Origin of the sequence: Paenibacillus sp. FSL R5-0486 (genome assembly GCF_037975155.1) — a bacterium.
Taxonomy (GTDB): domain Bacteria; phylum Bacillota; class Bacilli; order Paenibacillales; family Paenibacillaceae; genus Paenibacillus; species Paenibacillus amylolyticus.
Map to the genome: position 1 here is coordinate 6,978,240 of NZ_CP150237.1, position 115,343 is coordinate 7,093,582.

101 protein-coding genes and 1 pseudogene (2 of these 102 cut by a window edge) are annotated in these 115,343 nt (G+C 46.3%); 31 read left to right on the forward strand and 71 right to left on the reverse strand.

Annotated features, from left to right (window positions below; genetic code table 11):
* A protein-coding gene (locus MKY01_RS30825) for a GNAT family protein (RefSeq protein ID WP_127550289.1) crosses the window boundary here: on the reverse strand, positions 1 to 125 show its beginning. The gene continues 427 nt to the left of window position 1, outside the view; only the first 125 of its 552 coding nucleotides appear in the window; its start codon is at positions 123 to 125; its stop codon lies beyond the left edge, outside the window.
* Positions 126 to 395: 270 nt separating this feature from the next.
* Here MKY01_RS30825 and MKY01_RS30830 point away from each other — a divergent pair, with 270 nt between their 5' ends.
* Positions 396 to 1,058 carry a hypothetical protein gene (locus MKY01_RS30830; protein WP_164783372.1) on the forward strand — a complete coding sequence of 221 codons (663 nt, stop codon included), beginning with the start codon at positions 396 to 398 and terminating at the stop codon, positions 1,056 to 1,058.
* Positions 1,059 to 1,296: 238 nt separating this feature from the next.
* Here MKY01_RS30830 and MKY01_RS30835 read toward each other — a convergent pair whose 3' ends face one another.
* The 7 genes from MKY01_RS30835 to MKY01_RS30865 all read right to left on the reverse strand — a co-directional run bounded on the left by MKY01_RS30835 (position 1,297) and on the right by MKY01_RS30865 (position 9,165).
* Positions 1,297 to 2,361: a pectinesterase family protein gene (locus tag MKY01_RS30835; protein ID WP_339284770.1), complete on the reverse strand. Its 1,065-nt coding sequence runs from the start codon at positions 2,359 to 2,361 to the stop codon at positions 1,297 to 1,299.
* Positions 2,358 to 3,470, reverse strand: coding sequence for a glycoside hydrolase family 88 protein (locus tag MKY01_RS30840; protein WP_339284772.1), 1,113 nt, complete (start codon positions 3,468 to 3,470; stop codon positions 2,358 to 2,360). Before MKY01_RS30840 ends, MKY01_RS30835 begins: the two co-directional genes overlap by 4 nt.
* A 26-nt stretch (positions 3,471 to 3,496) precedes the next feature.
* Positions 3,497 to 4,474, reverse strand: a complete 978-nt coding sequence (locus tag MKY01_RS30845) for a LacI family DNA-binding transcriptional regulator (RefSeq protein WP_339284774.1) — start codon at positions 4,472 to 4,474, stop codon at positions 3,497 to 3,499.
* 39 nt (positions 4,475 to 4,513) lie between these two features.
* The gene (locus MKY01_RS30850) at positions 4,514 to 6,109 is read right to left on the reverse strand and encodes an extracellular solute-binding protein (RefSeq protein WP_339284776.1); all 1,596 of its coding nucleotides are present in this window, start codon (positions 6,107 to 6,109) and stop codon (positions 4,514 to 4,516) included.
* A gap of 68 nt (positions 6,110 to 6,177) precedes the next feature.
* Complete coding sequence (locus tag MKY01_RS30855) at positions 6,178 to 7,059, reverse strand: carbohydrate ABC transporter permease (protein WP_036612222.1); 882 nt, start codon at positions 7,057 to 7,059, stop codon at positions 6,178 to 6,180.
* Between the two features lie 29 nt (positions 7,060 to 7,088).
* Positions 7,089 to 8,006 (reverse strand): ABC transporter permease subunit, encoded by a 918-nt coding sequence (locus MKY01_RS30860; RefSeq protein WP_240768206.1) that lies wholly within the window; start codon positions 8,004 to 8,006, stop codon positions 7,089 to 7,091.
* A gap of 355 nt (positions 8,007 to 8,361) precedes the next feature.
* Positions 8,362 to 9,165, reverse strand: coding sequence for a helix-turn-helix domain-containing protein (locus MKY01_RS30865; protein WP_339284778.1), 804 nt, complete (start codon positions 9,163 to 9,165; stop codon positions 8,362 to 8,364).
* 117 nt (positions 9,166 to 9,282) lie between these two features.
* On the opposite strand from MKY01_RS30865, the gene MKY01_RS30870 reads away from it, so the two are divergent.
* Together MKY01_RS30870 and MKY01_RS30875 are read left to right on the forward strand one after the other, a co-directional pair.
* Positions 9,283 to 10,506, forward strand: a complete 1,224-nt coding sequence (locus MKY01_RS30870) for an MFS transporter (protein ID WP_339284780.1) — start codon at positions 9,283 to 9,285, stop codon at positions 10,504 to 10,506.
* 78 nt (positions 10,507 to 10,584) lie between these two features.
* Positions 10,585 to 11,367 carry an ABC transporter ATP-binding protein gene (locus MKY01_RS30875; protein ID WP_339284782.1) on the forward strand — a complete coding sequence of 261 codons (783 nt, stop codon included), beginning with the start codon at positions 10,585 to 10,587 and terminating at the stop codon, positions 11,365 to 11,367.
* 199 nt (positions 11,368 to 11,566) lie between these two features.
* On the opposite strand, the gene MKY01_RS30880 is transcribed toward MKY01_RS30875, so the two are convergent.
* From MKY01_RS30880 to MKY01_RS30900, 5 genes are all read right to left on the reverse strand, one after another.
* The gene (locus MKY01_RS30880) at positions 11,567 to 12,295 is read right to left on the reverse strand and encodes a class I SAM-dependent methyltransferase (protein ID WP_339284783.1); all 729 of its coding nucleotides are present in this window, start codon (positions 12,293 to 12,295) and stop codon (positions 11,567 to 11,569) included.
* A 153-nt stretch (positions 12,296 to 12,448) separates the two neighbouring features.
* Entirely contained in the window at positions 12,449 to 13,744 is a 1,296-nt protein-coding gene (locus MKY01_RS30885) for a glycosyltransferase (RefSeq protein WP_339284785.1), read from the reverse strand.
* 159 nt (positions 13,745 to 13,903) lie between these two features.
* Positions 13,904 to 14,779 (reverse strand): diguanylate cyclase, encoded by an 876-nt coding sequence (locus tag MKY01_RS30890; protein WP_127550375.1) that lies wholly within the window; start codon positions 14,777 to 14,779, stop codon positions 13,904 to 13,906.
* 24 nt (positions 14,780 to 14,803) lie between these two features.
* Positions 14,804 to 15,913 carry a glycosyl hydrolase family 8 gene (locus tag MKY01_RS30895; RefSeq protein ID WP_339284787.1) on the reverse strand — a complete coding sequence of 370 codons (1,110 nt, stop codon included), beginning with the start codon at positions 15,911 to 15,913 and terminating at the stop codon, positions 14,804 to 14,806.
* Positions 15,914 to 16,014: 101 nt separating this feature from the next.
* A complete protein-coding gene (locus tag MKY01_RS30900) occupies positions 16,015 to 16,455 on the reverse strand; it encodes a MarR family transcriptional regulator (protein WP_256720070.1) in 441 nt (146 codons plus the stop codon).
* Positions 16,456 to 16,679: 224 nt separating this feature from the next.
* Between MKY01_RS30900 and MKY01_RS30905 the strand changes: the two genes are divergently transcribed.
* A complete protein-coding gene (locus MKY01_RS30905; protein WP_339284788.1) occupies positions 16,680 to 17,120 on the forward strand; it encodes a GNAT family N-acetyltransferase in 441 nt (146 codons plus the stop codon).
* Positions 17,121 to 17,293: 173 nt separating this feature from the next.
* Here the strand turns inward: MKY01_RS30905 and rlmN are convergent, their stop codons facing one another.
* From rlmN to greA, 3 genes are all read right to left on the reverse strand, one after another.
* On the reverse strand, positions 17,294 to 18,388 hold the full coding sequence (rlmN, locus tag MKY01_RS30910) for a 23S rRNA (adenine(2503)-C(2))-methyltransferase RlmN (RefSeq protein WP_339284790.1): 1,095 nt from the start codon (positions 18,386 to 18,388) through the stop codon (positions 17,294 to 17,296).
* A 179-nt stretch (positions 18,389 to 18,567) separates the two neighbouring features.
* On the reverse strand, positions 18,568 to 19,923 hold the full coding sequence (locus MKY01_RS30915; protein ID WP_076329216.1) for a sodium-dependent transporter: 1,356 nt from the start codon (positions 19,921 to 19,923) through the stop codon (positions 18,568 to 18,570).
* 283 nt (positions 19,924 to 20,206) lie between these two features.
* On the reverse strand, positions 20,207 to 20,683 hold the full coding sequence (gene greA, locus MKY01_RS30920; RefSeq protein WP_127550265.1) for a transcription elongation factor GreA: 477 nt from the start codon (positions 20,681 to 20,683) through the stop codon (positions 20,207 to 20,209).
* 283 nt (positions 20,684 to 20,966) lie between these two features.
* On the opposite strand from greA, the gene MKY01_RS30925 reads away from it, so the two are divergent.
* Together MKY01_RS30925 and MKY01_RS30930 are read left to right on the forward strand one after the other, a co-directional pair.
* On the forward strand, positions 20,967 to 21,839 hold the full coding sequence (locus MKY01_RS30925; protein ID WP_339284791.1) for an arylamine N-acetyltransferase: 873 nt from the start codon (positions 20,967 to 20,969) through the stop codon (positions 21,837 to 21,839).
* 60 nt (positions 21,840 to 21,899) lie between these two features.
* Positions 21,900 to 22,586: a 4'-phosphopantetheinyl transferase superfamily protein gene (locus tag MKY01_RS30930; protein WP_339284792.1), complete on the forward strand. Its 687-nt coding sequence runs from the start codon at positions 21,900 to 21,902 to the stop codon at positions 22,584 to 22,586.
* 169 nt (positions 22,587 to 22,755) lie between these two features.
* Here MKY01_RS30930 and MKY01_RS30935 read toward each other — a convergent pair whose 3' ends face one another.
* The gene (locus MKY01_RS30935; RefSeq protein ID WP_036612268.1) at positions 22,756 to 23,502 is read right to left on the reverse strand and encodes a Bax inhibitor-1/YccA family protein; all 747 of its coding nucleotides are present in this window, start codon (positions 23,500 to 23,502) and stop codon (positions 22,756 to 22,758) included.
* A 208-nt stretch (positions 23,503 to 23,710) separates the two neighbouring features.
* Positions 23,711 to 24,067 (reverse strand): nucleotide excision repair endonuclease, encoded by a 357-nt coding sequence (locus MKY01_RS30940; RefSeq protein ID WP_036612270.1) that lies wholly within the window; start codon positions 24,065 to 24,067, stop codon positions 23,711 to 23,713.
* 673 nt (positions 24,068 to 24,740) lie between these two features.
* Between MKY01_RS30940 and MKY01_RS30945 the strand changes: the two genes are divergently transcribed.
* From MKY01_RS30945 to MKY01_RS30955, 3 genes are read left to right on the forward strand one after another with little or no spacing between them, the layout of a single operon-like run.
* Positions 24,741 to 26,192 carry a PLP-dependent aminotransferase family protein gene (locus MKY01_RS30945; RefSeq protein ID WP_339284794.1) on the forward strand — a complete coding sequence of 484 codons (1,452 nt, stop codon included), beginning with the start codon at positions 24,741 to 24,743 and terminating at the stop codon, positions 26,190 to 26,192.
* 12 nt (positions 26,193 to 26,204) lie between these two features.
* On the forward strand, positions 26,205 to 27,125 hold the full coding sequence (locus MKY01_RS30950) for a D-alanine--D-alanine ligase (protein WP_339190621.1): 921 nt from the start codon (positions 26,205 to 26,207) through the stop codon (positions 27,123 to 27,125).
* Entirely contained in the window at positions 27,122 to 27,580 is a 459-nt protein-coding gene (locus MKY01_RS30955) for a GNAT family N-acetyltransferase (RefSeq protein ID WP_235193849.1), read from the forward strand. The genes MKY01_RS30950 and MKY01_RS30955 overlap by 4 nt, the downstream gene beginning before the upstream one ends.
* 130 nt (positions 27,581 to 27,710) lie before the next feature.
* Here the strand turns inward: MKY01_RS30955 and MKY01_RS30960 are convergent, their stop codons facing one another.
* The 6 genes from MKY01_RS30960 to MKY01_RS30985 form a co-directional block, all read right to left on the reverse strand.
* On the reverse strand, positions 27,711 to 28,496 hold the full coding sequence (locus MKY01_RS30960; RefSeq protein ID WP_076251972.1) for a glucose 1-dehydrogenase: 786 nt from the start codon (positions 28,494 to 28,496) through the stop codon (positions 27,711 to 27,713).
* Positions 28,497 to 28,639: 143 nt separating this feature from the next.
* Positions 28,640 to 30,103 (reverse strand): GNAT family N-acetyltransferase, encoded by a 1,464-nt coding sequence (locus tag MKY01_RS30965; RefSeq protein ID WP_339284796.1) that lies wholly within the window; start codon positions 30,101 to 30,103, stop codon positions 28,640 to 28,642.
* A gap of 244 nt (positions 30,104 to 30,347) precedes the next feature.
* The gene (locus tag MKY01_RS30970) at positions 30,348 to 31,856 is read right to left on the reverse strand and encodes a copper amine oxidase N-terminal domain-containing protein (RefSeq protein WP_339284798.1); all 1,509 of its coding nucleotides are present in this window, start codon (positions 31,854 to 31,856) and stop codon (positions 30,348 to 30,350) included.
* Between the two features lie 208 nt (positions 31,857 to 32,064).
* A complete protein-coding gene (locus MKY01_RS30975) occupies positions 32,065 to 32,193 on the reverse strand; it encodes a hypothetical protein (protein WP_017691584.1) in 129 nt (42 codons plus the stop codon).
* A 135-nt stretch (positions 32,194 to 32,328) separates the two neighbouring features.
* Positions 32,329 to 33,843 (reverse strand): DUF1877 family protein, encoded by a 1,515-nt coding sequence (locus MKY01_RS30980; RefSeq protein ID WP_315371556.1) that lies wholly within the window; start codon positions 33,841 to 33,843, stop codon positions 32,329 to 32,331.
* Positions 33,840 to 34,334 carry an XRE family transcriptional regulator gene (locus MKY01_RS30985; protein ID WP_315371555.1) on the reverse strand — a complete coding sequence of 165 codons (495 nt, stop codon included), beginning with the start codon at positions 34,332 to 34,334 and terminating at the stop codon, positions 33,840 to 33,842. Before MKY01_RS30985 ends, MKY01_RS30980 begins: the two co-directional genes overlap by 4 nt.
* 183 nt (positions 34,335 to 34,517) lie before the next feature.
* Between MKY01_RS30985 and MKY01_RS30990 the strand changes: the two genes are divergently transcribed.
* Complete coding sequence (locus MKY01_RS30990) at positions 34,518 to 34,982, forward strand: DUF4385 domain-containing protein (protein ID WP_047840920.1); 465 nt, start codon at positions 34,518 to 34,520, stop codon at positions 34,980 to 34,982.
* 104 nt (positions 34,983 to 35,086) lie between these two features.
* Entirely contained in the window at positions 35,087 to 36,394 is a 1,308-nt protein-coding gene (locus MKY01_RS30995; RefSeq protein WP_339284800.1) for a VWA domain-containing protein, read from the forward strand.
* Positions 36,395 to 36,416: 22 nt separating this feature from the next.
* Here MKY01_RS30995 and MKY01_RS31000 read toward each other — a convergent pair whose 3' ends face one another.
* Complete coding sequence (locus MKY01_RS31000) at positions 36,417 to 37,232, reverse strand: SDR family oxidoreductase (protein WP_074092771.1); 816 nt, start codon at positions 37,230 to 37,232, stop codon at positions 36,417 to 36,419.
* Positions 37,233 to 37,481: 249 nt separating this feature from the next.
* Between MKY01_RS31000 and MKY01_RS31005 the strand changes: the two genes are divergently transcribed.
* A complete protein-coding gene (locus tag MKY01_RS31005) occupies positions 37,482 to 38,141 on the forward strand; it encodes a TetR/AcrR family transcriptional regulator (RefSeq protein WP_017691579.1) in 660 nt (219 codons plus the stop codon).
* Positions 38,142 to 38,272: 131 nt separating this feature from the next.
* On the opposite strand, the gene MKY01_RS31010 is transcribed toward MKY01_RS31005, so the two are convergent.
* The 5 genes from MKY01_RS31010 to MKY01_RS31030 all read right to left on the reverse strand — a co-directional run bounded on the left by MKY01_RS31010 (position 38,273) and on the right by MKY01_RS31030 (position 41,542).
* Positions 38,273 to 39,334 (reverse strand): LLM class flavin-dependent oxidoreductase, encoded by a 1,062-nt coding sequence (locus MKY01_RS31010; RefSeq protein ID WP_036612299.1) that lies wholly within the window; start codon positions 39,332 to 39,334, stop codon positions 38,273 to 38,275.
* A 155-nt stretch (positions 39,335 to 39,489) separates the two neighbouring features.
* On the reverse strand, positions 39,490 to 39,876 hold the full coding sequence (locus tag MKY01_RS31015) for a retropepsin-like aspartic protease (protein WP_339284802.1): 387 nt from the start codon (positions 39,874 to 39,876) through the stop codon (positions 39,490 to 39,492).
* Positions 39,873 to 40,130 (reverse strand): hypothetical protein, encoded by a 258-nt coding sequence (locus MKY01_RS31020; protein WP_036671730.1) that lies wholly within the window; start codon positions 40,128 to 40,130, stop codon positions 39,873 to 39,875. The genes MKY01_RS31015 and MKY01_RS31020 overlap by 4 nt, the downstream gene beginning before the upstream one ends.
* A gap of 109 nt (positions 40,131 to 40,239) precedes the next feature.
* A complete protein-coding gene (locus tag MKY01_RS31025; RefSeq protein WP_339284805.1) occupies positions 40,240 to 41,052 on the reverse strand; it encodes a class I SAM-dependent methyltransferase in 813 nt (270 codons plus the stop codon).
* Positions 41,053 to 41,200: 148 nt separating this feature from the next.
* Positions 41,201 to 41,542: a zinc ribbon domain-containing protein YjdM gene (locus MKY01_RS31030; RefSeq protein ID WP_017691576.1), complete on the reverse strand. Its 342-nt coding sequence runs from the start codon at positions 41,540 to 41,542 to the stop codon at positions 41,201 to 41,203.
* Positions 41,543 to 41,777: 235 nt separating this feature from the next.
* On the opposite strand from MKY01_RS31030, the gene MKY01_RS31035 reads away from it, so the two are divergent.
* Complete coding sequence (locus tag MKY01_RS31035; protein ID WP_339284806.1) at positions 41,778 to 42,929, forward strand: VanZ family protein; 1,152 nt, start codon at positions 41,778 to 41,780, stop codon at positions 42,927 to 42,929.
* A gap of 170 nt (positions 42,930 to 43,099) precedes the next feature.
* Here MKY01_RS31035 and MKY01_RS31040 read toward each other — a convergent pair whose 3' ends face one another.
* From MKY01_RS31040 to MKY01_RS31070, 7 genes are all read right to left on the reverse strand, one after another.
* Positions 43,100 to 44,557, reverse strand: a complete 1,458-nt coding sequence (locus MKY01_RS31040) for a carboxylesterase/lipase family protein (protein WP_127550239.1) — start codon at positions 44,555 to 44,557, stop codon at positions 43,100 to 43,102.
* Between the two features lie 280 nt (positions 44,558 to 44,837).
* Positions 44,838 to 45,932: a metallophosphoesterase gene (locus tag MKY01_RS31045; RefSeq protein WP_282319866.1), complete on the reverse strand. Its 1,095-nt coding sequence runs from the start codon at positions 45,930 to 45,932 to the stop codon at positions 44,838 to 44,840.
* Complete coding sequence (locus MKY01_RS31050) at positions 45,932 to 46,270, reverse strand: multidrug efflux SMR transporter (protein ID WP_051447260.1); 339 nt, start codon at positions 46,268 to 46,270, stop codon at positions 45,932 to 45,934. Before MKY01_RS31050 ends, MKY01_RS31045 begins: the two co-directional genes overlap by 1 nt.
* Positions 46,267 to 47,037, reverse strand: coding sequence for an HAD family hydrolase (locus MKY01_RS31055; protein WP_282319865.1), 771 nt, complete (start codon positions 47,035 to 47,037; stop codon positions 46,267 to 46,269). The genes MKY01_RS31050 and MKY01_RS31055 overlap by 4 nt, the downstream gene beginning before the upstream one ends.
* A gap of 96 nt (positions 47,038 to 47,133) precedes the next feature.
* Positions 47,134 to 48,507: an ABC transporter substrate-binding protein gene (locus MKY01_RS31060; RefSeq protein WP_282319864.1), complete on the reverse strand. Its 1,374-nt coding sequence runs from the start codon at positions 48,505 to 48,507 to the stop codon at positions 47,134 to 47,136.
* A gap of 37 nt (positions 48,508 to 48,544) precedes the next feature.
* Positions 48,545 to 49,390, reverse strand: a complete 846-nt coding sequence (locus tag MKY01_RS31065) for a carbohydrate ABC transporter permease (RefSeq protein ID WP_282319863.1) — start codon at positions 49,388 to 49,390, stop codon at positions 48,545 to 48,547.
* A 59-nt stretch (positions 49,391 to 49,449) separates the two neighbouring features.
* Positions 49,450 to 50,325 (reverse strand): sugar ABC transporter permease, encoded by an 876-nt coding sequence (locus MKY01_RS31070; protein WP_036671737.1) that lies wholly within the window; start codon positions 50,323 to 50,325, stop codon positions 49,450 to 49,452.
* 198 nt (positions 50,326 to 50,523) lie between these two features.
* Here MKY01_RS31070 and MKY01_RS31075 point away from each other — a divergent pair, with 198 nt between their 5' ends.
* On the forward strand, positions 50,524 to 51,096 hold the full coding sequence (locus tag MKY01_RS31075) for a transcriptional regulator (RefSeq protein ID WP_036671739.1): 573 nt from the start codon (positions 50,524 to 50,526) through the stop codon (positions 51,094 to 51,096).
* A 226-nt stretch (positions 51,097 to 51,322) separates the two neighbouring features.
* Here the strand turns inward: MKY01_RS31075 and MKY01_RS31080 are convergent, their stop codons facing one another.
* From MKY01_RS31080 to MKY01_RS31095, 4 genes and pseudogenes are all read right to left on the reverse strand, one after another.
* Positions 51,323 to 55,363 carry an S-layer homology domain-containing protein gene (locus MKY01_RS31080; RefSeq protein ID WP_339284810.1) on the reverse strand — a complete coding sequence of 1,347 codons (4,041 nt, stop codon included), beginning with the start codon at positions 55,361 to 55,363 and terminating at the stop codon, positions 51,323 to 51,325.
* A gap of 228 nt (positions 55,364 to 55,591) precedes the next feature.
* Positions 55,592 to 55,687 (reverse strand): annotated as a pseudogene (locus tag MKY01_RS31085) (dehydrogenase); the annotation flags it as partial.
* 180 nt (positions 55,688 to 55,867) lie between these two features.
* On the reverse strand, positions 55,868 to 57,025 hold the full coding sequence (locus MKY01_RS31090; protein ID WP_339284812.1) for a glycerate kinase: 1,158 nt from the start codon (positions 57,023 to 57,025) through the stop codon (positions 55,868 to 55,870).
* Positions 57,026 to 57,028: 3 nt separating this feature from the next.
* Complete coding sequence (locus tag MKY01_RS31095; RefSeq protein ID WP_339284813.1) at positions 57,029 to 57,463, reverse strand: Lrp/AsnC family transcriptional regulator; 435 nt, start codon at positions 57,461 to 57,463, stop codon at positions 57,029 to 57,031.
* Between the two features lie 161 nt (positions 57,464 to 57,624).
* Here MKY01_RS31095 and MKY01_RS31100 point away from each other — a divergent pair, with 161 nt between their 5' ends.
* The gene (locus MKY01_RS31100) at positions 57,625 to 58,092 is read left to right on the forward strand and encodes a VOC family protein (protein WP_339284815.1); all 468 of its coding nucleotides are present in this window, start codon (positions 57,625 to 57,627) and stop codon (positions 58,090 to 58,092) included.
* A 91-nt stretch (positions 58,093 to 58,183) separates the two neighbouring features.
* Here MKY01_RS31100 and MKY01_RS31105 read toward each other — a convergent pair whose 3' ends face one another.
* Positions 58,184 to 58,738, reverse strand: a complete 555-nt coding sequence (locus MKY01_RS31105; RefSeq protein ID WP_076252008.1) for a hypothetical protein — start codon at positions 58,736 to 58,738, stop codon at positions 58,184 to 58,186.
* A gap of 96 nt (positions 58,739 to 58,834) precedes the next feature.
* Between MKY01_RS31105 and MKY01_RS31110 the strand changes: the two genes are divergently transcribed.
* Positions 58,835 to 59,752: a phosphatidate cytidylyltransferase gene (locus tag MKY01_RS31110; protein ID WP_076252010.1), complete on the forward strand. Its 918-nt coding sequence runs from the start codon at positions 58,835 to 58,837 to the stop codon at positions 59,750 to 59,752.
* Positions 59,753 to 59,861: 109 nt separating this feature from the next.
* Here the strand turns inward: MKY01_RS31110 and MKY01_RS31115 are convergent, their stop codons facing one another.
* Positions 59,862 to 60,440, reverse strand: a complete 579-nt coding sequence (locus tag MKY01_RS31115) for a hypothetical protein (RefSeq protein WP_282319858.1) — start codon at positions 60,438 to 60,440, stop codon at positions 59,862 to 59,864.
* A 177-nt stretch (positions 60,441 to 60,617) separates the two neighbouring features.
* Complete coding sequence (locus tag MKY01_RS31120) at positions 60,618 to 60,995, reverse strand: LysM peptidoglycan-binding domain-containing protein (protein WP_339284817.1); 378 nt, start codon at positions 60,993 to 60,995, stop codon at positions 60,618 to 60,620.
* Between the two features lie 305 nt (positions 60,996 to 61,300).
* On the opposite strand from MKY01_RS31120, the gene MKY01_RS31125 reads away from it, so the two are divergent.
* The 3 genes from MKY01_RS31125 (at position 61,301) to MKY01_RS31135 (ending at position 63,773) form a co-directional block, all read left to right on the forward strand.
* The gene (locus tag MKY01_RS31125) at positions 61,301 to 62,353 is read left to right on the forward strand and encodes a trifunctional transcriptional activator/DNA repair protein Ada/methylated-DNA--[protein]-cysteine S-methyltransferase (protein ID WP_133386327.1); all 1,053 of its coding nucleotides are present in this window, start codon (positions 61,301 to 61,303) and stop codon (positions 62,351 to 62,353) included.
* A gap of 77 nt (positions 62,354 to 62,430) precedes the next feature.
* A complete protein-coding gene (locus tag MKY01_RS31130; RefSeq protein WP_339284819.1) occupies positions 62,431 to 63,204 on the forward strand; it encodes an isocitrate lyase/phosphoenolpyruvate mutase family protein in 774 nt (257 codons plus the stop codon).
* A gap of 50 nt (positions 63,205 to 63,254) precedes the next feature.
* Positions 63,255 to 63,773 carry a hypothetical protein gene (locus MKY01_RS31135; RefSeq protein ID WP_282319855.1) on the forward strand — a complete coding sequence of 173 codons (519 nt, stop codon included), beginning with the start codon at positions 63,255 to 63,257 and terminating at the stop codon, positions 63,771 to 63,773.
* A gap of 163 nt (positions 63,774 to 63,936) precedes the next feature.
* Here MKY01_RS31135 and MKY01_RS31140 read toward each other — a convergent pair whose 3' ends face one another.
* From MKY01_RS31140 to MKY01_RS31170, 7 genes are all read right to left on the reverse strand, one after another.
* Positions 63,937 to 64,635 carry a hypothetical protein gene (locus MKY01_RS31140; RefSeq protein WP_282319854.1) on the reverse strand — a complete coding sequence of 233 codons (699 nt, stop codon included), beginning with the start codon at positions 64,633 to 64,635 and terminating at the stop codon, positions 63,937 to 63,939.
* A complete protein-coding gene (locus tag MKY01_RS31145) occupies positions 64,632 to 65,507 on the reverse strand; it encodes an ABC transporter ATP-binding protein (protein WP_282319853.1) in 876 nt (291 codons plus the stop codon). The genes MKY01_RS31140 and MKY01_RS31145 overlap by 4 nt, the downstream gene beginning before the upstream one ends.
* Entirely contained in the window at positions 65,504 to 65,884 is a 381-nt protein-coding gene (locus MKY01_RS31150) for a GntR family transcriptional regulator (RefSeq protein WP_036611682.1), read from the reverse strand. Before MKY01_RS31150 ends, MKY01_RS31145 begins: the two co-directional genes overlap by 4 nt.
* Before the next feature lie 107 nt (positions 65,885 to 65,991).
* Complete coding sequence (locus MKY01_RS31155; RefSeq protein ID WP_017691550.1) at positions 65,992 to 66,162, reverse strand: aspartyl-phosphate phosphatase Spo0E family protein; 171 nt, start codon at positions 66,160 to 66,162, stop codon at positions 65,992 to 65,994.
* 244 nt (positions 66,163 to 66,406) lie between these two features.
* Positions 66,407 to 67,789 (reverse strand): transcriptional regulator, encoded by a 1,383-nt coding sequence (locus tag MKY01_RS31160; RefSeq protein WP_091012369.1) that lies wholly within the window; start codon positions 67,787 to 67,789, stop codon positions 66,407 to 66,409.
* Between the two features lie 272 nt (positions 67,790 to 68,061).
* Positions 68,062 to 68,979, reverse strand: coding sequence for an aldo/keto reductase family oxidoreductase (locus MKY01_RS31165; RefSeq protein WP_339284822.1), 918 nt, complete (start codon positions 68,977 to 68,979; stop codon positions 68,062 to 68,064).
* 147 nt (positions 68,980 to 69,126) lie between these two features.
* Positions 69,127 to 70,017: a diacylglycerol kinase family protein gene (locus MKY01_RS31170; protein WP_036611691.1), complete on the reverse strand. Its 891-nt coding sequence runs from the start codon at positions 70,015 to 70,017 to the stop codon at positions 69,127 to 69,129.
* Between the two features lie 380 nt (positions 70,018 to 70,397).
* Between MKY01_RS31170 and MKY01_RS31175 the strand changes: the two genes are divergently transcribed.
* From MKY01_RS31175 to MKY01_RS31185, 3 genes are all read left to right on the forward strand, one after another.
* Positions 70,398 to 71,915: a leucine-rich repeat domain-containing protein gene (locus MKY01_RS31175; protein ID WP_339284824.1), complete on the forward strand. Its 1,518-nt coding sequence runs from the start codon at positions 70,398 to 70,400 to the stop codon at positions 71,913 to 71,915.
* Between the two features lie 310 nt (positions 71,916 to 72,225).
* On the forward strand, positions 72,226 to 73,566 hold the full coding sequence (locus MKY01_RS31180) for a glycoside hydrolase family 30 protein (RefSeq protein WP_339284826.1): 1,341 nt from the start codon (positions 72,226 to 72,228) through the stop codon (positions 73,564 to 73,566).
* Positions 73,567 to 73,878: 312 nt separating this feature from the next.
* Positions 73,879 to 75,039 carry an MFS transporter gene (locus tag MKY01_RS31185; protein ID WP_339284827.1) on the forward strand — a complete coding sequence of 387 codons (1,161 nt, stop codon included), beginning with the start codon at positions 73,879 to 73,881 and terminating at the stop codon, positions 75,037 to 75,039.
* 138 nt (positions 75,040 to 75,177) lie between these two features.
* Here the strand turns inward: MKY01_RS31185 and MKY01_RS31190 are convergent, their stop codons facing one another.
* A complete protein-coding gene (locus MKY01_RS31190) occupies positions 75,178 to 76,140 on the reverse strand; it encodes an endo-1,4-beta-xylanase (protein ID WP_339284829.1) in 963 nt (320 codons plus the stop codon).
* A gap of 260 nt (positions 76,141 to 76,400) precedes the next feature.
* On the opposite strand from MKY01_RS31190, the gene MKY01_RS31195 reads away from it, so the two are divergent.
* On the forward strand, positions 76,401 to 78,695 hold the full coding sequence (locus MKY01_RS31195) for a 5'-nucleotidase C-terminal domain-containing protein (RefSeq protein WP_339284830.1): 2,295 nt from the start codon (positions 76,401 to 76,403) through the stop codon (positions 78,693 to 78,695).
* Positions 78,696 to 78,839: 144 nt separating this feature from the next.
* Here MKY01_RS31195 and MKY01_RS31200 read toward each other — a convergent pair whose 3' ends face one another.
* On the reverse strand, positions 78,840 to 79,529 hold the full coding sequence (locus MKY01_RS31200; protein WP_339284832.1) for a hypothetical protein: 690 nt from the start codon (positions 79,527 to 79,529) through the stop codon (positions 78,840 to 78,842).
* A gap of 337 nt (positions 79,530 to 79,866) precedes the next feature.
* On the opposite strand from MKY01_RS31200, the gene MKY01_RS31205 reads away from it, so the two are divergent.
* Together MKY01_RS31205 and MKY01_RS31210 are read left to right on the forward strand one after the other, a co-directional pair.
* A complete protein-coding gene (locus MKY01_RS31205; RefSeq protein ID WP_339284834.1) occupies positions 79,867 to 80,223 on the forward strand; it encodes a hypothetical protein in 357 nt (118 codons plus the stop codon).
* Positions 80,224 to 80,456: 233 nt separating this feature from the next.
* Positions 80,457 to 81,902 (forward strand): DEAD/DEAH box helicase, encoded by a 1,446-nt coding sequence (locus MKY01_RS31210; protein WP_339284835.1) that lies wholly within the window; start codon positions 80,457 to 80,459, stop codon positions 81,900 to 81,902.
* Positions 81,903 to 81,981: 79 nt separating this feature from the next.
* Here MKY01_RS31210 and MKY01_RS31215 read toward each other — a convergent pair whose 3' ends face one another.
* On the reverse strand, positions 81,982 to 83,394 hold the full coding sequence (locus MKY01_RS31215) for a DKNYY domain-containing protein (protein ID WP_339284836.1): 1,413 nt from the start codon (positions 83,392 to 83,394) through the stop codon (positions 81,982 to 81,984).
* Positions 83,395 to 83,639: 245 nt separating this feature from the next.
* Between MKY01_RS31215 and MKY01_RS31220 the strand changes: the two genes are divergently transcribed.
* The gene (locus MKY01_RS31220) at positions 83,640 to 85,508 is read left to right on the forward strand and encodes an AbfB domain-containing protein (protein WP_339284838.1); all 1,869 of its coding nucleotides are present in this window, start codon (positions 83,640 to 83,642) and stop codon (positions 85,506 to 85,508) included.
* 187 nt (positions 85,509 to 85,695) lie between these two features.
* On the opposite strand, the gene MKY01_RS31225 is transcribed toward MKY01_RS31220, so the two are convergent.
* From MKY01_RS31225 to MKY01_RS31245, 5 genes are all read right to left on the reverse strand, one after another.
* A complete protein-coding gene (locus MKY01_RS31225) occupies positions 85,696 to 92,751 on the reverse strand; it encodes an InlB B-repeat-containing protein (protein ID WP_339284840.1) in 7,056 nt (2,351 codons plus the stop codon).
* A 457-nt stretch (positions 92,752 to 93,208) separates the two neighbouring features.
* The gene (gene minD / locus MKY01_RS31230) at positions 93,209 to 94,018 is read right to left on the reverse strand and encodes a septum site-determining protein MinD (RefSeq protein WP_339284842.1); all 810 of its coding nucleotides are present in this window, start codon (positions 94,016 to 94,018) and stop codon (positions 93,209 to 93,211) included.
* 409 nt (positions 94,019 to 94,427) lie between these two features.
* Positions 94,428 to 95,126 carry a response regulator transcription factor gene (locus MKY01_RS31235; RefSeq protein ID WP_036611725.1) on the reverse strand — a complete coding sequence of 233 codons (699 nt, stop codon included), beginning with the start codon at positions 95,124 to 95,126 and terminating at the stop codon, positions 94,428 to 94,430.
* Positions 95,127 to 95,130: 4 nt separating this feature from the next.
* A complete protein-coding gene (locus MKY01_RS31240; RefSeq protein WP_339284844.1) occupies positions 95,131 to 97,272 on the reverse strand; it encodes an ATP-binding protein in 2,142 nt (713 codons plus the stop codon).
* Positions 97,273 to 97,541: 269 nt separating this feature from the next.
* Positions 97,542 to 98,135, reverse strand: a complete 594-nt coding sequence (locus MKY01_RS31245; RefSeq protein ID WP_339284845.1) for a hypothetical protein — start codon at positions 98,133 to 98,135, stop codon at positions 97,542 to 97,544.
* 268 nt (positions 98,136 to 98,403) lie between these two features.
* On the opposite strand from MKY01_RS31245, the gene MKY01_RS31250 reads away from it, so the two are divergent.
* Complete coding sequence (locus MKY01_RS31250; protein WP_339284847.1) at positions 98,404 to 99,264, forward strand: GNAT family N-acetyltransferase; 861 nt, start codon at positions 98,404 to 98,406, stop codon at positions 99,262 to 99,264.
* Positions 99,265 to 99,313: 49 nt separating this feature from the next.
* On the opposite strand, the gene MKY01_RS31255 is transcribed toward MKY01_RS31250, so the two are convergent.
* The 4 genes from MKY01_RS31255 to MKY01_RS31270 form a co-directional block, all read right to left on the reverse strand.
* The gene (locus tag MKY01_RS31255) at positions 99,314 to 99,868 is read right to left on the reverse strand and encodes a hypothetical protein (RefSeq protein ID WP_339284849.1); all 555 of its coding nucleotides are present in this window, start codon (positions 99,866 to 99,868) and stop codon (positions 99,314 to 99,316) included.
* A gap of 185 nt (positions 99,869 to 100,053) precedes the next feature.
* Positions 100,054 to 100,323 (reverse strand): CD3324 family protein, encoded by a 270-nt coding sequence (locus MKY01_RS31260; RefSeq protein WP_076252047.1) that lies wholly within the window; start codon positions 100,321 to 100,323, stop codon positions 100,054 to 100,056.
* Between the two features lie 271 nt (positions 100,324 to 100,594).
* Positions 100,595 to 101,521 (reverse strand): oxidoreductase, encoded by a 927-nt coding sequence (locus tag MKY01_RS31265; protein ID WP_339284851.1) that lies wholly within the window; start codon positions 101,519 to 101,521, stop codon positions 100,595 to 100,597.
* A gap of 60 nt (positions 101,522 to 101,581) precedes the next feature.
* A complete protein-coding gene (locus tag MKY01_RS31270) occupies positions 101,582 to 102,490 on the reverse strand; it encodes a YafY family protein (RefSeq protein ID WP_036671788.1) in 909 nt (302 codons plus the stop codon).
* Positions 102,491 to 102,559: 69 nt separating this feature from the next.
* Between MKY01_RS31270 and MKY01_RS31275 the strand changes: the two genes are divergently transcribed.
* Positions 102,560 to 103,126: a dihydrofolate reductase family protein gene (locus tag MKY01_RS31275; protein WP_036671789.1), complete on the forward strand. Its 567-nt coding sequence runs from the start codon at positions 102,560 to 102,562 to the stop codon at positions 103,124 to 103,126.
* A gap of 139 nt (positions 103,127 to 103,265) precedes the next feature.
* Here MKY01_RS31275 and MKY01_RS31280 read toward each other — a convergent pair whose 3' ends face one another.
* Together MKY01_RS31280 and MKY01_RS31285 are read right to left on the reverse strand one after the other, a co-directional pair.
* The gene (locus tag MKY01_RS31280; protein WP_339284853.1) at positions 103,266 to 104,384 is read right to left on the reverse strand and encodes an SGNH/GDSL hydrolase family protein; all 1,119 of its coding nucleotides are present in this window, start codon (positions 104,382 to 104,384) and stop codon (positions 103,266 to 103,268) included.
* A 64-nt stretch (positions 104,385 to 104,448) separates the two neighbouring features.
* Positions 104,449 to 104,817 (reverse strand): DUF4180 domain-containing protein, encoded by a 369-nt coding sequence (locus MKY01_RS31285; protein ID WP_339284855.1) that lies wholly within the window; start codon positions 104,815 to 104,817, stop codon positions 104,449 to 104,451.
* Positions 104,818 to 105,029: 212 nt separating this feature from the next.
* On the opposite strand from MKY01_RS31285, the gene MKY01_RS31290 reads away from it, so the two are divergent.
* Positions 105,030 to 105,647 carry an NUDIX hydrolase gene (locus MKY01_RS31290; protein WP_127550179.1) on the forward strand — a complete coding sequence of 206 codons (618 nt, stop codon included), beginning with the start codon at positions 105,030 to 105,032 and terminating at the stop codon, positions 105,645 to 105,647.
* A 109-nt stretch (positions 105,648 to 105,756) separates the two neighbouring features.
* On the opposite strand, the gene MKY01_RS31295 is transcribed toward MKY01_RS31290, so the two are convergent.
* The 4 genes from MKY01_RS31295 to MKY01_RS31310 all read right to left on the reverse strand — a co-directional run bounded on the left by MKY01_RS31295 (position 105,757) and on the right by MKY01_RS31310 (position 112,408).
* Positions 105,757 to 106,650: a response regulator gene (locus MKY01_RS31295; RefSeq protein WP_339284856.1), complete on the reverse strand. Its 894-nt coding sequence runs from the start codon at positions 106,648 to 106,650 to the stop codon at positions 105,757 to 105,759.
* On the reverse strand, positions 106,622 to 107,941 hold the full coding sequence (locus MKY01_RS31300) for an ATP-binding protein (RefSeq protein WP_339284858.1): 1,320 nt from the start codon (positions 107,939 to 107,941) through the stop codon (positions 106,622 to 106,624). Before MKY01_RS31300 ends, MKY01_RS31295 begins: the two co-directional genes overlap by 29 nt.
* A 168-nt stretch (positions 107,942 to 108,109) precedes the next feature.
* Positions 108,110 to 111,247 (reverse strand): ATP-binding protein, encoded by a 3,138-nt coding sequence (locus tag MKY01_RS31305; protein WP_339284860.1) that lies wholly within the window; start codon positions 111,245 to 111,247, stop codon positions 108,110 to 108,112.
* Positions 111,248 to 111,250: 3 nt separating this feature from the next.
* Positions 111,251 to 112,408, reverse strand: a complete 1,158-nt coding sequence (locus MKY01_RS31310; RefSeq protein ID WP_339284861.1) for a response regulator — start codon at positions 112,406 to 112,408, stop codon at positions 111,251 to 111,253.
* A 175-nt stretch (positions 112,409 to 112,583) separates the two neighbouring features.
* Between MKY01_RS31310 and MKY01_RS31315 the strand changes: the two genes are divergently transcribed.
* Positions 112,584 to 113,081: a DinB family protein gene (locus MKY01_RS31315; protein WP_036671799.1), complete on the forward strand. Its 498-nt coding sequence runs from the start codon at positions 112,584 to 112,586 to the stop codon at positions 113,079 to 113,081.
* A gap of 248 nt (positions 113,082 to 113,329) precedes the next feature.
* Positions 113,330 to 114,400, forward strand: coding sequence for an SDR family oxidoreductase (locus MKY01_RS31320; RefSeq protein ID WP_339284863.1), 1,071 nt, complete (start codon positions 113,330 to 113,332; stop codon positions 114,398 to 114,400).
* Positions 114,401 to 114,460: 60 nt separating this feature from the next.
* On the opposite strand, the gene MKY01_RS31325 is transcribed toward MKY01_RS31320, so the two are convergent.
* Both MKY01_RS31325 and MKY01_RS31330 read right to left on the reverse strand, forming a co-directional pair.
* Positions 114,461 to 114,835, reverse strand: coding sequence for a helix-turn-helix domain-containing protein (locus MKY01_RS31325; protein ID WP_047840975.1), 375 nt, complete (start codon positions 114,833 to 114,835; stop codon positions 114,461 to 114,463).
* 84 nt (positions 114,836 to 114,919) lie between these two features.
* A protein-coding gene (locus MKY01_RS31330; protein ID WP_339284864.1) for an SMI1/KNR4 family protein crosses the window boundary here: on the reverse strand, positions 114,920 to 115,343 show its final stretch. The gene runs 527 nt beyond the window's last position; 424 of the gene's 951 nt are visible here — the last part of the coding sequence; its start codon lies beyond the right edge, outside the window; it ends in the stop codon at positions 114,920 to 114,922.

A 115,343-nucleotide genomic window follows, 5' to 3' on the forward strand; every position in this document is an offset into this window, starting at 1 on the left:
AAATGAATCTCGTCACACAATCTCGCATTCTCCGAATCAAGATCATTGTAATGAAACTTATGCCAATCCGTGGGTAACACTGGGCGCAGCCTTACTTTTATACCATTCCAAATATAACTATTCATATTGATCCTCCTAAATTATATTTCCTTTAGCCCCTTAAAGAAGAAGAGGAGGTGGAGACCTTGCCCGAGGATCAGAATTATTTGCGACTACATGGTTCTCATTCCTTCCTTATATGAAAAATTATAACATTATCTTTTGTGAAGATAAATAATTTATCACACAATTTTCGGTAACTCATGAAAATGTTGTTTGTGTTGTTCCGAAATGTTCTAACTATTGAACCTACCACAATGCAGGTATATTGGATGGCTCCCCCCCGGCAAAGGGGTATGGGCCTGCAAGCATTTATACGTTTTGCCGTTATACGTCACAAGCTGCTCTACAGTATAGGGTATGTTGGCCTGCCAGGCGGAAATGCCCGGATTGGTCGTTCCTGGCGCAGTTTTCACAGTCACAGCACTGCTCGCAGCAGACAGATTACCTGCGGCATCCTTTATTTTCAGATTAAAGGTATAATTTTACGAACAGTAAACACAATTCAGATTTCGGATTTAAATGGAGTAAAATGGTTATATATGTTTTTGTTTATCCGAACAAAAGGAGTGAAATTTAAAGTGAATAAAATTTTTAAAACCGCCCTCACCTGTACTTTATTACTTGATTTAAGCTTGGCATCCTTTGCAATGGCCTCACCAGAAACTACGGATCAATTCACTACGGAGAAATTTACCGAAGTCCAAACATCAGGAACAGCCAGAGCAAAAGTGGGTAAATACCACGGTGATAATACAATTATCATGGATGAAGAAGGTAACCAATCCACATTAGGAGAACTCAAAGCCAATACAAATGTTATTATACCTGACAGTCCCGATCAAACTGTTGAAACACCGAATATAACTATACTACTGGCACCACACAATGAAGTTGTAAAACCTTTAGCGTCAGCTTATGGAAACGTATGGTCATATTATGCAGTTACTACAACCTAATCCAATTGTTACGGCAATGCTTTAAGGATACCTTGGGCTTGGAACCCTGGAGATGGGGATAATATCTCAAATGTTTATGCTACCGGTTATTTCACAGATCCAAACGTTGGAACTGCACTTATAATTAAAGATGGGGGCGAAAAATGTAATATAGCGCACAAAAAAGGTTTTCTTTCAACTCCTTAGGAGACTTGAAAGAAAACCTGTGTTAGATATTGCGCAGAGAAGAGGGCGTATCTTACTGCCGCTGCTCCCCTCTCCCTTCCAAAGGTTGCCACTCATCCACGCCGGACAGAATCAGAGGTATAGTGTACTCGGCCGCTTCCTGTTCGGTCAGTATTTTGGCCCAAGGCACACGATCAGCAGCATATCCGGCACCGGGTCCGGCGCTGTTATATTCAGCATACTGAACGGTCTGCTCTGCATCTATCTTGTTCCAGTTGTGCCATCCCTCCCGCTTCACATGAGCGCCGATCCAGCAGTTCAGAAAACAGACTTTGGCATGATGACGCCACGGTCTGCCCAGATACACCGACTGCGGCGGAGCATTGCTGGTCAGATCACAGTCCAGAAACACATAGCCGTAACGCACATCCTCCGGCGTAGAGGCTGCGGTAATCCAACCGTTCACTTGTCCATCCGCAGCCTCCGCTTCAGTCAGGCGATTCTTCGTAAAGATCTCGCAGCCCTTAAACACCACCGTAGCCGAACCAAAAATAAAATCGATATCACCTTCGATGTAACAGTCCTCGAAATACTGCCGCAGTTTACGCCGCTCGGCACCATCGCGTGGCCCGCCAAAATAACTGCGATCCATGGGCTGCTCCGGCAGCGGGCCGGTGAAGATCGTATCCTGGTGACCGATCAAACGACAGCGGCGAAAGGCCGCACGGTCTCCATCCACATAAACGGCCAGGGCCTGACCAACCTGCTTGCCTGGCCCGGCAGCATTTACGAAGGAAATCCCCTCTGCCGTGAAATCATCGGCACCAATGAAAGCCGTATAGGAATGAAACGTATGATATGGCGACCCGTCCGGAAACTTCTTGAGTGCATGATCATCATACGTAATGATCGTCTGCTCCGCCCCCTCACCAATCAGGTGGATGCCCGGCTTCTCCATATGCAGCTTCTCATGATAGACACCAGCCTTCACTCGAATTGGAACGATTCCGATACCATTCTCCGGCAGCGCATCAACTGCGGCCTGAATCGTCACATAATCCCCTGTCCCATCTGAAGCAACAGTCAGACAGGGAGCTGATGATTCCAATGCTGTATTTGGCAATCTCTGCTGCGTCATGGCAGTCGCTCCATTTCCAGTGCTGCCAGCAGAAGCGGAGCCACACCCATAAAGGAATCGCTTACAACCGCTTCGGTTACATAGTAGTTGTACGAGCCATCCCGATCCAGGCTTAGTCCTGCGCCATGACAGATCCCGTTTAACCGAACGCCGTCAGCCGTCTCCTCCACCAATCTGGAGGACAGTCCCTGCCATCCCTTCTCCGCCGCAGCTCTGAAATGTGGCTCCAGATACCTTAGTCGCACACCCTTCGCAAGTGCATATACAAACATGCTTGATCCGGATGCTTCCAGATAGTTGCCTTTGCGGAAGCCCTGATCCAGCACCTGGAACCATAACCCGCTCTCCTGCTCCTGCACGCGTACCAGAACATGACACATCCGTTCGAAGATGCCGATGATGGTTCCGCGCTTTGGATGATTCACGGGGAAATGCTCCACGCTGTCTACAATCGCCATGGCATACCAGCCCATCGCCCGGCTCCAGAAGTGTGGTGAGCACCCTGTCGATGAATCTGCCCAGACCTGCTCCTTCGATTCATCCCAGCCATGATAGAGCAGCCCGGTCCGCGGATCACGGGTCTGGCGTTCGATCAGCAGAATCTGATGTGCAACTTCATCCCATAACTCGGGACGATGAAATGTCTTTGCATACTCGGACAAAAAGGGAGAGGACATATACAGGCCGTCCAGCCACATCTGGAATGGATAGATTTTTTTGTGCCAGAAACCGCCCTCCGACGTGCGGGGTTGCCCTGCAAGTTGTGCTGCCAGGAGATGAGCCGCTTCTGCGTAACGCTGATCTTCAGCACCATCCAGTAATTCAAACAGGTTTTTCCCTTGATTAATCTGATCCAGATTATATTCTTCCAAAGTATAGGTGCCAATAGAGCCGTCCGGCTGGATATACAGGTCCATATGTTTTTTCATAAAATCAACATACTCTTGTTTGCCATAATACTGCCCGGTTCGTGCCATTGCCATCAAGGTCATGCCTTCCACGTATGCCCATCGTCCCGAAGGGAACGCATGATAACCGTCCCCGTCACATTGCTGGATGATCGTTGCTGCAATTCGCTCAGACCAGGATAACTGTGTCTGTACCTGCATAAGCAATTCCTCCTTGAATGTTGTACTCACCTAATACATGTATGACTAACTGCTGTTGAATTGCGAAGGTTCAGCTTAGGCTGAATGACTACCGGAACATCGACCTGTTCATCACGGATTAACGAGACAATCAGCTCTGCTGCCTGCACGGCCAGTTCATCCAGAGGCGGGCCAATTGTAGTCAAGGCCACTTCCGCATATTGCATATCCGGCAGATCATCATACCCGATTAACGAGATATCGCGTGGAACACTGTAACCTGCCTCAAGTAAAGCCCGGAGTGCCCCTCGGGTGACCAAGTTGTTCAGTCCAATAAATGCTGTCGGCGAATCCGCCCCAAACGCATGATTACGTATGGCAAAATACCCGTCTTCCCAAGAGGAATGCGCTGGCAACACATGGTCTTCGTTAAAACCCAGACCCGTACGCTGCAACGCTTCCCTGTAACCCTCCAGCTTGACGTGCTGGGAGTTGCCGATGAATCCGATTCGGCTGTGGCCCAGCGATTTCAGATGCTCCACTGCTTTGAACAGCCCTTCTTTGCGATCAATCTTGATGTAAGGAGAGTTCGGCGCTTCATCTGTACCCAGCACAAAACATGGCATGTTGAGTGTTGCGAACTTTTTCCAGAACATCTCCCGATTGTCCAGTGCATAGTCCCACAGAATACATCCGTCCACGCGCAGCTGGCTGAAGACATCCACTCCATCATCCGCCACAACCAAGATCATCTGATATCCCCGCTTCTTCAGCTCGGTGTGCAGACGGCCGGAGATGTTCGAGAATAACGGATTGCTCAGCTCATCCAGCACAAAACCGATGATGTTGCTTCTGCCTGTGGAGAGCTGCCGGGCCAGCATGTTTTTCCGATATTGATGTTTCTCTGCGACTGCAAGCACCTTCTGCTTTGTTGCCGGTTTGATTCGGGGATCATCATTCAGCGCCTTTGATACCGTGCTATAGCTCACCCCCGCCAGTTTGGCAATGTCTTTAATGGTTATCAAAATCAATCAACACCTCTCATACGCCTGAAGCCCTATTTCTTATTTCTGTGCAGATTTATAACGATCATATTGTGCCTGTCTGCCCGCAATAACCTGCTCTATATTCATCTTCTTCAACGTCTCAATATAACTGTCAAACTGGTCCAGACTGGCGTCCCCGCTAATAAACTTAAAGTTCATCTCTTCCACATATGTCGTGATGTCAGGCATCGCCATGCTTTCCACACTCGCTTCATCCGGCAAGGCATAGACAAACGGGAACGGTTCGCGCACATACGGCTCCAGTTCTTTATCCATCTCCGCATGCCAAGGGGCTACGACGGAATCAGCAGAATCGGTGGATTGGATGTTCGGCAGATTCACCGGACCAATGCCAAGCTTCTGGATGTATTCATTGTCCTTGCCTTTGTCCGTAAATATCTTCACGCCATTCTCTTCCGTATACGTGTCATCCTTGATGCCCCACGTATAATACGTCTGTGCTTCCTCACTTACGGCATAGTCCAGGAAACGGAAAGCAAGTTCCGGATTTTTACTATCACGTGTAATGCCAAAGATGCCACTCACTGGTGTACGTCCTACATAGAACTGATCCCCATGCGGTCCTTTCAGTGGTAAAATGCCTTTGATGATCGGCTCTTCCGGATTGTAATCCTTGAATAACGGACTGTAGACCATCGACATATACCAGCTAAAATTAAACGTTGCTCCCGTCACATCCTGAGAGATGCGCGACGTGACCTGATCACTCGTGGTACTCGCATAATCCACCCCAAGCAGACCTTCCTTGTACAGTCCGTTCAGATAGGTCAAGTACTCCTTGTAGGCAGGCTCATAATAACTGAAATGTACCTTGCCCTGATCGTCTGCATAAAACTGGTTGGACAGATCAAGTCCAAATGCCGGGCCAAAGGCCATTGACACAAATTTTGCTTCCATGGACAGCGGAATCTCATCGGCTTTTCCGTTGCCGTTCGGGTCGTCTGTCTTGAATTTGCGCAGCATCGCCGTGAATTCATCCAGCGTGGTCGGCTCGCTTAATCCCAGCTTATCAAGCCAGCGCACATTGACCATAAATACCGGCATGTAGTTGCGGGTTAACGTCTGCTGCGGGATATAATACATTTTACCATCTGGCGTTGTTAAACTGGCTTTGACCGAAGGCGACTTCTCATATATTTTTTTGAGATTCACGCCGTACTTCTCTACCAGTTCATTAATCGGAATGAATAGACCGCTGTTAATGTACTTCATCAGTTGATCCTGATCCGGCAGGTACACGATATCGGGCAAGCCAGTACCAGCAGCCAGCCTCGGATTGACGGCATCCGCATAGTTCTGCGGCGGAATCAGATCCCAATCCACCGTCACACCGGCGTTGCTCTCAATTTTCTTCACGATGGCTGCGGTGGACAAGTCCACATTGGTCGTCCAAGCGTTGGTGCCGAGAATAGACAGTTTGGCATCCGGTTGATCCGTCACCGGCCCTGCTCCGGTATAATTGAAGGCTGGCTCCGAACTGGACGGGGTGCTCCCCGCATCGGTTCCCGCCCCTGTTCCGCCGCTACATCCCGCCAGGCTGATTGCCAGTATCGCTGCGATTACACTTTTTCTTCCTGCCCCTTTAAATCTCATCCATCATTCCTCCTTGGTATGAACCATTTTGAACTCCCTTGAATGACATGACACTTAAGTAAGTAAAGCTATCCTTTCACGGCTCCGAGGGTGATCCCCTTAACGAAGTACCGTTGGATAAACGGGTAGATCGTAACAATAGGCAGAATGCTGACCACAATGGATACATAACGAACCTGAAGGGAGGAGACCGCCAGCGCACCGGATGTCATCGTACCGCCCATCTTCTGCATCACTTCCGGCGAAGCCATGATCAGCACTCTTCGCAGGAACATCTGTAAGGGCTGCATATCCTGTTTGCCCAGATATAATAGGGCCGTGAAAAAGTTGTTCCAGTGGAATACCGCATAGTACAGCGTGAGCACAGCCAGTGTTGGCTTAATGATCGGAACCGCCAGACGATACAGCATCGTCATCTCGTTGGCCCCGTCTATACTGGCACTTTCGAAAATTTCATTCGGAATGCCTTCGAAAGCTGAACGGCAGATCATGACGTTAAACGTAATCACCAGCACAGGCAGCACCATAACCCAGCGAGTGTTGTACAGCCCAAGCGAGGTAATAAGCATGTAGACCGGAATGAGTCCACCCGAGAAATACATGGTGAAGGCGATGAAGAAATTCAGCTTGCGACGTAAGAAAAACTGCTGTCTGGATAATGGAAACGCCGCAAGACATGTTGCCACGATGTTCAACAGTGTGCCTACCACGGTGTACCAGAGGGTGTTGTAGAACGAAACCCACAACTCCTTGTATTGCAGTACCATTTGGTAACCTGACAGGGTAAATCCAACGGGCCACAATACAACTTTTTGTTTGTCGATGGCATCCACCGAGCTGAATGAAATACTAATGACGTACAGAAAGGGATACAACGTGACAACAACCGCCAGTATGGTCAGCAGGTAGACACATCCGTAGAACAAACGGTCACTTCTCGATTTTTGCATACAGGTCTCCTTTGGTCCGGGTTATAGTCTTACCAGAGTGACATCTTGGTCAGGCGGCGGGTCATGGAATTGGCAGCAAAAACAAGGACAAAGGTGATCACGGAGTTGAACAGGCCAACCGCTGTGGCGAAGCCGTAATTCTGGCCCTCAATCCCCATCCGGTATACATAGGTGGACAAGACATCAGCTGTTTCGTAGGTGGCTCCGTTGTAGAGCAGATATACTTTCTCGAAACCTACACTCATAATGCCGCCAAGCGACAGAAGCAGAAGAATGACGATGGTTGGTTTGATACTGGGTAGGGTCAGGTGCCATAGCTCCTGGAATTTGTTGACGCCATCAATTTTGCCGGAATCATACATCTCGGGGTCGATCCCCATAATGGCTGCAATGTAGATGATGGAGCTGAAGCCAAAACTTTGCCAGATGTCGGAACTTGTGAAGATGGTACGGAACCAGCTCGCATCCATCATGAAGTTCACTTTTTCCATGCCAAGACTCGCGATGAGGGTGTTCACAATACCGTCTGTTGGTGACAGGAAGTTAATAATCATGCCAGCTACAACAACAGTGGAGATGAAGTGAGGAAGGTACGTAACGGTCTGGGCAAATCGCTTGAATGTCCGGTTCTTGATCTCCACGATGCAGACAGCGAATAAAATCGGAATGGAGAAACCAAACAGGAGCGGCAGGAAGGCGAGCAAAAATGTGTTACGCAGCAGTCGCCAGAAGTAGATGGAATTCACGAACTGTTCGAACCAGCGCAGTCCCACCCACTCCCCGCTGAGCATGCCCTGCCCCGGCAAAAAATTACGAAATGCCAACAGCACGCCAGGCATCGGAAGGTACATGAAGATGAGGTAATACAGAAAGATAGGCGAAAACATCAGTAGCAAATATTTATCCCGTCTGATCAGGCTGAACAGCGTGGACATGCGTTTTTTCAACGTGAAACACTCCCCTTCGCTACATAATTACAACGTTTGAATTTTTGAATAAAAAGAACTGTCATTCCACTGACGTATTTGTTATTCATCTCATTCACATTTTGTAACAACCTATATCATTCTGCGCACTAATGAGATAATTAATTAGAAATAGTCCTCCTTACACCGTATTTCTGTCTTTTCAATACTTGCCATAACCATAATTACAACGTTGTAATTTTAATCTAAATGTATACGCTTACATAAACTTTTTCCCATCTTAGCAAAGTCTTCAATGTTTGGCAACAACAAAAATCAGTGGCATGCTGTAACGTACTAAATACAGTCTCGCATTCGCGAGACTGCCCGTTAAAATCTACACATGATTCCGATATTCCATCGGTGTCATAACATACACTCGCTGAAAGGCTCTGTAAAACTGACTGACGCTGGAAAATCCCAGTTCATAACTGATTGTGGTTACTGAATCCGTTGTATGGCGAAGCCTCTTGGACGCTTCTTCTACGCGCAAATTCAGCAGATATTGATACGGTGTTGTTCCCGTAAGAGCCTTGAAAGAACGCATAAAATGATACCGGCTCTGATGTGCAACCATCGCCATCGAATCAATATCCATTGGGCCTGTATAGGCACTGTGAATGTAATCAAGCACTCGTTGGAGATGAGGATCAATGAATGAGCCGGGATTTACAGTTCTTTTTCCATTTTCCTGCCCCGTCAACATACGTCTTAGATACGTCTCGATCGCCATTTCTGTTTCCTGCACTTGCAGCATTTCGGGCACATCATCTAACAAAATGGAATTCCAGCCACGAAACAGACTGCTGATCTCAGCAGGATCAAAAGTCTGGGTAGGTCGAAACTCAGCTCGCCCCCCTCTTGACTCCACACCTTCGAAACTGCCTAATGGCGCTTTACGGAACTTAATCACAATGACAGCCGAATCCGACCCTATCTCAAAATAATGCTCAGTCTGGGGATGAGCAATAATCCCTATCCCTGCTTTTAGCGGGTATGCATGCCGTTCCTGTACCAGATGACATTGACCTCTGACCGGCAGCGTTAGCTGATACCAGTCGTCATGTATATGCGGCTCATTCGCAAAGCCTCCGGTAGCTTTCCATAATTCCAACCCATTTAGCGTCATGTTTAATTCCATCGTTTGCTCACCTGCTGACATTATAGCAAATCGTGCTCACTTTCCAAGCACTTTTCACAAAGACATGATCTGCCCCCATCTTTTATCATAGAAAAAAATAAATCGAGGTGATCTCCCATGGCTCAGGCCACTTTAAGCAAAATGCAAATCAACTCCTCCGCCAATTGGGCACTTGCCGGAGTCAGCTTCGCCCATCTGCTGAATGATGCGATGCAGACAGTGGTTCCGTCTGCTTTCCCGTTATTCCAGCAGACCATGCAGCTAAGTTTCGCCCAGATGGGCTGGATTGCCTTCACCCTGAATATTACCGCATCCGTCCTTCAGCCACTGGTCGGTTATATGTCAGACCGCAAGCCAATGCCGATCCTGCTTCCCGGAGGCATGTTATTCTCCCTGATCGGTGTTCTCGGCTTAGCCTTGTCTTCCGAGTTATGGATGTTGCTTGTTTCGGCAGCATTGATTGGTATAGGCTCATCCATCCTCCATCCCGAATCCTCACGTGTGGCCCATATGGCAGCCGGACGAGGACGCGGAATGGCGCAGTCGATCTTCCAGGTGGGAGGCAACACAGGACAGGCTATTGCTCCATTACTGGTCGCCTTCATCCTGCTGCCACATGGGCAGCGTAGTTTTCTATGGCTGATGGGCTTTGCCCTGATCGGCATCTTCATTCAGTCTTTTGTCAGTCGTTGGTACAGAGACAAGCTTGCCGAGACTCACATTCGTCAGCAACGCCTTCTAAAATCAAGTGGCGCAGGGCCAGCAGCTCGGCCTGTGAGCAGGGGATTCATCGCTTTTACAATGGGAATTCTCATCCTGCTGCTGTTCTCCAAATTCGTTTATATTGCAGGCATGACCGGGTATTACGCCTTCTATTACGCCGATGCATATGGCTTGCCTCTCTCCCAGGCACAGATTTGTCTTTTTATATTGCAATTTGCAGGTATGGTCGGAACCTTACTCGGCGGCCCACTAGCTGACCGCTACGGACGCAAACCGATGATCTGGTTCTCCATTGCAGGCACTGCACCGTTTTCCCTGTTGCTACCTTATGCAGGACCCGTCTTGTCCATGGTATTATGCGGAATGATTGGACTAATCCTGATGTCCGGCTTCAGCGTCATCATTGTTTATGCACAGGAATTGCTTCCTCGTCATATTGGAACGGTATCCGGATTGTTTTTTGGCCTGTCGTTTGGCATGGCTGGACTTGGCTCGGTTGTGTTAGGTTCCTTAATTGACGTGACCAGCATTGCGTTTGTTATCAAGTTATGTTCGTTTTTGCCACTGCTTGGTGTGTGTGCTGTATTTCTGCGCAAGGACCAACCAAGAACAGCGTGATAACCGTTGAAACCTCACTGATTTTGTGACTACAATACACCTAAGACACTCGAGGATATCAGAAGGAAGGAATAACGCATGATTATTGATGTACAGCATGTTACTTGGAAAAGGGGACCCCTTACCCTGCTCAACGATGTGAACTGGCAGGTGAATGACGGTGAACACTGGGCGTTGCTTGGCCTGAATGGCTCCGGCAAAACAACACTCCTGAACATGATCACCGGATATCTCTGGCCGACCGAAGGCAAGATATCCGTGTTAGGCCATGAATATGGTGATGTGGATCTGAGACAGCTTCGCAAATCCATTGGCTGGGTCAGTTCATCTCTGCAAGAGAAATTGCACGGTACAGACCGCACGCAGTATGTCGTGATCAGCGGTAAACACGCCACCATTGGCTTGTACGACAAGCTGTCAGATGATGATCTGGATCAGGCACAGGAATTGATGCAAACGCTGGGCTGTCAGCACCTATGGGATCGCGAATATCGTACATGTTCTCAAGGGGAGAAACAGAAACTTCTTATTGCCCGAGCACTGATGGCCAATCCGCGCGTACTCATTCTGGACGAGCCTTGCAATGGACTGGATCTGTTCTCAAGAGAGCGACTGCTGGATAGCATCCTTGAATTATCACAGCGTCCAGATACCCCGTCACTCATCTATGTCACCCATCATACCGAGGAAATATTGCCTGTCTTTAGTCACAGCCTCCTGCTTCGCCGGGGTGAAATAGTCCATAGCGGATTAACTAACAATCTGATGAACACCGAAGTGCTGAGTAACTTCTTCGAGGCACCTGTGGAAGTTGATCGGCACGGAGAACGTGTCTATGTCAGAGCAGCGGCGGATTCATAATTGCGGGGTTATACACAGCAAACGTAACATAGGTGAAGAAACTTAACAGTAAAAGCCCAATATCTTATCCACATGTGGATAGATTTCGGGCTTTTTACTCCTATATCTAGTGTTATCCACCGTTTTCTGTGTAGAACTTTCTAATTTATGAGTATAACTTTACGGTTTCATCTATATATCTATACGTTTTACCACTATCCTATTTCCGCACGCCTAAAAACAGAAATAGCGGAATGCGTTGCCTGCGCAGATAGGTTTCCTCGTTTACAAAATAGGCACGTTGTGGTGCCGACTCGCGTAAATGCTCTACACGGAACCCTGCACGCTGCAATGCCATAAAATACGATTCAATGGAACGATGCATCTTTTTCACAGAACCGCCCAGCCACTGCTGCTCCCGATATCCTTCTACAAAATACTGATCAACCACCCAATCTGTTCGAGTCCCGGAGGGTTGCAGTGTAGACGTGATCACAGGATGTTCTACTGAGAATACAAATGTCCCGTTCTCTTTCAAAGTATTGTATATGTTGCGGAACAGGCTCTCCACATCTTCAATATAGTGAACAGCCAGTCTTGATATAACCAGATCGTACAATCCGGCCGGATAGGTCCAGTCTTCCATGAACGCTCGCTCAATCCGGGCATTTAATCCTTTTACCGATTTGTTAGCTGCCTGAATCATATTCACAGAACCCTCAATCCCCATATACGTCGCACCTTCGTGCTCCCCACTCAGCAATTCTGCGGCGAACCTTGCATCTCCACAACCAAGGTCCAGTATGTTCTTGCCGGCAACATCTCCAATCAACTCCAGCATCACCGGCTTCTCCAATGTATTATTGGCGTTCTCCTGCCACTTGCGACGTTCCATATACTTCTCAAAGTTCGCCTCATCATCGTAAAAGTCTGATCCTCTGTTCTTCATTCCGTGACCCTCCATTTCGGATAAGCATGCTTCCTATTTACAGCCTGTAAGAGTATACAGAATATGGATGTGTCTGGCTATAACAAAAAGACTGTTTACTGGAGTTATCCAGCAAACAGCCTTTCTGCCTTACACTTATAACATTTACGCCGCTTAGCCAAAACGTTCTGTTTTGTACCATTTGCTTTCGCGTTTTCGAATCTTGTCCATAATTAAGGAGTAGAAAGCCTTGATCGAGATCAGGATGAACAACTGTGCATACGTGAAGTAGGACACGCAGGCATAGATGAAATTACGGGTATTGCTTTGTCCAATATCTGCGGCAAGTGCCAGATTGATCTGTAACACGTAAATAAAGTACATAAGTGCCCAACCAATGACCAGGAACACATATGCATCGCCGGCAAACTGGAACGGTGAACTTACCTCTGGTTTAAATATGGCAATGACCTGATAGACCAGATTCACGAGAAATATAATATCCGATACAATGATCGCAAGCATAAACCAGAAATAACTGACGGCATAATAGATGACCAGCAACTTATTACGCCAACTGGAACGGTTAAACAGGTTATGGATATTATCCAGTACCACCTGGTAGTTCCCCTTGGCCCAGCGTTCGCGCTGCTTCATGTATACACTAAGCTGTTCCGGCTCCTGCTGATAGGCTTCCGCTTGCGGCGCAAGCGCCACAAACTGTCCGCGATTCAAAATCTCGAATGATAGCGCCGTATCTTCTGTAATAGCTGTCACATCCCAGCCGCCAATCTCCCGGATCAACTCGGTTTTGATAATGTAATTCGTTCCAGGGATGGAACCAAGCTGGAACAATTCCCACAGACCCGTGTGATACACACGTTGCGAAGTAATGATCTCCAGATTAATGCATTTGGAGAGGAAATTCTGTCCTCTGTTGCGTGCTTTGTTTCTACCAAAAACCACGCCATATTGTTCAGGGTTCTCCAGCGATTTTTGCGTCAAAAACATTAATGAATTCCGTTCAGGTGCGGCATCTGCATCGAAGATACAGATCCAGTCGCCCGCGGCAATTTCCAGTCCGTCATTTAATGCCCCGGACTTGCCACCGGTTCCTTTTCGCTCCATTACCGTCACATTGCGATGCCTATAACTGGTCTGACTGAGGAATGATCTCAGCTTCTCTGCGGTATCATCTGTACAGTTATCCGCGATCACGATGACCTGAACTTTATCCTCCGGATAATTCAGGCACAGAATATGCTCTACTGTCGCAACAATGACTAGACCCTCGTTATGCGCAGGTACCATGACCGTGACTGTTGGATAATGATCCATATTTTCAGGGATCTGAATCCCTTTTTTGTCCTGTTTATTAATAAAACGAATCGCGCCCGCCATAATAACAATCGACTCGAATACGGCAATCCAGATGCTGAATATCGATAACAGCAGAATAAAATCAGTCAATTAATTTCCTCCGATCGTACTTGCGATTGACTTTTGACCGAAAACGAAGGGTAGCAATCGTTAGTAAAACGGTACAAACGGCAAACATACAACTGACAGCGATACAGACAGGGATGAACCAGGACATATAATCCACAGCAAATCTCTCCTTCCTGTTCGTTAGATATATTCACCAATGAGATCCGTCTCTGTGTTCCGTTCCAGCGCCGCAATAACTGCATCGATATCCTTATACTTACTGAATTGTTCCTTGTGAAATACCAGCGCACCAGTTCGAATAACCGTCTGCAATTCATTTCCCCTTTTATCGATGATCTGCAGATCCATCATGGCTTTTTTGATCCGTTGTTTCAGAATGGGCATGTACTCCGCATTGGTCATCGGGCAGATAATGACAAACCTTCCCCGATCCACAAAAAATTTATAATCCTCAAACCGAATCTGCTTCTGTATGGTAGTGGATAGTTCAATAAGGAACTGTGCATAACGCACGGAACCGAGTGATTCCAATACCAAAGGCAAAAACTCGATCTTGAACATCGCCATGCTGAATCCATATTGCTCCGAATAACGTCTGGCCAGATTACTTTGCTTAACAAGTGTATCCGCAAGAGCACCCTTATTACCCAGGGAGGTGTCCAGATCAATCTCTGGATTACGCCCCTTAAGCTCCTGCAGACGCTCTATGACACGCGCTCTACGCACAAGATTTGCCTTGATAAAGGCAGCCACAACCGCATTAGCCGGAATGAGCAACCACCATGAGAACGTAAGCACATTAACATCCGCGTAAGTAACAAGCCATACAAAATAAGCGACCAGATATATAAATCCGAGGACGACAGACACTCCGACAGGTATCACAAAACCCAGAATCAGCGCTCCAAGCGACACGATGCTAAACACAAAATCCTGTGTGGTATAGCTCTGATTCATATAAATTTTAAGATAGACAGCGAGCTGCTGAATCACGGCTAATCCGATCAAACTGGCATATCCCCATGCAATACGACGGATGGGTGCTTTATTCCTCATCATAGGTTTATTCTCTCCAGTAGATTATTTCTTAAATGAATTTTGTAATGCAGTCTCTCCAAGCAGAGGAAAAAGATTATCAAACAGATGTGTGTTACCGTCAAATACATATCCACCTGGATAACGAGAGTCCTGACCACGCAACGTAGTCATATGGTTATACAACTGTTTGGCCCATTTTGGATCACCTGAACGAACGGCGAGTAAAATGGCAAGGCCATATACCGAGGAAGATTCATAAGATACCGCAGGTGTGCGTGATTCTCGCTTATACTGTCCGGGCAGCTGATCCCGGGTGTTGAACTCTTTTTTCAAAAAAGAAATGAGCTTGTCCGGTTTGCGGTCGGTCACGGTTAGATGATTCGCCACGATCAACTGGTCGATCAGATTCACCGTATCATCATACGTATATTTTTTACGGACTACATCGAAGGTCTTCGGATAGAACAATCCATCGTCAGGCATCTTCTTCAGCAAAGCTTCGTACTTGGCATAGGTTCCCGGTTCCACCATCTGATGTTTTTCCATCAATTGAAGAGACGGGAGATCAACATAAACCAGGCTTAATGTAACTGTGGAGTGGCCACTCGCAAAATCGTGAAAATCCACATAATATCCTTTATTCTGAACCGATTGCGAAAGTGTACGGGATATTTCCGAAGCCGTTTCCAGTTTGGCTTCTCTTCCTTGTTTCCATTGATCTGCTGCCTTTAATAAAGCACCAACAATTCGAAAATCATCGCCAAGCGCGTTGGTTGTCACTTGAGATTCACCTTTTGCATCCAGCTTCCAGGCAATATATTTTTGCGGCGTGAGGAAATAGGTGGTCAACAGTTCATAGCTTTCCTCGAATAACGCCTGATCATTCTTGGCTACAGCATATTGCATCCAAAGACCAAGTGACTCAGATAAAGCCTCTCTGCCTGCTACGATGTCCGCTCTCTCTGAGGTAGCATCTTGCAAATAGGTCGCAATTGTACCATTGGGATTAGTCATATGATCTTGAACAAAGGATACCGTAGGGGATGATTCATTCATCACAAACCGCTCCTTCACAAAAATAATTAACGCTGCCGTGATACTGACTGCCAATATGATCCACCACGTTAGCCTTTTCCGGTTTACCCGTCTCATGACTCCCTCCTGTACTGATGCTTCTCTGGCATAATGGCTCTTCTCCTTTAGATAGGTCCGGCTAGAGTCTGGGATGCAGGGGTCAAGAATCGTTCCTCTGTTCATTCCGAAATATCCATGTAGGGTCGCCGTCCACCCTTTTTGACAAATTTCCAGTCCACCTCGATATTATGTCGCATTCGACGGAGAAGCATGACCGCGGTCTCGATCTCTTCCTCCGTCAGACCATCCAGAGTCACCTGATCCGAATGCACGCCCTCTTTACGAATGAATTCCCATGCTTCAAGCCCAGCTTTGGTGGGATACAACACCTTATTCTTTTTATTACCCATTGCTGGCTGTTTAATAATGAACCCATCCGATTCGAGTTTGCTAATAGCTCTGGCCGCCGTCGTGCGATCCACTTTGATCAGTTCAGCAAGCTGATTCGGAATAATGCCCGGATTCTCACAGATTCGATACAGATATAGATATTGTCCACGGGACAGGTTCAGATGCTGAAACTCAACATTACTGATTGAATCCAGACAGCGGGCAATCATACCAATTTCACGCAGCACTTCTTTTTTCTCAATCAACACACTCACGCCCCTATAAAATTGTTGCATTCGCAACATAATTGATGGTATAACTACAGTTGAATTGGTTTCAATTTTAAACACATAGCTCAAACCGTATATATGGAACGAAAATCGTTCCATATTCCTGTTATGTACCAGTTTATCACGTCAGGATAACATTACGATCACCCAAAGGAGAAACATTCATGAATACAACGATTGTTGAAGTTAATAATCAGGAATTGCTCGATGCCTGCATCGCCATTCGTACGGCTATTTTCGTCGAAGAACAAGGCGTACCCGCAGCGGATGAATTCGATGCTTATGATACATTAGACGCGGAGGCGCGCCACATTCTGCTCTACGTAGACGGTGTACCTGCTGCTTCCTCCAGACTGCGCATTGTGGAACAGGTCGCCAAATTGGAACGGATCTGTGTCATGCTTGATTACCGCAAACACGGCCTGGGCCGTGTGCTGATCGACAAACTGGAGCAGATGGCTGTTGCTGATGGTCTTGAGAAAGCCAAGCTGCACGCACAGGTACAAGCTTCCGGGTTCTACGAACGTCTCGGATATGCACCCGCGTCGGAAGTATTTATGGAAGACGGCATCCCCCATCTGCTGATGACCAAAAAACTGAAATAATGAAACTCCAAAAAACGCCTCCGTTATCACTTCTCAGTGATATACAGAGGCGTTTTGCATTCAGGCAACGCATTCGCGAATCCAACAACGATAAATGGCACGTACATACAAAGTCCAGGCACTGATTATAACAACCAAGTATCCTAACTTACTTGCCAGCTCCGCGTTGTGTCTTATCCCAGTGCCAGACGGCCTGGCTCGGATTCGGCAGCGTTGTTCTTCATTTGTTTACTGCGCAACTGTCCGCAGGCAGCATCGATATCCGTACCATGTTCCATACGTACAGTGGAGTTGATGTTGTTCTTTTTGAGCGTATCATAGAAGCCCAGAATCGACTCTTCTGTACTCCGTTGATACTGACTGTGCTCATCCACCGGGTTGTATGGAATCAGATTCACACTGACCATACTTCTGCGACTGGACAACAGTTCAGCGAGCTCCGCGGCATGCTCACGTTGATCGTTAACATCACGTAGCAAGATGTACTCAAACATGATGCGTTTGTTCGTTTTAGCCAGATAATAATCCACCGCATCCATCAATTGCTCAATCGGGAAAGCCCGGTTGATCTTCATGATGTGTGTACGCAGTTCATTATTCGGTGCATGCAGAGAGATCGCCAGGTTAACCTGCAGACTGCTGTCTGCAAATTCCTTGATTTTGTCCGGAAGGCCACTCGTGGACACAGTAATCCGTTTGGCGGCAAGTGCCAGACCTTTGCGATCCTTGATAACTTCGATGAAATCACTCATGTGCTGGAAGTTGTCGAATGGTTCGCCAATCCCCATCACAACTACGTTGGTTACCCGTTCGTTTTGACCCGCTGCATCCAGATGTCGCTGCACATGCATAATCTGTTCCACAATCTCTCCAGCGGTCAGGTCTCGGCTCTTCTTAATCAGACCGCTCGCACAGAAGCTACAGCCAATGTTACAGCCCACTTGTGTGGTCACACAGACGGTAAGTCCGTATTTTTGCCGCATTAATACCGTCTCAATCAGGTTGCCGTCCTGCATCCGAAGCAGAAACTTCACGGTACCATCTGCCGATTCCTGCTTCACATGTTCGCTCAGCGAGTTCATGGTGAAATGCTCGGAGAGAACGTCCAGACATTCCTGACGGACATCGGTCATCGCAGGGAAATCGTGAACACGCTCTTGATATAACCATTCCCAGATCCGGGATGCACGGGATTTTTTCTGCCCATGCTCCGGTAGCCAGGAACGTAATTGCTCTAATGTTAATCCATATATGGATGATTTGTTCATTGTATAATCCTCTTTTCGCAAAAAAGCATATGGCTTATCGGTCCTACCCAAAAAACCTCTACTCCGTATTGTCCCAAAATTGACGAGGGAAAACAAGGGCTTTTGCATTTCTTCCAAGAGGTTTTATCCATGGTAAATCTGCACAACAGACCATATTTCACCCTATCGGGTCTTCACCATTAGAAGTGAATGATGCCGGATGTGTGCAGTAGAACCAGCAGAACCAGGATCGGAGCTACGTAACGCAGCATGAACAGCCACACCCGGAACCATCCGGAACGCAGGCCGGAAGCTTCCGCAGCCGTTTTCCAGAAGTATCCGGCAAAAATCGTTACAAGCAGTCCACCGACAGGCAACAGGATGTTGGATGCTACAAAGTCCATCCAGTCGAACACACTCTTCGATCCAATCGTCCATTCAGGCAGCAAGCCGAGCGACAATACCGAAGGAAGTCCTACGATGAAGACCGCGAGTGATATAACCCATACCGCACGACTGCGGCTCCAGGACAAACGTTCCATGAAATATTTCACCGGAACTTCCAGCAAGGATACTGCTGACGTTAATGCCGCAATAGCCAATAGGATGAAGAACAGGCCACCAAACAAGAAACCAAGTGGCATCGCCGAGAAGGCCGCCGGAAGTGCCACAAAGATCAGTGACGGTCCTTGGTCCGGTGCAATACCAAACGAGAATGTTGTTGGGAAGATGATTAGACCCGCAATGAATGCATAGATCAGGTCACCTGCACCAACGGCGACGGTTGCCGCACCGAGAGATTGATTTTTATCCACATACGAACCGTAGGTTACAAGAATACCCATCCCCAGTGACAGGGAGAAGAAGGCATGTCCAAGCGCTACCAGTGCGGATTCCGTTGTAAGCTGCGAGAAGTCCGGATTCAGGAAGAAGGATACCCCAGCACCTGCACCCGGCAATGTAACTGCACGAATCATCAGGATAATGAGCAGTACCAACATCGCCGGAATCAGTACCTTGTTAAACTTCTCGATTCCGTTGGATACTCCTTTGGCTACAATCCAGCCTGTAATTAGGACCGCGACCAGTTGCCATACAATCGGCATATAGCCACCTATGAAGGAGTCGAACTGTCCGGCATAATCCGGATTGTTAAACAATGTTCCACTGAATGACGTAATTGCATATTGCAAGGTCCACCCTGCAATAATGACATAAAAAGAGAGGATGATAAAAGGAGTCAGTACTTGCAGCAAACCGGCTGCGAGCCAACCTTTATGTCCACCTGCTTTGATAAAAGCCGTAGCTGCACTACCTCTGCCACTGCGACCAATCGCAAGTTCAGCGAGAAGAACTGGCAAACCAATCAACAGCAAACAGACGATGAAGAGCAAGAAAAACGCAGCTCCTCCGTTCTCACCCGTAATGTACGGGAATTTCCACATGTTGCCCAGACCAACCGAACTACCAATGGCCGCCAGGATAAATCCAGCTTGGGAGAAACGTTCTCCTTTGCCAGCGTTGTCTTGATCTAGATTAGGCTTACTAAAATTCATCGTATCTACTCCATCACTTTAAAGTTTTCCCGTAATTATATACTACTCAACTTGTCAGGTCATTCGAAATTCGAAATTTATCGAAATGTTATTTTTTTACATATAAAACACACGGAAATCTTCATCTCATAAGTTCCTTAAACACAGTATGTGATAAAGTCCGTTAGTCCAACCGTATGAAGTTTCAACAAATCCGTATTCCCAACTGTTCAAAGCCCAATAGAATCAAAAAGAGGTGTCCCCTCAGCCATTTGGATGACTGCGGAGCACCTCTCTTTTTGAATTACACTTTAATTTGAAGTAACTCGTACTTGATAACGCCCATTGGAGCATTGACATGAATGACGCTGCCCACTTCTTTGCCCATCAATTCCTTGCCCAGCGGGCTCTCGTACGAAATTTTATTATCCGCAACATCGGCCTCGGCAGGACCAACCACTTTATATTCAATCTTCTCGGCGAACTCAATGTCATTAAGAATCACCGTCGATCCAATGCTCACTTTGTTGGAGTCTATATTATCTGAAGAGATGACTCTTGCTTTTGTCAGCATCTTCTCCAAGATCAAAATTCGGGTCTCCATAAAGGCCTGATCATCTTTGGCTGAATGATACTCACTATTTTCCTTCAGGTCACCGTAACTGATCGCGAGTTTCAGACGAGCTGCCAATTCCTTACGCTTCACCGTCTTCAAATCCTTCAGTTCGTCCTCCAGCTTTTCCAAGCCTTCCTGTGTCAAAATCACTTCATCATTAGCCATTTTTCCATCTCCTAATCCTGCTATCTATCTATATTCTAACCTATATCCACTCCAAAGGGTTAGCATACCCCGGAAAAAGAAATAGACCATCCATATATTGTATTTCAATGAAATCAGAACCATGTCCATCTCTTGAGAAGAATTTCAAGGCTTTGTTCAATAATTGTACCGTTACAATCTGCTCAACTGATGATGTTGTTTTCATCCGTTCACTTTTACAATGAACTCAGGGCAGCTTTATAACTACCACATGCAGCCCACTATATGACGTGAGGTGATAAGAATGATTGAACAATTGAATACAGCTGAAATACAGGCCTATCTGAAACGGATCGGCATAGATGATATAAAGGAACCTACACTGGAATTCTTATTTGAACTCCAGCGAGCACATGTACAATATTTATCCTGGCAAACGGTCGATATTTTTGCAGGTCGTCCTGCGGAAATCAGTCTTCAAGATTCAATTCAGCTTATATTACAGGGACGTAGCGGCTACTGCTTTCATCTAAATGGTGCATTTAGTGTTCTTCTCCGCTCGCTGGGTTATACGGTTGATTGGCATCGCGGGGGAGTACAGCCTCATGGGGAACACCCCCGTGTGAACTCATTCCATCTCGGTCTATCTGTGCTTCTGCCGGATGCTGACCCGACAGTTGAACGCTGGATTGTAGATGTAGGTCTCGGCGGAATGCCCTTTGAACCTCTGCCACTTCGTTATGGAACCTATGGTTCAGCTCCGTTCACGTACCAATTGATGCCATCATCTGTTGTGGCTGGGGGATGGCGGCTTGAGTACGAGCCGAATGGGCCAAGTGAAGGTGTGGACTATGCTTCTGAAGCAATTACCAGCCTGGAAGAGTTCATTCCCAAACATGAATTCTACAGTCGGGCAGTCGAATCACCTTGGCATAACGTATTTTTGCTTCGTCAGCGGAATGAGATCCGCAGTCATGAACTACGTGGATGTATGCTCCGAACACATGATATGGAAGGAATCCGGAAAAAGGAGATCCGGAATTATACCGAGTGGCGTAACGTATTAACTGAAATATTCCATGAACCCTTGGTGAATTACAGCGAACTGGAATGCCAAGATATGTGGGGGCGAGTGCAGTCTGCACATACAGAATGGAAACGAGTACAAGAAGCATGAGAGTCCATTCCATATAAAGGAAAGTTACTGATCCACGCCGAATATGTCCTCAGGTGATTAATGATGATAACTATTCGTGTACTCCAAGTTCCAGAAGTATTGCCCGAGGCGAACTGGAACCAATTGCTATCGCAAGTTTCTACGGAGCGACGTGCTCAGGCTTCACGTTTTGTGCGTCAGGCTGACGCGTATCGCTCCGTGCTGGGAGAGATATTGACTCGTGTGACTTTGAGCATGTTAACTGGACTGAGACCTGCTGAGCTCTCTTTTACCCGTAATTCCTACGGCAAACCTTCGCTCAGTCACCATTCGGATGTACAATTCAACGTCTCCCATTCTGGTGATTGGATTGCTCTAATCTCTGGCAGTACAGATGAACTAGGCGTGGATGTGGAAAAAATAGCTCCAATTGACATGCAGATTGCAGAGCGTTTCTTCTCCCCTAAGGAAAGCCAGTTCTTGGCCGCCGAGCCTGATGATCGTCGGCTGGAAACCTTCTACCGTCTATGGACGCTGAAGGAAAGTTATATCAAGGCAGTGGGTATGGGGTTGTCCATGCCACTGGACTCCTTCGCCATCCTTCCCAATGAGCGGGAAGATTGGCATTGCAAACAGGCCGGGACATATCTCTTTCTCAGTCAACGACTGGATGATGGACATATGCTGGCAGCCTGTTCGGCTGGGGCAGAGCTGCCGAGCAAGCCCGAGATCATCACCTTGGATGATCTGTATACAGAGTTAGTATAAAGTGGTGCCGGGCCTCAACGAGTTGGAATCAGTTGAGTTTTATAAGAGGCGCCATTAAGGAAATTCTGCTAATGTTAATCAAAAAAAAGCTAACGACGTGAGTATCACGCGTTAGCTTTTTTGGCTTTATATTCACACTCCGTTTACGTCTCTGACGTATCGAATAGGACTAGTCCCGGCTACGCAATTTGCCCAGCAGACGGATGATCTCAATGTACAACCATACCAATGTCACCATCAATCCAAATGCACCGTACCACTCCATATACTTGGGCGCACCACGTTCAGCACCACCCTCGATGAAGTCGAAATCAAGGACCAGATTGAGGGCAGCCACAATGACGATAACGACCGAAATACCGATGCCGATCAAGCTGTTATCATGCAGATAAGGAATCGAAATGCCGAAGAAACCCAGTACAAAGCTCAACAGATACATGATCATGATACCGCCAGTTGCAGCCACGACCCCAAGCTTGAAGTTCTCCGTAGCTTTGATCAATCTGGTTTTGTATGCCACCAGCAGAGCGATGAATACAGCCATGGTCAACAGAGCCGCCTGCAAGGTAATTCCGTTATACAGGGACTCATAGGTTGCAGAGAGTGCTCCCAGGAACAGTCCTTCTGCCACGGCATAGACAGGTACGAGATAAGGTGCCGCTACGGGTTTGAACGAAATGACAAGTGCCAGAATGAAACCCACGATTAATCCGCCATAAGCAAGCGGCATCACTTGTTGACCGTTAAAGAACATCATCCATGTTGCAAACGCACTGCCCAGCAGGATCACAAGCGTAATAAACGCTTTGTTCACCGTGCCGTTGATCGTCATGTAATTCTGATACCGATCTTCTCCATATCCTCTGTTTTCAAACGTGCTGTCTTTAAGTGTAGGGTTACCGCTACGACCGATCAACACAATCACCTCTTCATATGTATTTGATATATCTGTGATACTAAATTTGGGCGTACTACGTTTCAAATTCTACAAGCTATTCCCTCAAAAAGATCGGGATGGCACCAGAAGGAATCGGATGCAATCCTTCGATTACATCCTTACCCACTGGCGCACCACTTAGGACATATGTCCCAGACATTGCATGTTCATGTGCTTTTTAAACGTCTTATTTGTACAAGACTTTATCTACATTGTATTTCGCACGCATCGTGTTGATGATATATGTCTCGTAAATTTCACGATCTACCGGATCTTCAACCAGGCATACTTCAATCTTCGTTACTTCTTCGCGGTGATTCTTAATTGGTGATACTGTATCTTCAAAATGCTTTTTGATGCGGGGTCTTAATTTACGTGCTTTCCCGACAAATAACAACTCTCCAGCGGCATTGTAAAACATGAAAATCCCGCCTAGTTCTCGGGTAATCAGGTGAAAATCAGTAAATCCATAAATGTGGCTAAGCTGTGGATCAGCCTGCTTTGTGATGGTTACATCCGGTGTTGGCACGGTAATATTAATCAATAGGCTCACTTCCTCATTATCTATAGGTTTACATCCTATCACATATTATAAAGGGACACCATTTCAATCTATATGAAGTACAATTCACGCAATTTTCGCTATTACGACAAATATTTCAAAAAAAAGGTTAACTTCCCTGATTCAAAGTGGTACTATAGGGGTATGAGGAAGAAATTGGGCACTGAGACATACGTCTTTATATCTACCTCCGTCTATTGTACCCTATGATTGAAACTCTTTTTCATGCTGAATTCTGTTATGTGATCACGACAAGAGTACAGTTAGCAAGAACCCTAGCTTATAGATTGTGGATTTATCATCTAATCGAACCTTGCAGCAAGCAAACCTAGAAAGACCTAGACTCATGATTCACTGTAGATTTTAAGTATCACCTAGAAAGCCTGCAATTATAGTCGTACTGAAGTTAATAGACACACGTAGAAGGTCAGATAGCTATCGATCCTAGAGAGACTAGTCATGCAATACAACTGTAGAAATTATAGCAGCAGTACTATAGAAAATGGATCAAGTTTCACCACCAGGCCCCGGCATACTGCCAGGGCTTTTTTGCGTTTGTGCGAACAACCAACCACACGCTCAGGGAAACAGAGGTATCGTGGTTCTTTCTGCGGGGTTTATAATATGGCAAGATACCAGTAGAGGGAGTGATGGGATGTATTCCGATCTGCAACTGACGGAGGACCGCCCTGTATATATACAAGTCAAAGATTATATGAAGCGTTTGATGCTCAAAGGCGGCCTGCAAGCCAAACAAAAGCTGCCCTCGACCCGTGAACTCAGTACACTCATGAAGGTTAGTCGCAGCACGGTCCTGCTCGCTTATGCCGAGCTTGAAGATGAAGGTCTGATCTATGCAGTCAAAGGCAAGGGCAATTACGTCAGTGCCTCCATCGAAACACCTGAGGCAGCAGCGAACTGGGAACTGGACTGGACGACAGAGGTAAGCGAGTATGCAATTCAGGCAGAGCAGTACGATCTGATGAAGCACGGCTCCGGAGCAGAGCGTGGTGAGATATCGTTTACCAGCATAGCACCGGATGAAAAGCTGTTTGATCTGCACAACGTGAAACGGGCTTTTCTGGATCGCATGTCACTTGAAGGCGAAGTACTACTGAATTACGGATATGCACAAGGATACAGACCGCTGATGAACTATTTACTACGTTATATGGAGAACAAAGGTGTCGACCTCCGTGGCAAGGACATCCTGATCACCAATGGATTCACGGAAGGTTTCGATCTGTTGCTTGGAGCGTTGCGCAAAAAAAGCGGAAAAGCGCTCTGTGAGAATCCAACGCACCACACGGCGATCAAAAATCTAAAATTGCACCAGTTCCACCTGACCGGTGTGAATATGGAACCGGATGGTCTGGACTTGAAGCAACTGGAACATGAACTTGAGGCAAGTCCATATGATCTGGCATATCTCGTGCCATCCTATCACAATCCAACCGGGATTGTGACGTCTCCTGCGAAACGGGTAGAGATCATCCGGTTGATGAACAAGTATCAGGTACCGATTATTGAAGACGGTTTTAACGAAGAATTGCGATATTCAGGTTCCCACGTATCTCCCCTGATCGCCAGCATGGGCAAAGGCAATGGACTGGTGTATCTGGGCAGCTTCTCCAAAGTCCTGTTCCCAGGTCTGCGGGTAGGTTGGATTATTGCGAATGCGGCGCTGATTGATTATCTGGAGAGTATGAAACGGGCACGCAGCATCCATACCTCCACGCTGGACCAATCGTTATTGTATCAATATCTGAGCAACGGTAATTTCGAGAAATATTTGAAGCGAGCTCGCACCGAATATAAGCGAAAATATGAATTGGTTGTGCGTTGCCTGAAGCAGCATCTGCCAATGTGCCGGATTTCCGGTGCGGGTGGTCTGCATCTGTTCGTGCAGTTCCCGTCCGAATACAGAACCCGTGAACTGCTGGAAGCCTGTAAAGTGAAAGGTGTAACGTTCACACCAGGGGATACCTTTTATCTGGAACCCGGTCAGGGTGTAAACACGATGCGTCTGGGTTTCTCCAGAGTCAGCGATGAGAATATACGTAAAGGCATTCGCATCATTGGCGAGACAGCAGCTCAAATGAGATAAGGAGGATTTCACATGAAAGTTGGCGTGATTATGGGCGGTACATCTTCAGAGCGGGATATTTCCCTGCTCACCGGACAGGAGATGATTGCAAACCTGAATAAAGACAAATACGAGGTTGTACCCATCGAGCTGAATACCAAGCGCGATCTAATCGACAAGTCAGCGGGGATCGATGTGGCACTGCTTGCCCTGCATGGCAAATACGGCGAAGACGGTACGGTCCAAGGCACATTAGAATCTCTGGGTATTCCCTACACAGGCTGTGGTGTGCTGGCAAGTAGTGTATGTATGGATAAAGACATGTCCAAACAGCTCATGCAGCATGCAGGTGTACTTACTGGAGAATGGCTGCGAGTGAGCCATATGGAGGAACTGTCCTCTATTGCTGTTCAACAATTAACGTACCCCGTGGTGGTCAAACCCAATTCAGGCGGTTCCAGCATCGGTACCCAAGTGGTGAAGGAAGCTTCTGCCCTGCCAACTGCTGTAGAGGCCGCCCTCGCCTGGGATGATACGGTCATGATTGAACAGTATATCGAAGGTGAGGAGATTACCTGTGCCATTCTGGATGGTAAGATGCTGCCGGTGATCTCCATTCGTTCGAGCGCCGAGTTTTTCGATTATGCCTCCAAATATGATGACCACGGGGCCGATGAGCAGGTTGTGCAATTACCTATGGACCTTCACCATCGCGTCGAAGCTGCGGCCTTGGCCTGTTATCAGGTGCTCAAATGTAGCGTCTACGCTCGCGTGGATATGATGATTCGGGAGGGCATGCCGTATGTGCTTGAAGTGAACACGCTGCCGGGTCTTACCCGTAACAGTCTGCTGCCCAAAAGTGCAGCTGCTGCAGGCATTTCTTTTGCAGAGCTGCTGGATACCATTATTGAACTTTCGTTGAAGGAAAGACCCAAGGAGGATACAACATTATGAGCCTGGATGTGACGATTAGACATAGCTCCACTACCGATCTGCAAGATATGGTCATTCTGATGGACCAACTTGGTTATCCCACCACGTACGCCGAGATGGAAGAGCGCTATACCCATATCTCTGCGGACGCAAACTTTACTACACTCGTTGCTGAAGCACGAGGCCGCGTAGTTGGACTGATCGGATTACAGACTTCTTATATGTATGAAAAAAACGGAAGACACTGCCGCATCTTGGCATTGGTTGTACACGACCAGTTCAGGGGCTCAGGCATCGGCCGTCAGCTCATTCTTGAAGCTGAGCAATGGGCAGCCACGCATAACGTGGATTCCTTGTCTCTGAACAGTGGCAATCGCCCAGAACGTGAAGCTGCACATGAATTCTATCGTCAGATGGGCTTTACAGCCGGGAGTACCGGGTTTAGCAAAAAGCCGCAGATTCTACAGCACACTTAAACTGCGGGATACGGGATACGCCCCCTTAAATATCAAACCAAAAAAAGAACGCCCCAATCCGCACATTGGCGAAAGGGCGTTCTTCAGTATATATCTATGTCGCATTGATGTGCTGTTGATGATTATGGGATCAATATTTGGCTGACTGCGCACCATCAATCGGAATAATGGCTCCATTGATAAACGGTGCTTCGCCGGACAGCAGGAAGGCAACGAGACGCCCTACTTCCTTCGGTTCACCCAAGCGCTTCGCCGGGTTGTCCTTCACGAACTCTTTGGATGCTGACTCCCAGTCATTCGGATTGATCTGTTTGAACGAACCGATGACCATATCTGTCAGAATGGCTCCGGGTGCAATTGCATTAACGCTGATCCCATGCTCGGCGTATTCAATCGCTGCATCTTTGGTCATGCCGGCTACGGCATGTTTGCTCGCTCCGTAGGCAACCAGGTTTGGCACGGCGCGAATCCCTCCAACAGAGGACGCGTTCACGATGTAGCCTTCGCCCTGTTTTTTCATCACAGGTAGAACGTGCTTCAACCCGAAAAATACACCCTTCAGATTGATATCGATAACTTTATTGAACATCTCCGTCTCGTAGTTCTCGATCAGGTTTTGCTTGCCTTCAATGCCTGCATTGTTGAAAAATGCATCGATACGCCCAAATTCATTGACCGTATCACTAACATACTTTTTTACAGCTTCTTCATCCGATACGTCACCTTCGATTAACAGAAACTCGGCATGCTGTACCTCTTCCGAGATCACACGTTTGGTCTCTTCCAGCGCCTTCATGTTCACATCCACTAGGGCAAGCTTCGCCCCTTCACGTGCAACTTCCACAGCAGCTGATCTTCCAAGACCGGAGCCACCGCCTGTAATCAGTACCACTTTACCCGCAAATCGTTCAGTCATAATCCATAGACCTCCCTTTGCTGTTTTGACATCCTCCATACGTAAATACCCATTTCTTCATTTGCTCTAATCTAACGGGGAACAGTTACAGCCATCATCTCAACCGGGTTATTATGCTTCCGTACTGGCCCTGCCATTCGTCCTCAGGACTTCATAGCCTCATAGGCTGCAAGTAATTTCTCTACTTCTACTCCGTTGATCTTCATCCCGTTCACTTGACACTGTTCCAACTGTACTCCAGATAGATCGCAATCGATAAAACGACTTCCCCCAAGATCACAATGCGCCCACTGCATGGGTACACGGTCAGATCCAAGATGTGTGTCCTGGAATTGAACGCCATCCAAAGCACAAAATTCAATCTTGCTATCAGTTAGGCGTAAATCAGCTAGCAATATATTGGACATATTTAAATTGGTAAATTTGCTTCCACTCAGGTTGCAGTCGGTAATCCGACTATTGGTCAGATTACTGGTGCTGTAACGGACTGAGTCCAGATTAGCTTGAACATATTCAACCACCGACTCACCCGAGTCCTTGGCTAATGTCTCATCACATATTGGATCAAAAGAATCAACGGACATGTTCTTCTCATATACAAACTCATCCTCAGATGCATAGATACAAACATATCCCATTTTTTCGTAAAAATGATGATTATCCAGTTGCCGACCTGAGGTCTCCAGCTTCCAGGTTTCAATCTGCGGAAATTCAGCCTCAATAAGCCTCATGACTTGAGTTCCAACGCCACGGCCCTGGCATACCGGGTCAATATAGATCTTATCGATCCTGGCATGTTTTCGTCCAAGCACGTTAACACTCACTCCGCCAATAGCGCATCCATCTGATTCTACAACATAATAATCCCATTCACGGATCACGTAACGATGCATGCGAACTGACGAATAATCAGGCGGGCATAGATTGCTATCGATATCCTTCTCATTATCCGCCCAGACTTTTATGACATGATCAAAAGCACGAGTGCAAATCTCTGTAATTACAACAGCATCTTCCTGCTGTGCTCGTCGTAAGCGAATTTCAGAATTTATCTGCTTCGGTTGCACTGGTTCGGTCTTTACTTTGAGCAGTTCAAAATAATCGTAGCACTCCTTGTCCATAAGCATTCTGCGAGAGATATAACGAAAACCCGCATGCTCCAGAACTTTGCGTGACGGCTGATTGAAGGGCTTCACAATGCCCACAATTCGATCCAGCAAGGTATGCTCAAATAAATATGCTGTTAGGGCATGCACCGCCTCTGAGATATATCCTTTATTCCGGTAATCCCGGGAGATGGCGTAGGCCACTTCACGGTCATCACGATCCAGCAGTTCATTTGGAAATACGCCACACCAACCAATGATACGCTGATTTTTATTGTGTACAACAGCAAGCAGGATGCGCACATCTTCCGGGTTGAACTGTTCGTAACTGCCAACGACAAATTGTAAGAATTCGCGCAACTGCTCCTCGGTCATCTTCCAATCTGGCAGGACATCTGTGATTTCAGGTTGTTGGGTTAATGCATACACGGCAGCCTGATCTTCAAGCGTAAATGGACGCAACGTAACGGAGTTTGAATGGATGAATAATTGACTTTTCATATACAACACCTCTGGGGATTTATTTAGGATGAAACGACAAAGAGGAGCACCTCCAATAGAGGCACTCCCCGATCCGTTTCATCATTTCAGAAACGCCGAAGCTCCTCGTAATGGGTCAAAAGGACACACGTATCCCGTTCATGGTCTAACGGAATTTTTGCGGTGTTCTTTTCACGATCATTACGAGAAATCTGGCATACTCTGAAATCCCCTCTCATACTAAGGATTACTTATAACGTCTCACTTAAGGACGGTCAATGTAAATCCAGCCTGTTTCTTGTTCCTTATCTACAGTAGCTCCAAGGGATTCAGCCATAAAGCGCAGCGGCACATACGTCTTGCCGTCTTTGCCTACATAAGCGGATTCCACCATGGTTACTTCTTTACCAGCAACGGTTGCCTTCTTGGAACCTACGGTCAGGACAATCTCATCACCAGTGATGTCGTCAATGACAACGATTTGGTTCGAGCCTTTGGTCCATTTCACTTCAGCATCCAATTCTTCAGACACGTAGCGAAGCGGTACAAATGTTGTGTTCTTAACAGTGATCGCCCCAGCGTATTCATCATCCGGGAAGAGCACTACACTTTTACTCGTGATCCCAGCCTCATCTTTCAGCAATTGGTATGCGAGTGAATTGGAATCAAAATTGCGCAGCATCTGTCCAGGCGTAATATCATCCTTCATCAGATCCATAACGCCACCCGATACATCCACTTCATCAACTGCAACTGTGCCACCGATATTCCACTGTTCACTGTCTCCACTTACGGTTACAGATTTTACCGGCAGATCCTCAGAAGCAGGCAGCGCTACTTTCAGTTCAAAGTTTTGCTTGCGAATATCCAGTTTGCTGTCGAGATAGAAGTCCAATTTCAGTTTGGTTTCTGTGCCAAAGACCGTTTTGAATTCAGGGGTCTCATTCAACAGGTTGTTCAGCTCCTGATCATAATTGACCAGCATACTGTCCAGTCCTACTTTGATGATGGCATACAGAGACGCAACGGCTTCATCTTTCGATTCAGGAACGATCGAATTCAGCGTGTCGTCTCCCCCACCTTCTACCTCATTCACTGCTTCCAGTACAGGGTAGAACACATCGTACAGATCGCCAATCAGGTCTTTCAGTCCTTGCTCATCTTTCGAAATACTCGTCAGGAACGGTTTAACCATGGCAAGCATCTCTTCACCACTAACTTCCAGATGCAGCTTGGAGAGGCTAAGTGCTTCGCCATTCACGGATTCCTGTACCGGTGTTACGGAGATGTTCTTCGGATTGGACAGATGTTTCAGGACAAAAGAGAACAGTTTCGGGGAAAGTTCCTCGAGTTGTTTCTCCAGTGCCTTCGTATCTACCATCGGAAGCGCCTGTGCATCCTGGAACGTATCCAGAGACATGTACAGCGGTTTCTGGGCTCCGTCCAGATCAATCACCAATTGGGACTCATTCATGGACAAGTGGAAAGGTAACTTTGTTCCCTCCATGCTCAGTGTACCTTTGATCGATGCTGTCTTCGCATCTTTCATTTTGGCTTGATCAATATCCAGGGAAATGGAATTAATTAATTCGATCATTTCAAGGTCTTTCTCTGTAGCAAATTCCTTAGCCGGTTCTATGTTTATATTCATGGATTGTCTGGATTCACCGGACTTGATACTCGCGCCATTGGCCATTGCTTTGCCAACGTCGATTCCACCCACAGCCTGACATCCTGTAAGAACAACCATTAAAAGTACTAGTGGCACTGCCATCCATTGAACTAACTTCCGATTCGTAATACGATCTCCTCCTTAGAAAAATATGGTTCATTTCCATTATGAAGGTATAGGTAATTCTTGTAAACGGATACGCAAAAAAATAAACCAAAAGGCCGGAGCATGTCCGACCTCTGGTCTATCTATATTTCAGCATATCGTATGTTTCGATAAAACATCCTGCTTCATTGTGCAATGCTGGGAGTTATTCTTGCTCCTGATCTTCTGCGAGTTTCTCATCCGTTTCTTCATCTTCCGCAGTTGCGGGAGTTTCGAATTGATCCGGCTCGTCCTCTTGAATCGCTTTGTTCTCTTCGTTCTGATCCTGTGTCATATCGCATTCCCTCTCTTCTACCGGATTGTCATGTATCAAGGCCTGAGCCTTGTGTCTATCAATAACCCGAATAGGCGTAGTTCAAACCTGCCTCAATATCGGCATGACATTTTCCATCATAATTTTAGTGCTCATTTAGAAAACATAAAAAATGATGCCGTTCCCACTTGCAGCCGTGGCCTGAAACAAGGCCTGGACATCATCCACAGTCTGAACGATCTCCTGAAATGTCTCTTCCGCATCCCAATCTTCCATGACAGGATAGACCCCTTCAGCGATCATCCGGTCCAGACTATACCGCTGCTTCAATTCCTCCGGTGTGAGCTGCTCCAATGCCATGTAGGCTTCCAGCACCTGCTCGTTACTAAGCAAAAACAAATCCATGTCCGAATAGTTTCCCAAGTATTGCTCACCTGCGAGAGGTACCACAAAACCGAGAGGTGGTTCCCCCTGTACCAGGTTACCGTTCAGCGTGAACTGCAGCATCTGCCATGTTTTATCGATATCCAGATCCACTGCACAATCATGCACACTGACCTCACCTGACTTGATGGATTCAACTAGCTCCTTTGTTACCACAAGATATCTGCCGGACATTCCCATACCGCTACCCCTCCTGTGTAATTGATTCTGTTGTTCCACATTAACCGTGCTTGATGTAAAAGAATCGGGGTATTGTGACATATACTGAATCAAATCATCAGGTATAGCCCACTTGAACACACTAGTCAGTAGAGGATTACGAAAAAAGGATCGAACCGCTTCCATATTTATGTCCGCTGAATAATCTTCAAATAGGAGCTCTTCTCGCTCCCCTGATCGACACTGCAGATTTGCCGCCTGTGCAAGCGAAGATTGTTCAAAGATGAAGTCAATCATACGAATAACAACAGGTTTTACATACTTTGACGTTATTAAGTGTACTTCCATTCGCTGCAGATCATAGATTAAGGAAAATACCGTATCTTCGCGTTTGGCAGAAGCCAGTACCTTGAAGAGTGCGTCTGGATTATCAAGAAATGTCCCAGAATTAGTATAAATGTCGGCAACACATGAAAACCGATCCATTGAATTCTTTTCATAATCGTCCCATTGTGACCATACATTCTGCCCAGACTCCAGTTCACGTATTGCATCACTATACGCGGTATTTGTAATTACAGGCGCCTCCAAAGGCGCGGAATGCACACACATATGACCCTGGAGAAACTCCACAATTGCATAATTTCCAGTGCGATCTGCGATTAAATAATGCAACTGGGAAGTGCTCTGATCTATTCGGATTCTCCCCGCTGCCTCCAATGCTTCATCTACAGTACTGCATGTATCCAAAAGATACTGTATCCACTGAATCTCACTTACAACTGGAAGGCCGTCTTCAGCTGGATAGTGGGTCGACCATAACGTGGTCTGTTCAATCACAAGCCCTGCTTCATTTATGCCTCCATTGGGATTCTCCTTCCCTACTTGAGAAACGGTTAGACTCCCATAGACTGAAGTCCATGATGCAGGAAGAGATGGAGGCATGATCAAGGCAGTTTTCTGCAGTCCACGTTGGTTTGTGAAGAGATATACTCCATCGTAGATCACATCCTGATTTTTGCAGACCCAAAAGTTCTCTTGAGATTTCACTGCGAATGCTGTGCTCATTTCTCCCCCTCCTGATGTGAGAAGGGTGCAGACATATTTGCCATGGATTCCGCTTTACTAAGCCATTCTTCAGAATGTTTGATCGTTTTCTCACCTCCCAGTTCAATGATCGCTGCAAATCTCGCAATTAAAACCTGCTTGTGTTTCTCCTGCAGCAACTGGACAAGCTTCATCTCGTAGGCTTTTTTCTCCTCTTCTTCCCCTTCCCTCTCTAACTTCTGTTGAATAAAAAGGATCTGTACATCCACTGTATTCTCAGGTGTAAGATCCCGCAAATAATGTTGTCCATCAATCAGCACTTCATGTTCTACATGAAAATATTCTGCCAGTTGTTGCAGTCTATCCTTAGGAATTGGTCGACGTTTCTTGACCCAGTCATTAAATTGCTGTGGAGTGAGTCCTACTTCTTTGCACACCTGAGTGTAAGATAACTGGTAAATATGAGCCAAGTACTGCAATACCGTCATCGAGGGCAATGAAACTTGATTCATGCACAACACGTCCTTCACAAATGTATTTTATCAACTTGACATATAATATGTCATTATACAGGAGACATATTATATGTCAACAACGCTTATTCACTTATTTTCATCCTCAATAAGACCGGGTAAACGATAGTACAGATTACAATTGTTGACGGGAACACATATCATCTCAAGGAGGGTGTATACATGAAAAAATTTGATTACAGTCTCAATTATGATGAGTTGGATCTGCGCAAACATCCTGAGCTGTACACCGTAGGCCGGGGAGAGCAGGGTGTGCTGATGGTAGAGCCGTACAAAGGCGAGATTCTGCCACACTGGCGGTTCAAAACACCCGAGATTGCGACGGAGTCATCGGAGAAGATCTATGAGCTATTTTTGGAGTATAAGAAAAAGGGTGATTTCGTCGGTATGGATATGGCTCGTAAATTTCTCCAGATGGGTTATACACGGGCCAGACGGTATACAAATCACAAAGGAGGACGCAAATATTCGAAGGAGGATGGCTCGATTCTGCCCTATCAGAATGATAAGGTGAAGGCAGAAGCCGCGGCTATATTCAAAGCACAATGGGAGATTGCGAAGACGGATCCAGACTATGTAAAGATGAAGAAGGAGCATCGGGAAAAGTACGAGTCTGATGAAGCGTAGGATCAATGGTGAAAAGATTGACTTATGGAAACATTTGTCTCAGAATCGATCTTGTTACTATACATTTTCACCCATTATATTGGAGAAGAGAGGCGCATCCGATTATGACAGATTCGTTCATCCACTTAAACACAGGCCAGAATATCAGTATCAACGAATGTGCTCAACTTCAGGTAACCATTCAATGTACTTCATCTCCTTCTCCCTTGGATGTTAGCTGCTTTATGGTGAACGAAGAGGGAAAGGTCCCATCTGACGACTATTTTGTATTTTATAATCAGAATGCCGATCCCCATCAAAGTGTGCTTCTGCAACAGGCAGAGGAACTGAAATCCTCTTTTGTACTGGATACCAATCAATTACGGCAGGCCCCTGTGGAAAAATGTGTGTTCACGGCTACTCTGGATGCGGGAGGCACATTCGCCAATGTTCAGGCATGTCAGGCGATTGTACAAGCGGGTTCCCAGCAGATCACCTATGAGATCACACAGGTCACTGCGGAAACAGCACTTATTTTTATTGAAATCTATAAGTATCGTGACGGGTTCAAAGTTCGTGCGATTGGGCGAGGTTTCTTTGGTGGATTGCAGCCGCTGGCAGAGTCCTTCGGTGTTCAAATTGAGAGTAACGACACCTCGGAAGCCGAACAAGTTCTTCTCACGGCACAAGCTGAAGTGGCAGCGGCCTCTCCAGAAGTCTTGGTACCTGATGCTGCACCAAACACGAATCATGCTCCGCTTAACCTGACCAAGATCGATCTCCTCAAGCGTAAAGTAACCCTGTCTCTGCAAAAGAAAAAGATCGAACCTATACAGGCACGTGTTGCCGTTGTGTTTGACGCATCAGGTTCCATGTACCATCTGTATCGCAAAGGCATCGTGCAAGAAGCCTTCGAACGTATTCTGGCGATTGCATCAGCGTTTGATGATAACGGAGAGCTGGACGTCTGGTTCTTCGCCAAAGACTTCTTGCGTGCACCTAGCGTCACCGCCAGGGATTTCGAGAATTATATTGAACGCACATATACGCTGGGAAGCAAAGGCGGTACCAATAACGAACCTCCTGTGATGCAGGATGTCATTCGCAAATACACGATCGAGGAACCCGATGTGAAGATGCCAACGTATATTATCTTTTTTAGCGATGGCGGAGTCAGTCAAAAAGGGAAAATCATGCGGCTTATTACCGAAAGTTCAACCAAAAATCTGTTCTGGCAATTTGTTGGTCTAGGCCAAGCCAATTACGGTATTCTCGAGAAACTTGATGACATGACTGGACGTTTCATCGATAATGCTGACTTTTTTGCATTGGACGACATTTCCAAGATCAGCGATGAAGAATTATACGATCGTCTCCTCACTGAATTTCCAGGCTGGATAAAGGAAGCTCGGGCCAAAGGCATTTTGGCCTAAAGCTTTTACCCTATACCCCTAATCAGGCTTGTACTTTTTCTGGTTTAACACCCTCGGAACGTGGACGGAGCATACTTCCTACGATTCGCAACATGGACTTGCGTGGTATGAGGCGGGTGAACTGTGCTGTCCAATAATTCCTGGCCCCTGGCACAGCATAAGGTTTGCCTGACTCCAGTGCCCTCATGGCTACGGCCACGACATGCTCAGGTGTATCACGTTTGCCCACCGAGGCTTCATCAGCACCCACCACATCAAAGAACGAAGTCTCGGTTGAGCCTGGACATAGTGCCAAAAACTGAACGCCACGCTTCCTGTTTTCTTCGTATAATGCCTCTGTAAAAGAAAGTACAAATGCCTTCGTCGCTCCATACACAGCCATATACGGATCAGGTTGAAAGGCAGCCGTCGACGATACATTAATGACAGCACCATTTTTCTTCTGTAACATGCCTGGCAAGAAAAGATGTGTCATGTTCGTCAAGGCGAGCACGTTCAACATAATCTCCTCCTGTTGCCGGGAACCATCCAGTTGTTCAAAACATCCATGGGTAGCGAATCCCGCATTGTTGATCAGCATATCGATATGTATTCCCCGATTCTGACATTCCTCATATACGTTCTGAGGTGCCTCTACTTCGGAAAGATCAGATACGATTACCTCAGCCCTTACTTGATATGTACGTTCTATACGTTCTGCCAATTGATTCAGTTTGGACTCTGTTCTGGCCACCAGCACGATATTTTTACCCTTGGAAGCCATTTCGAGTGCAAAAATTTCCCCAATACCTGAAGAAGCACCTGTAATAAGTACCCATTGATGCTGTTCCTTTATCATCTCTCATCCATCCTCTGTGTATAATTTAAACACTCGTTTTCATTAGGAAACACTGTTTCTGTATAGAATCATCGTAACCAAAACCCATGACGCTGTCAAATATATTTGTTAAATTTGGATCTAGAACGTTTTGCTCACTTACCAAACTCGGATTAAATTGACGTTATCTGGCGTAAAACAGTAGAATGACCTTAAGATAAGGAAACGTAGTTTCTGTTCAACAACAATACGGTTACGAGGATGAAATCAATGAAGGATCTTAATTCGGGTTCCACGGAATCTGCACATACGGTAACAACCTTTCAGGAAGCCAGACTGCAGCACTCGGATAATCTGCGGCAAAATATTGTGCATGCTGCTGCTGCTTTACTGCAAGAGCATGGACCAGAAGCCGTCACAGTACGCCGTGTAGCTGAACGCATGGAGTGCTCCACCAAAATCATATATAATCTCTTCGGCAAAAAAGAAGGGTTAGCCAAACATCTGTATTTAGAGGGATGCTCCCTCATGGCCCAGCGTTTTGAAGCTATGCCCCGGCAGGCATCGTTCGAACAATATTTCCGTGATCTGGCCCACGTCTACTGGGACTTCGGCATTTCTCAATCCAGCTTCTATCAGCTGATGTTTGGAGGATCTTTTTCCGAATTCAAACCAGATGGAGAGACCTTACAGGGTACAGCAACTGCACTGAAACAAGTGTCTGCCTTGGTTGAGGTAGCGATTGAACAGGGAATGCTTCAGGTGCAAGATCCCCTGCTTGCGGTTCGGATGATCTGGGCTCCCTTACACGGTGTTATTCATCTGTATTTGGGAGGCCATATTGAGAGCGAAGAAGCTGCCAAAACCCTCTATGATCATACGTTGTCGATGGTTATACACTCCCTTGTGAGTACATCTGCGAATGGATAAGCATTACATCTGTGCTGTTTTAGATACTTTTAGAAGATAAACAAAAAGGAGCAGCCCCATTGGCGTAATACGCCTAGGGCATGCTCCTTTATTTGGTTGACTCTATCTAGTTCCGTAACGGTTTCAGTCGATTAACGTGCCTCTTCGTTCTCAGCTTCCCAACGTGCAATTTCTTTACGCACGATAGGAGCGACTTCTTTACCAAGCAGTTCGATCGCTCTCATAACCTCGTTGTGCGGCATGGTGCCGAGTGGGGTGTGCAACATGAAGCGTGTAATCCCAACTTCTTTGCGCAGGTAAATAATTTTCTGAGCTACGGTCTCCACATCACCTACATACAATGCACCTTCCAGGCTGCGCGCCGCATCAAATGTCGCACGGCTGTAGTGTCCCCAGCCACGTTCACGACCCAGTATGTTCATGACCGCTTGCGCTGGCGGGAAGAATTTCTCCACGGCTTCGTCTGTTGTATCGGCAATGAAGCCGTGAGAGTGAGAAGCAACGGTCAGCTTGGAAGCATCATGTCCTGCATGTGCAGCTGCTTTCTTGTACAGTTCCACCAGCGGTGCGAATTGCACCGGACGGCCACCGATAATGGCAAGCACCAGTGGCAAACCGAGCAATCCTGCACGAACCACGGATTCCTGATTACCGCCACTGCCAATCCATACCGGAAGTTTTTCCTGAACCGGGCGCGGGTAGATGCCCAGATTATTAAAGGAAGGACGGTGTTTGCCTTCCCAGGTTACTTTTTCCGAATCACGTAGCTTGAGCAGCAAATCAAGTTTCTCGTCGAATAACTCATCGTAGTCGTTCAGATCATAGCCAAACAATGGGAACGATTCGATAAATGATCCCCGCCCTGCCATAATCTCTGCACGTCCGTTCGAAATGCCGTCCAGTGTCGCGAAATCTTGATATACCCGTACCGGATCATGCGATGACAGCACGGTTACCGCACTCGTCAAGCGAATATTCTTGGTCTGTGAAGCTGCCGCCGCCAGAATGACAGCTGGTGATGAAGCCGCATAGTCAGCACGATGATGCTCCCCCACGCCGTATACATCCAGGCCCACCTGATCTGCCAAAACAATCTCTTCAACAACATCCCGAATACGCTGCGCATGACTGATAAGTTCTCCTGTTTTTACATCCGGATTTGTCTCCACAAATGTACTAATTCCGATTTCCATTGTCTGTTCCCCCCTGGTATGAAGCGATCCGTTGTTCATCTTACCTATTGTAAGTAGATCACCTTTTGTTATGTATCTTAATATTGAACTATTTTGATGAAAAACACAAGTACCCCCTGTTTCCAGAGGGCACATTTATGTTTATTTTCTATAGATTACAGCTTATCTATACTTAGTTCCATCAGGTTGGCATTAATTACAACACCGGTCTGTTTCATAAAATTGAATCCCAGAATTCCGTCAATCTCCAAACCATAATCCATATTTCCTATTTCAACTTGAAAATCATTAATCGTTGTTCCATCTACAGTTATAGAATCGAGTGACTTAGTATAAACATACTCTATACCGCCTACACCTCTTATAATCTCAACGAGATCATTCTCTTCAGGAACCATTCCTACTTCCCGAACTACATCTGCATTCAACAATGTACTGGCTGATCCGGTATCCAAAAGGACTTTTTCTAATTGTAGTACTTCTCCTCTAAATTCAAGTTTTAGGCTTATGAAGGGTAGACCATAAACCTCTGAAATTTTCATCGAGGACCTCTCATGCCAACATATCGTTCTCTTGCCACAACTTCTGGACGTGAAGTGTGAAAAAAGCAGTATTCCCGTCTGGGATCTTCCTGATGCAATTCACCATAACGTTTTAGTGCCTTTGTAGAATCATCAAATGAATCAATCACTGCCATCTCTTCAATATAACGCCGGCCTTCTCTAGAATGCGCCTTGGTTGCCTCAAAAACGACCCACTCATTAGGGAATCGCTCCTGAACTTCCTTCCATTGCATAGTGACACCTCCAGACCATTAGATAGAGATATTATATCATGTGGAAACAGTATTCCACGGGCTGAAATTCTAAAATACATAGATTTTTAGAGCATTGCCTGTAAGTCTATTATTTCTTCCTCCCGATGTACAGCAAATGAGACGAGATTCCCAATATGGAAGGGTCTTTGGCGGCTTCAATCATATATTGCATGAGTTCATCATACTCGCCACGCTCTTTCCAGTATTGCTGCTGCTCGTCCGTAAGCATCGCTCTAAGGCTAGATGAACCAATCAAATCAACGGTTTCAAATCCATGTTGCTCCATGAAGGGTGTAACGTCCTGAATATTAAAATAGTATGCTCCCGTAAATCGTCCTTGATCCTGATGATCGAATATACCCTTTTCCACAAAAGAACGGATGGCTGCCATGTTATCATTCGGCTTCCAATGCTGCGGGGATTGCAGCGAATTGATACTCATGCGCATTCGGCTTTGCATGGCTACAAACACCACGCCCCCTCGCTTAGTCACACGGTACAGCTCCCGTACAGCAGCCGTGCGCTCTTCGTCTGTCTGCAGATGGTATAACGGCCCCAGCATGAGGGACGCATCGTACGTCTCGTCAGCCATACCGGAGAGCGAAGTCGCATCGAGAACATGGAATCCATCGAATTGCTGTGTCAAACCAAACTCCTGAGCCTTTTGCCGTGCAGTATCCACGGAGGAAGGTGTCAGATCCGATAAAGTGACCTTGTACCCCAGCTTCGCAAGCTCCATGGCATACTTTCCTGGTCCTGCGCCATTATCCAGAATACAACCAGTAGCGGGGAGATGTTCCCTGATGTAATGCATGTTAATGATGAATTCAATTGGTTCCCGCTCCAGTCTGCCCCACTCATCAAACCCGGAATAATATTTAATAATGTGATCTCTCTTCATCGCTCTGACACCTACCTTTTCTTATATGTAGACTACTCATCCATGTTCAAAAAAATTAAATTCCAACCAGTATATATCTACTAAATATTTCCTGTCAAACAAAAAACGTTCAATTCCCATTGAATGCGGAACTGAACGTTTCTCGATCTTATATCTTTTTCACAAACTCAGACTTCAACTTCATTGCACCCAAGCTGTCGATCTTGCAATCAATATCATGATCCCCATCAATCAGGCGGATATTCTTCACCTTCGTACCCTGTTTGACCACAAGTGAGCTACCTTTTACCTTCAGATCTTTAATGACGGTAACGGTATCGCCATCACTTAGCACATTTCCGTTGGCATCGCGGATTACTTTTGCATCCTCTGCGTTATCATTGTCTGCTTCCAAAGACCATTCATGCGCGCACTCTGGGCAAACCAACAGGTTACCATCCTCGTACGTGTACTCTGAATTACATTTGGGGCAGTTAGGCAAATTAGACATATGTATTAAACTCTCCATTCTACGATTGGCATTCCCGCAAGTATACGGGATTTCGACGGTATATTCCATACGCTTGGTCACTGCATGGATGGATTTAAACCAAATTTAAGGTTCATGCATCCCTCACTTTAAGGGTAACTACATATGATGTAACTATTAGATACGCACTACACATACATGAATTTTAATGTCTCTATGAATGTTATTATATTTAATACCAAAGGAGTTCCTACTCATGTCCTCATATGTTTTCCCTGTGCAAATGGCTTTTTTGATCTTTGTTGTTGCGGCCATGTTTTTGCTGGTGCCGTGGTTGATCTATGGTTATCGTAAAGACGGTTTCTTCAGCTGGTCACGGTTTGGCATCAGCTTTTCGTTTATCTTTTATATTCTGGCCGCCTATTGCCTCGTCATTCTGCCGTTTCCGACTACGCGAGATACCTGTGCGCAGCAAGCCGCTGACACGATCTACTACAATCTGGTTCCATTCACTTTTGTCAAAGACATCATGAAGGAAACACCCATTGTATGGACCCAGCCTTCCAGCTATCTCAGCATGATTCAGGGCAGAGCCTTTCTGCAAGTTCTATTTAACGTCCTACTTCTCATGCCGCTGGGTGTATATATCCGTTATTTTTTTCAAAAGAGATCATTCTGGAAGTACGCCCTGCTTGGTGGATTAGGGCTTTCCTTATTCTTCGAGATCACTCAAATCACCGGATTCTACGGGTATTATAATTGTCCTTACCGCCTCTTCGATGTAGATGATCTGTTATTGAATACTTCGGGAGCAGTCATTGGATTTTTCACAGCGCCCATCCTGCTTGCTTTATTCCCATCACGTGCAAGCATTCAGGCGAAGAGTGAACAGATCGTGGAGCAAAACCGAGTGTATACTATGCCTCAATTGCTCGCGTTAATTATTGATGGAGTCGTTGTTGTCTTCCTTTCGATTCTGATATCAATCTTCACAGCGTCTGATGTGATCAGTGATGCGCTAAGTACATCCATTGCTATGGTCATTGTACTGTTCTTCATACCTTGGGTGCGAAATGGGGTAACTCCAGGCTCGGCCATCTTGCGATTCCGCTATGTGAATCGTCAGACCGGCACACCTACCAGTGAATCGTTATTCAAAAGATTTGCCGCACTCTATGTTCCATGGCTGCTCGTTACGATCATTCGCTTGGTCAACGATTATGCTTTTTCAGGTCATCAGGATGTTATGCTTCAGCCTTATCAAATGTGGATCTCCTTGGGGACATTCGGTATCTATATGTTAGTCCACGCCGTACTCTTTGTTCATGTCTTGATCGTACTCATCTCCCGTGGAAAACGTTCCTTCTACTTCGATGAGGTGTCCCGCACACGTGCCTCTCGTAAATAATGTTTGGAGTATAACAATGCAATGCATAATGTCCCCCTAATTGGTGCTTACGTTCTGCTTACTCTCCAGCCGAATTACAAAAAGAGGACGTTCATTCTGAGAATGAACGTCCTCTTTTGATCGGGCGCATAGCAGTTATTCAGAGTATCCCTTCAAATAATCAGCCTAGGTTATAACCCTAACAGCTCTCGCTTGGCTGCATCCGGATCATGTACGACCTCAATCTCATGGTTGAAGATTAGTGTCGCACGATCCTGCTCATATTCAGGCCAGTTCACACCTGCAACTTCAGGTTGGCCATTCTTGGCAAAGGAAATCCAGGCATCCTGTACCTTGAGGGCAAGTGCCGCCGCGGCTTCATCCGGCTCCGCATTCATGAATTTGAGGACATGCAGTGTATTAAACACAAAGAACATTTCGATGCTGTGAATCGCTCTTTTTAACAAGGGATGTTCCGGCATCACCCAATCAAATCGATACATCCACACCGGGGCATACTTCTGCTGTGCCGCAGCATATTGCAGCGCTGACCGCCAGAAGAACATATCGGTCATGACTTGGGCTTGTCCATCTGCCGTTTTTGGATAACTATCCGCGATGGCTACCCGGTTCTCCAGATCTGGCGTCATAAAGTCTACGCCCTGAACCATATCGATTTCTTTTGAAAAAGGCACATGTGGCTGGATGAACAGTGCACCCTCGTGTAATGTCGTACCAATCAGCACCGGAATATCCTGCGCTGAGCCTTCGCTCACTGCCTGAAGTGGCATCTGTGGTAGTGTATTCCCATCCAACACAGGTTGGAACAACAATGCCATGGCTGCACCACTCTGCTGTTTGACCGTTTCACCCGCTGCAATAATCTGCTCTACAGGAATTGTATTTAACTTCTGCAGGTTGTCCCGGTCCACCCCAAGAATCTTTAACATCCCTTCCCGCAACGCTGAAGCTTGCTCTGCCGGCATGAACTGGGATGCACCACTCTCCATAATGGCACGTTGGAACAGTCCTTTGGCCGCTGGCATCGCCATCAGTGCTGCAATACTCATGCTACCTGCTGATTCGCCGAACACCGTAACTTGATCCGGGTTACCACCAAAAGCAGAGATATTATCCTTCACCCACTGTAATGCCGCAACCTGATCCAGCAGACCTGCATTGGATACATATGAATCACCTAATGGAGCCATATGCAGGAATCCCAAAGGTCCTAATCGGTAGTTGATCGTCACAACGATGACGTCCCCCCGAACCGCTAACTGTGTACCATCATACATCGGCTGGCTACCTGAACCTGTTACAAAGGATCCACCGTGAATCCATACCATGACCGGCAGTGGTGTTGCTCTTTTTCCCTTAGGTGCCCAGATGTTCAGATATAAACTATCTTCTGACTCATTCGGAATTTCTGTCTGGCCTTCTGGTTGATGATTTCGTGGTTGTATATTCTCAGGTCCAAATTGAGTGGCCTGTCTGATTCCATCCCATGACTCGGGCTGTACCGGAGCCTTGAAACGCAGCTCACCTACCGGAGGTTTCGCATAGGGAATGCCTTTCCATACGCTTGCATCGTGCAAAAGTTCGCCTTGAACGGTACCATATGTCGTTTGAACTTGAAGTTCTCTCATGCCACTTCTACTTCCTCTCCGTAAATAGGTTGAATTAACGAGTATGTGCATATCATGTGTACTTATTTGAGTATAGTTTGTAATCATACCCATTTACAACTTTACCCAACTCTAGCCTCCCCTGCTACGTTTCACGTGGAACTTTATGGGGTGGATGATCTGATACATACCTTTAAAATGGACACCAAAAAGGCCACCCTTTGAGCAATGTCATCAAGTTTAACTTGTCTTAATGGCATTGACCCTTAGTGTAACCCTTTCCTTTTTACCATCCAAATAACTACCCTTCTAAAGGATAACTTACCGTAAACTCAGTACCCTCAATCCATTCGCTCGTAACAAAGTTCCGCCCCTTTACAACCACTCGATCCTTATAAACCTCCACATGAAGCCCTTCACTGCCCTCCAGATGTTCATCCTGATCCGTCCATAGATACCCTACAGACGACGCATTGAACATGGTTGGCATGTGGCCTGCACCATCGTACATCGTATGCTGTGCTTCCAGTCGCCAATGGGTATGACCGGAGAAGAGAATCACTTGCGGGTAATTGGCCAGAACGGCCTTGAGTTCAGCATCCTGATTCACACCATACCATCCCTGTTCCTTCAGCGATCCTGCCACCGTATCCATAAGCGGCTGGTGTAAGAAAATGAAGATGGGATGTTCTGGCGTTGCACGCTCAGACAATTTGGCATCCAGCCACTCCAATTGTTCAGCCGACATATCACAATCCTTCGGATGAGGTTGCTCGGTGCCCAGGAAAATATAATGATACCCATCAATCCAATGGTCGTGGTATGCGCCCTTCATGCCTGTTGTCTCTTCAAAATCACTTAATCGACGCTGCCATAACCCTGCGACTGTAATGGGGTCTACTCCTGAAGAGATCGGTCCCCCGTCTTGGACCTCCTGCTCAGAAGTTACAGCAGACAACGTATAGGTCCCGCCGGATAGTTTCTCAATTAGTGCAGCTGATTCAGCAGCGGTTTGTTTTGTGACCAGCTCTATATCTGCTTCCTGCTCCAACAACTCGGCTACTTCATCCTCTTTCATCTCAAGCAAAACGATCGGCGGATCTTGCCATACCACGGCTCCAATATCATGGTTACCTACCGTGTACCGGATGTCCGGCAAACTCTCCGCATGCTTCTTCCATATGCGTTTCAACTCACGATATTCACTCGGCAGACCTCGATCCGTCACATCGCCCACATGCATAATCCCGCTGCTCCCCTGACTGAATGTAGCTATGTCGGCTAATGCTTGGTCCAGATGCCGGTTATGAATATGGTCTGCCTCATCTCGCACATGTGTGTCCGTAATGACCTGGAAGCTAACAATAGGTTGCTCCGGTGTATGTTCATTTCCCATCAAGAATCACTCCATTTCAGTCCAATAATGCCAATCAGAATAAAACCGATCCAGACCATCGACGTGAGCCGCAGACGTTCACCAAAATAGTAATGCCCTACGACGCCAATAAGCGTAATGCCCACGCCAGACCAGATCGCATAGGCCACAGCCAGCGGCATATACTTCACTGCAAAATTAAGAAAGGTAAAGCTTGCACCATAACAGACAAACATCAACACCGAAGGCCATAACCTTGAGAATCCATCCGATACTTTTAGCAAAATGGTAGCACTCAGCTCCAGCCCGATGGCCAGTGCCAACAGTACCCAGCCCAAGTAGGCGTGACTGTTTGTCATCGATTCAGCCCACCATTCAGCAATTCATGGAAGGATTGAATCGTTCTATCCGCCAAGCGGATTTTTCCCGGTTCTCCAATGCCCATCCTGTACCCCGCACCAGCGGTTCGTGCCATCTCCATGTCTCCGTCCGTATCTCCAATGACCACGGTATACTGCACGGATACACCCAACCGTTCACAGGCAAGCAGTAGCATATCGGGAAAAGGTTTGCCCCGCTCCACCAGATCTGTACCAATCACCACGTCAAAAAAGGAATCCAGTCCCATCCACTGTAAATGTTTAATTGCACTGGGTGTATCATCTGCCGTCACGACACCCATAGCGACACCTTCGCTACGGCACTGTTCAAGGAATTCTCGAACACCCGGTAACGGACGTGCCGGACGATGCTGCTCCATCTCTTCCTCCGCTCGCGCCAAACACTCCCGAACCATAATCTTAGCTTCCGCCCAGCTGAGACCCGCACGATATCCATGCCACGTCAGCACGGCATACACTTCATCCATCGTGCCCATCGCAAGCGGGCCCCGCACATCATACCCATTCATTCGGCCTTGATCATCGTGGAATGTACCCCAGATCTGTGGGAATTCATCTGTGTCGATACGGAGTCCTATAGTCGCTAACTGTTCTCTGAAATCGTTCAACACACAATCGGTCCAGAATCCCCACATGCCCGTAAAATCAAGTAATGTCCCGTCCTTATCGAACAAAACGGCTTCAATCGGATTAGGTAATCCGTCTACATACGTTTCATCTTGCATTGGTCAAACTCCTTGTCTGCAATCTTTATGAACGGAAAGGACGGTACAGCATGTACCGCCCTTTTCGCTTAATTCACGTGCCTGTATATAAGTTTATTATTTCGTTACACGATCCAGTTCCTTCTGTGCTTTCTCTTTCGCTTCCTTCAGCGCTTGTTCCGCTGGCATATTATTGATCTGCACCTGATCAGCTGCATCTTTCAACGCATCATTGATCTTGCCACCCGTTGGATCCTGGAATGGAGCCGAAGCGTGAGCTGCCTGTTGCAGTGGTACGGTGATCTGTGGATTTTCCTCACTGAATTTCATGAACTCTGGATCTTGTTGAGCCGATTGACGTACTGCGATATATCCGGTGTTCATGGACCATGAAGCTGTGTTCGCAGTTTCAGAGAAATACGTAAGCCATTTGTACGCTGCCTGTTGTTGTTCAGGCGTTGCAGCTGACGGAATACCTGCCGAAATGGCACTTGCTACCGGTTTTCCTTCACCAATACCTTCCCAGCCTGGTTGTTGCATCGCAGCGACTACGCTAAAGTCCAAGTCGCCTTGGTCACCACTAGATCCGGTATAACCTGCTGCTTTATTTTTCATCACATCATCAATCGTTTTGTACCAGTACTCCCAGCCCTGACCTCCATAATGAATGCCCATAATCTTGTCTTCGTTAATCCATTTACGGAACAAGTCCCATGTCTCGATCCATTCCGGAGAGTCGATCATAACGGTTTTTCCATCGTCGCTAAGAATCTGTCCGCCCTTACCCAGCACGGCATCAATCATATTGTCTCTACCCCACATCGGTTCCCAACCGTAGAAGGTGGTCTTGCCATTTTCTTGTTTGCTCATCTTCGCAGCCGCCTCAGCCAGCTTCTCCCATGTCGTCAGAGTTGCTGGGTCGATTCCGTTCTCCTTGAACGTATCCATACGGTAGTACATGATCTGAGTTGTACCGTACATTGGCAAAAAGTATTGCTTTCCATCCACCTGTCCTTGGTTCAGGAATGTCTGAATGAAATCATCTTTCTTAAAATTCGAATCAGCTGCAATCATCTCATCCATGGGTGCATAATATCCTTTGCGTGCCCAGTCTATATTGGAGCTGAGCACAGCGGCTGGAACCTTCTTGGAAGCAATTGCTGCTTGCAGCTTCTGTTCCGTTTCCGTGTAATCTGCTTGTACAATCCCTTTTACAACGACTTCGTTCTGGGAGGCGTTGAACGCATCAATCGTCTTTTTCATGTTATCGCCCAGATTACCACCCAGACCATACCAGAACTCAATCTCCACCGGATCTTTCGCCTGAGCTTCGGTTCCACTGGCAGCAGGCGTCGTGCCTGATTCTGCGGGTGCTTGCGTTCCACAAGCGGTCAGCAGTGCAAAGCTTGTCGCGAGTACCAGCGACATGCCACTCTTCCAGTTCAACCTCAATCTCTTTTTCCATGTCATGCTTGCCTGACTCCAATTCATTGTTGTTCCTCCCGTTTTAGGTGAATGGTAGTGCATATCAGTTCTTGTTCACACCAGCCGTAATATTCACGCTCTGCATGATCGTCTTCTGGGTGAACAGGAAGAGAATAAGTAGAGGTGCGATGGTGAAGGCACTCGCAGCCATAATCTGTGGCCAAGCTAGCCCATATGCCCCGCCTTCTACAAAGAAGCTGCGCAGACCCGCCGATACCAGCTGTAAATCAGGATCTTTGGTGATGAGCATAGGCCAGAAATAGTTGTTGTACTGTTCAATAAACGTAATCAGCACCATCACGGCGAAGCTTGAGCGAACAAGCGGCGTAATAATCGTCCAGAGAATCCGGAAGTGGGATGCACCATCCAGCTGTCCGGCTTCCACCAATTCATGAGATACCTGCATGAACGCCTGCCGGATCAGAAAGATCGAGAACACGCTGACACAGTTGGATACAATCAAGCCTGTGTAGGAATCCAGCAGGTTAAGTTCGCTAAGTGCCAGGTAACTAGGCAGATACACGGCCGTACTCGGTATCATATAACCCACCAGAATCAGGGATGTCAGTACACCTTTGAGACGGAATTTCATATGTGTCAGGGCGTACGCCATCATACTGGAGTTGACGATCTGAAATAGACAGATGGCTAAGGCCACCCCGGTACTATTCAGGATGTAACGGGCAAATGGTGCCGCATTCCAGGCGTCTACATAGTTGCTCCACAGGAACGTCTCCGGCCAGAAGGTCGGCGGGAACTGCCAGATCTCATCATTGGTTTTGAACCCGCTAATGACCATCCAATAGAAGGGAAAGGCTGTACCCAGCGCGATAATGGCTAACAGAAGGTAGCGGATTAATTTACTTATTTTAAAATTCGGTTGTGACACGTTCTGCAACTCCTTGTGCTTCATCCGTTTAGACTTTTTGTTGGGCAATGTCATTGTCATTAGTAGTGCACCAGACGTCTGCCAAGCAGGAAGGATACTCCCGACAGCAACACGCAGATCAGAATGATCACAACGGCGATGGACGAAGCTTCACCTACGTTAAAGGATTCGAATGCAGACTGGTAATACATGTACAGCAACGTTCTCGTTGATCCCGCCGGTCCACCCTGCGTCATGACATTGATCTGGTCATAGGCTTGCAAGGACTGGATAGTAAGAATAATCGAGAGAAAAAACGTCGTTGGTGAGATCAGCGGCAATGTGATACTTCTGAATTTGTCCCAACCGTTTGCCCCATCGATTGAAGCTGCTTCGAGCAGATCGGAAGGTAGATTTCGTAGCGCAACGAGATAAAATACCATTGCCCACCCAATCGACTTCCAGAGCGTAACGATCAGAACGGCAACCAGTGCCCAGTCCGCGTCACGCAACCAGCCGATCGGAGATACGCCAACCCAGCCCAGCATAAGATTAGCGAGCCCCACTTCGGGCTCAAAGATCCAGGACCACGCAATGGACACCGCAACTGTCGGGGTGACCCAAGGTGAGAAGAGTAATGTCCGGAAGATGCCAGATGATTTGATTTTGCTATTCATGAGCATCGCAAGCGCCAATCCGCCCACAATGGTTGGGATTACACTCCCCAGTCCGAATAACAAGGTGACTTTCAATGACCGATAGAATTCAGAGTTTGTCAACAGATAACTGTAATTGTCCAAACCAACAAACAGCTTGTCCGGGCTCATGAAGTCCCAATCGGTGAAACTGAGATAAACGATATATCCCAGAGGTCCCAGCCAGAAGATCAGCAATGGGATTAGAGCTGGCAGCGTGAATAGTACCGCCTCAGACTCCCTCCATAGTTTTAAACGCAAATCCCCCACTCCTTACTGTCCAATTTTTCTTTAATGATTGGGAATTTTTGAGTATAATCAGCTTTATATTTATTCTGTACAAAATTGATTGTACACTCGTATTGAAAATTCTAATTCCGGCTTATGTTAAAATTGGAGCAAGTCATGTAAAATATGAGGCAGCTAGTGGGAACGCTATCATAAACCAGAGGTGACATTGTGGGAAAAGAAACCGCCGGGAACCCGAATCATTCTTCGTTACCTGATCGGCATGCGCTGAGGGAGAGAGTCATTGAGGCCATCGCCAATACGATGGATCTATATGGGGTTAATCATACGTTTGGCAAATTATACGGCATCATGTATTTTGAGGATCGACCGATGACACTTGAAGAGATGAAAAACTCGATGAATATGAGCAAGAGCAACATGAGCTATGCGGTTCGTTCGCTTACAGAATCACAGATGATCTATAAACTGGAGGAAAAGAAGGAGCGCCAGGATCAATATCTGGCTGAGACCGACTTCTATCGTACGTTCCAGAATTTCTTCGGGGCCAAGCTCCAACGGGAAGTAGATGTCATGTTAGAAGGCATTCGTGAGGTCATTCCTGACCTGTCGGCCATGATCCTTTCGGAACATACCTCGTCCAAAGATCGAGAGGATGCACTGCGTGATCTGCACAAACTCCAACATGCGGAGCAATACTACGTCTGGTTACAAGGATTCGTGGATCAGTTGCGGGATGGTAAGTTTTACGAGAATGCTTCACACACGCCCGATAAAGAGTAGTACAACTGCGTGAACAGAATAACTAATGGGTGATCAAGCGCTAACCAACCTAGACCAATGTTAAGTCACACTAAAGCGCAAAAAGGAGCTGTTCCTAGCCAATGTATGGCTTTTGGAACAGCTCTTTTTTTATTCTATCTATTGTATCGTCATATCCTATCCGTCATTAGGGGTTCTCTTTTCCATATGCTACTGCGTTAATGACCCCTTTTTTCTTTTAAAAATATTACTTTTGCGCTGCGGCTTCAATATCTGCATATGCCCAGTGTGTATCTGGTACATCACTGAACGTTGGCGTAACTGTGCCAGTTAGGGGTGTGCGGTTGAACAATACATTCAACACTTTCACGGCTTCCGCACGTGTCAGCTTGCTATCCGGTTTGAATGTGCCATCGTTGTATCCAACCATCAAGCCAGCCGATTGCACGTATGCAATCGCATCTGCTGCCCACAGGTCTGCGGATACGTCTGTGAAGGAAACTGCTGGACCATTCACGGTTGTTGCACTCGCTTGTTGCTGCGTCCAGCGATACGCAATCGTTGCCATCTGTGCACGGGTGATCGAGCCTTCCGGTGCAAATTGGGTGTTACCCATGCCGTTCATGATGCCAGCGGATTGCGCTTTTTGAATTTCACTTGTTGCCCAGTGTGTCGCAGATACATCCTTGTAGCTCACGCTATTCGTGGAACTTGCTGCTTCAGTTGGAAGATTACGAGCCAGCATCGCTGCCATTTGTGCACGCGTTACGAATGCATCTGGACGGAAATCTGTACCAAATCCTTGGATGTACGGTTGGTGTGTACTTTGTGAAGCTTTCAGTCCATCCACAACAACGAGGGTGAACGTGCTGAATTTTGTTACGGTAAATTCGATGCCTTCGCTGTTATCCACGAGTTGCACCAATTTGCCTTGAATCAATTCTTTTGTGCCGTCACTGTGTTCGATATAGATCGCCAGGTTGTCCAATGCTTGCTGACGCACAGTCGGATCAGTTGGCAGACTGTCACGCAGTGGCAGCGTGAGTGTCACTTCGCGGCTCTGCATATTCGTGTCGATCTCTACCGGACGAGCCAGTACACGAACATTCGTATTCGGAGCAACTTGTTGAATCAATTGCTCTTTCTTCGCACGTTCTTCGACTTCTTTGCGCTCCGATTCTTTTTTCAAAGGTACAACGCGGAAGTATAAGTCTTGATCGAATCCGGCGATGGAATTCGTCGGAACGGAGATCACTACATTTTCAGTGGAGATTTCAAGTTTCAGTGAACCATCATTTAGTTCTTTTACCGCTGCTTTAGGAAGTTCAATACGTGTCTCGGACACGGAATCTTTAGTGTCTGGAATAACAATGCGTGCGGTGTTCATATTCAATTGCTTCGCTTTTTCCACCGATTCCTTGGCAATGGCTTCGGTCATTTTCACAAGATCTTTGATCGTGCCGTTGGTTTCGGTTGTACGTGTGATTGGCGTTTTGGTCAGGTTGGTACCGTTTGTTCCATTAACGTCAACCACGATCTGCTCTTGTTTCGTTGTTGGAGCAGGTGTAGACGTTACTGGTGAAGTTGTTACAGGCGCCGTAGATCCGCCGCCACCACCAGTGTTTCCGCCCGGGTTAGGCGTTGGAGTATTTCCATTATCTGTGCTGCTATCACCATTCTGTGTAAAGACAAACTTCACGGCGCGGCCTGGCAGTTCATCACTGATTGCTTTGTAACGAACCCATACCGTTTTGTTGCCGCTAAGGTCCATTTTTTGAATGAAGGCAACATCAATCCAGTGTAACTTATTGTCGAAGGAAACCTCCATCGTGTTATCCAAGCCCGTTAGGGTGTTATTGATGTCATTGCCCTTCACGTTAGGAGCCGTAAAGAATCGGTTAAATACATATTGCAGATTCCCAACATCCTCATAGCTGTCTTGTTCATTTAGGACCCATTCAGCCAATTCCTTCTGGCCTTCAGGACTAAGTTCTGCTCTTTTGGATAAATCAAGAGCGCCTCTAAGATTAAATTTGTATTTGCTGAAGAATGCTTCACCTTTAATCTGATCTTTCATTGCTTTATCAAGCCATTGATCCATTCGCGGTATAGAGGTAGCTTGCTCAAATGAATCGATAGGCATAGAGAGGAGATTCAGGACAATATCAGGCTCAACAATATCCCCTTTAGACACTCCTTCCAACCTTTCGAATGCAACTAGATGCAAGTAATTGAATGCCAGTACACCTTTATCTACTTTGCTACGTTCCAAATGTTGTTGTCCAATGCTACGTAACACATATGTCTGTTGGTCATTAAAGTGATTAGGTCCATTTACTAATTGCTGAGCGAGCAGATCCAGTTTATTCCTAAGAACACTGAGTTCCCTCTGCTCCCAAACAGATTGTGCCAATACACCAAGTTCAATCATATATTGGACCTGTTCTTTGTTTATGTAATCTTTATTTACATATTCAATCAGGAATCCCGCAATGAAATCTCTAACCTGCAAAGACAAGGCACCGTATCCATTGGGTAAAGTAATACCCAGATCCGGATCTTCCATAGCCATTCGCATAGCCGCTATATTACTGTTGCTCTTTGCAGTATTTAAGACACTCAATGGATTGCTTTCGTTATCATCCGGGAAAAATTTATTAAATGCAGTCTGGATTGCATTATAGTTTACAAACCCTCCGCTTGGTCGAAGTTCGATCATATGATCTGCTAATTGTTGCTGATACTCGTTCGTTAAGGTATCTATTTTGGTAAAGTCCAAAGGGAAAGACTCCAACGGACTTTCTGGGTAATCGGAGTTATATTTCTCAACATCTTTCTGAATAGATCGGAGTTGCTCCAAAGACTCCAACACTTCTGCTTCCGTTAAGGCCTGGTTAAGATAAGGTGTTCTTTCAACAGCAGTGTCCGTGAATTTGACTACTCGGGAGATGGACTCTTTCCCTTTCAGCCTAATTGCATATCGATACTTAGTCATCCATTTGTCCATTTCGGAGGATGTGAGGTAAGTATCAATAAGTCGGTAGTATTCCCCTTCTGCATCGGGCTCCTTGAAATAATCTACTCGTTTTGCTTGCTTTTTATAAAACTCATCAAGTGCAGTTATTGCGTTTGGTCCATCAATTTCGCGAATGACTTCAAGTGCCTTCAAGGCTACTTGCACCATGAATTGGACCTGTTTATTATTCTCATATCTAGCATTCGTTGGTGGATCTATATCCAGTAAGTATATTGCGATATCCTCCTGATCTTTGACAGAAAGCATCTTGAAATCAGGCTCAGTGATGAATTGTTCATCGCGCAGTAATGCAATCATATCTTGGATAAAATCATTGCTGTTACCCCGATCTGCTTCTTTCTTCAGTTCGTTATACTTGGTCAGCGGTGTATCCTTATTAAAGAACGCATCAAACGTAGTTTGAACTTCAGATACCGTTTCATAACCGTTCTGCGGCTTATGATCAATCATCCATTGTGCAAGTTCGGATTTAGTGGCTGCATCATTCTGGATGGTCGACATTTTCCCCATATCAAAAACAAAAGGCTGGATGTTAGGATTTGGATTAAAAATGACATGCATTTGAATGAAGTCATACTTACCATAAAGATTATCCAATGATGCTTCCATGCTGGAAAGGTCAAGTGCTCCATTCAGTTCTTTATATTCTGATATCTTAGAAACCATAAATTCCAACTGACTATTAAATTGCGTAGGATCGCTAGAATTCATGAATATAATATTATAGAACATAAGATAGCTCACAAACATTGGCAAGTCTGCACCCGTCAAATTCATATAATGATTACCAGCTTGTGTCCAATCAGGTTTACCAACATTCGGGAAATAAGTGGACCATTCTGCCAGCAGGCTATAAACCAGAGTGATGTTGTACTGCAATGCGCTCGACTCAGTCTGCTTAGGAAGTGTGATAAGATGGTGCACCAAATCAAATACGTAATTGGCCTGATTGTTGTTCTCATATGAGAACTCCAGTGGAAACAGCAAGACCATGCCTCTGGCAATTTCATATTTTTGATTATCGTTCAATGCTTCATAATCTTCAGGTAGTGTGATTAAATCTTGTTGTTCAAGTAAATTTTGAACATTGGTCATCGTCGTACCCTCATCCGACTCAACATACATGTCTCTCTCCATATTAAGTTGATCCAACGGAGTAAACGGGTCAGCACTTGCAACCCCACCCACACTAACCACCTGTAACAACAAAACCGCAATTAAAAGGTAGCTTATCAGCTTTTTGTAATTCATGTACTTGATCCTCCCTGTCTCATGTTTTTTACATATAAATTCAATCCATCTGATACGTAAGGCCTATTGTAGTGCACTGCGATAAACAGAATCTAAACAAAAAGAGCAAATAAAAGGAAAAAGATCCACCCTGTAGTACAAAAATAGGATAGATCTCAATTTTTTTCGCCAAAATTCATCATTTTATTTTAAAAAAAGTATTCTTCGGGACCTATATAGCTCCGACTCTTAAATCAAGGTGTACCCGCCATCCACATACAATGTGCTGCCCGTCGTGAACGTATTGGTCATCAGATACGTAACTGTATGTGCAATTTCTTCATTGTGCCATCAAGGGTAAAAATAACGCGAACGACGCGACTTGAACGACAACTATACAATGGAACTTCACAGCAAAAAAGACGAGAGACAGATCACCTGATATCAGGCATATCCGTATCCCGTCTTTGTCACATCACATTTCAATCCGCAATCCGACCCTATACGATCCAGATGGTCACTGACCTAAGAAAGCAACCCCAGCTTCAGTACTCTTGCAATATTCTCGGCGGTACGTTCCACATTCTCCGGGCCTTCTCGCAATAGTCGATCCAGATCTGCTGCCCCAGGCACAATACCAAATATGGCATCGATGCCTTCCGCGTAGAGGGTGTCAATCCCTTCGCCTACACAACCTGCAAGGGCAATCACAGGTTTACCTTCTTCCTTGGCTGCCCGAGCAACACCATAGGGGGTCTTGCCAAATTTCGTTTGGAAGTCGATACCGCCTTCACCCGTAAATACCACATCCGCAGCAATCAACTTTTCACGTAGCTCAGTATATTCAATGACAATCTCAATCCCTTTACGTAACACAGCCTGTGTAAAAATCAAGAGTCCTGCGCCCAATCCACCAGCCGCTCCGGCTCCTTGTACATCTCGGATATCTTTGTGTAGCTGCTGTTTCACCACATCTGCATAATGGGACAGATTCGCATCCAGCTGTTCAACCATCTCTGGAGTAGCCCCTTTTTGTGGTCCAAACACCCTTGATGCGCCATACTCCCCACATAGGGGATTGGTCACATCACAGGCCACAATGAACTCCACTTCTTGCAAACGCTCATCCAGACCAGATACATCAATCTGAGCCAGCTGATCCAAAGCCCCGCCCCCACGCGCAAGCGGCTGACCCTCTGCATCCAGAAACTTCACACCAAGTGCTTCAGCCATGCCAGCCCCACCATCGTTGGTCGCACTACCACCAATGCCAATGATGATCTTGCGTATGCCAAGGTCCAGACATGCGCGAATCAACTCACCTGTTCCATAGGTTGTCGTCCGGAGTGGGTCCCGGGTCTTCTTGGTAACCAAGTGGATGCCGCTAGCCGACGCCATTTCGATGGCCGCCGTTGTTCCACCACCCAGAATGCCATACTGTGCAGTGACTGTATGACCCAATGGTCCGCTCACCTCGTGCTGGTGAAGGACGCCGCCGGAAGCGTCCACAAGGGACTGCACCGTACCTTCTCCACCATCTGCCATAGGTACATGAATATAGCGTGCCGTCGGATATATTTTACGCAACCCTTTTTCCATCGCGATACATACTTCTTTCGCTGTCATGCTTTCTTTGAACGAATCCGGCGCCAGAACAAATGTCTTCTCTCTAGTCTCTCTCATATCTTAAAGAAGAACACGGTTTTCCATAATATTTTTCATGCTGATATGGGATTTGGAGGGTCCCAGCTTCACCAGTGAATCCTGAAATTCGGCAAGTTCTTCAATGGACGCCGTCTGTACCTTGATCAGGTAGTTATACTCACCGCTAATCCGATAGACATCCGTGACTTCGATAGCCTGTTCACAGAACTGGACCAACTCGTCGCAATGCTCTGTTTTGAGCAAAATAAATGTCGTGGTTCCACGGTTTAACCGGGCCAGATTATAGATGGTTGAATATCCCGTTATTACACCTCTCTCCTCCAGTTTCAGAATTCTTTCCTTAACCGAAGGTTGGGACATGTTAATTTCTTTGCTGATCTGTGCAACAGGAATACGTGCATGATGTTGCAGCAAGCGCATAATCCGCTGATCGATTTCATCTATTATGTGTTCCATTTGTAAGACCTCCGAGTCGTCGACTTATTTAATAAGGTTTTTCTGATAAATTAGCTATAAATAGTTAGATTTAATCTCATTATATCCTTTGATATTGTATGGTTCCAATGTGATATCAACCCTATAATTTAGACTACAATCTGAAGAAGGAGCGATGTAATGTGAGTATTATTGGACTTGCACATGTAGCCATTCAGGCTCGTAATTACGAAGATACTCTGGCGTTTTATACAAAAGTATTAGGCTTCAAGGTCGGTCACTCCTGGAGTTTGCCTTCCTTCCACATTACCGAGGCATGTATGTTAATCTCTCCGGATCAACGCACCTGCATTGAGGTGTTTGACCCGAAAGCGGTCATTCCTGCCGAGGGTAAACCTGCCACCTCGCCTGAAGCGGTCCGGCACGGCGCACTGTTACATCTCGCCTTTTACGTGCATGATGTAGAAGATATCTATCAGCGAGCGCTCGCCCATGGAGCCAAGGCCTACGTTGAACCGGATTGGATATCGCTTGGCGAACCTGCACTTCGGGTTAGAAATGCGCTCGTCCACAGTCCGAATGGTGAAGTGATCGAATTCCTTGAAGAGGTTGATTTTGACCGATCCTCATCCTCACCATCATCTACATGAAGTACACAAACAGCCTGTTGCCTCGTTATCCGTGGCAGCAGGCTATTTCATGATTGGATTTGCTTGGCAAGCACCAGCACACACACCTACCCTACTCTTGCTCTGCATTCCCCAGCGTATACTCACTTAGTTTCCCTTCATAAACCAGTTGCAATCGTTCACTCTGGCGAAAATCATCCGGTGTCACCAGCGCAGGCAGCTTGTTCCACAGTTTGATTCCCGAACGCTGTAGAATCTCGGCTACAAATTGGGAGCAGAAGTAGGAGTTGCTGAACTCCACCGGTTCCTTGAGTGTAATGCCGATCACGCCGAGCAGATTGTACATATATTTCTGGCGGCTTCGGATGAAGATGTGTAGCACACGTTTCATCTTTTCCACTTCACGATCCGTCACCTGAAGCTTGTATATGACACATGTGGTATTGGGATACTTGCTGTATGTACCTGTCTGAATATTTTCCTTCACAAATCCGCCATTCAGCGGATTACTCGGATGCTTGCGGCCGAAGCTATACAGCTCGGTCAACTCCCGGTCAAATGAGATCGATGCGTGATTATATGGCGCTCGGGTATAGCTCTGAATAACCTTGGTAAACAGCGTTCCTGTATTCGTAAGCAGGATATAGATGGAGCGTTCATCTGTCATAGCAAAATTTCCCCTTATCAAGTTGGCACTATTCCTTCATAATAACATAGGTACCCTACAATGGAATCTTACTTTGAATAAGCAGGTGATCGGTACGTGAGCAGTTCACTCTTTACACTAACGTTAATCTTCACAGCTTTACTTGTGATACATATCGTGTACAAAATTATTGCAAAGCTTCAGCCAAGCAAAGACTATTCAGGCATCGGCCAAAAAATTAAAACCTGGTGGGGTATGTTTGTGATTTTCTGCCTCGCCACCCTTTTTAACCCCATCGTGTCCCTCATCTCCCTCATGGTGCTTGCATTCTTCTCACTCAAAGAATACTTCTCCATGATTCGCAGCACACGCAAAGCCGACCGCAGGCTGTTCCTATGGGCGTATCTGGCGATTCCGGTTCAGTTCTACTGGATCTACATTGGATGGTATGGCATGTTTATCGTGTTTATTCCCCTATATGTGTTCCTGGTGCTGCCCCTGCCACGTCTGATCAACAAAGGTACGGTCGGTTTCCTGCGCAGTGTCAGCTCCACACAATGGGGACTAATGCTGATGGTGTTTGGGCTGAGCCACCTGGCCTATTTCCCATTTGCCTCACCGGAGTACGGCTCCAAGCTGGTGCTGTTCTTGGTCGTGCTAACACAGCTTAATGATGTGGTGCACTATCTGGTCTCTCTCTATCTGGGCAAACGAAAAGTGGTGCCTACCGCCAATCCATTTGTCACCTGGGAAGGGTTTGCGTGTGCGTTTATTGTAACGACAGCTACGTCTTATTTTATCCATCCCTACCTGACACCATTTGATTGGAAATTCTCGCTGTTCATCGGGGTATTGATCAGTCTGGCCGGATTCTTTGGCAGTCTGACGGTGTCTGTACTGAAGCGCGATCTGTTAATTGGAGATGACAACAAGTTCGATTCGCTCAAAAAAAGCTACCTGAGCCGGGTCGACAGCCTGACCTATACCTCGCCGGTTATGTTCCACGTGGTCCGTTATTTCTTTGACTTTATGTAGCAACAGATAGATCAGCGATCTTGTAATTAAGTATGTCAAAAAAAGCAGCCCAAGTGGCTGCTTTTCCTGTTCAATAGGCTCTAGATGGAGCCTTCATGATATTCCTACGCTACTTCAACGTAATTTCCTTTTCGGACATGATTTCGTTCCCCTCATCATTTGTGAAGACAAATGTCGCTTTGCCCCGCTCGCCCTTCATCTCATCCGAATAGATAAAGCCGGAGAATTGTCCATTGCCGCTAAAGTAAAACCCCTCTTCACCATTTCCACCATGTTCAATGGCTTCCTGTAGTGAATTCACAATCGTCACCGTGTTAGACGTCCACCGCATCTCCGTTAGTGTATACCCCTTCGGAACCTGTTTAATTCCAAAATCAAAGCTGTTACCCTCGCTCGGTTTCTCCGACTGGTCAATGACAATATCAATCTTCTCAGACGGTTCAGTGGATTCCGATTGAGCCGTAGGCTTGCCCTCATCACCACTGGCACTGCCTTGGCTATTGTTATTCTTCGCATCCGCATTCGGTACAGAGTTTTCTCCAGCTTCCTCTACGGGTTGCTTCGATTGCGGATAGGCATGCTCCTGAACCGATTCATTATTATTCTTGGCACCACAGGCACTGACGAATAGCGAAATACAGAGCACAGACATGCAAAGTACAGATTTCTTTATATTTATTTTCATCATCTGATTCTCCCTTCATCCATCTTCAGCACGTATATCCAACACACCACTTACTAATCACTACACCATATCGTCCCACATGAAGCTCCATTATATGTAAATGATTAATAAATTCAGTATGTAACTGCACCTCGATGAGTAAAAAAAGAACTCTGTTCATGACGTCATGCACCGTTTATTTTATCGATCAAACCCAGGTAAGACCAACACTTGTCCAATCTGAATGGCGTTATGCTCGATTTTGTTCACTTTCTTGATAGCTTCTACATACACACGAGTGTCCATCTGCTGAGGTTTATGTGCCAATGAAATGCCCCACAGTGTATCTCCCTGAGATACAACGATCTGGTCCCCCGACAACAATTGCTCATCTCCGGCAAATGCAGTGAATACAGCACTACACCCTATGATTATAATTAGAGTTATAGTGACGATCTTCATTAGCCAGGTTGGCGTCTTCACACTCTGCATGAATTGATCTTTGACATACATGGTGCGGGACTCGGACGTTTTGGTATAAACGGATTCATAAATACTTTTGTACGTAGAATATCTCATTCTAGTCGACCTCCAGACTTTCATTCCGCTAATCTTTAATTTCATGTTTACCTATGTATTTTTCCTATAACAATGAATGATCAATAACTCACTTTTTCACTATATAGGTATCTTTTCCTAAGTGACCCTACCCTGATAGGTCTATACTACCAGTTCACTCTAAACAAATTCTGAACAACCAAATTTCAATGTTATATCCGATTTAATCTATCCAATATTCATGCCTGATTTTCGGCGATGCTTGCTGCAACGTTTTTCTATAATAGGTTATAGATAAAGATTCTAATGAGTAAGGACGTGCCCCCATGATTTCTGCTGATCTGAAGGAACAATATTACGAGGCGCTTGTGGCCAAGGATTCGGAATACGAGGGTTTATTCTATGTTGGAGTCCGAACCACAGGTGTGTTCTGTCGTCCCACATGCCCTGCGCGAAAGCCAAAATTCGAAAACTGCGAATTCTATGAGACGGCTCAACAGGCACTTCTGGCCTCTTATCGCCCTTGCCAGCGCTGTCGCCCGCTCTCTCACCCCAACCAAGTATCCGATGTGGTTCGCATATTAGTGGAAGCTGTGGAGAAAAATCCGGAGAAACGCTGGAAAGGACAGGATTTCAAGGCCCTCTCCATCGACGAATCCACGGCGCGCCGACAATTCAAGAAGCGGTTCGGCATGACCTTTGTCGAATATGCTCGCGCTCGCCGCATGGGACTTGCCCTGAAAAATATCCGCTCCGGCCGCACCGTGATTGATAGCCAATTATCTACTGGATATGAATCAAGCAGCGGCTTCCGCGATGCCTTTTCACGGATCATGGGTGCTGCCCCTACACAAGTCGATGAAGGACATATCCTAAAAGCGTCCTGGATTGACACCCGCCTCGGCCCGATGATGGCTATTGCTGATGAGGAGTCGCTATATTTACTGGAATTTGTGGACCGCAGAGGTCTGGAACGCGAAGTTGAGCGTCTGCGCAAACGAACCAAATCAGCGATTGTACCCGGCACTACAGCTCCCATCCAGTCCATTGAGCGTGAACTAAACGAGTACTTTCAAGGTATTCGGACAGCATTCGACACACCGTTGTTCTGTTTAGGAACACCATTCCAAAAGCGTGTGTGGGACGAGTTGCTGGCCATTCCGGCTGGTGAAACGAGGTCATATCAAGAGATTGCAAATGCACTGGGAAAACCGACTGCTTGCCGAGCTGTGGCACAGGCGAATGGGGCCAATCAGCTTGCGATTGTGATTCCATGTCACCGTGTAATTAATGCCAGTGGCGAACTGGGTGGATATGGCGGGGGATTAACTCGCAAAAACTGGCTTTTGACTCACGAGAAACAAAAACAGGGTAGCTGAAAAACAGAATGAAGTAATGAAGTACGCATCAAATGTCCAAAGGAATGCATGATATAACAAAGGAGAGTCAACATAATATGAGTACCTTAGAAGAAAAAGCAGCGTTGTTCCAACAATACCATGTGAAAGGAAAACCACTTGTTCTGGTCAATGTATGGGATGCCGGAAGCGCACAAGCCATCCAATCCGCTGGAGCAACGGCCATTGCTACCGGAAGCTGGTCCGTTGCTGCGGCCCACGGTGAACGCGATGGTGAAGCCATGTCATTCCATCTGGTGCTTGCCAATCTCGCACGGATTACAGCGAGTGTGGATCTGCCTGTAACGATCGATATAGAGGGAGGGTATGGGAGGTCTGTGTCAGAAGTGAAGCGAAATATCCTGGAAGTCATCGATCATGGTGCTGTAGGAATCAACATTGAAGATCAACTTCCCGCTGGCTTGGGACTGTACACTGTGGAGGAGCAATGCCCAAGATTGTCCGCCGCCCGGGAAGCTGCAGAGCAGGCAGGCATCCCGTTGTTCATTAACGCCCGCACAGATATTTTTCTGCAACATGCACCTGAACACCATAACCACTCTCTCCTGGAGGAAGCACTTATACGTTCGAGCCATTATGCAGATGCAGGAGCCAGTGGTCTGTTTGTACCCGGTTTGCAGGATCACGAATTGATTCAGGAATTGTGTGAGCGTTCACCGCTGCCAATTAACGTTATGGTTACGTCTCCTGAGCCTTCACCAAAACAGCTTGCCACACTGGGTGTAGCACGTGTAAGTTACGGGCCATATCCCTATCTGCAAGTTATGGAACACCTAAAAGAACTGGGGAGAAACATTTTATCGGGAAATTAACAGGAGGGCATGTTATAATCACCTCTATTGAACATTTACAGGAGGCAATTATGCTTAACGTGGAACAAAAGCTTGAAGTACTACAATCGTATCCCCAACTGCAACGCAAAGATGTTTCTCTCGGTCGAGTTAATTTCCACTACGAGGATAGTGCGTATGATAAAAAAATTGTTGCTCTCCATATTCACCCTAACGGAAACGGTTATATCTATGCAGGACTACTGCCTAACTATGAGACCGATGCTAAAGGATTCGTCAATATTCGTGATTACTCCGAAGCAGATCTGCGCACCTTGTTAGATGAAACGATCCAAGCGATGTCTCACAATCCCAACGCAGTTGAATTCCAAGAGCCAGCACAAGTAAAAACTACTGTCCCTACATTGTCTACAACCTCTACGGGTGGCGGAACGTGGATCGATGAAGAGGGACATACGCTGACTTTAAAATACGAAGATGACATGTGGTATGTATATTCCGGTGATAATCTGGATATGGCTTTTGAGTCACGTAGCGAAGCCGGCGAGTACCTCAAAGACGAAGGATTCAAACCGCAGGCTCAAGCTTAAGGGATGCACCTTCATTTGGAATTCCGCACAAAGATTGTTGAATAGGTATATTCAGTGATTTAATATGATACAAAAAACACGAGGCGTGTTCGCACTCGTGTTTTCTGATTTCGGAATGATTTCACTTAGATTCCTTGCCCAGTTCCTTTATAACTGTTTCCTGTCAGTCTTTTTTGGATTTCATGGTAAGCGGCGCATTCTTCATCATGGGGTACGTAGATAGAAGTAGCACACCACCAATGCATCCCAGAACGGTGAACAATGTCATGCGATTGATCCTAGCAATCCACAACATAAACTCACCAAGATCGCCCAATGTAATTATCAGCGTAAAGAACAAGCCAACCCCGAAGAACATAATGAAGAAGTTACGCATCCCCAAGCGCATCCAACAAACCGTTGGGAAGACAGAGATTCCCAGTACGAGAAAGCCGCACATCAGATCGATCCACAGGTAGGATAAAAAATGATATTTGTTTGAATACAACATGCCTGGTTGATAAAGGGTTACGTCAACAATTCCTTTTTCCTGAAGCAGGTGTATGAGGAAATACGCCACATGCAGAATGACCATGGTGCCTGTAACCATCCATACCGAGTTCATATAGAAGGATTTCATGAATTGAATTCGTGTACTGCCCATACCAATCGCAACCGGAAACAGTGTAATAATTCCCCCTATTGCAAACGTACATATCCCTCCGTACATGGGACCAAACAGTTGCGTAGCATACGAGACATCAAATATGAAGCCAATGGCCAGATATACAACGGCGAGCATCAGAGCGATGGATGAAAAAATGCCCAGATACAAACGCATATCATCGCGAATCAGTCGATTCGTACCTTTTACTGCGTTCATGGTTTAACCCCCTCTTGATTACGGGTCCTGTTAACCAAATAATCTTGTAATGTCGCTTTCTCAATGGAAAGCCCCTGTGAATGAGCGATATCCTTCCACATTTTCGAGTAGGGCTCATCAATCATCACTTTCACAGTCGATCCCATCTGGGAAGACTCTATAACTTTAACACCTGCTGTGACTCGATTGATATCGTCAATTCCCCCTGTTAGAAGAAACCCTTTTTCGCGCATCTCTTCCATCGATTGATTTAACAACACCTCTCCGGCTTGCAAAACGATAAGGGACTCACATAAAGGCTGAATCTCCTCAATATGATGACTGGATATTAGAATCAGACGCGGGTTATCTTCATAACTTTCCAGTAGCGCATTATAGAAGAATTTACGCTTCTCAGCATCGAGTCCATTGGTAGGTTCATCCAGAATGGTTATCTTTGCATTACTGGCAAGACCCAATATAATCTGGGCAGCAGTCTTCATGCCTTTCGAAAATTTAATGATCTTTTTCTTCGCCGGTAGTTCGAACACATCGATTAAACGTTCCGCCAAATCCTGATTCCACTGCGGATGAAAATATTGTCCCATTTGAACCATATCACTAACTGTCCAGTTTTTCCCCAGGGGATGATTCTCCTGGATGTAACACAGATGCTCTTGGGCGGCCAGATTATTATAGGGGTCTTGACCCATTATTTGAACGGTTCCACTGTCGGGGCGGTTATGCCCTGCCAGTAAACTCATCATGGTTGTTTTACCCGCTCCATTTCTTCCCCAAATTGCACTAATGATTGGCTCACTCTCATGTAGCGTAACCTGGTTCAGAACGGGCGCCTTCTGGTAGCTGTAGTTGACCTGCTCCATATGAATCATAACTCACTCTCCTTATCCTTCTTGCCGCGAATCAGATCAATGATCATGTCTTCATTCATGTGAATCCGTCTGGCTTCTTCAAGTAAAGGCTTGATGTATTCTTCATAAAAATCTTGCTTCCGTTCAACGAGCAATGCTTCTCTTGCTCCCTTTGCAACAAACATTCCAACACCTCGCTGTTTGTATATAATCCCCTTGTCCACGAGTTCCTGCAGTCCTTTGCGGGCTGTAGCCGGATTAATATTGTAGAAGCGTGACAGTTCATTGGTTGAGGGAACCTGTTCTTCCACCTTCAATCTGCCCTCCACAATATCGTCCATAATCATTGTGGCAATCTGATGAAAAATAGGCTGAGATTCATCCAAAGTCGATTTCATGTGCTTCCAACTTTCATACGTATTCATTAGTCAGTTAGTCAGTTAGTCGGTTAGTTACTCATGTAACTAACTATAGTATACAAAGACGCAAATGTAAATAGGCGAACTTAATTCATCGCCTTTCCTACCTTGGCTCTGTTGTATTGATTAATAAGCCCGTCCAGGACTACGGATTGCTGGATCACTTCCGGATGAAGCAGACTGCCGTATTCCATATGCATGCGATATAACAACTGTCTGGCATCTTCGATCCGTGATATCAAATCCAGGCGATCCATAGTATTCCTCCTTTTTGTCATATTTTAGTGTATTATGCCAATCAAAAGCGCATGTGAGATACGACATACTTATTCTTCCACTTTGATACACAAAAAAAGAACGCTTCTGAAATGAATTCAGAAGCGTCCATTGGTTCAGGCTTATGTCCCTAAACCGTGATCATTTGTTCGGTAAATTGAAGGGTCTGGATTCTCCACAGTCGGGACAGGTCCAGTAACAGGAGCTACAATGCTCACCACTATACTACATGTAACTATCAGCAAAGCCAGCTTTCTCTTCATTGAGTTTCTGCACCTCACCAATCAAGATTTTGTACTGCTGTATAGCTGTGTCAGACGCATATTCCCTGTATTGCTCAAACAGTCCGACACCTCTAAGCATACCTCGTCCATCGCTAATTTCAATAGAAAATCTCAAGCTGTTCAGTACAAAATCTAACCCCTCCACAAACCTGTCTTTTTTAAGACAATACGTGCCTAATCCAGCTAAAAGACGAACGTAGCGATCATCGGTTACCTGCTTGCTTACTTTCCCAATCCGATTTCTCTGTTCATGATAAGTGAAGTATGGCTCATATTGATTGAGTACATGATCTATGTTCATATCATAACGGTTAGCAGCCGTTACAATATCACAAAGCGCTGGAAATATCTCATTTTCCTTCGTTGAGATATACGCGAGGTAGTCAGGTAATACTTCAAACTGCCCAGCCATTAATTGATATATATAACGATTACCCTCAGCCCATTCCTGAAACTGATGAATAACCACTTTTTCTTCAGGTTCAGGCTCTTTCACCCAACTGTAATCGGAGTATAATGCAACATACTTCAATGCCATTTCATAGTTGTTCAAGTGGAAGTGGGCACTTCCACAGGCTAAATACGCATACATAATATAAAAAACGATAGGTCGTTTGGTCTCTTCTTGTTTCCTTCGGCCATTCATCTCATAATGGATGGCTGCTTTCACCTTCAGCTTTTCAGATAGTTCCTGAACTTTACTCCATCTGTGAAGTGATGCAAATGCATTAATTAGTTCGTTAAGCGCATCCAATTGATAGCGCTCATCCAGCCGATCCACATAATATTCGAACCGGGCTGCGATAATCAGATTCCGCTGCTGATCATTAGTCAGTCCCAACCGGAACAGTCGATACTGACAGAGTGCAAGCCGCTCGGAATGTTGCATTTTCTCGCTTTCAGCAATGTTTTCATATAGAAGAATGGCCGGTTTGAATTTACCCGCTTGGTAGAACTCTTCAGCCACATCAAATAACAAAGGAATATAGGATAGATTATCCATCATCAGACGAATAACCTCTTCAATACAGTCCAACTTGTCCAACTCGGCACAGCGATGAAGGAAGGGTCCCAGTCTTCGCCAGTCCGGGGTCGCGTGTACAAAACACTCGTCTATGTATAACTCATAGAAGTAACCTTCTTCCAGTCTCATGGCGGAAGTAATGCGATCCAACTGCTGCATGGCAATAGGCCGATTTTTATTCAAAATATTGCTGAGCGTACCCGAATTAATCCCTGACGTTTCCGAAAAATGACTAATGGACATCTGTTCACGCTTCAGATAACTTTCCAAGTGATCGCGTATCGTGGTTGTCGACTCCAAACGAACACCACCCTCCAAAATAAAAAACATAAACGGGATTATCGGTATGCAAAAGTAATTATATGTAATTAGAAAGTATCGGTCAATATAATATTTTCAACTAATTTGTATTAAAACCATTTTAATCCTTTTTTAAAACGGACAATCCTATCCTTATTTTATATCGGAAACACGTCTGGCATCAAACCTGAAAATAGACAAAAAACACGAGCCATCTACGGGCTCGTGTTCTCAACTGACTCAGCAGTCATCATGCTCACTATAACTTGAATTTAAGGCAGTATATTACCTGCCGCACGGTAAATTTCATACCACTCTGGACGCGTGAGATGAACATCTCCTGCTTTTACACAGTCTTGCAGACGTTCAATATTCATCGTGCCTGTCACAGGTTGCATCTGCGCAGGGTGACGAAGCAACCATGCGATTGCAATCGTTGTATTGCTCACGTCATACTTCGCAGCAATCTCGTCGATCTTTGCATTTAATTCCGGGAACTTGTCGCTACCCAGGAATACACCTTCGAAGAATCCGTACTGGAACGGAGACCACGGCTGAATGGTGATATCATGCAGACGACAGTAATCAAGAATGCTACCGTCACGGTTAACCGCGGCATCGTTCTCCATGTTCACATTAATGCCACTGTCAATCATCGTGGTATTGGTAATACTCATCTGCAACTGGTTGGTTACCAGTGGCTGTTTCACGTATTTTTTCAACAATTCGATCTGGTTCGGATTCTGGTTGGATACCCCGAAGTGACGCACTTTACCTTCGCGCTCCAGTTGATCAAAGGCTTCAGCCACTTCCTCCGGCTCAACCAATGCATCAGGACGGTGCAGCAGCAGAACGTCAAGATATTCCGTTTTCAAACGTTGAAGGATACCATCCACCGAATTCAGGATGTGCTCTTTGGAGAAATCAAACATGCCTTTGCGGATACCGCATTTGGATTGAAGAATCATATTTTCACGAACTTGGGGATTCATCTGTACTGCTTCGGCGAAGATCTCCTCACATGTTCCTGTACCATAAATGTCGGCATGGTCAAAGAAATTTGCGCCAACCTCCATTGCAGAACGAACAAAATGTTCGGCTTCCTTACCGTCTAGTGAATTAATCCGCATGCAGCCCACCGCGACTACAGGTACTTCTAGTGCACTGCTGCCCAATTTAATCGTTCTCAAGATGTTTTCCCTCCATATTCGAATATTATCGTGTATCTTACCTTTGATTGTGACATATATCTGCAATCGGTTTCAATAGCTTTATCCTACATTCATATGGAGAAATGATAGGTTCTTCATTCCAGCCTATAGATCCAAAAGAATAAACTATACTTCTTCCGGTATAATGACCTCAATATGCCTTGGCAGGACACGGATATGAATCGGCAGGGCAGGACCTTCTTCCCCATCTACATTAGTGCGAATGGCTTCGTCTGAGCGAACATGAACTTCTTTGGCTGTAAAATAGTCCACGTCCTTATGGTCTTTCAGACTACCAAATAACAGGGAGGTGCCCAGGGTCAGACTGTTGAACACACTGATATTACGAACAACAAAACAATGTATCAGACCATCGTCCACCTCTGCATCCGGGGACAACTTCTCGAATCCTCCGACCGAGTTGGTCAGCGCCGCCAGAAAAAGTGGCGATTCCCCCTCCCAGAGCTGTCCGTCATATTCGATGGTTAGATGATTGGCTGGTGTATTCACCAGGTCTTTCAAGCCTTCTTTGAGATATGCGAATGATCCCAACTTCGACTTTTCTTCCGAGGATACGGAGAACAAAGCTTCTGCCAAAGAACCTGCAGCCACAACGTTGGCAAACAGGCGATCATTGATTTTCCCCAGATCCACGATATGGGTCTGATTCGAACGTAACTGCCTAATGGCTTCTTCCGGGTCAAGCGAGATATTCAGCGCACGCGCAAAATCATTCACCGTACCTAGCGGTATAACGCCTAATCGGGGACGATGATCCTGATCCATCATGCCGTTAATCGTCTCATGCAGCGTACCGTCGCCTCCGATGGAGATGACCAGATCACAGCCGTCTTTGCAGGCGCTCAGACAGTAGTTGGTGGCATCACCTTCCCCGGCCGTCTCATTAACTACCACCTCATACTGCTGTGACTCCAGAATTTCTCTGACTTGGGACACATACTGCTCGGCCTCTTCCTTACCTGACGATGGATTACTAATGATCATGGCTTGGCGCATACTCACATCTTCCCCTCCAAATTAGCATCTTTACTTCATCTTTACCCTTTTCAAGGGTGGGTTGAATAGGGTCTGCGGGAGATGTTTTATTTTTTTTGATAAACATGTCTCTGAAGAGTGCAGAGCAGGGTTTGTTTCATATAGAATAGAAGTAGAGAAATACCCATTACGAAATTCCTTGTTCCTTTTTCCCGTTGACGGGTTAATAACTATAGATGTGCTTTGAGCCGAACCTGTATATGTTAAACTCTTCAATTCACACTGAACACTCCGTGGGCAGAACAACCTTCCGGTCGCTGTTATCGTGTAGATACTATACTTAACTAACTCAATCTGTTCGGATTATTTTATAATTCTAAAAATCGGAGGGAATGCATGCAATGAGAAGAATGACGCTATTATTTCTAGTATTCATCCTGAGTCTCGGGGCATCGGGGCAAGCCATGGCTTACACAACTACGGACTTGGGCGAGGGAATCATTGAAGATCCCGCTTTGGAGGACGGACTGAAGTTAATCCTGAACAAACCTCTGGATATGCCATTAACTTCAACGGATCTGGAGCAGCTTGAAGTGGTAGATCTGAGCAATGCAGGTATTCACAGCCTGTCCGGTCTCGAATATGCAACCAATCTGACTCACCTCCGATTATATGGGAATGAGATTGAGGATCTCACACCGCTGGCGCACCTAACCCAGCTTCGCGAGATCGATGTTCGCAATAATTACATTACATCCATAGATGCACTTACTGAATTAAAAGACTTGGGACGGCTGTATATCAGCAACAATTCCATTTCTTCCATAGAGGTTGTACGTGGGTTCAACCGATTACATACGTTCCACGCCAGCGGTAACCAGATTGCCAGTCTTGCGGCCCTCTCGGATGCGGATGCACTGAAGTGGCTTGAGATCTCGAACAATACGATTACCGATCTGACACCGCTCATGGGTAAAACCCGGCTCCAACAACTCAATGTAGCAAACAACCAGGTTCAGACGCTGGACGTACTGGCTGAATTGCCAAATACACTGCGGAATCTGAATGTGGCAGGTAATCAAATCACGGATCTGACACCACTGGAGCATATGACACGCCTTCGGACACTTGATATCTCTGGTAACCAAGTACAGCATCTCAAGGGGCTTGAGGAACTGACTGGGCTGACAGAGCTGAATGCAGAGTCCAATCAGATCTATGATCTGGAACCTTTACGGCAGCTTTCCAGCCTGGACGTGTTGAAATTATCCAACAACCGGGTGTGGGATCTGACACCGATCGCAGGTTTTACGTTTACCCGTGATCAGTCAGCGACAAATGTTATACAGGATATCTCGGCGTCTACCTCGTTATCCTCGGGTATTCAGACGTCTGTCTCAGAGGTTGAGCCTGCCGGACTCACGGTGCAGAACAATTATCTGGATGTTGTGAGTGGCAGTCATACAATGCAGCTTCTGAATCGGATGAATGTGCGGGAGCAGAAACGAACGCCCCAGGGCAGCTTTCAGCGTCTAATCGAAGGGTCTACCACCGCCTATGTTGGGGATCGTCCTTACGCACTGGATGCTGCACCTTTTATCGATGAAGGCCGGACCTATGTGCCTCTGCGTTTTGTCTCGGAGCAGTTAAACGCCCGTGTGAACTGGAACAGCGGTACGCGCGAAGCTGTGATCACACAGAATGATAAGACCATCCGCTGGAGCGTGGGTAACAAACAAGTTGTCGTGAATGATACACTTGCGATCAATGATGCTCCTCTTCTGATGAAAGATGGTAAAGCTTTTGTACCGGTTCGCTTCATCTCGGAGCAATTCAATACCTCTGTTGGTTACATCGGAAGCAGCAAAACGATTCTGATTTTTGAAAATAAACAGCTTGGTGAGAGTGTACAGCCTTAAGTTGTGTCTCACGTTCATTTACAGCCATAAGAGAATATGAGAAACATAGCGCAAGTCCCCGTCTGAATAATCAGCGGGGAATTTGTTGTGTTATGACAGTTGTGTTAAGACATTGGATAATGGTATATGGACATCGCCGATCACAAGCAAATACAGCATACGATCTGTCTATGCGAATACGAACTCGTAATACTCCATCTTCGATTAGGGTAAATTTCACACGGTTTAGCATATCTTCTTTTGCCGTGGGAGTTGTTATACTGAACGTAATATATATGACAACTGAGTTTCAAGCGAGGAGGAAATTCACATGACATTTACGCTCACTGGTTATTCCACAACCCAAGACAGCCCGTGGAGAGAGCTATCTTTTGTGCCAACTAATGAAAGCGCTAACCTAAAACTCACGGGTGAACAGCACCAACTTGTCGAAGGGTTTGGCGGATGTTTCAACGAGCTTGGTTATATGGCTCTGTCCCATTTGAATGAGGAGCAGCGCCATGAGGTATTTCACTCTCTTTTCCATCCCGAGGGCGAGCACAAGTTTAACATCTGTCGCCTGCCGATCGGCGCAAGTGATTATGCAGAGCAGTGGTATAGCCACAACGAGGTGGACGGCGACGTGGCCATGGAACATTTTTCGATCAAACGTGATTTCAAATATCTGATTCCTTACATCAAGGAAGCTCTGACTTATAACCCGAACCTGCAATTCTTCGCCTCCCCATGGAGTCCGCCAACGTGGATGAAGTCGCCCAAAGCCTATAACTATGGGACACTGCGCTGGGAGAAAGATATTCTGGAGGCCTACGCCCTGTATTTCGTAAAGTTTGTACAGGCTTACCGTGACGCAGGCATTACGATCCATCAGGTGCATGTGCAGAACGAAGTGATTGCAGATCAGAAATTTCCTTCTTGCATGTGGACAGGCGAGCAGCTTCGTGAGTTTATTGCCGATTATCTGGGCCCGGCTTTTGACCAACACGGTCTGGATACGGAGATCTGGCTGGGAACGATCAACGCCCCTGATCCATGGGAGGAATTAATCAAGAAAAAAACAAATGACTTCGATGAGTACGCCGGGCTTGTCCTGAGTGATCCAAAAGCCTATTCCTATATCAAAGGTGTTGGATATCAGTGGGCAGGCAAAAATGCGATTCAACGTACCTCAGCGAGTTATCCGGAGCTACGTTATATGCAGACTGAGAACGAATGCGGTGATGGCAACAACTCATGGAACTATGCCAAATATGTATATAACCTCTACCAGCATTACTTCAGCAACGGAGTGAACGCGTACATCTACTGGAACATGGTTCTGGAACCCAAAGGCCGCAGCACATGGGGCTGGGAGCAGAACTCCATGATCACCGTAGATCCGGACAATAAGGAGGTTACTCGTAACCCGGAGTATTATGTGATGAAACACTTCGCGCATCATATTGTTCCTGGTGCTCGAAGAGTCGGCTTGTCTGGCGCGTGGAGCGGGAAATCCGTTGCTTTTCGCAACCCGGATAACAGTCTCGTGATTGTCATCAACAATCCATTCCAGGACCGTCGTGACCTGTATCTAACCCTTGAAGAAGGACAGACCCTTCACATTGATCTGGAAGCCGATTCATTCAACAGCATGGTTATTCATCCGAAATAACTAATCCAACACATCGTTAAAAACGCGAACATCAATAGCGTCAGGCCCCAAGGATTCCCCGGGCCGGCGCTATTTTTTTATGGGCCAGACCATGCTTATTGTCAGCATAATTACTCCTGTAGAACACAAACCGAAGACAACTTAAAGAAATGACGTTTCACCTTTTATATTTACAAATCTATAAATATAGATATAATGTAATCCAGAGAACTTACTCTCATGTCCATCATATTATAGGAGGCAAGGCAGGCTCATTTCGACACAATATATCTACTTTTCTGTATATTTAAATTTATTGGAGGTACGCTTTGCATGAAATCACAACAGGTCAATCCACTCCTTATCCTGATGCTGGCACTCGGGGTATTCGGGATTATTACAACAGAAATGGGAATTGTGGGGGTACTGCCTCAGGTTGCGAATAAATTCAACATTACGGCTGCACAGGCAGGTTGGCTGGTCAGTATATTTGCGCTGGTTGTAGCCATAGCAGGCCCTTTTCTCACCTTGCTGGCGTCCGGGATCAATCGCAAAATCATCCTGTTGGCCGCTGTGCTGATGTTTGCCATCTCGAACGTCGTATATGCCTATGCCACAACATTTGATACCATGCTTATCTTCCGTATCATTCCCGCGTTATTCCATCCCGTCTTCTTTTCCGTAGCCCTGGTCACCAGTGCCCAGCTCGTTCCAGCAGAGAAAAGCAGCCAAGCTGTCGCTAAAGTATTTACCGGAGTTACCGCAGGCTTTGCATTTGGCGTACCGCTGACATCGTACCTTGCTGAACGCCTATCTCTCGAAATCGCCTTCCTGTTTGGAGCGATGGTTAGTGTGGTCGCTTTGATCGGCATATGGATCTGGTTACCCTCGATGCCCGTGAAGGAAAAGATGTCCTATGGCAAGCAGCTCGGTATTCTGCGCAAACCTGGATTATGGCTGAATGTTGCCGCAGTCATTTTTATATTCGCCGCCATGTTCTCCGTGTACAGCTATTTCGCCGAGTATCTTGGACAGGTCACCCACATGAGCGGATCATGGATCAGTGTCATGCTGACCGTCTTTGGTGTCGTCATGATCATCGGAAATTTGGGGTTTGGACAGTTTCTGCGTAAGAGCGTGGTCCGCACTGTCCTCATGTTCCCCCTGCTGTATGTAGCAGCTTACGCACTCGTCTATTGGGCCGGTCCCCACTTCATGTGGATGGTTATTGTAGTCATCCTCTGGGCATCCGTGTATTCAGGAGGATTAATTGTAAGCCAAACCTGGTTAACCGCTGAAGCGCAGGATGCGCCTGAATTCGGCAACAGCTTGTTTGTATCCTTTTCTAACCTCGGTATTACCTTGGGTACTGCCATCGGCGGCTGGTTCATCGCGAACCTTGGAATACATCAGCTGATCTGGAGCGGAATGATATTTGCACTGATCGCTTTTGTATTGGTTTGGATTAAAATTAAATGTTTCCCTGCACCATAAATTGCCGAACACTGTTGAGAGAAAGCACTAACACAAATAGCGCCATATTCCCATGCTTAACATGTAGAACAGGCGCTATTTGGTGTTTATATGATTACCGGATTTACAAAGGAAGCTCAGATTCGTGCAAACGCACGCTTAAGGATTGTTCGCCAGGTAGTTTCTCAGCCATTGCATAGCCGGACGTTCTGTACCGTTGCTATTGACCAAGTGGGAGCCTGCCTGCCAAGTTTGATTTTGGTTGTAACCCCACAGCGTTACACCTTTAACAGCAGGGTGTTTCCACAGCACAGGGAATTTCTGCTGATAACGCTGCAATTGTGTATTATCGTCACCTGTCATATCCAGCTCGGATACATAGATTGGTAGCCCCGTAGCCGCAAGCTTGTTCAGTACCGTGTTCATCGTGTTCACAGAAACGTTGTCCATATTGAAGTAATGCGCCTGGATTCCAATACCATCAACTAGACCTCTGTTTTTCAAAAGGTTGATAATCTGGATATATTGGTCCGCTTTAGCAGGATCACCGATAATACCATATTCATTAATTAACAATTTAGAGTTAGGGAAGGCTTGTCTCGCCTGTTGGAATGACCAGATAACCCAATCCCAACCCGTTGCCCCATCTCCACCAATGGCATTGCGATAGGATGGTTTCGCATGCAGAGGTTCATTCACCACATCAACGAAGGCAGACTTCGAATACCGCTGTCCTGCCGCTTTAATCCATTGTGTCACTTCAGCCTTCTGATCTGCGGCTGAGAGACTGTTAATCCAATTTGGCTGTTGATTTCCCCATACGAGCGTATGGAACTTGAACGGAAATCCGTTATTGTTAGCATAGTTGTAGGCCATGTCCGCCTGGCCCCAATTCATTACGTTGCGTGTGCCTTCAACAGCATCCCACTTGGTTGAGTTCTCCGGAGTTACCTGATTCCAATATGGACTAAAATTCGAAGGAACCTGGTTGGCAATAATATTGCCCAGAAATTTGCTACCTTTCGCCAGACCAGCGCTCACACTACCAACCGCAACAGAAGCAGCGAGAATCCCTACCAATGCCAGTGAGCCGACTGTTTTGAACCACTTAGACTTAATCAATGATTTTCCTCCTTAGTATTCTTTTTTGTGAAGCGCTTACAAACATCATTTTACTGGATAATTTTGGTTTTTAACACCTGTCAAATTATAGTATTTTATTGTAAAAAAATAGATTTAAATGCTTTTTCTGAAGTTATTTATAGATTCACTCACTTAAATCCAACATAACTCTTACATTGGAGTTTACATTCACCACATGTTTATCTAGTATGAAATGATACATATCTTTACACACACTAGATAACAAGGGAGATTACAACATGCGCAAAATTTCAACGAAACGTTTCGCCGGATGGCCTTTATCTTTCCTCTTATGTGCCTCCATTTTGTTCGCCCCTTTTGCTTCCACTCCGGTTCAGGCTGCTGAGGCAGACAAGGAGACCAAGATTACGTTGCTGGGTACATCGGATATACATGGTCGATTCATGCCGTGGGACTATGCTCTGGACGGTCCAAACCCAACCGGTAGCATGACACAGCTCTACACCATTGTGAAAAAAGTCCGTGCGGAGAATCCCAATACGATCCTGCTGGATGCAGGAGACATGATTCAGGATAACTCGGCTGAGTTGTTCAATGATCAACCTCAATCTCCCATGATGGTTGCAATGAACGAAATGAAATATGACGCATGGGTTATGGGTAACCATGAGTTTAACTTTGGACTGGACGTACTGGAGAAGATCTCTTCCCAATTCAATGGACAGCCTCTCGTGGGTAACATTTTCAAAGAAAACGGCGACCGCTACATGCCTGCCTATACGATTATCGAGAAAGACGGAATCAAAGTGGGTGTTATCGGAATGAACACACCTATGATTACCGAATTTGAAAAAGGCACGGATCACCTGGACGGCATCATCGTCAAAGATCCTGTGGAAGAGACCAAAAAGGCCATTGCTGAGCTGAAAGGCAAAGTCGATGTCATGGTTGGACTCATGCATATGGGATTGGACAACGAGAACGGTAATCCGGGAACCGGAGTGACGGATATCGCCAATGCCAACCCGGAGCTGGCTGCCATTTTTGCCGGACACATGCATACTTTGATTGAATCCCAAACGGTTAACGGCGTATTGATCTCCGAACCGAATAAATATGGCTCACATATTTCACGAATCGATCTGACATTTGAAAAAGACGGCGACAAAGTTGTGCTGAAAAGCAAAGAAGCTCAAGCACTCGCTGTAAAAGCAGCAGACGGAACGTATGAAGTCTCCGATCCTGCGCTGGAAGAGACTTTGCACCCATTCCACGAGTTCGCTCGTGCCGATGCCAACATTGAAGTGGCTGAACTGAAAGGAACGAACCTGGTCCCTGCTGATGAGATTAAGGGTATACCTGCGGTGCAGATCCAGGAAACACCTTTGTCTGATTTTTTCACCGAAGTGATGTTGCATTACAGTGATGCCGATGTGGTCGCGCATCAGATTGATAACGACAAAGCCAAGCTGGATGTAGGCCCGATTAAGAAAAAGGATATTGCATTCAACTACCAATACACCTTTGGTGAAGTGACCGTATATGAAGTAACCGGACGCGATCTAATGGATTATATGGAGTGGTCTGCGGGGTACTTCAACTCCGCACGCCCGGGTGATGTGACCGTCAGCTTTGATCCGAAACGACGTGCTTCCAAATACAGCACCGATGATTTCTTCGGCGGCGTAACATATGAGATTGACCTGACCAAGCCATACGGTAGTCGGATTACAAATCTCAAGTACAGCAATGGATCAGTTGTCAAAGAAGACGATACGCTGAAGCTCGGTATGAATGCCTACCGGATGGAAGCCCTGATTGCCAAAGGCGGCGCCATGGAAGGGCGTAAGTTCAAGCAACTCTGGTCCTCCAAGGACGCCTCGGCATTTGGTGAGATTCAAGGCACGATTCGCAACCTGTCCATCGCCTATCTGAAAGATGTCATGAAAGGTGTCTACGAACCGAAGATTCAGCACAACTGGAAAATCACCGGCGTAGACCTGACTGCACCGGAACGTGCAGATGTGGTGGAGTTAGTTAACGATGGCATCATGTCTGTGCCAACAACGGAAGATGGCAAGTACACCAACATTGCCTCCATTAACATTTTGGATGCAGTGACTCAAGAAGAGATTGATACGCTATCTGCCAAAGCAGATGTGAGTGCGGCACAATTCGCAGGCGTGAAAACCAAGGGAGCATTCTATCAACAGCTGAACAAAGCTCGCAAAGCGGCAGGCAATGGCGAGGGAGCAACTACTCCTACACCTGAGAAGCCGACAACGCCAACGAAACCAAAACCAACACCGACTCCAGGCACATCGAAACCTGGTAAACCATCCACACCAAGCACGGGTAAACCAGGAACTGTCACCAAAGGCAAACAAGCCAAGGTTACAGCGTCTTACCTGAACGTACGCGCTGGCGCTTCATCCAAAGCGAAGGTCGTTGCTGCGGTACCAAAGGGCACCCTGCTTGAGGTGATCAGTACAGACAAGTATGGCTGGGTAAAAGTGAAGCTGGATGGACGTGTAGCATTTGTATACGGCAAATATGTGAGTATTTTGAAATAGGTAACATCGTGACGCACCACGCTTAACGAAAAAGAAAAAGGGCGATTCTCCCATGAATATCATGGTCGGGATCGCCCTTTGTTATGTTAAACGAATGGTTATGCGTATGGCCCTTCCTCTACTGCTCTAGGGGAATGAAGTCATTTAGCCTTGTGGTTGGTTCTTGATTTTATCCATAAAAGCGTCCAGCTGGATGCCATTCGTTTGTTCCATAAAATCACGCAATTCCTCCGATTCCCCCTCGTAGGCGGCAAGTACGTAGTCATCATCGACAATATAGTACGTGCCGTAGCGAGTGAATGAATATCCTCCCTGCTGTTCTCCGGTCGTCCCCTTTTTGACTACAGCGATAATCTTCATACCTGGTTTAAGTTCAGGCTCCACACCTGCGAAGTCAGCGTTGTAAAATAAAAAAGTATCCTCGGGTACATCATCTCCTGTTACTACTTCATTTACCTTCACCTGATAAGAGATGAATTCAGGTTGGTAGGATGTGATTCCATTAGCCCTATCCTTATCAGCCACCTTTCGTTCAGGCGTACCGGGTTTAGTCGATAGCTCCACACGAAAACTCGGCAACACCTTCACAACCTCCGCCACAACGACCCCATTCCCAAACGCCATGACCTCATTGAAGCTAACTTCTCTCATGTTAATCGTCGCGGGGACGCCAGTGGATAGCGGATATTCCTTGCGGAGTTCATTCATTCGATCAGAGGATAACCTGCTCCCTGCGGCATTAAACGATTCGTAAAAAGGGGACGAGCACCCGGATAGGCTGACCAGAGCCAGTACGATACTTAACAACCAACATGTCATCTTGACTCGCGGCATATCTTATCCCCCTTTTCCTGATAAAAAAATAAAACACAGACATCCATGTCTGTGCAGTCCATTAAAATTTCGGTTGTACTCGCTCCGGCCGGGTAATACGTAGTATATAAAAGTACCACTATTATAAAAATTCTTTCATGACTAGCGACATACGTGTAATATACGATTGATTATCCTATAGCTTTTTTACGGGTACCCATATGCTACCCTATCCCATTTTTCAGTTCCAGCCTCAATGGAGTGATTTTTGTTCTTTATTCCATTGATGTAAAGGAACTTTGATGTCTCTAAGACCGTCCATACTTATAGATGTATTAAAAAGGAGGTGAGCAACTCGATGTCCATTGTACGAAGATTATTCGTATTCCCGTTTATCTTGCTTCTGCTAACGCTTGGATGCGCAGATAAATCCGAGGAACAAGGGAAAGAGAAGCCACATGTGCGAGGAATTATTACGGATTTTGAGGAAGAAAGAGGTCAGGTACTCATCGAAAATAAAGAAGATGGCGGTGTTGATTCTGGACCGATTTGGGTCTCGCTCAGCAAGGACGCCGAACTCATCATCGAAGAAGAGATTGTCACCGTCTCTTTGGGTGAAACACTCGTTGGTCGAAATGCAGAAGTATGGATCAATGGAGTTATTGATCAATCTTACCCTCCCCAAACCAAAGCTGTAAAAATGGTCATTCATTAACACCAAGCAAAATACGCCGATACATTTCGTTTCACGTGGAACGTTATGATACACATACGAATAACAACAAACGTTGCTCTCTGAAATCAGGAATCATGAAAACAATTTACACACTTGAAGCATTTACTCCGTTAGCCTGCCTGCATATAGAGTATAATGAAGAGGTATACGATAAATGTACGGTGCAATGCTTGTATGTAGAGTATTCAAAACTAACGCAAAAGAGGTAAACGATGAGCGAGCAACAATTTAAAGATTATGGACTTGGTGAAGAGATCGTAAAAGCACTGGACAGTCTGGGCTATGAGACACCAACCGAGGTTCAAACCAAAGTTATTCCGGTAGCACTAGAGAATCAGGATCTTGTGGTCAAATCACAGACAGGTAGTGGTAAAACAGCTGCTTACGGCATTCCACTTTGCGAGCTGGTGGATTGGAATGAGAATAAGCCACAGGCTTTGATTCTTACACCAACCCGCGAACTAGCTTTGCAGGTTAACGAAGATATTACGAATATCGGCCGCTTTAAGCGTATTAAAGCAACCGCACTATACGGACAGTCCCCTTTTCATATCCAAAAAGCAGAGTTAAAACAAAGAACCCACGTGGCTGTTGGTACACCAGGTCGGGTACTGGATCATATCGAACGCGGCACGTTGCCACTCGAACGGATTGCCTATCTCGTCATTGACGAGGCCGATGAGATGTTGAATATGGGCTTTATTGAGACAGTACAAGCGATTATTCAGAAACTGCCGCAGGAGCGAGTAACGATGTTGTTCTCCGCTACATTCCCTGAAGATGTAGCCAAGCTGTCACGCAAATACATGAACAAACCGGTCGAGATCGAGATCAAAGCAAGTGGACTGACAACAGCCACGATTGAACATGCTGTGATTAACGTACCCGAGGTGAACAAAACCGCGTTGCTTCAGGACTTGTTCATTGTAGAAAATCCGGATAGCTGCATCGTGTTCTGCCGTACGCAGGAGAATGTGGATAAACTGTTCCGGGTTATGGCTGACCTGGACTACCCAGCAGATCGTATCCATGGTGGTATGGAGCAGGATGAGCGGATCGAAGTGATGAACGCATTCAGACGGGGACAATTCCGTTATCTGATCGCGACGGATGTAGCCGCACGTGGCATCGATATCACAAATATTACTCATGTCATCAACTACGATATTCCTTTGGAAAAAGAGGGATATGTTCACCGTACAGGCCGTACGGGTCGCGCAGGCAAAACAGGTAAAGCCATTACGTTGATTACACCGAAAGATGGCAGACGTCTCGCCGAGATTGAATCCTATATTGGATTCGAAATCCCTGTTGTGAAAGCACCTTCTGAAGAAGCTGTAGATCGCCGCAGAGAAGATTTTGAGAAACGATTGAAGATTGTGCCTGAACGCAAAAAAGACAAGCGTGAACAGCTGAACCAACAGATCATGAAGCTGAACTTCAACGGAGGCAAGAAGAAGAAACTTCGCGCCGTTGACTTTGTAGGTACCATTGCCAAGCTTGAAGGAGTAACCGCAGACGACATCGGAATCATTACGATTCTGGATAATGTGACGGATGTAGAGATCCTGAACGGCAAAGGCCCTCTAGTACTGGAGCTTATGCAAAACACAACGATCAAAAAGATGCAGCTCAAGGTTCGCAAAGGTCATAAATAGTTTGAGAAATAGGATCGAATAAATAGAAATTCAAACAGGGATAGTGGACTCTTTTCTAAGTCTACCATCCCTGTTTTCATTACCTTTTCTTTTTCCGCACTGTACCGCCTTCCACCGTATACCGAAATAGCGCATCTTCGGCGCCCCCGATATCATCCGTAACCATAAACGTCGCTGCATCTCCCGCCTTATAAACCCCACCCGTCACAAAACTGAACACCACACGGTCGTCTTTGCCCCAATATTGATTCAGCATGACAAATGTACTTCCATTGACACCCTTTACCGTGCGTTTGCCATTGGCATTATATAGACTATTCTGGTCTATTGCCCAACTCTGGGGATCAGCATCGAATAGATGTGTAAAGCTGGCTCGATCCATATGTTTATTTGGTTTACCCCATAGATACACACGATCGGCATCCAGTGCCCAACTGCCGGAAGGTGTTATTAACTCAAACGTTGCAGCATCAGCTCCCTTGATGATCTGAAGCACCTCGTCAGGATGACCGAAAGGCTGACTTGTCCGAACAACCTCGGCACGGTACACATGTTGCTGATCCTTGGAAAGTCCAAGATGCTCCGTCCCGGCATACGTTTCAAAATGCTGAGTATCAGCTCTATCTACACGGTAACCGTTGTAATACACATGATTGCGATCACGTCCAAAGGGTCCACCCAGTGACTGGAACGTATCCCGGTCTGCTCCTTTTACAATATGCCACTGAAAATAAATACGTTCCCGGTCCCGAGCAAACTGCTCATCCAGCGGTTCAAAGGTAGACCTGTCCGCTCCACGAACAAGGTTGAATACACCTTTCGCTTCTCGACGATACGTATCGCCCCATTCTGTTCTATAAAAAATGGACGACGCCGTCTCATACCAATTGCCTCTGATTTGCGTAGCGCCCTCTGCACTGTGGGCATAATTCGCATGCCACCAGCCATGTACGTCGGGATGATGTTCTTGCAGCCATGCCCTCACCTCATCCTTTTCCCCATTCGCATAGCGAAGAGAACTGGACAGATGGAACAGATGGTCCTTGTCGGTGCAATAGTCGTGATGAGCAATCACAGAGTTCGTATCGATTTCCTCAAAAAGATGAAAATGCTGACTACTCTTCACATATAAATAACGTTGGTCCTGAGCAAAGTAAGGCGTATCCGGCAACAGCCGGAAGCTGTTCGGATCGGAGTTAGGCACGGCCTGATTTTCCAGATAGACATACTGAGAGTCGCAGCAGTAATCTTCATCGATCACACGAAAAGCTTCCGTATCCCGACTGAACAAACTCGCCTTATTCTTGCGGGCATTGCACCACCATATTCCCTGATGATCACGCAGATAGGCGAAGGTCAACCATCCCTTTTGATAAGTAGAGATGACTTCAAAATCCTGAGTAGTAATGCCTCCCTTAATCGGAGTGCTCGTTCCATCCTCGTCATTATGCAATTTCACCTGAAGGTCTTCATCTACAATAAACTTGTTCATGACGGTCCACCCTCCAACCATGATGTGAATTCAGTCTAGCTTTATTTTAACGTGTGTACCTGATCCTCTCTACATCATCGTACTTGATATTTAGGAATATTTCCTCCGCTCTCACCGCTCAGTCACGATGAAATGAAGGTTTGTTCAGCAATGGATGGATTGTTCACTTGAAAAAGAGTCTGACCCAACTACAATATAAATGAAAGCGCTATATTAAATTAAATATCTTTCGGGAGGTGTATGTAATGGGTAACAGGAAAGCGGTCTGGTTTCTGGTCTTTGCACTCACGTTCACCCTGTTTGGACTTCATCCTGAACGGACAAGCGCAGCAAGTGTCACAATAACCAATGGCATCGATTGGCTCGACACCGCAGGCAACCCCATCCATGCGAACAGCGGCAACATTCTGCAGGTAGGCTCGACGTATTATCTGTACGGTGAACATGCGGTGGGCGGCAGGTTCGACAGCGTGAACGTCTACACCTCCACCGATCTGAAGAATTGGACTTTCAGCAATGCCATTCTGACCAAAGATTCTGCAACTGAGCTGGCCTCCAGCAAAATCGAACGCCCCAAAGTCATCTATAACGCCTCCACCAACCAATATGTGCTCTGGGCACACTATGAGAACGGTACGGACTACAACCTCGGGCGTGTAGCGGTCGCAACAAGCAATACCCCAAATGGCAAATTCACCTATGAGGGCAGCTTCCGCCCACTCAATTATGAATCCCGTGACATGACTGTCTTTGTTGATACCAATGGCACAGGTTATCTGGTTACCGCATCACGCAAAAATGGCGGCGCCAATGATACGATGGCTATTTTCAAAATGAATGCAAGTTACACCGGAATACAGTCCTTCGAGGGCTGGCTGTTCGAGAACGCCTACCGTGAAGCACCTGCTGTTGTGAAAAAAGGAAACCGTTACTACCTCTTCACCTCCCAAGCCGCTGGCTGGTATCCGAATCAGGGTGCTTATGCTACAGCAACTTCCATGACGGGTCCATGGACTGCGCTTACGCCATATGGCAATCCATCTGCCTTCGGCTCGCAGATTCATGATATTGCCACGATTACAGGCAGCAACACCACATCCTACATCTACATGGGGGATCGCTGGAATCCGATGAACCTCGGAGAGCACAAACATATCTGGCTGCCGCTAACCTTGAATGATTCGAACGGAACCGCATCACTGGAGTGGTATACAACGTGGAATATCGACGCAGTAACGGGTGCGGTAACACCGCCTGCTCTCGTCAATCACGCACAAGGCAAAGCAGCTACCGCCAGCTCTACAGCCTCCGGCTCGTCTGCATCCAACGTCAATGATGGCAACTACCAGACCTCATGGGTGGCTTCCTCCAATAGCTGGCCTGCCTGGTGGCAGGTGGACTTCGGCGCACCAAAGACGATCACCGAGATCGACACGTCCTGGTTTATGTATAAAGGTTCCGAAGGGTACTACAAATACAAAATTGAAATTAGCAACGATGGAGTTAATTACTCCACCTTGGATCGCACCAATAATCTGACCTATGGCTTCACCACGGATGCCGTGCATTTCACTGCCCGTTATGTACGGATCAATATGGTGAACGCCGTCTTGTGGAATAATCCGGGGAACTGGTACACCCCAACCCTGCACGAGGTCAAAATGTTGGGCCCTGCAACACCTGAAGCCACAGGTTACAGCCGGTTCAGTTCACACAACGTTCCGGATCGATACATCCGCCATGCCAATTACACCGCTCGCGTGGATGCCAACGTCTCTCCTGTTCTGGATTCACAGTTCCGCGTCGTACCAGGCCTTGCCAGCTCCACGGGAATTTCACTGGAGTCCATCAACTTCCCAGGCTACTTCTTGAAGCGCAACACCAGCAATAAAATTGTACTTGAAGCTTATGCCGACACCTCCGCCTATAAGGGAGATGCTACGTTCCTAAGCAGTCCTGGTTGGGCTGATAGCACCAAAGTATCCCTTCAATCGTACAGTCAGCCCGGATATTACATCCGTCATTATGACTACGTGTTACAGCTCGATGCCATCAATGCATCCAGCAGCTCAACAGTGAAGAGTGATGCCACGTTTGGGCGAACCAATTTTTAAACAAATAAATTGTAGATGAGGATTAGCCAGGTTTGGTGCGTTGCGCGAAGCAATGGGGGTGCATCACGTGCCGGAGAAACAAACACTGCATGAATTATAATGAATTATGATGATATGCAAAAGAACAGCCTACTCTGATGGGAGTAGGCTGTTCTGCCAGTCTTATCTATTAAAGATATTAAGGTTATTACAAGTTCGGATCATACTTCATCAAATTCATTTTCCCTTGTTCCTTATAACTCACATAAACGTGGTCGGTGCTGTCTATGAAAATATCTAGCTCCAGAGCGTCATCATTGGAGAATCCGGCAGACCCTACCGGTCTCCAATCCATGTTCTCATATTTCAACACAGTCACCCTGTTGCCGTCTGCTGCATCTCGATAAGCAACGTAAGGCGTTCCTTCGCTGTCAAAGGCCATATCCATGCTTCCTTCTTGAGATGTACCGACCGAGAATCCGGAAGTATTCACCTTTTCCCATGTCGTATCTTCTGACGGAGTCGAGTGCGGATATTTCCACATTTCAACACCATTGGAGTTGCTAAGATAGATCATATAAGGTACGCCAGATGGATCAAGCGCAGATGCAGCATCCATATTCGGAGTTATTCGATATGAATATAATTTAGGATCTAATTGTTTCCATGATCCATCTGCCAAGCTATATCCTGTTGCCACAGGGATACTAGATGACCTGAATGGAGCAAATAAATACATGCCGTTGTTTGGTAATGGTGCGAGGAAGGCTCTTAGACCTGCGAATGCCTCTAGTCTCGCTTCTTGTTTCCATCCACTACCTTGATGATAACTCCATGACATAAGCATTGACGGTTCCCTAGCATTACCGTCCAAAATACCTCTAAACATCAGAAAAGGATTATCATCCTTATCAAAGGTAATGAAGAAGCTATCATTAACTTTATCCACTTTTCTGCTCGTCTTTCCATCATTCCAACTGAAATCAGAGATAGTAGATACTGGTCTCCACCACTTATGTTCATCATTATAATTCTTAAAGCTTACTTTACCTGAGCTATTCTTATAAGCAACATAAAGCTTGTCCTTACTGTCTATTCCGAGCGATATAGCTGAGCTCCCTAATCCTCCCGCTTTTTCAAGATCGCTTTGATTGCCAAAGGACTGCCACTTGCCTCCCTTAAATTGCATCACAAACACTTCGTAATTGTCCTTTATATAAGCCACGTAAGGAGTCCCTTGACTGTCGAAGATGACATTGGACTTACTATTCAAATCCAACAAGTCACCTACTTGCAGCCACGATGTCATCGTCCACTTCGCGTACAGGGTGATGTTTGACGTCACCGGCGTCATGAAGTCGTAGGCGATCTCCAGATCGCGATCGCTGTACCAACCTTCAAATCGATACCCTGCCCACTTCAGCGCAGCAGGTGCCACAGCTTTGTCGCCAGTAACCACCGTCTGACTACCTACTGCTGCCCCACCGTTACTGTCAAAGTCCACCGTGCGGCTGTTAAATGTCCACTTCGCGTACAGCGTGAGGTTACCCGTCACCGATGTCGTGAAGCTATAGGCTTCATTCAGTGCGGCGTCGCTGTACCAACCGTTAAATACGTAACCGTCCCTCGTCGGTACGGCAGGCTCCGTAGCATTGCCGCCGTTTTCCATACTCTGGTTATCCACCGAGGATCCGCCGTTACTGTTGAAGGTGACCGTGTAAATAGCCGTCCATTTCGCATACAATGTGAGGTTATTCATCACAGGTGTCGTGAAGCTGTAGGCTTCATTCAGACCTGCTTCACTATACCAACCTTCAAATACATGCCCTGCACGGGTCGGTGCGTCAGGAACTGTTGCCGTGTCACCTTCACTCACGGACTGACTGCTCACCGATGATCCGTTGTTACTGTTGAAGCTCACTGTGTAGCTGTTCTTCGTCCACTTCGCGTACAGCATCACATTCGCCATTACACCTTCCGTGAAACCATAAGGTATCATCAATTCGCTATCGCTATACCAGCCATCGAACGTATACCCTTCCAGCATCGGAGCGCCAGGAGCAGTAGCCACGGCACCTTCATTCACCGTCTGTTCTGTGACCAACGATCCGCCGTTACTCTCGAAAGTTACAGTGTAGGTATTCGGTACATATACCGTCCATTTCGCGTACAATGTCAGGTTTCCAGTTACCACCGTAGAAGTGAAATTGTACGCGTTAATTAATTCGCTGTCGCTGTACCAACCGCTAAACACATAGCCTTCCCGCTCTGGGGCAACAGGGACCATAGCCTTGGTTCCTTCATGCACTGTTTGGGCATCTACTACCGACCCTTCATTACTCTCGAAATTTATCGTGTAAGGGATCAGCCACTTCGCATACAGTGTGAGATCCGCCGTCACCGCCGCAGCGAAGTCGTAAGCATTCGTCAACGTGTTATCACTATACCAGCCGCCAAATACATAACCATCTCTCATAGGTTCATTTGGTGCAATGATCGTAGCTCCATACCCCACAGTCTGGGTCGTATTTTCAGACCCATCGTTGCTGTTGAAGCTTAGGGTAAAGTTGTTAATTGCCCACTGCGCGGTAAACTGGACATCTTTCGCAGGCATTGTCGGCGGCGGCGTTGGCGACCACTCCATAAAGCTATATCCCTGCCTTGTCGGAGTGCCCAGACGTAGTAGCGTCGTCGCTCCGAAAGGAACGTTATCCGTTTTATTTGCTGCTCCAGAACCGTTATAATCAACCGTCATTTGGTATACATCACGCTTATAATATACCTTCAGCGCCGTTTTTCCGTTGCTCGTGATTAGATCCGTCAGTACCGAAATGCTGTCGTCCCGCACGAAGCCATCATAGAATCTCGGCTTGACGTCCGTCAAATTCGCCTCGGTACCCGTAACTCCACGATACGATTCCGTATCTGCAACCGTATAGGTGTCACTTCCGATGTTTTGCAGCAAGTACACGACCTGATAAGGCGTACCCTCTCTTCCCGTCCACTTCGCTGTATACGTAGTATCCTCAATCGGCATCGCACTTGGAACTTCTGGCGACCAACCGGCAAACGTATATCCCTGCCTTGTCGGTACAGGTATACGAGTAGCGATGTTCTTACCAACGGCTTCTGTTACCGAGATTTGGGGCGCACCGGCATAACCCCCAGCGAAAGTCATCTTTCGATTCTCCGGATAGTAATTAACTCTTACGACTGTAGAGCCGTCGCCCTTGATTAATACGCCGCTCACCGTTCCAGTCGCATAGCCTTGCTCCTTAAACCTGTCGGAGCTGATTCGTATCTCCGTGTCCGTTGTTCCAGTCATATTTTCCGTATCCACAGGCGGAGCTTGTACCCTGCTGTTCGGGTCTAGCACATAATACTCAACGGTATACGGCGTATTCTTGTTCGCAATCCAGTGCGCGTACAGTTTCCGATCTTCCGCAGCCATTCGGCTCGGAATCGTGATCTTCGTGCCGCCGGAAGCGGCCGTATACCAGCCATCAAAGGTGTATCCTGGATATACCGGGGTGACCACGCTAATTGGCGCGTTATACGGAGCCGCCACAACCTGGGTCACTCCGCCGTTCTGCGGATCCAGCTGAAGGATGTAGTCACCCACTCTAGCAAGCCAGCTTAACTGAATCGTACGCTTGAGTGGATCGGACGTGAACGACCCCGGCGGCCCCTTCCAGGTGATAACCAGATTGCCATCACTCACCTGAATCTTCTTGTCCACCACTTCAATCGTCCCGTTTACTGCGTCATACTTGAAGTTCGGATTGTCCACCTGAATATCGAAATTCGAGCGATCATAAGCCCGTTTATCCGTAGCGCCTGTCTTCAAATCAAAGGTATTCATTGTGGCCCACAACTCCGGTACAGCGATGGATGACGCAGAACCCGCCATGTTAACTTTGAGCGACTTATCCTGTGGATAGGCGAAGTCGTAGACGTTCTGTTCTTCTCCAATCGTATACAGTGGCCACTCTTCATCGACCAGCTCTACGCCGCCGGAAAGCGCGCCATCTCCTAATTGAGCGCCGAGTTCGACCTCCAAATAGATGCCAATCTCAACGAACAGAGCGCCTAGAGACTTCGTACTCTCCACCCCGCTAATATTTTTCAATTGATAATAGAAGTAGCCCCACAGATTCACATACACACCGGGTTCTACAGCAAGCCCGATACTATTCAACTTGACGCTTCCAATCCCCGCTTTGACCTCCATATGAATACCAGCTCGTAAACCGATCGTCCCCATTACATAAAAGGTAAATTGGTAATCTCCGTCTCCAGGCAAGCTGACCGTATTGCTCGAACCACTAAAACTCAATACGCGCAAGCTAACCGAGTAGCGCTTGGCCATCTTATAGTAGAAATCTGCTCCCACCGTCAGGTTCACCTGGGCGCTGACCACAAACTCCGCTTCAAATTTGACTTCCACAATACCTAAAGCCACGCGTACGCTCTTTTCAAAGAGCTCTTTCTTGATTAACGGAACCCACTCCGTGTCTTGCTCCAACATCTCTTGATACTTTTCCTTCAACGATTCCGCATCTACGGCAGTATCTTGCACACCCGCCATTACCGCTTTAATCTGTGTCGCAATGTCCTGAACCTTGCCCAACCTGCCAGCGTTCTTCTCGCCCACCCAGTCATTCAGTGCATCATTTAACTTATCGTGTTCAACGAGAGCTATCTCTGCCGTGATGTTCATCCCGGTATAGCTATAAGCATCCAGATTCGCCGTAATTACATAATCATCAATGCTGTACCAGTAAGGAATCCCCCACTTTTTCAGCCAGTGCCCTTTCATATCCCCATTGATACCGAGGTCCAGACTCATCTCCTGAACGAATGTACCCGTCATATGGATGACAAGATCGCTGTCTTCATTGATATTAACAACAATATCAGCACCCACTTGTAATGTAGCGCTTACGCCTGAGGTTCGGCCGTCAATATTCTTCAGCCTCGTGCCGAGTGAAGCAACAACGGTCAGATTCTCCACACTTACCCGGCTCCCTTTACCGGACGCTAGGGAGGACTGAGCCTTGATCTCCTGAATTTCCTTTGTCTCCATGGCGATGTCAGACAGATAATCCGCGGCTTCATTGACGAATCCGCTGTCTCTCGCTTGCTGCTCAATTTGCTCTTCGAGCTGTGCAATCTGTTCTTCCGACAACAGATCGTCGCCGTCAATTGCTTGCTTCTGATAGATGTTGAAGACATTCTCAATATCTTCAATGGTGGCATCGGTATACGTAATGACGTCCATCTCCGCCTCAGGCGTAATCGACGTAATGCGTCCATAACCGGTTACCTTAGAACCTTCTTCGGCGAATTCACCTTCATAGAACCCGATAAAGTCTCCCACATCGACCGTGGTCAGTTGATCCAAACCAAAGGGCTCGTACAGGCCGTCGCTGTAGTTCATCGCGGTATGATCTACCGTGATGGAGTGGTTACTGGGATCTCCATCCGTATCTGCCTCTACGCTCACCGGTAGCACATCTGGCTTGAGCAACACTTGTTTGGCATCTGCGTGATCATAGGTATAGACACTTCCATCTACCGACGTGATCTGGACATAGGCCACATCACCATCGTCTTCACCAGTCGTTTCGACTGTGCGCAGTTTGGGACTAATTCCCTCATAGATGGCTACGGTATCACCAACTTGAATCACCGTGCCAGTGCTTCCGGTGTACTTGAACGTTCCACTACTCGCATTCACTTCGGCGAGTGCATTTTCGCCGCCTACCGTCGTAGTAACGACTGAAATCGCGGGCGAATCGACATCTGCTCCATTTATCACCATATCCGTGACATCCGTGAACGGAATGTAGATCATGTTCGGATTGAGCGGAACATTCATGACTTCTTGTTTAGCAACGCTAAATACATAAATACTTGTCGTCGCGTCTTGGCCTTGGAAGGACAAACTGTCATCCGTCAACGTAAGTTGATATGTGTTACCTTCAACGAACTTGCCATTTTCGGCTGCTGACGATACCGTGAAAACTCCGTTCCCGCCAGAGACGGTAACCCCTTCGAATTCGGGATTCGCCGTATCCACGAAGTTCATCCCCTCTTTGACCTGGGATTCCGTTAGACTGCCCGATGAATCCTGCACCTTAATGGTGAAGTTCGGCGCGACATCCAGTACCGAATAGCTTGGTACGCTCTGTACGGCACGATCTATGCTATCAGTATACTTCGCATACAACTTCGTATCCGCAGTCAAGGTAGTGCCACTTGCGAAGATGAGTGAAAGATCACTATCCACAAACCACCCTTGAAATATATATCCTTCTTTTGTTGGAGCAGGTAGATTATTTAGCACCTGGCCTTTTCGTACCGTCTGCGCAGCAACTGCCGTGCCTCCGTTGCTCTCAAACGTGAGCGTATACGCAGTGGAACCGGCGCCAGGGCTACTTTCGTTGTCTCCAGGCGTTCCGCCACCGCTGTTACTGCCGGGTGACGGTGTTGGCGTTGATGTCACCGGCGATGTCGGTGTCACCGGCTTTTGATTCTGATTTTTCCACGCCTCTACAACCGCGTTGTTGCGCATGAAGAGAACCGCTGCTTCCGCGCGAGTCGCTTGCGCACGCGGATTGAAGTTCCCCTTTTCGTCCCCGGTGAACACACCGGCTTGCCACAGCTTGATGACCGCGTCAGCCGCCCAAGGCGATACATCCGAGAGATCGCCCGGCTCTGTCGTGACCGGATTCTCGGTCTGATAAGGGATCTGTTCGCTTTCGAAATACCGCAACGTCATCGTCGCCATTTGCTCCCGAGATACGGTAGCATCCGGCGAATATTTCCGATCCCCCGTGCCATCGGTAATTCCCTTCTTAACCGCCCATTCGACATATGGCGCATACCAGCTGCCCGCCTGTACATCGGCAAAGCTCGAAGTGGAGTACGCCCCCACATCGACTCCGGCCATCCGTCCAAGTGCCGTTACATACATGGCACGTGTCATTGTCCCCTTAGGAGAGAAGCTACTCGCGTTCGTTCCGCTGAATATGCCCTTCTCCTGCACATGGACGACTGCATCATAGAACCAGTCGGTGTGACTCACATCCTGGAATCCAGTGGATGTGATTACTTTTGTCTTCTGCATCGGCAGTTCAGCCGCTACTGCCGATTGCGCTGGTAATAGGGGCACGGCAGAAACTATTAAGCTGATCACCAGCATCCACATTAGGATCTGCCGGCTCACCTTCCATCCCTGTCTTACTTTCTTCACTTTCATTCATCCCTTCTATGTATAGATCAAACTAAGACCATCCAAAATTGGTTTCTAATCAAGCTAATCAACAAAGCCAGACTAATAGCGGATACCACTGACCCAGATCGGGATCATTGGTCTCCTGCAAGTCAGTTCGCTCGACACGCGGAGATCAAGCGAAAAAAATTTACAGATTGAATTCGTTCACCGACCTTTCTGATCAGTTGCAGTCGAATTGTGACACCGACACAGCAAATTATGTCGTTTTTTCTTCCGTATTTTATCATGCGAGATAGGGGCGCTTGTGAATTATAAAGAAAACTTTAAGTAAGCAACCACTCGCAAGTGAGAACATCAATGACATCAAAAAATAGCGGCGTAGGGAAGGTAACTCCCACACCACTATTTTTCATGAATTCTTAAGCTAGTCTGCAATCCATTCCAGATGATTCTCTTCTCAACGATTCATCTACCAAAGCGACTATAACGAACTGTTCTTCCCCCAACGCAGTCTTGGAGGAAGTGAAAAAACACTAATATGCCTCTTGGGTTTCAATGAGATAAAAGGCTCCTGCTGATTCTTCGCCACATTGTGGGCGATATGCCTGAAGCGCAGCCCGCTTTCAAACTCGGGATTAAGCGCAATCGGAATGCCCTTATGTACGGAACGTATAATTTCTACATCGGCATGGATCACGCCAATCACACCGATATTGAGAATATCGATAATATCCTGCATCTTTACCGTTGCCGAACGGGCTTCCTGTCCGTCGGCCATATTAATGATGAGCTGTGGCGGAGCCGGAATCATATCTTCTAATAATCCGATTACGCGATCCGCGTCCTGAAGCGATGTACGATGAGGTGTAGTAACGACAATAGCCTCATCTGCTGCCAAAGCCGCATTCCAGAATCCATTTTCAATGCCTGCCGGCGAATCGATCAGCACATAATCATAGCCCTGGGCTATTTGCTGTACAACCTCGCCAAAAACTTGCGGATCATCGTGATGCACCGCGTCGTTACTACAGGAGATAAAGGACAAGGTACTGATTCGCTTATCTTTGACGATCACTTGATGTAAAGCACATTGACCCGTCAGAAAATCAGAAATATGATACCTTACCCTATTACTCAAACAAAGCGGAATATCCAGATTTCTCAATCCAAAATCAGCATCGATCAGGCAAACGCTGCTCCCCGATAAGGCAAGGGCAGTCCCGAGATTAGCCGTGACCGTTGTCTTGCCAACTCCACCTTTCCCTGATGTGATACATATAACTCGTGCCATCGGAGCCACTTCCTTCTCTTCAAGTACTAATGCGGGACAGCAAGACAACCATTTCTTCACGTATTATCGTTTGATCCGGCTTGAATGTAACGTCCTCGTAGCTAATAATCAGGTACAATTTGATGAAATATGTGGTTATATCGACCACAGTGATTTTATCATGATGGATTATCCTACTTGAGAAACCTAAAGAAAACTTTAAATCCGTGCGTATTGGATCGTTTAATTCTTCGGAGAGATGGCACATCATTTTGACGAGGATGGAAAAGCGCAGACTGGTGTTGAGGAATTCAATATCTTGAGTCGATTATGAAGCTAGTGGAAAAAACAAAAAATGGGCCAATAGCGTCAGGTACTGCTCCAACGCCATTTTCCCATTTATAATAGACTACCACCCTTACTGCTATATTCATGCTTGTGACGTACTGTTAGAAACCAGCATATATCCGCTCCCCCGAACCGTAATGATTCGCTCGGGGTCGGCAGGGTCAGACTCAATTTTTTTGCGTAAATTACTGATATGTACAGCAACCGTTCTTGTATCCTCCAGACTTTCCATTCCCCAGATGATTTGAAACAACGTATCAACACTGACGACACGATTTACGTTTTGTGCCATATAGGACAGCAGACTGAATTCTTTTTTCGATAAAGAGATAGGTATGCTCCCCATGTTGACGGACTGCGTGTAGAAATCCAGTGTCAAACCCGGTAACTCCAGCAGTTGTTCCCTTCTACCCGTCGACACTCTGCGAAGGTGAGCCTTGATCTTGGCCATGAGCACTCCCGGACTGAACGGTTTGGTCACATAATCGTCCCCGCCATAGGATAATGCGCTAATTTTTATTTCGTCTTCCTCTTGACTGCTCAGAAACACAATCGGCGCACTGGTGAGATTACGCGCATTCCTGCACCAGTCAATACCGTTTTCATTAGCCAGCAATATATCCAGTATAATTAAATCCGGCTCAAACGATGTAAGCAGCTCCATCGCTTCTGACCCGCTATGACTGCAGGTGGAGACAAATCCCTCCCTATCACAATACACCTGCACAATCTCGCATATATGAGGATCATCATCAACGATCATGATTTTGTGCGTGTCCATCTCATCACCCCTTTCCTTCAATCACCGTACAAGGAAACGTTACATAGAATGTCGCCCCCATCTTGCCGTCGCTCTCCGCTCGAACCATGCCTCCGTGCGCTTGTACGATTTCCCTGCAAATTGCAAGCCCCAGTCCACTGCCCTCTATGCCCATTCCCGGCCGATCATATCTGTAATTACGTTCGAAGATTTGCTCAAGCTGATCCGGAGGAATCCCCATGCCAGAATCCTGTATGCTAATGGTCGCATAGCGAGCATGATTCATCACTTCCACAACTAGTGCAATACGCACCAGCCCCCCGCTGGAGGTGAACTTCATGGCGTTGGATACTAGATTAAATAAGGCCTGTTCTATTCTTTTCGCATCCATCTCGACAACTGGCAAAATAGATCGTCTATCCTCGGTATCTCCGATATCCAGTATGAAGTCTAATCCTGCGTCTCGCACTACCAACTCATATTGTTCAAAAAAACCATGCAAGAAAGGAATCATCTGAATCGGCTCCATTCGGTACGAGACCTGTCCGGTCTCCAAATGCGACAAGAAGGATAACTCCTCGATCATACGGTTAATCCTTATCGTGTTCTCCCGGATGTACTTCAGATATTGCTCATTACGTTCCGGCTTGACCCTGTCCTGTATAGCTTCTACATATCCAAGCATGCTGGACAGCGGCATACGCAGATCATGCGTAATGTAGGCAAGAAGCTTCTTCCTCCCTTGCTCGGAGTGAAGCAACCGGTCATACGAAGTGCGGAGATCATCATGAGCTGTAGATAAGGCCTGAGTTCGCTCCTGCACGGTCCGTTCCAGATTCATATTCATTTCGATCAGCTTGTCGTTAACGTCCTGCAACTCACGTGATATTTTCTCCTCATTGGATGCTGTCCTCGTAAATCTCGAAGAAAGCAGAACCATCTGTGCCATCGTAAATATCAATAAGCCAAGCGGGGATGTATTTCCGATCAGCGACCAACCGTTGTAATATAAAAAATCGTTGACGACCGTGACCAAAGTAATCACCGACACCAGCAGGAAGATCAACGCTCCCTCCATACGTCGCACAGCCGCCTGAACCAGCCCGATCATCAGATAGACCATATGTAGAACAACCATAACACCGATCATCAACAGAAATTTCGTATATATAATTGCAGGGGTTACCACTACAAGGATACAGAATGCACCAGTTACGATCCGGGTGCCAAGACGAAACCATCGCGACACATAATTCGGAAAAATACAATCAAAATACATGGTGATGATATAACCGCTGAGGCAAAGAATCAGATATTCGATCTTGAACTGCAATTCCCAAGGAAAATGAGGCAACCATTGTGTAAAGATAAGCTCGCCGTTGAACAAGGATCGAATACCAAGCAGTACAGTAAACAGGCCAAAATATAACGGAGCTTTATCCTTACGTCGCAGCATGAACAACAGCAGATTATACAAACCGATCACTAGCAAACTTGCCGTGATGAACATATCCCTGGCAAGATTCAGATTGGTCTTGGTCGTTAGTACGTCACTGCCACCCAGCTCGATATTCTTGGTAATGCCGCCCCGATGATGTTGGAAGTTGGAGACTTGCATGACCAGCTCTAACGTGTCGCTTTCAGGCTGAAAATACACCAGCTTTGTTTCCAGTTGCGGGGTCATGCTGTGCTTGTCCTGACCAACCTCACCAACTTCTGCCAGCAGCTCGCCATTGACCCATAATTTGTACGCATTAAAAATGCTAGGCAGCCGCAGAGCAAGCATCTTATCTCGATCCTGTTCGCTTAGATGAACGACCAGTCCAAAGGTTGCATAGCCTGTACCGCTCAGCCGCTGACCTTCTAACGGGTAGCCCAGCCAGGAGCTTGGGATGTTAATCCAGTGGTCCTGATTTCCTTCCCTTGCCGAACGAACCCGCATATCCTCAGGCGACAGCAGTTCTTGCCAATAGAACGCCCACTTCCCTATTAATTTTTGCGGATTCGTACTAAGTTGAGCCTGCGTTAAATCCAGAATACCTTCTTCACTTTGGAGCCTAGGAGAGTCCGGCGAAGAGAGGACGACATAGCCTGTAACCAAACCAATAACAGCAGCAATGATATACAACCAAACCTTACGAGAACCGACTCGGAGAATCTCCCTCATGATGAACCCAACCCCATTCTACAAGAGCGCAATAAGTAAGTTGATCATCCAAATAATATCATCATTACAGGAGAATGTACCCTGCAAATTTCTAGCAGGTGTTGACAGCTAACATCGCGATGAGACCCTTTTGACGACACGCGCTTAGCTGGGTACGACGCCACAAAAAAAGTACGCACTTTGAAGTGCGTACTGATATGAAAGAGCTTATTCGTAATGGATAATTCGATCACAATCTGCATGTGCCAGATTCACAGATGACTCATGCATTATAGTGAATTATTAATGATGTCTGCGAATGCATCCCTGTTGTACGTATCATCCTGAATGCGCCATTCCCCCTGATCCTGCAAAAAGGTGATATCGCCCGATAGCGGAATGGACTTGAACTCCTTGCCATTCTCGTCTGTAAATTTCAGATCTAGCGTGTACTCCACCAGAATCCAGTCGCTCTTGTTATCTTTGATCTTGGTTTGTATATTTTCAGGATGCAGTTTCGCTTGTTCGATGTGTGCAACCTGAAGAGGCAATACAATATATCGATTAGCCATGTAAGCCTCATAATTCCTGGAGGTCAGGAATGGCTTCATCGTGTCTCCTTTGGCCAATAACCCTTCCATCTCTAACGTATCCTCATAGTCTTTGCCATCCACAGTGAGTTCTGTTGTCTTATACTCCAGCGACATTTCGAGCGCTTGTTGCTGCTCCTCCGCAGCCGCCTTCTGGTCCCCCGTATCACTTGGCTGCTCCGTTGCTGGTGGAGTGACGGGTTCAGTGCTTTCCGCTGGTTCAGATGGTGTACATCCCATTAACATGGCGGCGGAAAGAAATAATATACCAATCACATATGCCAACTTGCGCATGGTTAACCCCTCCCTTTCTCGTCAGTATTACTCTCAATTATCCCTTCAATAGGATATAATGTCCAGTTATTGGGCGTATCTGAACAGACACCCAGTGAATTACATCCATTGGGTGTCATCTTCATCATAGATTGTGTTATAGTCATCGGGAAGTGATTTGGAGGAGATAATGATGATGATCAAAATTACAACTGGACCAACTCTCGAAGGACAGCGCCTGCGGGTCCAATAACTGCGTGTTTCCTTCAACAATGAAGGTGTGAAAGCTATGTCAACTTATCAAGTCTTTCCTATGATCTATGATTCCAAGGAACAGATTGATGCTATTATTTTACTCGAACAACAATGTAAACAGCTTGATTCCATTCATCTGAAAGCAGACCTTGACCATATCAGTAAAAAAGACGGAGACCATGCACTCCTCTGTTATCGCCACGGTGATTTGGTAGGACTCCTCAGTTGGTATCCTTCCGACACCGTAACCGGGAATATTAATGCCATCGTACACCCGCAATTTCGCCGCAAAGGTGTGTTCAGCAACCTACTGAAAAGGGCCATCCTGGATATGAAACCACAGGGAATCAACCAACTCAGTTATCGCGTTCCTCAGGGCTTATCTCCGGGTGTTCATACTGCCCAATCCCTTGGAGCCATTTATGATCGTGCGGAGTACTCGATGCAACTTGTGAATGAAGTCCTTTCGGTTGTGGAGCCACCTGAACTAACGTTGTCCGTGGCAGAAACCGAGGATATGGAGTTTATGGTCACTTGCTCCTCCCAAGCCTTTGGAGATTCGGAGGACTGGACACGCGAGTACTTTATGCAAACGAATGAACCCAGCCGAGTCACCTATATTGCATGGCAGAATCAACTGCCTGTTGGGCTGGTACGGGTCAACTCCATTAATGCAACAACCGCATTTATTCATAACTTCTGTATCTTGCCTGCTTATCAGGGAAAGAAACTGGGGCGCACTGCGCTTAGCATCCTGGTTGATCTCCTAAGGAAACAAAGTTACACAGATATCCGCTTATCCGTTGTTACCGAGAACAAACGTGCTTTGAATCTGTACCGCAGTGTTGGTTTTGAAGTAAATTCTGAGTATCACTATTTCAACGGTAGTTTATAAAAGGCAGTAGAGAGAGATCGTTTTCCGCAAAGGGAGACGGTCTCTCTTTTTATATATTGGAGAATTGAAAAATCAATTTATAACCATCGAACGTTTGCCCGTACATCTCCCGATAGTTACCTTTGGTATAATTATTCACTGTTTTCCGCCAGAAAGATTGGCCAATCTTATTGTTCTCCGATGGATTGGTGAACAACTCCCAGTTTCCTCTAAACATGCCGAAGATCGTCGATGCCGCGTGTTCAGCAACGCCTACACCTCGAAATGGCTGCATCAGAAAGAAGTCATGTACAAAGAAATTCGTGCCTTGTGAACAATATGGCGGAGTAGCTATGAACGCAAAACCTGCCGGTATGCCATCCACAATCATAAGGAACGGATAAAGACACTCCGGTTTTTCCCACCAAATATTCTGTACATCATACTGATCCTGTAACGTTTTGTAATCAGGACTTGGCTCAAAAATGCCATGTTCGTTCGGGGTATGCTCTCCACCCAGACCATAATGTCCGGATAGATCATGAAGGTATAGCGGGTACATATTTTTAATCACATACGCCTCGTCTTTATTCGTTAATTTCACTTCTATATTCATATTATTCATATTCACCAACCTTACCAGATGATTTAAGGAGTTATTTTCAAGAACTCTCAACGCATATCCTTGTACCGTCAAATGAATTGTACGCGTAATTAACAACCTCGAATATGTAAAAAAGCTTTAATAACTATTCTTTATTCTTACAGGAAAAAGCCACATTCGATTGCTCGAACATGGCTTTTATAGTTTCATCCCTTTTTGCAATACACAATTTTCTTGATGCTATCGATGGATAAACAGTATTGGTCCGCAAGCTGATCGATGGTTGTTCCGGCAGCAAAAAGCTGGCGGATCTCGTCGTTCCGCTCCTGGACAACCCTTCTGCCACCCGAATTCTCGCCCCACTTCTTATGAGCATCCTTGGGCCTTGGAATATAGATCAGGCCTCCGGAGATATGACGCTGTATTTCTTTGAGTAATTCTTCCGGGAAGATTGTATCCGCATTAATATATTTCACGTTGCTCCACTCCTTAAAAGTTAAAATCTTTAAGGCAGCAGAGTCGTACGATGAACGCATTGGATATGCACTATAATGATATGGCGGAAGTGGATTTCAGGCTCTATGCAAACAACCGCCGTTGTTCATCACATGGACTCTGCATAGAGCGGGTCGTGAAACCTTTTATGAATCGAATCATGGTAGCCCCCCATTCAGTTAATCTTATTCGTGCTGAAGAACTTTTAACTGTCTATACCATAATAAGGTTTACTTTCCTTAATAGCAAAATCTACACGTTGAATCTGTAATATACCCCTGTTAATTCTTCTGATACGCTCCATAGCTTGTTTGAAATGTTAGCGTCATATAATTTTTCGATGATCTTAGCGCTCTTGGGATAGCCCTTGGTGCCGCCCATACCACTGGGAGCAATATACTCCCCTCCCGTGATCGTCGGATCTGCTGCAGCATATAAGGTAGGTAATGCCCCCATATGTGCCGGTTGACTAATGATTTTCAAAAGACTGCGCATGAATATATTGGTCTGTTTCCCCGAACCGAAGGAAAATAGATTGGTATGCGAAATTCCTGGATGAGCGGCGATACTCATGGAATCAATATGGGCGGAATTAAATTTATTCTGCAGCTCTCTCGCAAACATCAGATTGGCTAGCTTGCTTTGACTGTAGGACTTCATGGGATTATATCCTTTGGAGCCATCTAAATTATTAAAATCAATCGCACCATTATGAGCTGCCATACTACTTACAGTGACAACTCTCGATTTCGGAGTAGAGATCAATCGAGGCAATAGTAGACCCGTAAGCGCAAAATGGCCTAGATGATTACTACCAAACTGCAATTCAAAGCCATCTTTCGTCAACTGGAATGGAGGGTTCATAATTCCTGCATTATTAACGAGAATGGACAACGAATCGTATTGCTCAAGAAAAGCGGCTGCGAACTTACGGATACTAGCTAAATCGCTAAGGTCAAGCTGCATAACGATTACCTCTCCAGCTACATGCACAGACGACTTTATTTTATTAGCTGCCTTTTCACCTTTTTCCATATTACGAACTGCAATGATAACCTTTGCGCCTTTTTCAGCTAACGCTAATGCCGTTTCATACCCTAACCCGCCGTTCGAACCTGTCACAATCACTACTTTATCGGATACAGTCGGGATGATGTCTTTAGTCCAAACTTCGCTCATTTGTCTACACACCTTTCTTATCTCTTCCTTGATACCCTAATATCCAGCGTTTGAAAGCTCTTATCCCCCACCATACTGGCTTAAACTCCGTTCCAGCATCCCTCTAACCTGCTGCTGCAGTTCGAGCGGAGACACCACCTTCACTTCCGGCCCATAGGAGAGTAACTTTCGTGCTGTAAAAGAAAACTCTTCAGGCGGAATCAGTCCGCGCCACTCATGGCCTTCAACTGACTTGAACAACACATCTGACGCAGCAATCCTTGCTCCAAATTCCGTGAATTGCAGCACCACTTCTACGCTTGCTCTATCTTCTTTGGCAGCTAGCCATGCCTTTAGACTTGGAACAGATTTATCCACTGATTCCATAACAACCAACTGCTGCATGCGATCCACCCGATACAACAATACACGATCCTTATTCCGGGCTGGCATGTACCAATGTCCCTGCTCATAGTAGATGCCATAGGGAAAGACCTGTACTTTTTTAGGGCCACTGCGGGCATGATACATAAATTCGATTTCTCTCTTTTCTACCGCTGCACCCAATATTACTGTTGTTAAAGGCTCGGAATGCCCACCGGGGTGCTGGACAAAGGTGATATGCTCTCTCATTCGCATAATGAGATCCTGTACATCTTCGGGTAAAGTAGAGAAGTATTGCTCAGCCAGATGCTCACGCATTGATCCATATGGAAAATCCGGTACTTGCTGTAGATATTCCAGCATCATAAACAGCCCTAATGCCTCCTGCTGTGTCAGTTGAAGGGGTGGCAAAATCCGATTGGGCAACACCCGGTATCCTCCGTTCACGCCAACTTCTGTGTACAAAGGGAAACCCAGCGCCTGCAATGCATCCAGATCTCGCTGGATCGTACGAATCGATACGTCGAACCGTTCTGCCAATTCCCGGGCAGTGAACTTTTGTCTGGAATCCATCAGGCGCATGATCGCCAATTTCCGATGATTCATTTATTCAACATCCTAACTACGTCAACTTTTGTCATAGTTAAAGTGTATCATACATTTTAGAAGGGAGCGATGAACATGTCTGATAACAAAACAATTTTGTACATTGCTATGAGTTTGGATGGATATATCGCAAGACTGGACGGTTCGGTCGATTGGTTATTTGATGTGGAGGGTGATGGTGGAGACAACGGGTATGCTGCATTTTATAAAACAATCGGTAGCGTTGTTATGGGACGTTATACGTATGAAGAGGTGCTCACACTTTCCGAAGAATTTCCCTATGCGGATCGCCCAACGTATGTGCTTTCCCGCTCGGAACAGCCGCCCGCTCCGCATGTACAGTTTACAACCGAGGAGGTAGATACGCTCATTCCCCGGTTAAAACAAACTTCTGATGGAGATGTGTGGATTGTGGGTGGCGGCATATTGGTTCAAGCTGTGTTAGCAAAAAAATTACTGGACGAGATTGAAGTCGCCATCATTCCCAAGATTCTTGGCGAAGGCATCCCCTTATTCCCGACAGGCACTGTGCCAAGTCAATTCAAAATGGTCCGAACCCAGACACTTGGACAGATCATTTCGATTCGTTATGAGGTACAGAACAGCGGCACAGCGGATACAGCTTCGAATGTCTAGATAAGTAGAAAGGGAAAAGACCATTCTTATGATGAAGGGACCTCATCAAGTTAGACACCATCTAACCATTGGGGTACCCGTTCATGAAAGAGTGGTCTTTCCATTACCATGTATCAAGTATCAAGTATCAAGTATCAAGTTATCCTATCATTCCTCGTACATATTCCGCTAACACCTCTGCCGTCCTACGGTGAGATAACTCGCCTGGATGGGTGCGCGCACCTACCGTCTCTTCGGTTGTATCAGGAAGCTGGATGATTGAGACCTTGCGGTCTCCTGTCCCCTTTGTATACGCATCAACTGCGCGGTAGATGGCAGGCATCATGGGAAAACCAAGCATGCCATAAGCCCATACGAGTTGTGCATCTGGATTGTTTTTCCGAAGTTTGAACAGGAACCGTTCCACCGCTTTCTCAAAAGCAACCAGATCTTCTTCATGATACGTACCATCTTCGTTCAAACGCTGCTTGTACACCTTGCCCGTGTCGGGGTCTTTCCACTCCGGTGACTGAAATGCACCCCCATCATTGCTGCCCAGGTTCACGACTACCACATCCGGCTGCCAGGAACTAAAATCATGCTGATCTCCTAGCGCATCGTTACGTTCACCAGTAAGCAAGCCACAGACCTTTTCGTAATACTCGGGGATGTTCCCTTTTGGATTGTTATCCCAACTTGTCAGCACACCCCAGCCACTTTGCGAGATGACCCGATATTCTGCATTCAATGCCTCTGCTGTCATAAACGTATAATTATGTATGGCGCTGAACCACATCGGAATCCAATCTTCCTCCGCTTTCGCTCCAATCGCACCTTCTCCAGATGTAATACTGTCACCAATGAACTCTATCTTGTACGGTTTTTCCTGCACAGGCAGGAACGCTCCATCGGATTTCAACGCATGAATCTGCAAGGCACAACCCGGGTCACCACTCATCGCTTGAACATCTTTGACGATCCGTACATTCTTCACAACATCTGCGTTCATACCTCGGAATACACAGACCCAGTACCTTCCCGCCGTTAACATCTGTCTGCTCACCGGAACACCATTGATCAGAATGCTGATCCATGACTCATACATGTCATACTGCGACTCTACTTCAACCCATAGTTCGGAGCCCTGTACATTGAGTTCAACTGCACTCCCCGTCCAAAATAACGTCAACGGCGATCGCTCTCCAGTTGTTCTGCCATGCACTTTAAGATTTCCGATCTCAGGCAGAGCATATACCTTTAAATTCTCATTAGATATCACGGTGCAAACCTCCTACGTTTGGTTCAGATTATAAGCAGGCTCTCTACATGCCTCGGATGTACGCTTAACTGATATTATGCAACTTTTGAAGCGCTTCATCTTTGTTTTTCAAAAAGAAAACATGCTTGCCATTGTTACACTCATAGATGAAATCTCTCAGGCTCTTGCTGTTATGTCCTTCGAAATCTCCCACAATAGCAAGCTTAACATGATAGTTCACGTACTTCTGCAAAATCTCACCTGCAAGCTTGGTTTTCAGTTCGAAGAACTCTTCCGTGATGTTCGATTTGTCGATAATGAGTTTATCAGCATCATCGCTATACCTTACCGAAGCCATCAAATCCAGTGCATCTTGAGCATTGTTGATGACGATGCCATTACTTTCAATTATGGCGACCTTGGAATTACCTTGTTGAACAATAGTTATGTTCAATTCACTTTCTCCTCCTCTGGACATCGTTTCTTTATAATATCTCGCAGTTTTATAATAAAAAGCAATAATCGTAAAGTGCGTTCAATCATTAGCGTGATTCCCTAACCTCGAGTTGTCCTTTCTTAGTAGTTATAGACTGTAATTCATATGATATAATGGGGTTATTTCCTAACTAAACAAAATCTCGTGACTTGCGAAGAAAAGAGGTGTCCATGGACACAAAGTGGCTAGAATGGGCAAAACAGATTCAAGCTATCTCACAAACAGGTTTAACCTATGCCACGGATGTTTATGATATCGAGCGATATGAGGAATTGAGGCGCATTAGTATTGATATCTTAAGTAACTATACTTCTGTTAACAAAGAGAAAATATCACTTACATTTGCAAGTGATTCAGGTTACGCAACGCCTAAAGTCGATATTCGCGGTGTTGTTTTCAGGGAAAACAAAGTGCTTTTGGTTCGAGAGAAATTAGATGGGGCATGGGCATTACCAGGGGGATGGAGTGACATCGGCTTATCACCATCAGAAGTAGCTGTGAAAGAAATTAAAGAAGAATCCGGTTTTGATGTTGTACCGATGCGGTTGTTAGCAGTATTGGACAAAAAATTCCATGGACACCCACCTGAGCCTTATCACGTATATAAGATGTTTATCCGCTGTGACATTGTGGGAGGGCATGCGGAAACAGGTGTAGAAACCAGCGCAGTTGATTTTTTTGCTATCGACGCTTTACCTGAATTATCATTGGAAAGAAATACGCTGGAACAAATTAAAATCATGTTCGAATTTCTTGAACAACCAGATAAAGAAGTAATTCTGGATTAAAATAATACCCCCTTCAGCTTGCCCGTCTTTGGTGAAGGTGACCTCGACACCGCCGATGGTCACCTTCCCGGGTTTTCATATCCTCCAACAGACAGAGGCATATGATGCCTCAATTATTCATCTTTTCAAGCGTCTCCATATAGAACACATGCAGGAACTTTTTGATATTAACCTTGCCTTTGTCACCTGTCTGATCTTCTTCCATGGCTCTCATCTTCATTCGAATATCCTGGAAGTCAAAGTAGAGTGGCGCATAATGCTCAAACTTGTGGTTGCTATAATCGGTGAGTCCAATCGAGGCCATGTTCGTTAACGCGGCAATTACCGTTCTGCGAATGCGCTGTTCCATCGCCTTGCTCTCTTTCTCCACATCCTTGGGCGTTGACTTGTACGTCTGGGCCACCGCTTCATAGGACTCCTTCAGTGGCGGCCACTCCGCGACCTGCTTCTGATCAATCGCATACTCCATGAGAGCCACAATATCCTTGCTACCACTTTCTCCGATAATCCCCAGATCCATTAGAATGCTTCGTGCCGCATCTCGCACCGTACGACCTTGGGCAGGGGCCGGCGCTTCCACCAGATTCAATCGAGCCATCGACTGCTTGATCTCCAGCACGTAACGCTCATACTTCCACTGGTCATTCACTTTGCTGAGCACATGCTCCACTTCCACCCGATTAATCGGTTTATGAATGAAGAATTCAATGCCGTTCTGGTAGGCCTCCCCTACCATCTCCTTGTTCTCCACCTGAGAGATCATGATGAATTTACCGGTATAACCGCATTGCTTCAGCTTCGCTACCGTCTCAATTCCGTCCTGATCCGGCATCAGCAGATCAATCAACACCACATCAGGACGCAGATCCATGATCATCCGTGCGCCTTCTATGCCACCCTCAGCCATGCCCGCAAGCTCGCCGATACCACAGGATTCAATGATATCATGCAGCATGCTCCGACTTACCACATCATCATCCACGATCATGATAGAAAGTGTCATCGACATCGGCCCCCTTGATCAGATTTATTTTGGGAATAGCTATAGCAAATGTAGTCCCTCTCGCTCCCGGAGGCGCCGACTCTACCTTAATTTGTCCCGCCAACAACTGAACGATATCACGTACATGGGACAGACCAATGCCCGTCGCGGCAATGCCAACTTCATTGAACTTTGTTGTATAGCCCGGTTCAAAAATAACATCCCGTTTGGCTTCAGGTACGCCTTTTCCAGTGTCCATCACGACGAAATGCACGTTTTCTTCCTGCTCATATATACGAATTCGAATCGTCCCATCATGCTCAATCGCCTCTACCGCATTGGCAATCAGGTTATTCATTACCGTGAGAAGAGGAATGTAATACGGAGACTCACAATCAAACTGTTGTTCGATGTCGATCTCCACCTGCTTATGCAACATCTCGCTATATTTTCGGTTTGCTTTGCTGGCAAAGTTCAGTACTTCAGATAGGCTCATGTTAACCGCTTTTTCGTTATCATACAGCTTCAGCAGACCCGCTAGAATACGTTGTGAATCCTTCTTTACTTCATGAATCTGCTGAGCGATGCCCAGCGTGCGCTGACTATATTGGTTCAAGTCCTGCTCCCGGAGATCGCGATATAGATCATAGCTGTCTGCTGTAATGCCTTCGATCGTATTCATCGCTTTCTTCAGGTAAAAGACCTCGCCATACAGACCCGAGTTCACACTCAGCATCTGCACCATCCGCTTCTCCTGCTCTGCATGTAAGAACCTCATCTGCCTCACCGCAATGCTGTTATATAGCCCAATCACAAAGTAACTTCGCAGACCACCTACCACAAGCAGATACAACCATTCCTTCATATAAAAGATATTGGTCCCGCTTAACATTCCGCGAAAAAGCAGCTCAACAAGATTAGAGGAGAAATCGATACATGTGATTAACCCGCCGAGCAGAAGAGGCTGCATCTCATGGAATCGATGCTTGAACTTGCTAAGCCCATAGGCAAAGACCACATAATACACACCTGCCCCCAGATTGTCCCGCATGCTTTCCAGTATAGACACCGTCTGTACATGATTGATGAGATCTGCTGACTGAAACAGCAAATTCGCGATGCCTGTCAGGATTCCTGTCTTCACATAAGACAAGTGTGGCATGATCATCAGCAGAAATAAAAGGATGCTAACCCCCAGCCCGATTCGGAAGTAATCTTCCCGGAACGGATTTATCTTGAATTGCGCCCCTACCGCAGTGGTAAAGGCAATGGCCGTCATCTGCACATTCTCATTTTTGACCCAATTGCGCATCGATCTTTTCACCCACTATAACAACGTTTAGCGCCCAATGCCGGAACCCGCGCTTCTAATGTTAAATATACTAACATATGAAAGAAGCATTAGAAATAATTAAAATTAGGGAATGAACGCTCAAGCAAAATAAAAAGGCCGGAAGTTTTCACTTCTGCGGCCTTTTCCTTATATCTCATCTGGAATATCAAATGATACCATCGTTCCCTCCCCCGGCTCACTTACGATCGATAATCCCTGACCATAACGTTGTAGCAATCTGCGGTTTGTATTCACAATGCCTATTCCGCCTTTTCCACCTGGCGTAGCATGTAGCAGCTCTGCAACCTTCTCCGGTTCGATGCCTTTGCCATTATCCTTCACCTCAATACGGGTATAACCCTCATGACGAGTGATCGATAGGCATAACGTACCGCCTACATTGCGGCTTAATAGTCCGTGTCTGACGGCATTTTCAATCAAAGGCTGAATGGATAGAGGCGGGAGAAGCAACGGAAGGTCCGGCTCTACGTTTAATACCACCGACAATCGATCTTCAAATCGTGTTTTTTCAATAAAAAGATAGGCTTCAACGAGTTCCAGCTCATATGATAATTTCACCAGTTCCCCTGTGTTGAGATAGTTGAAGCTGATCCGTAAATAGGATGAAAAAGCATCGCCAAGCTTCCGCATATGCTCTGTATCAATATCACTTAAGACCATAAGTGAATTCAACGTATTAAACAGGAAGTGAGGCTGAATCTGAGCCTGTAAATAAGCGGCCTCCATGCGCAGGCGCTCTTGGATAGACTGATTTAGCATGGTCAATGCACGTATCCGATATTTCAGTTCCACCGCATCTACAGGCTTCGTGACATAATCATTGGCCCCCGATGCAAACCCCGTGTAGATATCTGGCGGCTGACTTCGTGCCGTCAACAGCAGCACAGGAAGCTCCGACATCGAGAATTGTTCCCTCACCTTCTGGGTTAACTCATATCCGGACATATTGGGCATCATCACATCTGTAATGAGCAGATCCCACTGACGTGTCCCGAGCAATTCCATAGCTTCCTGACCCGAACCCGCTGTAGTTATATCATATGGTTCCGTCGAAAGAATGCTGACCAACACATCCAGATTCACCGGATCATCATCCACAGCCAGAATGGTAGCTCTCCCCTCTTTTAACAACGGGGCCATCTCTGCTGTCGCCAAGGCTTCCGCGTCCCCCATACCTTGGCGGGGTAACAGGAATCCGCTAGGTGCATCTTCCATCATCTCGGCGGCCTGTTCCCATATCAGGGGAAGTTGTGACTGACCCTGATCGGCGGCTTCATCCGCGAGTGGCAGATCGAAGCTGAATACCGAGCCCTTTCCAAGTTCCGAGCGAACCGTAAGTGCCCCGCCGTGCAGTTCTACAAGCTCTTTGCAGATGTTCAGCCCAAGCCCGATGCCTTGTCCATCACTGATTCCATACGACCCTTGTTCATACGGGAGGAAAATGCGCATCCGTGTATCCTCATCCATGCCAATGCCTGTATCCGTCACATGAATCAGAGCATGTCCTTCACGAATTTCGGCACTTACGGATATCGTTCCTTCCTCTGTATGTTTAAGCGCGTTATGCAGTAGATTATACAAAATCTGAACAAGCCTTTCTTCATCAGCCATGACCTGAGGGAACGATTCTGGAATCTCCATATGAAGGCAAACCGGTTTTCGTTCTGCCATGAATTGCAGCATGGCGATAACGCCAGGCACAACCGACTGTATGGAAAGAGGCCCCTGACGTAACTCAATGCGGTGCTCCTTCAGCCGGACTACATCCAGTAGATCACCAAGGAGATGTGACATCCGTCGACCGATCGTAATCAGCAACTCCATATCCTCCAGGCTCCGTTCATCCAACCGGTTTTTCTCTCGGGTGATCACGTTGTGAGCGATGTTAATGATCCCGTGCAACGGGGTCCGCAGTTCATGTGATGTATTCGCCAAGAATTGATCTTTAATTTTGTCGCCCTTCTGCAGTTCTGTGTTCAGCTTCATATTCTCCCTGACATTCCTGAAGTATTTCTTGAACCAATAGGCGGAGAAGCCGGTAATCGCAAAGATAATGTCAATGGGATAATAGACTGTTGTCACATCTTTGGCTGTCTCGACCACACTCCATATCAGGTTGGATATAATGCCTCCTGCAGTAAGCAGCAGAAAAACAATATCCCGGTCCGCCTGTTTCCTGAAGATCATCGTTCCGACGATGTATAGAAACCAGATCATGGATACAAGAAAGAATAGGTTAATGACGTTGTAATGGATCATGGCATAGGTAATATGAATGGGCACCACCACAATCACGGCCGTATAGATCAAGGTCATGACAACATGCCACTGTAGCCATGCCTTTCGTACATGAACCATCGTTAATCTCTGGAATAACAGAAGGATACAAGCATTTTGCAGCAACAATGAGATCAATCGAATTTTAATGCCCCAGGTATAATTAATAGGAAGCCATAACATCAATATATTATCATGACCCATCGTAACCGTGATGCCAACAGATAAAGTTAATACGGCTCCAACCAGCAAGGAACGTTCCTGTCGATTAAATGCGTAAAGAATACAGGCATACATGCCGTGGAGGAGCAGAACCAGAAAGGTGAGCATCTGAAAACCAATGGAATACCAACGCGAAAAATCAACGGCTGCCTGTGAACCAAAGCGAACAGGTTTGCTAATTCCGCCCATATACGGGCTATCGTAATTGGCTACACGAACCAATAGTTCAATGGAGGTTGTTCCTTCCTGATCATAGGTCGCTGTATATGAAGTGCTTCGGGGTATATATGTACTGCTATCCGCGGAGACCTCACCCATACCCCCGTCCGCGTCTCCATTCAACTCGATCTCGGATGAACTTCGGATTCCCTTGAACCAGAAGGTTACCGGCGTCTGAAGTGGATCTGTCAAAATGCGCAATCGATATGTTCCGTACCCGTACGAACTCTCTTGTTCCTGATTCTGTGCACTCCCCCAGTCTCCTGGGACCTGAACACTCTTCGCACCGCCATTCTTCTTCGCAATATCTTGTTGGGTCAGCAACTCATCCGGGTAAAGTTCCCATTCCCCATTCAAGTACATGACAGGGGACTGATCCAGATCCACATCTCTCAAATCAAGCACCCCGTTAACGGCGCGATGCTCATCTACTGTGTGGAATAGCTCCGACCATACCGAGCGCATGCCAATTAACACTCCAAAAATGATTAGCATGATGATCAAATATTTGTAACGGTCCATACGTTTCGTTTGAAGTAATTTCATTAATTATTTTTTCATGACTTTGGTTAAACCGAGCTTCCAGTCCTTATACCATTCAGTAATATCCTCACTGATCGGTATCTCCAAATCTTGCTCCATTCTGGTGGTTAAGAGACGATACTGCTCCTCCACACCGAGATCGTTGTGCATTTCATCATATAACTTCATTAGCATAAAATAACTTTCTTCTTCATCCGGAAGCATATGCTGGATACGTTGTGTACTCTCGACCACTTTCTCCACCAGCCCATGCTGCTGGTAATACAGACTTAGTTGTCTCATATGATACAGCCACAGATAGCGTAATCTTTCCCGCTCAGGTTCAGCCCACATGTATTCATAATTGCCAAGATAGGTACCCTTATATAGATGAAGCGCTTGCTCATAGGCATGAACGGTACTTGCGTTTACGACTTTCCATTGCCTGATTTCCCGTTCCCACTGCTCACTATCCAACTGAGCCTCACCCAATTCGAGTCGATAGCCTGCCTCCAGGTGCCCGCTCTGAATCGTGATCATATCCATATTGCAAGTTTTCAGGGTTTGGCGGACATGATACATTGCAGTGTAGAGTTGATGTGTCGTCTTCTCCTCTTCCATTCCCGGCCACAGAAGCTCCAGCAGAACACTGCGATGGATGACCTGGTTCCGGTGGTGAAGCAAGTATGCAAACAGCTCCTGCGCCTTGCTTGTACGCCATTTGGCCACCTGAACATCCTTGCCTGGAAGCTTAAACTGAATCTGATTAAAACAGCAAATTAAAGGTACGTTTGTATCCTTTGACCGCTGCTCGCGTTTTACGCTCAGTTTCTCTCTTACGCGGCTCACCGTCTGCTTCAATCGATCCTTTTGGATGGGCTTCATCACATAGTCCAAAGCCTGTAATTCGAAAGCATGCACCGCATATTGATCGTAACTGGTCACAAATATAATTTCGGTGCCCGGTGTTGCCGCCTGAATCTGTCTTCCCAGATCCATACCATCCATCTCCGGCATATGAATATCCAGAAATACAACATCAGGACGGTGCTCCACAATACCCGCCACAGCCTCTGTTGGATTCATATATGTAGCGATAATTTCAATGCCGCTTACTTCTTTTTCTAGTGATTTTTGAAGGCCTATCAACGCTAGACGTTCGTCGTCAACCAATATCACTTTCACAGGAGCTTCCTCCTCGACCCTGAGGTCTTGAGATTTATTTTCACTATTATATCATAGGCATTTTAAGTATTGAGGGTACTTGGTTATCCATTTTTAATTTTTAGCAATTTAATTGTATAATACTAAATAGAAGACAGGTTATCAGATCCGGTCTTGGAAGAGAGGAAGGTACCATATGTCAGATGTTAATCAAAGCTTTGGGCAAGCCCTTGTCAAATCATTAGTGGGGGAACGCGGTCATATCCGCATCGCCCGTGCTCTACCCGATATCGATGTCACACTTGCTGCTCGTACGCACGATGCCATGCCATATACGATCTATCAGTTGGTGAAGCATATGCATTATTGGCAGCAATTCATGCTCGAACACTTGGAAGGACGCAAGCCACAGCTCCCTGCTAACGTGAGTGAAAGCTGGCCTGAAGAGAAGGGTCCACAGGACGAAGCGACGTGGAAGGCAGATATTCAGGCATTCTTGGATGGAGTTGATCAAGCCGTAGCCATTGCAGAAACTGCACAATTAGATGATCCACTGCTCTATTTCCCGGGTGAAACTAAAGCAGGACTTCTGCGCAATATCGCCTCCCATAACTCGTACCATCTAGGGGAGATTGTTCTGCTACGTCGCTTCTACGGCGCATGGCCTCCTCCAGGTGGCGGATATCCGGCGTAAACCATATTTTCAACAGATCTATTGAACGAATATACAGATACATCTAAGCTGTGAAAGGACAATTGTTCCTTTTACAGCTTCTTGTGGTTATAGGTAATTAACCTCCTTTGAAGTGCCAATTATAACGCTCATATCCTGCTCCAGGCTCATATATTACTTCAAAGTACGTATATGACTTTGAGGTGCGTACTTCTCATCCTTCTTTTTCTGACCCACAATATGAACAGAAGAAGAGAGGAGCATGTCCATTGAAACCCGAACAATCCGTTACCCGTCACACCGCACTTGTCATTGGTGCTAGAGGCGTCATTGGAAGAAACCTTATTGATTATCTGATGACACTTCCGCAATGGAATGTCATTGGTGTATCTCGCCGCGGAGGAGAAGATGCCTCCGGTTTACGTTATATATCAGCTGATTTACTGAACGAAGCAGACACACAAGACAAACTGAGTCATTTAACGACGGTTACGCATATTTTCTACGCCGCGTATCAGGATCGCCCAACTTGGGCCGAATTGGTACAGCCCAACCTGGCCATGCTCGTCAATGTGGTGAATACCATCGAACCGATCGCTCCAAATCTCCAACATATTAGCCTAATGCAAGGTTATAAAGTGTACGGTGCACATCTGGGGCCATTCAAAACACCTGCCAAAGAAACGGACGCATATCATATGCCCCCTGAATTCAATGTCGATCAGCAACGGTTTCTCGAGGATCGGCAACCCGGAAGCAGCTGGACCTGGTCAGCCCTGCGCCCATCTGTTGTATGTGGATTTGCCCTGGGTAATCCAATGAACCTTGCCATGGTTATTGGCGTTTATGCTGCTATCTCCAAGGAACTTGGCTTGCCCCTTCGATTCCCTGGGAAACCAGGAGCGTATCATTCTCTTCTTGAAATGACTGATGCAACATTGCTGGCTCATGCAACCGTATGGGCAGCAACCGATCCGAAATGTGCCAATCAGGCATTTAATATCACCAATGGTGATCTGTTTCGCTGGAATGAGCTATGGCCCAAAATCGCTGCGTTTTTTGAATTGGAAACAGCACCTCCACTGCCCCTTTCACTTGCAACAGTGATGGCGGATAAAGAAAATCTCTGGAATTCCATGATTGAAAAGTATGGTTTGTTAAACACCCCTTATGACGATGTCTCTTCATGGGCATTTGGTGACTTTGTCTTCTCGTGGGATTACGATTTCTTCGCAGATGGTTCCAAAGCTCGCCGCTTCGGATTCCATGATTTCATTGACACTGAGACTATGTTTATGGATATTTTCAGAAATCTACGTGATCGCAAGATCCTTCCGTAAAGTAAATAAAATGCAAAATAAGCCGATTCCTGAATTCCAGAATCGGCTAATATAAGTCCCTCAACGGTCAGTAGTAGTTGGCGGCTTAAACAGAATTTTTCCTCGATCACCATATACATTCTCCACGTGTATATCGCCCCACCTACACATCAGATGAAGAATCTCTTTAAGACTCCATCCATACGCTGTTAACTCATACTCCACTTTAGGTGGGACCTGGTGATGGGAAATACGGACAATAACCCCCGCCTCCGTTAGTTCACCAAGTTGCTGAGTCAACACTTTCTGAGTGATCGCAGGGATCAGTTTCATCAGCTCACCATTACGTTTCTTGCCAAAGGTAAGATGGAATAGAATAACAGGCTTCCACTTCCCCCCGATTACTTCAAGAAAAGCTTCCACTGCGGTGTTATATACTTTGAGCGGTTCCTCCATATCACCTTCTGTCTCCCTTCCAGACAAAAGTACCTCCTAAACGAATGATGTGTTTTTGCACAAACAGTTTAAGGAATTCGAATTCTAAACCTCCGGGGTCATTAATCCCTGGATAAACGTCTCAAAGTTCGGTGCCAGCAGAATGGTCTCTTTGGGATTCTCCCTCTTCACATAAACGACCTCAGGTTCTCCATCATTACCGAATGAACGATAATCGAGCATGACAACCCCCGACTCCGAAGGAGAAACTGCGATGACTACACCAATCTCCGGATAGCCTTCACGTTCAATCAAAGTCCAGCTACCTTGTGCACCGGCTAATGTGCGAGGCTTCTCACGGCCAATGCCCAGTATGCCTTCAATTTCAACATAATCCGTAGCTCCTGTATCTGTATTCGCTACAGGGAAATAACGATTGCACGGAACGCCACCGTTATGTAGCTTCATCATCTCAATGTAGGAGACAGGGAGTCGGAACACCAATTGCTCCTCCACAGAGTCAATGAGA

Coding starts and splice junctions, on each gene's coding strand:
- MKY01_RS30830 (WP_164783372.1), top strand. CDS start 396: ATGGGCCTGCAAGCATTTATACGTTTTGCCGTTATACGTCACAAGCTG.
- MKY01_RS30835 (WP_339284770.1), bottom strand. CDS start 2,361: ATGACGCAGCAGAGATTGCCAAATACAGCATTGGAATCATCAGCTCCC.
- MKY01_RS30840 (WP_339284772.1), bottom strand. CDS start 3,470: ATGCAGGTACAGACACAGTTATCCTGGTCTGAGCGAATTGCAGCAACG.
- MKY01_RS30850 (WP_339284776.1), bottom strand. CDS start 6,109: ATGAGATTTAAAGGGGCAGGAAGAAAAAGTGTAATCGCAGCGATACTG.
- MKY01_RS30855 (WP_036612222.1), bottom strand. CDS start 7,059: ATGCAAAAATCGAGAAGTGACCGTTTGTTCTACGGATGTGTCTACCTG.
- MKY01_RS30865 (WP_339284778.1), bottom strand. CDS start 9,165: ATGGAATTAAACATGACGCTAAATGGGTTGGAATTATGGAAAGCTACC.
- MKY01_RS30870 (WP_339284780.1), top strand. CDS start 9,283: ATGGCTCAGGCCACTTTAAGCAAAATGCAAATCAACTCCTCCGCCAAT.
- MKY01_RS30875 (WP_339284782.1), top strand. CDS start 10,585: ATGATTATTGATGTACAGCATGTTACTTGGAAAAGGGGACCCCTTACC.
- MKY01_RS30880 (WP_339284783.1), bottom strand. CDS start 12,295: ATGAAGAACAGAGGATCAGACTTTTACGATGATGAGGCGAACTTTGAG.
- MKY01_RS30890 (WP_127550375.1), bottom strand. CDS start 14,779: ATGAGGAATAAAGCACCCATCCGTCGTATTGCATGGGGATATGCCAGT.
- MKY01_RS30895 (WP_339284787.1), bottom strand. CDS start 15,913: ATGAGACGGGTAAACCGGAAAAGGCTAACGTGGTGGATCATATTGGCA.
- MKY01_RS30900 (WP_256720070.1), bottom strand. CDS start 16,455: ATGATTGCCCGCTGTCTGGATTCAATCAGTAATGTTGAGTTTCAGCAT.
- MKY01_RS30905 (WP_339284788.1), top strand. CDS start 16,680: ATGAATACAACGATTGTTGAAGTTAATAATCAGGAATTGCTCGATGCC.
- rlmN (WP_339284790.1), bottom strand. CDS start 18,388: ATGAACAAATCATCCATATATGGATTAACATTAGAGCAATTACGTTCC.
- MKY01_RS30915 (WP_076329216.1), bottom strand. CDS start 19,923: ATGAATTTTAGTAAGCCTAATCTAGATCAAGACAACGCTGGCAAAGGA.
- greA (WP_127550265.1), bottom strand. CDS start 20,683: ATGGCTAATGATGAAGTGATTTTGACACAGGAAGGCTTGGAAAAGCTG.
- MKY01_RS30925 (WP_339284791.1), top strand. CDS start 20,967: ATGATTGAACAATTGAATACAGCTGAAATACAGGCCTATCTGAAACGG.
- MKY01_RS30930 (WP_339284792.1), top strand. CDS start 21,900: ATGATGATAACTATTCGTGTACTCCAAGTTCCAGAAGTATTGCCCGAG.
- MKY01_RS30945 (WP_339284794.1), top strand. CDS start 24,741: ATGTATTCCGATCTGCAACTGACGGAGGACCGCCCTGTATATATACAA.
- MKY01_RS30950 (WP_339190621.1), top strand. CDS start 26,205: ATGAAAGTTGGCGTGATTATGGGCGGTACATCTTCAGAGCGGGATATT.
- MKY01_RS30955 (WP_235193849.1), top strand. CDS start 27,122: ATGAGCCTGGATGTGACGATTAGACATAGCTCCACTACCGATCTGCAA.
- MKY01_RS30960 (WP_076251972.1), bottom strand. CDS start 28,496: ATGACTGAACGATTTGCGGGTAAAGTGGTACTGATTACAGGCGGTGGC.
- MKY01_RS30965 (WP_339284796.1), bottom strand. CDS start 30,103: ATGAAAAGTCAATTATTCATCCATTCAAACTCCGTTACGTTGCGTCCA.
- MKY01_RS30970 (WP_339284798.1), bottom strand. CDS start 31,856: ATGGCAGTGCCACTAGTACTTTTAATGGTTGTTCTTACAGGATGTCAG.
- MKY01_RS30975 (WP_017691584.1), bottom strand. CDS start 32,193: ATGACACAGGATCAGAACGAAGAGAACAAAGCGATTCAAGAGGACGAG.
- MKY01_RS30980 (WP_315371556.1), bottom strand. CDS start 33,843: ATGAGCACAGCATTCGCAGTGAAATCTCAAGAGAACTTTTGGGTCTGC.
- MKY01_RS30985 (WP_315371555.1), bottom strand. CDS start 34,334: ATGAATCAAGTTTCATTGCCCTCGATGACGGTATTGCAGTACTTGGCT.
- MKY01_RS30990 (WP_047840920.1), top strand. CDS start 34,518: ATGAAAAAATTTGATTACAGTCTCAATTATGATGAGTTGGATCTGCGC.
- MKY01_RS30995 (WP_339284800.1), top strand. CDS start 35,087: ATGACAGATTCGTTCATCCACTTAAACACAGGCCAGAATATCAGTATC.
- MKY01_RS31000 (WP_074092771.1), bottom strand. CDS start 37,232: ATGATAAAGGAACAGCATCAATGGGTACTTATTACAGGTGCTTCTTCA.
- MKY01_RS31005 (WP_017691579.1), top strand. CDS start 37,482: ATGAAGGATCTTAATTCGGGTTCCACGGAATCTGCACATACGGTAACA.
- MKY01_RS31010 (WP_036612299.1), bottom strand. CDS start 39,334: ATGGAAATCGGAATTAGTACATTTGTGGAGACAAATCCGGATGTAAAA.
- MKY01_RS31015 (WP_339284802.1), bottom strand. CDS start 39,876: ATGAAAATTTCAGAGGTTTATGGTCTACCCTTCATAAGCCTAAAACTT.
- MKY01_RS31020 (WP_036671730.1), bottom strand. CDS start 40,130: ATGCAATGGAAGGAAGTTCAGGAGCGATTCCCTAATGAGTGGGTCGTT.
- MKY01_RS31025 (WP_339284805.1), bottom strand. CDS start 41,052: ATGAAGAGAGATCACATTATTAAATATTATTCCGGGTTTGATGAGTGG.
- MKY01_RS31030 (WP_017691576.1), bottom strand. CDS start 41,542: ATGTCTAATTTGCCTAACTGCCCCAAATGTAATTCAGAGTACACGTAC.
- MKY01_RS31035 (WP_339284806.1), top strand. CDS start 41,778: ATGTCCTCATATGTTTTCCCTGTGCAAATGGCTTTTTTGATCTTTGTT.
- MKY01_RS31040 (WP_127550239.1), bottom strand. CDS start 44,557: ATGAGAGAACTTCAAGTTCAAACGACATATGGTACCGTTCAAGGCGAA.
- MKY01_RS31045 (WP_282319866.1), bottom strand. CDS start 45,932: ATGGGAAATGAACATACACCGGAGCAACCTATTGTTAGCTTCCAGGTC.
- MKY01_RS31050 (WP_051447260.1), bottom strand. CDS start 46,270: ATGACAAACAGTCACGCCTACTTGGGCTGGGTACTGTTGGCACTGGCC.
- MKY01_RS31055 (WP_282319865.1), bottom strand. CDS start 47,037: ATGCAAGATGAAACGTATGTAGACGGATTACCTAATCCGATTGAAGCC.
- MKY01_RS31060 (WP_282319864.1), bottom strand. CDS start 48,507: ATGAATTGGAGTCAGGCAAGCATGACATGGAAAAAGAGATTGAGGTTG.
- MKY01_RS31080 (WP_339284810.1), bottom strand. CDS start 55,363: ATGAATTACAAAAAGCTGATAAGCTACCTTTTAATTGCGGTTTTGTTG.
- MKY01_RS31090 (WP_339284812.1), bottom strand. CDS start 57,025: ATGAGAGAGACTAGAGAGAAGACATTTGTTCTGGCGCCGGATTCGTTC.
- MKY01_RS31095 (WP_339284813.1), bottom strand. CDS start 57,463: ATGGAACACATAATAGATGAAATCGATCAGCGGATTATGCGCTTGCTG.
- MKY01_RS31105 (WP_076252008.1), bottom strand. CDS start 58,738: ATGACAGATGAACGCTCCATCTATATCCTGCTTACGAATACAGGAACG.
- MKY01_RS31115 (WP_282319858.1), bottom strand. CDS start 60,440: ATGATGAAAATAAATATAAAGAAATCTGTACTTTGCATGTCTGTGCTC.
- MKY01_RS31120 (WP_339284817.1), bottom strand. CDS start 60,995: ATGAGATATTCTACGTACAAAAGTATTTATGAATCCGTTTATACCAAA.
- MKY01_RS31125 (WP_133386327.1), top strand. CDS start 61,301: ATGATTTCTGCTGATCTGAAGGAACAATATTACGAGGCGCTTGTGGCC.
- MKY01_RS31130 (WP_339284819.1), top strand. CDS start 62,431: ATGAGTACCTTAGAAGAAAAAGCAGCGTTGTTCCAACAATACCATGTG.
- MKY01_RS31135 (WP_282319855.1), top strand. CDS start 63,255: ATGCTTAACGTGGAACAAAAGCTTGAAGTACTACAATCGTATCCCCAA.
- MKY01_RS31140 (WP_282319854.1), bottom strand. CDS start 64,635: ATGAACGCAGTAAAAGGTACGAATCGACTGATTCGCGATGATATGCGT.
- MKY01_RS31145 (WP_282319853.1), bottom strand. CDS start 65,507: ATGATTCATATGGAGCAGGTCAACTACAGCTACCAGAAGGCGCCCGTT.
- MKY01_RS31150 (WP_036611682.1), bottom strand. CDS start 65,884: ATGAAATCGACTTTGGATGAATCTCAGCCTATTTTTCATCAGATTGCC.
- MKY01_RS31155 (WP_017691550.1), bottom strand. CDS start 66,162: ATGGATCGCCTGGATTTGATATCACGGATCGAAGATGCCAGACAGTTG.
- MKY01_RS31170 (WP_036611691.1), bottom strand. CDS start 70,017: ATGCGCCAAGCCATGATCATTAGTAATCCATCGTCAGGTAAGGAAGAG.
- MKY01_RS31175 (WP_339284824.1), top strand. CDS start 70,398: ATGAGAAGAATGACGCTATTATTTCTAGTATTCATCCTGAGTCTCGGG.
- MKY01_RS31180 (WP_339284826.1), top strand. CDS start 72,226: ATGACATTTACGCTCACTGGTTATTCCACAACCCAAGACAGCCCGTGG.
- MKY01_RS31185 (WP_339284827.1), top strand. CDS start 73,879: ATGAAATCACAACAGGTCAATCCACTCCTTATCCTGATGCTGGCACTC.
- MKY01_RS31195 (WP_339284830.1), top strand. CDS start 76,401: ATGCGCAAAATTTCAACGAAACGTTTCGCCGGATGGCCTTTATCTTTC.
- MKY01_RS31200 (WP_339284832.1), bottom strand. CDS start 79,529: ATGCCGCGAGTCAAGATGACATGTTGGTTGTTAAGTATCGTACTGGCT.
- MKY01_RS31205 (WP_339284834.1), top strand. CDS start 79,867: ATGTCCATTGTACGAAGATTATTCGTATTCCCGTTTATCTTGCTTCTG.
- MKY01_RS31210 (WP_339284835.1), top strand. CDS start 80,457: ATGAGCGAGCAACAATTTAAAGATTATGGACTTGGTGAAGAGATCGTA.
- MKY01_RS31215 (WP_339284836.1), bottom strand. CDS start 83,394: ATGAACAAGTTTATTGTAGATGAAGACCTTCAGGTGAAATTGCATAAT.
- MKY01_RS31220 (WP_339284838.1), top strand. CDS start 83,640: ATGGGTAACAGGAAAGCGGTCTGGTTTCTGGTCTTTGCACTCACGTTC.
- MKY01_RS31225 (WP_339284840.1), bottom strand. CDS start 92,751: ATGAAAGTGAAGAAAGTAAGACAGGGATGGAAGGTGAGCCGGCAGATC.
- minD (WP_339284842.1), bottom strand. CDS start 94,018: ATGGCACGAGTTATATGTATCACATCAGGGAAAGGTGGAGTTGGCAAG.
- MKY01_RS31235 (WP_036611725.1), bottom strand. CDS start 95,126: ATGGACACGCACAAAATCATGATCGTTGATGATGATCCTCATATATGC.
- MKY01_RS31240 (WP_339284844.1), bottom strand. CDS start 97,272: ATGAGGGAGATTCTCCGAGTCGGTTCTCGTAAGGTTTGGTTGTATATC.
- MKY01_RS31245 (WP_339284845.1), bottom strand. CDS start 98,135: ATGCGCAAGTTGGCATATGTGATTGGTATATTATTTCTTTCCGCCGCC.
- MKY01_RS31250 (WP_339284847.1), top strand. CDS start 98,404: ATGTCAACTTATCAAGTCTTTCCTATGATCTATGATTCCAAGGAACAG.
- MKY01_RS31255 (WP_339284849.1), bottom strand. CDS start 99,868: ATGAATAATATGAATATAGAAGTGAAATTAACGAATAAAGACGAGGCG.
- MKY01_RS31265 (WP_339284851.1), bottom strand. CDS start 101,521: ATGAGCGAAGTTTGGACTAAAGACATCATCCCGACTGTATCCGATAAA.
- MKY01_RS31270 (WP_036671788.1), bottom strand. CDS start 102,490: ATGAATCATCGGAAATTGGCGATCATGCGCCTGATGGATTCCAGACAA.
- MKY01_RS31275 (WP_036671789.1), top strand. CDS start 102,560: ATGAACATGTCTGATAACAAAACAATTTTGTACATTGCTATGAGTTTG.
- MKY01_RS31290 (WP_127550179.1), top strand. CDS start 105,030: ATGGACACAAAGTGGCTAGAATGGGCAAAACAGATTCAAGCTATCTCA.
- MKY01_RS31295 (WP_339284856.1), bottom strand. CDS start 106,650: ATGACACTTTCTATCATGATCGTGGATGATGATGTGGTAAGTCGGAGC.
- MKY01_RS31300 (WP_339284858.1), bottom strand. CDS start 107,941: ATGCGCAATTGGGTCAAAAATGAGAATGTGCAGATGACGGCCATTGCC.
- MKY01_RS31305 (WP_339284860.1), bottom strand. CDS start 111,247: ATGAAATTACTTCAAACGAAACGTATGGACCGTTACAAATATTTGATC.
- MKY01_RS31315 (WP_036671799.1), top strand. CDS start 112,584: ATGTCAGATGTTAATCAAAGCTTTGGGCAAGCCCTTGTCAAATCATTA.
- MKY01_RS31325 (WP_047840975.1), bottom strand. CDS start 114,835: ATGGAGGAACCGCTCAAAGTATATAACACCGCAGTGGAAGCTTTTCTT.